The following is a 115343-nucleotide window of genomic DNA, read 5'->3' on the forward strand; positions in this document are numbered from 1 at the left end:
TTGGCCCGGATGTAGCCGGCGGGCGCGCCCCCAGAACAGCATTGGGAATAACTGCCGACGGACATATTCTTTTGGTGGTTGTTGATGGCCGGCAGTCCACCAGTATTGGGATGACGCTGCTGGAAACAGCTTTATTTATGCAGGAACTGGGCGCCACCGACGCAATGAATCTGGATGGCGGTGGTTCAAGCGAAATGGTGATACGGGATACTGTGGTCAATAAGCCGTCAGACGGACAGGAAAGAAAGTTAGGAAGTGCCGTTGTGGTAATCCCCGGCCGTATTGCTAACTAACCCGGATACATATATAATAAAAGCAGGCTAGTATATAAACTAGTATACAAAATATGTGATTAATGGGAGGGTGGACTGTTTGCTTAAGAGTAAAAAGACTATGGTTATGATAATCGTGATACTGGTTTTGGGTATTATGGCCTGGGCCTGGGCCGCAGGTCAAACAGTCGAGCAACACAGTGTTCTTTCCGGTCAGGTTCTTGCTAATGGCCTCGTATCTCCGGGCGCCGAAGTGCGGGAAGGTGACATCCTGGTATATGTTGATACGATTACCGGACCAGCAGCAGCTGTACGGGCAACTGTTGACGGCATTGTCAAAGAAGTGACGGTGAAAGCTGGCGATCAGGTCCAATCCGGTGATGTGCTCGCCCGGATCGAACCAGGGAAACGTAAGTAAACCAGTTTTGGAAGGATGATTATACATTGTACACCTATATTAGGCGCTATATTTTGGTAATAGTGGCGCTGGTATTGGCGCTACCGGTAACCATCGCTACTGCGGCGCCTGAATTTATGCCCGTCGATCAGATTACTCCCGGTATGCATGGGGTGGCGAAAACAGTTGTTGCCGGCAACACCATTGAAGAATTCGGTGTGGAAGTGCTGGGGATTATGAAACAGAAAGGACCGTCCGGCGACCTGATTCTTGTGCGTACATACGGAGATGTCATTGAACGGACAGGCGGAATCGCCCAGGGGATGAGCGGCAGCCCGGTATACATCAACGGCAAGCTGGTGGGAGCAATTGCTTATGGCTGGCCGCTTACCGATCATAAAGTAGGCATGGTTACTCCTATTGCTGATATGTTGAAATTGTGGTCGGTGCAAGAATACCAGGAAAACCAGGAAAACAGCAAAAATAATTCTCCGGCCGCTCCACCGGCAACGGAAAATAAACCGGCAGACAATTTGCCTGATTCCGGCCAAAAAGAAGAAACAAAACCGGAGCAACCGGGGCAGCCGGAGTCGGAGCCGCCGACTGCTGACACTAAAGCAGAAGAAAAAGCCACACCTCTTATGGCGGCAGGATTTAGTGAGCAGGCTCTGCAATGGCTTAAGGGAAAATTAAAGCCTTATAACCTGGTGCCTTATGCGGCGGCTGATGCCGGAACCGACGATATCGCCTACCGGGTGGTGGAACCGGGCAGCACAATAGGTGTTCAACTGGTTCGCGGTGATGTCAGCCTTGGGGCGCTGGGAACCGTGACTTATGTAGAAGACGGGAAAGTTCTGGCTTTTGGACACCCGTTCCTCAAGCGCGGCAACGCCAATTATTTTCTTACCGAAGCCGAGGTATACACGACCACGCCCGGCATGGAGAACTCGTTTAAAATAGGAGCAACGGGGGCGGCGATTGGGAAAATCAGCCAGGACCGCGGCGCTGGCATCGCCGGCAAGTTTGGTGTATTTCCCCGGATAGTACCGCTAAGGGTTCATGTAACGGATAAGTCGCTGGGAAGATCCCAGGATCTTGCGGCGCAGGTGGCGTATGACGAAGAGTTGGCGCCGGTATTGGCGGCGGTGTCGGTTTTTAACGCTATTGACAAAGCCACAGACCGAGCGGGCGCCGGAACCGCAAAAGTAAGCTTTGAAATCAGCGCCGCCGACATTCCGGGCGAGGTTCTGAAACGGGACAATATGTTTTACACTGCGGGCAATATTGGCGAACTGGCGGTGGGAGAAATCTTTGAGGCTTTGGCTTTATTGACCGGCAACCAATATAAAGCCATTACTATTACAGATGTAAAAGTAAACGTAGAACTGGAAACCAGCCATCGGACGGCATCCATTTTGCAAGCAAGCGCCAATAGCAGCAGTGCGAAGCCGGGCGACAAAATTGACATCGCAGTAAAGCTGAAACCTTTCCGGGAAGAGGCAATAACCCGGAATATCAGTTTTACCATTCCCAAGGATCAGCCGCCGGGAACCATGATGCTGTCGGTACGGGGCGGAGGAACTGTGTCCCTGGCTCAACTCCTGGGTAAACGTCAAGGCACTGATGCTGAGGCAAACCACCTGCCTTTCGTCCTGAAACCTAAACCGAGCACCCTGGAAGAGACGGTAAAAGAATTGGTCGAACGGGATCGGAATAACGATCTTGTCGCGGAAATCATGGATTTTAACTTTGATAACTTAAATGGAACACCAACTGGGCAAAATCCAAGAATATCCACGGAATTAGGCGAAAGCCCGAGTCCGGTCGTTCCTGATAAAACCGGGAAAAAGAAACCGGACACTATTGATCCAGGAACAAATCCAGGAACAAGTCAAAGTCAACCAGGCAAAGTCAAGAAAGCCGGCGAAAGCAAACGGAAATTTAGCGTCACCACCGATTATATTATTGACGGGGAAACTCAGCTAGTGATAAATATTGAGGATGCCGGAAAGAAAGCCAAGTAATTTATGTCCCAGAAGCAAAAGTCTCAGGTTGGATAAACCTGAGACTTTTGCTTGTCGGCAAACCCACATAGGCACCGGCGCCCTTACGCCTTTTGTGAGCTTCAGGAAAACATCGGCAAATAAAATTGACATAAGAAAAGCAGGGAATTAATCGCCAATATTGAATAGTAATACAGCGAAAACTATTGACCTCATCCTGACACAAAGAGGGGTATACCCGTCATGCTGCAGCATTTTCTCAGCCGGATCGGTGCACAGGTGCTGATGGTTTTAGAAACCATCGGGCAGTTATGCATTTTAACCGTTCAGACTATTTACCATTTGCCCCAGGTGAATGGCAGGCATTTAATTCGCCAGATGGCTCATTTAGGGGTGGATTCATTACCCATTGTGCTGCTAACCATGTTGTTTACCGGCATGGTGCTGACCATTCAGACGGCCCACGAATTTATTAAATACGGCGCCCAGTCTTCAGTCGGGGGGCTGGTGGCAATCGCTATGGGCCGGGAACTATCCCCCGTTCTGACGGGAGTCGTTGTTGCCGGGCGGGTCGGGGCTGCTATCACGGCTGAGATCGGATCAATGAAAGTTACGGAGCAAATTGACGCCTTAAGGGTCATGGCTGTAAACCCCATAGCCTATTTGGTTGTGCCGCGCTTAGTGGCCTGTATGATCATGGTTCCGCTGCTGGTTGTGTTTGCCGATATTATTGGTACCATAGGCGGTTACATGATTGCCACCTTATATTCCGGTATTAATTCTTTTACTTTTATGAATTCCATTAAAATATTTGCCATACCCCATGATGTGACAGGCGGACTTATAAAAGCCACCTTTTTCGGTGCGATTGTGGCGCTTATCGGCTGCCATAAAGGGTTGACAACCACGGAAGGAGCGGAAGGAGTCGGCCATGCCACCACCGGCTCGGTCGTTTTCTCCATCATACTGATATTTGTCAGCAACTACTTTCTGTCGGTATTGTTGTATAGGTAGTATTCAGAAGTCAGAATTCAGGAGTCAGAATGAGAGAGCGAGAATTCTGAATTCTGAATCCTGAATACTTGATCGGGGTGCTTTAATGATCAACCTTGTAAATGTAAATATGACATTTCATGGCAAACAGATATTGAAAGACATTAATCTTAGTGTCAAACAAGGCGAGATCATGGTGATTATCGGGCCCAGCGGCTCCGGCAAGAGTACCCTGCTGCGGCTCATGATCGGGCTCTTAAAGCCAACCGCCGGTGAGGTGTGGATCCATGACCGTGAAATCACCGCCATGGACGAAGATCATCTCAACCAAATACGTTTGGAGATGGGCATGGTTTTTCAATACTCAGCTTTGTTTGATTCCATGACAGTGGGAGAAAATGTTGCCTTTGGCCTTAGGCAGCATACTACCTTAACGGAACAGGAAATCCGGCAGGTTGTACGGCGCAAGCTCCGCATGGTGGGGCTCTCCGGCCAAGAGCGCGCTATGCCCAGTGAATTGTCCGGCGGCATGAAAAAACGGGTTAGTCTGGCCAGGGCGATTGCCGCTGACCCTCATATCGTATTATATGATGAACCTACTTCCGGCTTGGATCCCATCATGTCGGCCACCATTAACCGTCTCATCCTGAATACCCGCCGGGTTATTGGCGCCACTTCCGTTGTTGTAACTCATGACATGGCCAGCGCCTTTTATATAGCTGACCGGATTGCCATGATTTATAAAGGAAGCATCATCGCAATGGGCACATTGGAAGAGATCAAAGCAAGTACCAATCCGGTTGTAGCCAAATTTATCGCCGGAATTGTTGGGTACACGGACAAGGGGAGGACAAAATCATGAACACTGAGGCCAAGGTAGGCGCCATAACCCTGACCGGCTTGGTATTGCTGGCAGTGATGATCCTATTTCTGGGCGGGATCAGCATTGGCGAAAAAGGGTATCCGGTTTATGCCGTGTTCAGCCAGGTCAACGGCTTAAAGCCGGGAAATCTGGTGCGCTATGCCGGGGTGGACGTCGGTAAGGTCCAAGCGGTGGAAATCCTGCCAAATGGCGTGAAAGCAAAACTTATGTTGAATCCGGGAGTAAAAGTTCCCAGCGGCGCTGTATTCACCATCGGAGCTGACGGGTTATTGGGCGAGAAGTTCATAAACATATCGCCGCCGCTGGAAACCAAAGGCTTTTTGTCTCCCAACTCAGAGGTAACCGGTCAAAATACCCAGGGCCTGGATGAGCTAATGGTAGCTGGTAATCAAACACTGGCTGAGGTTCAAGCGTTAGTCAGATCTTTAAATGATGTTTTATCTGACGAAAAGGTAAAAGCAGCCTGGCGGGAAACTGCTTTCAACGCCCAGGAAATGACTGCCAATTTTAACCGTATGAGTGCAGTATTGGCCCGATTGGCGGAAACCAACGAGGGACAGTTAAATGACATGGTATCCGATCTGAAATCCATGTCCGGCAGTCTGCGGGATGTAACCGCAAGGTTGGATCAAATGCTTGCCAGCGTTGATAACAACGGGCAGACTGCCAATGATCTAAAAATGACAATCCACAATCTCCAAATGACAAGCAATCGAATTGAAAAGATGGCCGCCGCATTGGAGGGGGTTGTCACTGATCCCCAAACCGCAAAGGACGTTAAAGAAACCCTTAAGAATGCTCGCGAAGCCTCTGCCAAAGCTAACCGGATGCTTACTCCGGGAGGGGCGGTCAAGGCGGAAACAGGCGTGGAAGTTTTATACAACTCTTCCCAGGGGAGATACCAGAGCAACGGCGACGTTAGAATCAGCTTCACCCCGAATGATTTTGCCGTTATTGGCGTAAACGATATCGGGGAGAATGATAAATTTAATTTTCAGGTTGGTAAAGGAAGTTCAAGCTGGAGTCAGCGGCTGGGTGTCATAGATAGTAAGGCAGGTGTCGGTATAGATGCCGCGTTAAATAGTCAGATCAAAATATCACTGGATTTATATGATCCCAATGATCTAAGATTCAAGTTAAGGACCCAATACCGGCTGTCGCCGCATACTTTTCTCATTGGCCAAGCCGATAAAACCACTGGAAAGGATGATCGCATGACGTATTTTGGCCTGCGGAAGGTTTTCTAACCTCTCAAGAGAGACTGCTTAGAAACGTTCATATGCGAGGCGCAACGAGGACGCGCAGCGCGGCGTACATAGCGGTACGTAAGAGATCGTCGCCATGGAAACGCTGTTTGTGCGAAACGGCTCACTTAGTAAGAACAGCCAGCATTATCAGACCGGGCCCGCAGGAGCAACGAAGCAGATGGGCGTTTATAAGCAGTCTCAAGATAACAGAATGTTAACGTGAACCTATATTGACACTTACGATATTTGGAAATATAATTATAATGTACCTGACTGCCGAGTCAGTATGACATGCCAAGGAGGTCAAACTTGTCCATGCTAGATATGTTTAAGAAGAATCTGAGGAAACGTGTAATGATTACATTGGCTAGCGGCTTTATGATAGCAAACACCATAGTATTTACAGTCGCCGCCGCACCCATGGAATTGACTTTAGACGATTCAGTTGCCCTGGCCCTTAAAAATAATCCGTCGATAAAAATGGCGGAAGCAGATTTAACGAAAGCCGGCTGGAGTTTGAATCAAGCCAAGGCAGGGAAAGGGCCAACCCTAAGCTTTTCTCATACGGATTCCCGCATCAGAGAAATTAGCAGCACTACAGGAATAGCATACGTAGACTTTTATTACAAGAATCAGGCCACTCTGGCTTTGCCGCTCTATACCGGCGGCAGAGTCGAAGGTAATATTGACAAAGCCAAACTTGGGGTTGAGTATTATGGCCTGGGGGTGGAGCAAGCCAAGCAGCAAATAAAGTTGGACGCCACCACCTCATACTATAATTTGCTGCAAACCCGCAACCTGGTCAAACTAAATCAGGAATCAGTAGACCAACTGGACGCCCACCTCAAAAATGTGCAGGCCCAATATGGGGCAGGAACTGTCGCCAAGTCTGATGTTTTGCGCTCGGAAGTAGAAAAAGCCAATGCCGAACAAAATCTGATTAAAGCCCAAAATAACTATGATTTGGCAATGGCCAGCAGCAATAATGTAATGGGGTTGCCCCTGGACACGCAACTTGCGGTAAAAGATGAACTGAAATATGAAAAGTTTGGGAAGAGTCTGGAAGATTGCGTTCAGATAGCTCTTGCCAATAGACCGGAAGCCACCCAGGCCGATACCAACGTGGCGATGGCCAGGAAGGACATTGATATTGCGGCCAGCGGCAATAAGCCGCAGGTGTCATTGAACGCCAATTCCGGGTGGTATAACGACGAGTTCCCCGGAGCCGATAATAATACCTGGTCAGTGGCAGTAGTCACAAGTCTTAATGTGTTTGATTCAAATCTTACCAAATCCCAGGTTAAGGGGGCGGATGCGGCGCTGGTCAGAGCAACCGAACAGGCTCGCCAGGCTAAAGACGGAATCCAGCTGGAAGTCCGGGAAGCGTATCTCAATATGCTGGAAGCCGAAAAGCGGATTGATACCAGTTCCGTTGCCGTAACCAAAGCCGAGGAAGACTTTAAAATTGCCCAGGTCCGTTATAGCGCCGGTGTGGGTACCAACCTGGATGTTATTGATTCCCAGGTAGCCCTGACCAATGCCAAGACCAATTATGTCCAGGCTCTCTATGACTATAATTCAAACCGGGCGAAACTGGAAAAAGCCATTGGCACAGCTGTAAAGTAATACAGGCTGGGCTTGCCGCCGCTGCTATGGAAAAAGATCGTTTGTCTCGTCGCCGAGGGAACGATCTTTTTTTATTTCTTTTCCGGACAGAATTAAATTCCAGATATATGTAACAGGAAGAAGCCCCGGCAGCGTCGAACTACTTATAGACGCTAAATTATAAAATAACCTGACAGTAAGAAAAACAAGAAAAACGCTAACGCATCTTTTGGACGACCGGCAGGCAAAGGACAGCCTTATTATAAGCGGAGGCGGCAGTGTCGAAGCGTTAATAAGGCTGTCCTTTGCCGTCCTAAACAGATCCTTTCTTACAATATAGCAAAAAGGCTTGGGGGCAGAACATGCGAACTAAGGTCACGGCGTTAATTGTAACATTAACGTTAATTATATTGACTACCGGTGCCGCCTGGTGGTGGACAGTAAAAAGCCATACCGTTCTGAATGAAGCAAAGGAAACAATCGCCGCTGAGCTTTCCAAGGCCTTCGGCCTGCCTGTTTCCATTGATCAGCTGGCTGTAAGCGGTCTTAATGCAGCTTCAGCCGCCAATATTACAATTTACGACAAACAGGGTCAGATCCTGGCTCAGATTGAACAACTGACAGTGAATTATAGTTTGTTCAGTATTTTTACCGGCAAAGCGCCGGTGAGCGCCATAAATGAAATCAACGTGACCCGCCCGCATTTTTTTCTCACTGAATATGTCAACGGCACATGGAATATTGCCGACATATCCCGGACGAAGGATGAAAGCGCCGCTGATTTCACCGGTAAGGTACAACTGCAGGAAGGGATTATATCGATAACAACTCCTCAAGGCCAGTGGGACCTTACGCAGCTTGCGGGAACCGTTGACTTTGCCAGAGCGGACGCAACCGGTTTTTCTCTTGCCTTTATGAATGATATTACCAACTATAGAACGTCCGGAACGGCCAACCTCAAAAACGGGCGCTTATCGGCCGCCTTACAGGCCGATAAGCTGAATCCGGCTAATTATCAGACCATATTGCCGGCAGAGGTCAAGGTTCGCTTTGCCGGCGGCAGTCTTACCAATATGGATGTCGCCGTCAATTATGACGGGAAAAATTTTGCGTACGCCGGGGAGTTTAGACTTACCGACCTGGCGGCGGAAGTTTATGGGAAAGATGTTACGCAGGTAAACGGATTGATAACGTTTACGTCTGAACACGTTTACATATTAGGGACAAAGGCGCTGGTGGCCGGCCAGCCGGTAAGCCTGCAAGGCCAGGTGGCCTTAGGCGGGGAACAGCCTGTCCTCGACATCACAGCCAATTCGCCCGGTTTTGACTTTGCAACGGTTATCAGCGGTTTTCCCCTGACCGGCGCCGTCAAATTTGAATCATCCATCCGCGGCGTGCCGGATAATCCGGTTGTTGACGCTGCAATCCAGTTGGCCGACAGCAGTTATGACCGGTATTCCATCAGGAATGCCAAGGCAAAGCTTCACTATGACAATGGCGTAGTGGGCGTTGAGAATGCTGCAGCAAATGTACTGGGCGGCGATATAGCTTTTTCCGGCAATTATCATGTTGACAATCAGCACTACCAGATTAGTTTGCGGGGGCAAGGGCTTAACAGCGCGGAATTATTGGCAGGGAGCGATCTGCCGGCGTTAAGCGGTCGGACTGCGGTTGAAATTTATGCCAGCGGTCAGGGAACAAACTTGACCCAGGCTTCCATGAGCGGGCAAGTTTCTGTCAGTGAAGGCAGCGTTGCCGGCATGCCTTTCGATAAGTTTTACGGTGCTTTTGAACAAACCGGCGGCTTGCTTACTATTACCCAGGCCAGTATGGCCTTGCCGGCGGGAGGCCTTATTTCCTCTTCCGGCAAGGCCGATTTAGCCGGCGGCAATATTAATTTTGCTGTTGACGGTTTCAGTGTTGATGTTGGAAAGTTGCCTCTTACAGTTCCTAATAATATTAAGCTGGCGGGGACTGCCGATTTTACAGCCAGCGTGGCCGGAACGCTGGCGCGTCCGGAAGCTGAAGCTTCCCTGACGATAAACGATATGGCGGTACAGGACCAGAATTTTGGCCAGGCTAACGGTCAAGTCAAGTTATCGCCGGAACAAATTGTCATCCGGAATATGGTGCTGGTTGATGGCGTTGGCCAAAACGAATTGAGCGGCAGTATTGAGCTTACAGGAATGAAAAATGTTAACCTCAAGCTTATCACGACAAATGTCAGAGCCGAAAAGTTAGCGCAAATTTTTGCTACAGATCAACGTATTACCGGCAATTTAGACCATGAGCTGCTTATTACCGGTCCCCTTGCCGATGTTTCATTAGCAGGCAGAGTTAAACTTACCGAAGGCAGCTTTAACGGGCAGTTGATTGCTGAAGCCCAGGGAACTTATCAGCGGCGCAACGGTATGATTTATATTCCCGAGTTAGCCATCCGGTCTTTAGACAGCAGAATTACTCTGTCAGGTACGGTCGGCAGCAACAACGAGCTAAGCTTGAACGTAGCTGCCCGCGATATCGACATTACCCGCTTAGGCATCCAATATCCTTATCCTGTTGCCGGTATGGCCAATTTGAACGGGGCGGTAACCGGAACTGCTGCCAGCCCGGTATTCACCGGCAATATGATGTCATCTTTCATAAAAGCAAATGGGCAAGTACTGACCAATATTAACGCCCAGTTTCAGTATAATGCCGGTTTGCTGGACCTGTATCACTTACAAGTTGACCATGGGGCGGGCAAGTTCAATTTTACCGGCTCGGTAGATACCAGGAGCGGCAGGATGTTCGGCAGAATTACCGCCGAGAGCGGCAATGTTGCCGGCTTGCTGGCCCTTGCCAATCAGCCCGACAGGGGCGTGAGCGGTTTTCTTGACGGAGATATTTTACTGGGAGGAACTTTCAGCAATCCCAGTATTCAGTTGCTTGGCAAGATCAGAGAAGGCAGAATCAAAAACTATGCGCTGACGACGGTGGATCTGGATGCATCACTCGCCGATCATGTGGTTACTATCAATCAATTTACGGCCAAACAGTCCGGCGACGGTATCATTGCCGCCCGCGGCACAGCTGATGTCAACGGTGAAATTAATATGGAAGTAGGCGGCAAGAATGTGGATGCGGGCCTGTTTTCGGCCCTTTTTGACACAACGGTGCAACCCTATGGCAAAGTAAGTTTTACCGCTCAGGCAACAGGGGCCACCAAGGATCCGCGCGTTGCTCTGTCCCTTGATATCAGCGACGGTGGCGTTGTTAATGCCCAGTTCGACCATTTGTACGGATTATTCCTATATAATAGCGGCAGCATCCATGTGAATCAGTTATATATTGCCAAAGGTCCTTATAAAGCAAGCGCTTACGGCGAAATACCCTTGAAGGCGCTTAACAGTAAAGGGCGTAAGCAGGCAGATATAAGAGATTCCATGAATCTGGCCATCCATCTTGACAATGCCGATTTAAGCATTCTGCCGCTGTTAACAAAAGAAGTGTCCTGGGCTGCCGGACCGACTGCCGGGGAACTGGTAATAGGCGGAACACTGGCTCAACCCACGCTTGACGGCAAAATTACCGTGAGTGACGGCACACTTAAATTGGCTTCCTTAGCCGAACCTTTCCGGAAACTAGGGGTTGATATTCGCTTTGAAGGTGATAAAATAAATATCAAGGCCTGCGACGGCCAGATGGGTGGGGGGTCCTACCAACTGACTGGTACGGCATACATTGACGGTTTGTCGTTGACCAATTATAATTTAGCTATGAATATCGATAAACTCGGTATTCGCCATAAGTACTACCAAGGTCCGGTTAATGGCGCCTTATCTTTAACGGACAAAGCCGGCAAGCCGACGCTTCAAGGCCGGCTGGAGCTTAACAATACCACCGTTAACATTCCTGCCCTACCGGAAACTACCTCTGCCGATATTGATATTGCCCTTGATCTTGATATCGAGCTGGGGCAAAGAACGCACATGTATAATGCCTATTTGTACGATTTTTTTGCCGAAGGTTCGCTTCATCTTGGCGGCACTGTCGGCCGGCCGAATGCAACCGGCAGGATTACGGCCAGGAACGGTTCGGTACGGTATTTAACCAACCGGTTTAATATTAAAACCGGCTCAGCTGAGTTTTCACCCTATCGCGGCATTGAGCCGGTGATTAAGCTGCATGCGGAAAACCGGCTGGCAAGCACAGTAATTAATCTGGATATCAATGGCCCTGTCAGTGCTATGAACCTGGGACTGACATCGGAACCGGCAATGAGCCAGGAGGAAATTCTCTCCTTATTAACATTAAGAGGCAGTTATTTTACAGGACAAAGAACTTCTAACGGCAGTGTCGACTCCGTTTTGGGGCGGGATCAACTGATTAGCCTGCTGGATGCCGGTTTGCAAATGCAGTTTATCGCCGAAACCGAAAATGCCGTTCGTAATATTTTAGGCGTTGATGAATTCCAAATTGTGCGGGCTTCCATGTTTGATGTCCGCAATCAACGCAATCAAACAAGCAGGAGTACACAGTCCCCGGAATTTGCCGGCTATAATCTGGAAATCGGCAAATATCTGACCGACAAACTGCTCATCAGCTATACGCTGGGAATTGATCAAAAGACTCAGAACATTTCCTTCCGTTATGAACTAAACAAACGGATAAGTGTTGGCGGCAATTTTGGGGGAGCCAACAACGGGTTGTATACCATAGAAACGCGGTTTAATTTTTAACAGCTTTTTTAACATTTTTACCCCGCCGCTTTTGAAAGGATGATTACCATGACTCTCAATCAATATCTGGGTGAACTGAAAAACGTCAAGCTGCTTGCTGGCGAGGAGGAACAGGCTCTCTGGCAGGCGTTTAAGGATACTGATGATTTGGATGCACGGCGGCGGCTCATTGAAAGCTACCAGCCGTTGGTCTTTAAAGTTGCTATGCGCTGGCGCCTTGAGGAGTCCGTTCTCATGGATCTTGTCCAGGAAGGAACAGTGGGTCTTATTGAAGCGGTGGAAAATTATGACCATACCCGGGGGGTAGCTTTCAGTCTATATGCCACCCACCGTATCCGGGGGCGTATTCTCAATTATCTCAATAAAGAAAAGAGTCCGGCCCTGGTGCATATGGAAAGTCCGCTGGCTGCCGGCGAGGCCGATGACTCGGGAACTTTCGGCGACCTGTTGGTTGATGCTTCGGCCGAGGTTGCAGCGCAAGCCGAACAGAGTTATCTGGTGGAACAGCTGAAGCATGCAATGGGACGTTTACCGGTGAAGGAACAGCTGGTATTAAGCGGTATGTATCTGGATGAAACTGAGCCCAAAGAACTGGCGGTAAATATGGATATGAGCGTTTCCCATATTTACCGTCTGCAAAAGCAGGGAATCCGCCGTTTGCGGGGTATGCTAGCCCGGCTGATGGGCAGCTGGTAGAGAGGCTGATTTAAAACACCCATCTGCTTCGTTGCTCCTGCGGGCGTTCGCTTCACGTACTTCTCTGTACTGTTCCGCTCACGTCCTCGTCGCGCCTAGCATCTGAGCATTTTAAATCAGCCTCTTTAAATTGAGGTAGCGTGTTTTTTAAAACACACATGGAAAAGAGGATAAAAGAGCATAGTACTAAAAAACACGAGAAAACAAGTGGATTTGTCGATTAATATTTAGCAATTTGCTTTAGATGCGTGAATTTACCTGTTTTTCGATTGTTGTGGAGGACCAGAATTTGGCCCCTTCCCATGATTATAGTAATGTGTTTATAATAGGGGTGATAAATATGACGGGATGCAAAGATCGAATTAACCGACATCTCAGCTCGGCGCGGCGGTGGCTTTCCCAAGCCGAACGGGCTTTTGAAGGAGAACGGGATGTTCGCGGTGAACTTAATTTGTTTTTAGCTCAGGCTGAACTGCAGCATGCCCGTGAAGTTAACCGTTCTAAGCATTGGCGATTTAAATACCCGCTTCTATCCCATGGATTGGCTTTAGGTTTGGCCGCAACGGTAATCGCTTTTGGCTTTGGCGCCAGCTTTAGGCTGGTTCAGGAGCTGCCGAAGCCGAGTGAACCAGCCCCGGTAGTGGTGGTTGACCAAAGTCAGCCGGCTGATACTGCGCTAAAGCCGCTGGTGGTAATTACACCGGAGCCGGCAGCGCCTGTTTCCAATCAGCCAGCCCGTCAAATTTTGACTAAGCCGGTCCAAAATGAGACAGTAGAACCGGTTTCTGCGCCTGCCGTACCGGAGAAAGCGATTTCTGCCTCCCAAGCTGCCGAGGAACAAGAAGTTCGCTTATCCTCCGAAGAGATGCAGAAACTTGTCAGGTCTGCGGGCAAGTCATTACGCGGCTTGTAAATACTGCTTAAGAAGATAAAGGAGGTAATAGATGAAGGCTTTTAAGGGTTCTAAATATGTATTATTCGCAGCCATTATCAGCTTCAGTCTTGTTTTTGCCGTACTGCAGGCAAGTGCGGTGGACATTACCGGCAAAACGGCAACTGCTATACAGGTAACAGGCAGCAACCAGGTGGCTGAAAGCACAATTATGGGAGTTGTCCAGCTAAAGCCTGGGGACACGATAACTGCAGATAAAATTAAGCAGGATTTGCAGTCTATTTATGATCTTGGTTATTTTTTTGACGTAGTTGCCAACTTTTCTGAAGTCCCGGAAGGAATTAAAGTAATTTATACGGTAATGGAAAATCCACAGCTAAATGACGTTGTCGTCCAAGGCGCAACAAAAGTTTCTGCAGACAAAATCAAGGGAATGATCACTGTCAATAAGGGTTCCATAGTGAATACCAGGACGGTAGATACCAATATTCGTTCCATTGAACAATACTATCATGATCAGGGATATATACTGGCTAAAGTAAGCGACGTATCCATGAGCCCGGGAGGCGTGCTGACTCTGACCGTCAACGAGGGCAGGCTTGAAGGTATTGTGGTAAAAGGCAACGAAAAGACCAAAACCGGCGTAATCACCCGGGAAATGACAAAACTCCAGGTTGGACAACCTTTTAATGTCAAGGATGCCCAGCGAAGTATGCAAAAAGTGCATAACCTGGGGTACTTTGAAGATGTAAACATGAAGTTAAACCCGGGTCAGGAACCCAATGCAGTTGTTGTAGAGACCAGCGTGGTTGAGCAAAAGACCGGTACCTTCTCCATTGGCGGCGGCTACAGCGAGGCTGATGGAATGATTGGTATCATCGAGCTTGGCGACAACAATTTCCGCGGTACCGGGGACAAGGTTAAACTCCACTGGGAGTTTGGCGGCACCAGCAACAAAAACTATGAGGTTAGTTATACCCGTCCGTGGCTTGACAGCAAGCAAACGTCACTGGGATTCAGCGTGTACAATATGACCAACCGGTACAGCGACTACTATGACGGCGGCGATTTGCAATCCACCTACGATAAGAATCGCCGGGGATTTGACATTACGCTGGGCCGGCCTCAGGGCGAATATGTACAAAACTATATTACTTTCAAAAATCGCCACGACTCTCATGTAGAATATGTGGAAGGGGCGGAGAATTATTCCGATGGAACGCCGCAACACCAACAATATCTAGATGATAACTTCGGCCTGACCCGCAGCATTACCCTGACAAGAGTGTTTGACTCCCGCGACAATTATATGAATCCAACTGAAGGCCGGCGGGTATCTTTATCTTCTGAATTTGCCGGCCTGGGTGGAGATTTTAAATTCAATAAATATACTTTGGATGCCCGTCAATACCGCAGCCTTGGTCATGACCATGTTCTTGCCGCGCGGGTAATGGCCGGCTATGCTGACGGCAACATGCCGGAAGCCGGTAAGTTTGCCGTCGGCGGACCTGATACTCTGCGCGGTTATAAAGATGACGAGTATAAAGGCGACAAAATGCTGGCTGCTTCCGTTGAATACCGTTTCCCGCTTGTCAGCAAAGTTCAGGGAGCGTTTTTCACCGATATTGGTAATGCTTGGGATGGGGAAGGGTACAAGTTGGACGATCTTAAGGGCAGTGTCGGCGTCGGCATTCGCCTGGTTACGCCGATTGGACCGGTTCGCATTGACTATGCCAAAGGAAGCGAAGGCGGTAGAGCTCATTTTAGTTTTGGCGGCCAATTCTAACCTTTCCAGAACTTGCAGGAAAAGAACAGCATTTCTTTAGAGTCAGGTCTTTGGCCTGACTCTTGCCACAGGCAAGGAGGTGTAATTTCTTACAGCATGTTATATTCTTCAGCATTTGCGAAGGTTGCCAAGATTATGAAGATTATAAAGATTATGAAGGTTATTTGGATTTTAGCCGTTGCTTCATTTTTTATGAGTGTTCCGGCATCTCATGCCTACGCTGCCCAATCAACTCAAGATGAAGTTGCAGCAATAACTGTCAGTATAACGGCTGTAAAACCTCCGCCGGTTCGGATTGTCAAACGTATGTCGGCAAGTGTCGCCACGGTGGGTGAGCAAATGTTCCTGGGACGCTCAGTAACAGATTTGGAAACCAACAGCCAATCTTACAGCCAGTTGATTAAGGAAATATTTGACAGAGTGCTGGTTGGCTACTCTGTGGAGCGGGTAAGTATTTCCCCGGGACCTACAACGCACATTGCCGTTAATGTCACGCCCTGGGGAGATGTTGTTCAGGATGTGGCGCTGGAGATCGACTTTGGCCGTTTGTCGCCTGAATTGACCGATATTATTAAACAGGATATGGGTAGCATTGAAGAAAAGATTAATGATGTACTGATTGGGCTGCCGGTGGATGCGGTAGATTGGGCCGGGGGGGTTTCCAAAAGTGTAATCCGGGAAATCCTGGCCGACCAGTTGCCGGAATTTAAAGCTAATCTGGATATCATTGCCGGACAACGCACGGTGGTTAAATTGTCCCTCATTCCGGCGGGCGCCACAGTGCAAGCTGTTAATGTTTCTTTTCGCTCGCACACCATTCCTCAGCTTTTGCTGTTGGAAGCAAAGCCGGTTGTGGAAAAAGAGGTGGCAGTCATGCGCGGCTTACCGGTTGCCTTCTTAGAGCGGCACCGGGATTATTTCACAAATACAATCTCTTCCTATGCTGAGCGTCAACCCTTAGTGAAGCGTTACGGGGTGACGATTACTCCCGTTATTAATCCCGGCGAGGATACCCAGGTTATATTGCAGGCTGAGACGACAAAATACCGGATAAGTCTTGAAGGCAATCTGGATATAGGACGTTTACAGGATAATACTTCAGCTAAACTGCATGCCGGTGTATTTCTCAATAAAAAGGATGAAGCCTTTCTCGAAGTGAGCTTTTTACCAAGTTCGGTAACCTGGGAGTTTGAGCCCGGTTGGGGTCACCGATTAAGCAGCCAAACGACGGCGGGTTTCAGGTACAATTTTGCCCATGGCCAGGCTAAAGTCTGGATGACCCAGGATATAGGGCGAAACTGGAGTTTGCGCCTGGAGAGAACTCCGGAAAGCGGCGCGAATGAATTTGCTGTCAGGTACAAACTGCATGAGCTATTAAGTGCTGAATATGTGTTTACCAATCAGGAGAATTGGCTGCGACTGGTCGGCAATCTCTAAGAGGAAAGGATTGAAGTACAGGCTCTTGCCTGTTATAATTAGGAAGTAGGCTCTAAAATATGCCTAATGGGCAAAAAAGGAAAAAGGATGGGTAAAATAGTGTTCAAAAACAAGAGAAACGCCAAAATTATCGCCATTGCCGTAGTCGCATTTTTTGTATTGGGAGTAGTCGGCATTGCCGTTTCCCAAAGCGGCTCCAGCAAAGCTGCCGGTACTTCCTCTAACATCGGTAAAGTCAATTATGGCCGGTTGGTGACCGAAAACCCCGAGTGGACTAAGATGCAGCAGACCATGCAAACAGAATATGACCAGGCTAAAAAGGACTTTGACGAAAAGTCCAAAAGCATGAATGATCAGGAAAAAGAGCAGTATTACAATCAGTTGAAGGAGCGGCTGGACCTCAAAGAGCAGGAACTTAAAGCCCCTATTTTTGATAAAGTAAATGCTGCTGTAAAAACTGTTGCCGACGCTAAGGGCATTGCCGTGGTAATGGATGCCGGCAACGTCGTTTACGGCGGTCAGGATTTGACTGATGATGTAATGAAAAATCTTACCGGTAAATAATTCTTAAGATTATAGGTTCTGGTTAGCCGAGCTGCTAGGTACTAGTGTTGTGCTCGGCTTTCTTCAAAATCGTGGTTAAATCTAGAGAGGATGGTTCGTTGTGCTGCCAAGCATTCCAAGGTGGTTTCGCTTCTTGGGACTTTTAGGTTTGAGTGCCGCCCTGTTGACCGGCTGTGCTTCGAAACAGTCTCCCGGCCCCAATTTGCCCCCGCAGCCCGCTGTTGGTGTAATTGATATGGATAAAGCCCTTCAAGCCCATCCTAAAGCTGAGGAGTGGGCTATACTCCAAAAGGAAGCTCAGACTATTGTAGAGCAAATAAATACCGAAACCCGGCATTTGAGTATGAATAATAGTGCCGATTCCCCGGCAGCCGCCATCCCTCCTGCCGTACAAGACGGACAGCAAGCAGCTCTGACGCAAGAGTATAATGCAAAAATGGCGGCAAAAGAAAAAGAAGTGCGTGCCCGTCTTGACGCCAAAGCCGCTAAAATTCACGCCGATTTAGATGAGAAGATGAAAGCTTATGAGGCTGAGCTGGAAAAAGAATATCAACCGCAAATCTTTAATATCCAACTAAAATTGCAAACCCTTCACCTGGAAGAAAAAGAGGCCAATGAACTAAAAAATTCTTTGGAGCAGCTAAAAAAAGAACAGGCGGAAAAGCTTGCCGCCCGCCAGCAGGAATTGTCCAATACCTTTAATGAGGCATTAGCTCCTGATAAGGCTGCCGCTGAACAGGAAATGGCCGAATATGCCAAAAATCTAAGTGACGAATTGAATGCCCGGGCCCGTTCGTTTAAGCAAGAATTGAATGGATCTGTGCAAGCGCCTAATAACTCTTTGGGTCAAGCCGATGCCGGCGGACGGATCGCGGAACTGGAACACCAGCTCGAGATGAAGAAGCAGGAGATCCAGGTCTTGCAAGAAGCTATTATCAAAGATGTCCAGGATAAAACAGCTAAGGTTGCCGCCGAGCACCGCCTGGAAACGGTATTGGCCGGCCACAAAATGAATATTGCCGCGGTTGATGTTACCGACTGGGTTATTGCCGAGTTAAAAAAATAAACTGGTGGCTGTTAAGTGGGGAACTGCTTATAAACCGCCATCTGCTTCGTTACTTCTGCGATCCTCACTCCAGCGTACAACCAGTACGCTTGCGTTCCGGTTCTCGTCGTGCCTCGCAGCTGACGATTTCTAAGCAGTTCGTGGCATTTGTGGACTTGAGCGGGAGACGGTTTAAGAAGTAATTTCCTGTGCATACTAAATTTAAAGAAATGCGTAGCTCAGGGTCCCTAGTAAAGGTGAGCTATTGCGGATGATTGGAGGATATACGTGATGAGATCAATGGTTAAATCTATTTTAGGTATGTCAAAAAGAGTGAAACTCTCGCTTGTTGTGGTTGCTATATTGGCGGCGACAATTTTGCTTGGCGGCTGTAATTTCGGCCAAAGCACCGTTGGGGTGCTGGATGTCAACAAGGTTATGTCGGATAGTCCTAGGATTAAGCAATTTCAGGATCAACTCAATACCAAAGGTAAAGAGCTGAGTGACCAGTTAGAGAAGGACAAACCCAATATTAGCGCCGAAGAATATCAAAAACGGCAGGAAACGGCTTATGGGGAGTTTTTAAAGACTAAACAGGAACTGGAAACGCAAATTGATGATAGCATTAAACAAGCCATCGAACAGGTCGGCAAAGAAAAGAAAATGGGGGTAGTCCTTTACAAAACCAGCGTTGCTCACGGTGGAACCGACGTAACTGACGACGTCCTTAAGAAAATGCAATAGGGAATAGAGGCTGTTTCAGTGAAAAAAACGCTAAAGGAACTTGCCGCCCTTGTTGAAGGCGTAATTCTTGGGGAAACTGATTTTGAAAATATTGAAATAACCGGCGTTACCGGTATTGAAGACGCCGGACCCGGCAATATTACCTTTGCCGTGCCGCCTCACCTTGACAAGGCGGCACGTTCCCCTGCCGCTGCAGTGGTTGTACCCGATACAGTATATCAGTACCCTAAGCCTGCTATCCGGGTTGCCAATCCCCGGGTAGCCTTTGTTACCCTCCTTAACTTGTTCACGCCACAGCCTGATGTAAAACGGGAAATTCATCCCAGCGCCATTCTGGGCACGGGGGTCAGCATTGGCGGCAACGTTGCCGTGATGGCTTATGCGGTAATTGAAGATGGAGTTACCATAGGGAACAATACCGTCATTTATCCCCATACCTATATTGGACATAACTCGCGTATCGGCGGCGACACCCTGATTTATCCCGGTGTTACCATTCGCGAGAACTGCCAGGTTGGCAACCGGGTGATTATCCATAGCGGCGCTGCAATCGGCAGCGATGGTTTTGGGTTTGTCACTTTTAACGGCCAGCATATTAAAGTACCGCAAGTGGGCAATGTAATTATTGAAGACGAAGTGGAAATCGGCGCCAACGCGACGATTGACCGGGCGACGACCAGCAGTACCATTGTCCGGCAGGGAACAAAGATTGACAACCTGGTACATTTGGCGCATAATGTTGAAATCGGCGAGAACTGTTTTCTTGTAGCCCAGACCGGTATTGCCGGCAGTGCCAAAGTGGGCAGCAATGTTACCTTTGCCGGTCAGACCGGCAGCGCCGGCCACTTAACAATCGGCGACAATTGCGTGTTTGCCGCTCGCTCGGCTCCCATCAGCGACGTGCCGGCCAACTCATTTTATGCCGGCTTTCCGGCCCGTCCCCATGGAGAATGGCTAAGAGCCGAAGGGGCAATCGGCAAACTGCCTGAGTTGATAAAAAAAATCCGGAATCTGGAGCAGCGTTTAGCCAAATTAGAGAATAAAGAGGAAAAATAAAGAGGCAGATAAACTGCCTCTTTCTTACTTCGTGTTATTGCTGTACCACTCATACGTAAGGGCCAAACCTTCGGCAAGGGATGTTTTTGCCTTCCAGCCCAATGAATTGAGGCGGGAAGTATCGGTAATTTTCACTGGGGTGCCATCGGGCTTGGACAAATCAAAAACCATATCGCCGCTGAAGCCGACAACATCTTTTATCATACCGGCTAAGTCGCGGATGGTAATACCCCAACCGGTTCCAATATTGACCAGGTCATGTTGAATATGGTTTTGCATTAGGAACACGCACGCATTGGCCAAATCATCAACATATAAGAATTCCCTTACAGGTTTACCTGATCCCCAGACAACCACCTTATCTTCGCCGCGGGATTTGGCTTCATAAAACTTTCGTATCAGAGCCGGCAGCACATGTGAGGTTTCTAAATCAAAGTTGTCGTTGGGGCCGTATAAATTGGTCGGCATAACAGCAGTAAATTTGGTTTGGTACTGACGATTAAATGCCCGGCACATTTCGATGCCGGCAATTTTGGCCACCGCATACGGCTGATTGGTGGGCTCAAGGGGACCGGTGAGGAGATATTCCTCTTTCAAAGGCTGCGGCGCCATTTGCGGGTAAATACAGGTACTGCCAAGAAATAAAAGCCCCGCTGCCGCCGCATCATACGAAGCTTGAATTATATTTGCTTCCATCATAATATTGTTATAGATGAATTCCGCGGGGAAAGTACAGTTGGCCATTATACCGCCAACCTTTGCCGCCGCCAAAAAGACCCACTGGGGCTGTTCAGCCCGAAAAAAGGATTGAACCGCCCTTTGGTCTAAAAGATCCAGTTCGGAGTGTGTTCTGACTACAATATTGCTATAGCCCTCTTGGCGCAGTTCCCGCACAATAGCCGACCCGACAAGGCCGGCGTGACCGGCCACATAAATCTTATCATTTTTCTTCAAGTTATCACCTGCTTTCTTATGTATAAGACTTTATAGCTTCGGCAAGAACGACAAACAGCCAAGAGCACCAAGGAAGTAAAGTAGGGAAAGGAACGGTTCTCTTGGCGTGCTTGGCGTTCTAAACCTTTTTATCAGTCAGGAAGAAACTTACTCGTATTGCCATGCTGTTGAATAAGATTGAGATCGGCTGTTACCATCTGCTGTACCAGTTCCTCAAATGAGACCTTGGGCGCCCAGCCCAGTTTTTGGCGGGCTTTGGCGGCATCACCCAGCAAGAGATCCACTTCGGTGGGGCGAAAATAGCGCTTATCTACTCGCACTAAAACTTTCCCGGTTAACGGGTCGATACCGGTTTCGTCAACCCCGGCACCCGTCCATTCAAGCGTAATACCCACATTTTTAAACGCCAGGTCAACGAACTCCCGCACCGAGTGGGTGTCGCCGGTAGCGATTACGTAATCGTCGGACTGCTGCTGCTGCAGCATCAGCCACATAGCTTCGACATAATCGCCGGCGTAACCCCAGTCCCGCTTAGCATCAAGATTGCCGAGATACAATGTTTTTTGCAAACCTAATTTGATCTTGGCCACGGCCTGGGTAATCTTTCTGGTTACGAAAGTTTCGCCCCGGGTTGGCGACTCGTGGTTGAAAAGAATTCCGTTACACGCATATATACTATAGGCTTCGCGGTAGTTGACCGTTATCCAATAGGCATATAGTTTTGCCGCTGCATACGGACTGCGCGGGTAAAAAGGTGTGGTTTCCTTTTGCGGTGTTTCCAGGACTTTGCCAAACAATTCGCTGGTAGAAGCCTGGTAAAACTTGGTCTTTTTAGTGAGATTTAATATGCGGATAGCTTCCAACAGGCGCAGTGTGCCAAGAGCGTCGGAGTTGGCCGTGTATTCGGGAGTCTCAAAAGAGACTTGAACATGACTCTGAGCGGCTAGATTGTATATTTCATCAGGCTGGGTTTCTTGTACGATGCGGATAAGATTGGTGGCATCAGTTAAATCACCATAGTGCAAAAAGAAATTTACTTTCTCTTCGTGGGGATCATGGTACAAGTGATCAATGCGGGCAGTATTAAGGAGCGAGCTTCGCCGCTTGATTCCATGTACAATATATCCTTTGTGCAACAAAAAGTCGGCAAGGTAGGCGCCGTCTTGGCCGGTGATACCGGTAATCAGGGCTACCTTATTTGTGCTGCTAGTCATGAAATTCCTCCTTCCAATATGAATATATGCAGAACGGGAACGGAAGGAATCTAAAGTATAATATTTTACTGCGCGGCGGGAGGTTGTTGCCTGGCATAAATTGACGGGGATCTAAGGCAGGAATTTGGGTTTTGTTAAAGAAACATATATATTTGTTTATATTTGTTCCTTATTACGTTAGCTTAAACGAGAGAGGAGAAGTTAAGATGAAAAAAGCTGTATTAGCAGCTTTATGTACATTATGTACTGCTGTTCCGGTATATGCCGCTCCTTCCATCAACGGATCGACGGGCCTGATCAATACCCCATCCGCCGATGTAATGCGTGAAGGACAGTTTTCCCTTGGCTATTATCATTTGCAAGACGGCGGGGTGGGAACTTTTAACACCCAGCTCATGCGTAACCTGGAAATTGGGGTGGCCGGCTTCCGCTACGATAACTCCTCTGCCAAGGAAAACCAAACATATTTCAACGCCAAATTGAACCTGGCGCCTGAGACTGTTCTCACTCCCGGATTATCCGTTGGCGTTGAGGACATAACCAACGAAGACGAGCGGTCCTATTACGCTGCGGCGAGTAAAGCCCTGCCTTTTGGCTTTCGTATTCACGCCGGGGTTGGCAACGGCCGCTATGACGGTATGTTTGCCTCCCTGGAAAAAACGATTAACCCCATAGCCATCACCGGCAGCGATATGTTCCCGGCGACCAGTCTGATAGCCGAATGGGATGGGAAACGAATGAATTATGGCGCCAGGATGTCAATTGTGCCGGGCCTAAAGGTTGACGCCGGCATCAGAAATCATGACACTTATTTTGGGATTAGCTTTACCCGATAAAAGATTGGAAGGAAACGCGCATGCTGTATCAACTGGTTAAACTCTTCAGCAGTATGGCCTGTCTGCTGCCGGCGGCCGTTTCACGCTCATTAGGCATGGCGGCCGGGCATATATGCTGGCCGCTGGTGCCAAAACGGCGGCGCCGGATGGCTATTGACAACATCATGTCAGGTCTGGGCGTAGATGAACGCAAGGCGGCTGACATTGCTAAAAAAAGCGCTATCCGTTTTGGTCCCATGTTTATGGAAGTGCTGCGAATGCCACGGCTCAACCGGGACAATATTGGACAATACGTTACTTTAGAGGGCCGGGAACATCTGGACGCGGCATTGGCTCAGGGAAAGGGCGCTGTTTTGGCCACCGCCCATAGCGGCAATTGGGAAATACTTGGCGCCGCGTTAGCTATGCACGGCTTCCCGCTGGCGGCTGTTGTCCAGCGTCAAACCAATCTGGCTATGGATCGATTTATCAATGAATACCGCAGTCAGGCCGGAATGCATGTTACCTATAAACAGAGTGTCCGGGAAATGGTTAAACTTCTTACAGCGGGAAAGATTGTCGGCTTGTTGATGGACCAGGATAACCATTATAACGGTGTTTTCGTCGAATTTTTCGGCCGTCCGGCATCTACGCCCCAAGGGGCGGCAGCGCTGGCGCGGTTAAACGGGGCTCCCATCGTTCCGGCCTTTATCACTGCCAAAGGGGATGGAACGCATACAGCCATTATTCATCCGCCGGTATGGGTGGAAAAAACCGGGAACCGCGAGCAGGACATTCTGGCGACAACCCAGAGCCTAACCCGTATTATTGAACAGCATATCCGAAAATACCCGGCGGAGTGGTTTTGGTTGCATAATCGATGGAAAACCCCGCCAAGATAATCATTGGCCTTTTAAGGGGGGAACTGCTTATAAACCGCCATCTGCTTCGTTACTCCTGCGGTCCTCACTCCAGCGTACAACCAGTACGCTTGCGTTCCGGTCCTCGTCGTGCCTCCGGTCTGACTATGATAGTTCGAACTTGTAATTAGCAAGTATCATTGCAATAAGTTTTTTTCATATGCAACGGTATCTAACGATTTCTAAGCAGTTCGTGGCAGTTGATGAGATGAAGCGATACGAAAAAGAGAATAAAGGATTCTAGTATATAACTATAGCCACAGAGATGCAGAGTCAGGGATCGCGAAGGATTATTTTTCTTCGCGATCCCTGAACTTGTAGTGTCTCTGTGGTTTTGTTTGTTTTCGAAAAAGAAAAAGTATATAAATTTATCAATAAAAAGTATATACTAGTAGACATAAAAGTGATATACGTGATATAATGGTTTCCATGGAAATGAGGTGAATAGAAGGATGTTTAGGAAGAAAAGAATAAAGCTGGGAAAAATCAAGAAAATACTGGGCAATAGCTTTCAGCGGGACATTTTGGTCCTGGTGCTGATCAGTGTACTGATGGGCTCACTGCTGGCCGGCTCGGTGTCTATGACGGCAAACGCTTATTTTTCGAAAACGGTGGCCAGCCTGGTGGGTGATTATGGGCAGCAGGATATTGTAATCCAAGTCCGGGAAGAAATGCGGGAAGATTCCGCAGCGCATATACAAAAGATTCTTGACGAAGTCTATCCGGGAGCTGTAATGAAGGAAGGTTCAACCATTACCGGCAAAACAACCTTCTTTATTACCTTACCGGACCAATATAAGACCCAAAAGAACTATGAAGAACTCTCCAAAGTATTCGGCAGTATTCCCGGCGGCGCCGGTGTTGGCGTTATTACCGAGCCGCGGCTGACTATCCGGGGCGTTCCGGAAGGCGCCAAAAATACTTTGATGGACCGTATCATGAAAATCGAAGGCGTCCGGTTTGTGTTTCGCGACGGAGCTTCCATCGGGGTAATACTTGACTCTGTTAATGTAATGACCGGGGTAAGCTCTCAAATTAATTCTATGCTAAAGGAATATCAGGTAATCGAAATCAGTTTTCCCGTTGGCAGCGAGCCGGCGAATCCCGTTCGCCTGGGTGATGACGTTGCCGATGCCCTGCAGAGTGAACTGAAACTGGACTACGCCAAGAATGTTTCCACTGACGGAAAAAATGACGATATGACATATATGGTGAGCACCATGAGCGAGTTGAAAAGATTCCTCCAGGCCTACGCATCCCAAGTCACCATTACCCCGGCGGCAGGAACGAAGCTGGAAAAGGGGGATAGCGTTGTCTTACAAGGACATGCGACTGCCGCCCCGGTGTCCGGTAATGCTCCCGTTCAGGGCAACGTTGTGGCAGAAGTGGCAGAGGTACGCAGCGATGGCAGCGCCGATGGTTCAATTAGCCAGGGCGATGCCTCATGGTTAGAAAGTTCGCCGGCCGGGGTGCAAGGGTATAAGCTGGAGAAAGGATTGGTTGGTTCGCAAAGCATTAGTGTGTCTTATCGCAATCCCCGCCAAGAACTGGGCGGCGCTTTGACAGATACCGGCAAACTGGTTGCCCAGATTCCGGGATTCGCCCAGGATGCAAAAAATATCAGCAACACTGCCTTTGATGCCCTTGATAATTACGGCAGCAGTATTCAGGGCATGCAGCAGACCTTAAGCAGTTTGCAGTCGGCAGGCAGCGCAATTCAGGCCGCCACCGGCGGTTTGGCCAATCTGGATACCACCGGCCTTCAAAATCAATTGGATAACTCATCCCGGAGTTTGGGCGGGATGGTAAATACCTTGCAAGTGCTGAAACTAATGAATGCTGATGTATCTTCGACAATTGATTCCTTGAACAGTACGCAGCGAAATTTAAATAATGTCCGTTCCAGCTTGAGTGCCCTTGACAATATAGCGGCAAATGGCCGGAAGGCGAAAACAACGATTGACAATGTTGTTGCCAATGGCCAGACTACAATCAATACCCTAAAGGCATTCAACGTTGAAGGCGCACGGGCGGGACTTACCGATGCCAACACTCGTTTGGCAGTTTTGGGACAGGTGAATGTACCGGTCATTAGCGCTCAAATCCAGTACCTGGCAAATGCTGTCCCCAATCTTAAGGACGAAGAAATAAGCCATTCGGTTAAACTGCTGGATAAATTTATTGCCGGACAGGTTATTCCCGGCGCCAGAATCCAAATTTTAACCACTAGTAAAGTTAGTGTGGATGCAGTTACACCCATTGTGCAAAAACAAGTCGGCCATAACAATATATCCTTGTATTCGTCGGATTTAGGCGTGATTGAGCCTAATACCCGCGCTGAGCTCCAACAAATGCTGGGCGAGATAAAAAGTATTCTGGCCGGTATGACGGCAATTATCGCCACAGTATTATTCCTTGGCCTTGACCATACCGCCATCATGACGGTAATCAGGCGCAAACGGCTGAGTAAAAAGAATCCGGTCACCGGCTGGCGCAAAGTCAATGAAAGACTCACCATCGGTTTTACGGCTGCGGAAAGACGCTACGGCATGGCTGTCGGGGCAGTTATGCTTACCAGCATGTTCCTCCTGACCGGCGGCGGCATGCCCTATCTTCCCTGGATCGGGGTGCCGGTGCTGGGGGCGCTTCTCGGCTTGATTGTTGCCGCCTACGCTGAGAAAATCAGCCCGATAGCCGCCGAAGAAGTTATGGCCGGGGAAGCCCTGGGAATGTCCTTTGACGAGATCATGCGGGAAATCGTCATCCCCAGCGGCCGCCCCGGACTTATGCACAAACTGAACAACCGCAAAGTGAAATTTAAGTAAAGGTGGTATCTAATAAAGGGATATCTAAATAAAGGGTACCTAATAACGAAGTTATCTAATGCCACGAACTGCTTAGAAATCGTCAGATGCTAGGCGTGACGAGGACCGGAACGCAAGCGTACTGGTTGTACGCTGGAGTGAGGACCGCAGGAGTAACGACGCAGATGGCGGTTTATAAGCAGTTCCCCCCCCTTAAAGGGAGAATAGTCCAAAGAAGGTGAGCTTTTTTGTTGAAGATCAACAACTTATACAAGCATTTCGGCAGTCTGGTGGCGGTAAATAATCTCAGTATGTCGGTCAATAAAGGTGAGACGGTAGTCATTATGGGGCCTTCCGGCTGCGGCAAGTCTACCGCCATTCGCGCCATTAACCGCTTGATTGAACCGGATGGCGGTTCCATTTTCCTGGACGGAACTGACGTAACTCTTTTGAGTGAAGAAGAATTGCGGGGAGTGCGAAAGCGTATCGGCTTTGTATTCCAGCAATTTAATCTGATTGGCCGTTTAACGGCGGTGGAAAATGTTATGCTGGGACTGGTCATGGACGGGTTAAAGCGGGAAGAAGCCTATGAAAAGTCACTGGCTGCTTTACAAAAAGTTGGTCTTGACCAGGTTGTTGACCATAGGCCAAGCCAGTTATCCGGGGGACAGCAGCAACGGGTAGGCATCGCCCGCGCTTTGGCTTACGAGCCTGATCTCATGTTGTGGGATGAACCTACTGCTTCTCTCGACCCTATGCTGGTTAGAGAAGTTCTTGTCGTCATGGAAGAACTGGCTCGCGTCCGGGAAACCACCATGCTGGTGGTGACCCATGAGATTGCCTTTGCCTTGCATGTGGCGGACCGAATCGTATTAATGGACAAGGGGAGTATTGTAGAGTCAGGCGCGCCGCATCGGGTATTTGTGAATCCCGTTTCCGATGTTGGCCGGCGGTACAAGGAATTGATCGAATACCAGCTTAACACCAGCAGCCGTACTTTGGCCGGCGAACGTATCGCATCATAGAAATTTAACCTTGTGTGACGAGAAGTCTCCCGCCTACCCTGCTCACCGCCGGTGAGAGCGTCGGCGGGAGATGAATTGTCGCCCTGATTATGAAGTCTTTTCTAAACACACTCTTGCGTTATTGACTAAATTCCTGTAGAATTAATTGGAATTGTATCATTATTTTGAGCGGAATAGGAACTCGGAGGAAACTAGATGGAGCAGCAAACGACCCTACTTCAACGAACCACTTATACAGGCATGGGTCTTCACTCCGGCAAAGACGTTACCATTGCTTTATGTCCTGCCCCGGCGAACACAGGTATTGTGTTTGTGCGTACCGACCTTGATGGTCAACCGGAGGTGCCGGCTATGGCTGAAAATGTTACCAATACAATGCGGGCGACGACTCTGGAAAACGGAGCCGCCAAGGTTTTTACCGTGGAGCACTTGCTTGCAGCCATGTATAGTTTGGGTGTGGACAACTGCCGGGTTGAGATCTCTTCGGTTGAGCCGCCGGTGGCAGACGGCAGCGCCTTGCCTTTTGCTGAAATTATTCAGACGGCGGGGATTGCAGCAGTGGATGTGCCGCGGGAGGAACCGCTCATTATCACCGAAGCTGTAGCGGTGAGATATCCGGATAAGTTTATTGCCGTGTTGCCTTACCCTGGTTTTCGCATAACATTTACTTCCGTGAATCCTCATCCGCTGATCGGGGTCCAGTTTGGCGACTACGAAATTACGCCTGAAGTATTCATCCGGGAAATTGCCCCCGCCCGTACCATCGGTTTTATGCACGAGGTGGAAGCCCTTAAATCTCAGGGATTAGCGCTGGGGGGCAGCCCGGAAAACACGGTTGTGTATGATGATGGCCGGACTCTCACTCCATTGCGGTTTCCTGACGAACTGGTAAGGCACAAAATTTTGGACGTCTTGGGGGATCTGACATTGGCCGGGCGAATCCGCGGCCATGTTGTGGCCGTGAAATCCAGCCACGCTCTTAATACTGCGCTGGCGAAAGAGATTGTCAAAAAATTTAAACCCGCCAAGGGCCAAGGTTAGAAATAAAGAGATAAAGAGATAATTTATAAGATTTATTTGCAAGAGTGTGTGATGAGGAGGCGCGAAAGTTTATGATATTAACGGCAGCTGAAATACAGGATATTTTACCGCACCGATATCCGTTTTTGCTTGTGGACAGGATCGTTGAACTTGAGCCGATGAAACGGGCTGTGGGAATCAAGTGTGTTACAGTTAACGAACAGTTTTTTCAAGGACATTTTCCCGGCAGACCTGTAATGCCAGGAGTGCTTCTGCTGGAAGCCATGGCTCAGGTTGGCGGTATAGCTATGCTATACCCTGAGGAATATCGGGGCAAAATAGCTCTATTTGCCGGTATGGACAGAGTAAAGTTCAGGAAGCAGGTAACGCCGGGAGATCAGATTACTTTGGTAGCCGAAATTATTAAACTTCGCGGCTTGATAGGCAAAGTATGGGCTGAATCCTTCGTTGAGGGGCAAATTGTCGCCGAAGCGGAGTTTTTGTTTGCTTTATCATCAAGCTGAGAAGGTGATATTATAATTAATGATGAGAGAACCAGTATAACATAGAGAAAAACCTTTTATTATCTCCCAAATTGGTGAATTCTGCGTGAATTCAACTGAATATTGCGCGCCAAATTCGGACTGGTCAGTCGGACTATAAGTATCAATGGATGGAGAACAGATACGCATTATATTTATAAAGCTCTAGAGTAGGAGTGATTTGCTATGAAACCGGAAACGGTTGTGATACCTTTGCGGAAAATACATGAAACAGCGGTTATTCATCCTAATGCCCGCATTGGCAAAGATGTGGAAATTGGGCCGTATGCGGTTATTGGTGAGAATGTGCTGATCGATGACGGTACGCAAATTGGCGCTCATGTCGTTGTTGACGGCTGGAGTAAAATTGGTAAAGACTGTGTCGTTTATCCCGGCGCTTCCATTGGCGCCGAGCCGCAAGACCTTAAGTTCCGTGGGGAAAAAAGCTACGTTTACATTGGTGACAATACCACAATCAGAGAATTTGCAACAGTCAACAGGGCTACCGGTGAAGGGCAGGAAACCCGGGTCGGCGCCAACTGCCTCCTGATGTCTTACACTCACGTTGCCCACAACTGTATCCTGGGTAGTCACGTGATTATGTCCAGTGGCGCAATGCTGGCCGGACACGTGATCGTGGAAGACCGGGCCGTAATTGGCGGCCAGTCCGGCGTACATCAGTTTGTGAAAATCGGTCGTAATTCCATGGTCGGCGGCGGCTCCAAGGTGGTTCAGGATATCCCGCCCTTTGTCATTGTTGATGGTCATCCGGCCAAAGTATGCGGTCTTAACAATGTGGGAATATCCCGTGCCGGGGTCAGCGAAATAGCTCGCCGTAATTTGAAAAAAGCTTATAAGATTCTGTACCGTTCAGGGTTAAGTCTTGCCCAGGCTATCGCGGTTATGGAGCAGGACCTGGAATCCTGTGAAGAAGTTGAACATTTGCTGCGTTTCCTTCGTAACGCTGAGCGGGGGATATGCAGAGGGCGCAAAGAACAGGCAGAGTAAACTGTTCGCCTGTTAAGCGGGGAACTGATTATAAACGGCCATCTGCGTCGTTACTCCTGCGGTCCTCACTCCGACGTACGGCCAGTACGCCTCCGTTCCGGTTCTCGTCGCGCCTCCGGTCTGACTATGATAGTTTGAACTGTAATTAGCAAATATCATTGTAATAAGTTTTTTTCATATGCAACGGTTCTAAGCAGTTCGTGGCAATTCATAAGCTAGCGGATACAAGTTTATTACTCATTAAGATAGAGAGTGCTGAATAACTCGCGCAACCTGCGGTTCCTCGTCGTGCCTTCGGTCTGACTATGATAATCGAACCGTAATCAGCAAATTTCATTGCAATAAGTTTTTTATATGCAACGGTATCTGACGATTTCTAAGCAGTTCGTGGCGGTAGGAAATTGTGAGGCTGAACAGCAACTGTTGGGGTGGGGGTTGTCATAGGAGAGAGCGTAATTTGGTATACTATAGATACAGGTGGAATGTGAAATGGATAAAATCGGATTGATTGCCGGCGTGGGCCGGTTACCGGTTGAATTTGCCCGTGCCGCTTGCGGCATGGGCTTTGCCGTGACTGCTGTTGCTGTTGTGCCGGGAGTGGATGGGGAGCTGGCCATGGTAACCGACAAGTATTTTACCATTAGCGCCGGTGAACTGGACAAATTAATATCTTCTCTTAAAAGCGCCGGTGTCACGCAGGTGACTATGCTGGGGAAGGTGACCAAGGAACTTATGTTTAGCGGGGCAGCCAGTCTGGATCTGCGCATGCGGAAACTATTGGCGGGGCTTAACGATCACAGTGATGATACCATTATGCTGGCAGTTGTGCATGAACTGGCGGCGGAAGGTATCGGCGTATTGGATCAGACAGCTTTCTTGCGGCAGCTTATGCCGGCCGCCGGGGTGCTGACCAAGCGCCAGCCAACCGCTGCGGAAAGAGCCGATATGGAGTTCGGTTTTTCCATGGCCCGTCACATCGGCGGACTGGACATTGGCCAGACAGTAGTTGTAAAAAATCGGGCCGTTATGGCGGTAGAAGCCATTGAAGGCACCGACGCCTGTATCCTTCGCGGCGGAGCCCTGGGACGCGGCGGTGTGACCGTTGCCAAAGCAGCCAAGCCCGGCCAGGACTTAAGATTTGATGTACCCGGCGTGGGACCCGCCACCATTGCTGCCATGATCGAAGCCGGCGCCACCGCTCTCGTCATCGAAGCCGGCAAGACCCTCCTCATGGACAAAACCACCGTCGTCACCACCGCCGACGACCACGATATTACGATAGTCGCAATGTAAAGACGGACGGGTAACGGTTTAACCGCCCATTATCCTCCCTCCACACGTCTCGGCCAGAATAATCTACTGCCACGAACTGATTAGAAATCGTCAGCTGCTAGGCGTGACGAGGACCGGAACGGAGGCGTACTGGTGGTACGTCGGAGTGAGGACCACAGGAACAACAACGCAGATGGCGGTTTATAATCAGTTCCCACCTACCTAGGGGGTATTAACACTGAAAATTATGATTTCTGTCGGCGAAGCTTCCGGCGATTTGCACGGGGCTAGCGTCGCCAATGCTTTAACACTCATTGAACCTGACATCAAACTGATCGGCATGGGCGGCCAGGCCATGCGGGCCGCCGGCGTGGAGATAGTGTACGATATTGCCGATTTGGGCATTATAGGTCTGGTGGAAGTGATAAAAAATTTACGGAAATTATTTCGGTTAAGAGACATGCTGGCCGACGTGATGGACCGCGAGCAGCCGGATGTGCTGGTAGTAATCGATTATCCCGGCTTCAATACCCGCTTGGCCAAAGTTGCCAAACAAAAAGGCATTCCGGTAGTATCGTACATCAGCCCTTCCGCTTGGGCGTGGGGCCGGGGCCGGGCAAAAGAAGTGGCCGAAACGGTTAATAAAGTTGCGGCCATTTTTCCCTTTGAAGCCGATGTATATAAAGAAGCCGGCGCGGATGTGACCTTTGTCGGTCATCCGCTGCTGGATATTGTTAAACCAAGCATGTCGAAAGCAGAAGCTTATCGGTATTTTGGGGCGCAGGAATCCCGGCCGATCGTATTATTGATGCCCGGCAGCCGTCAGCAGGAAATTGACAAGCTGCTGCCGGCGATGCTCGCCGCCTGCCTTAAGATTGTTGAAAAAGTACCGGATTGTCAATTTTTTTTACCGGTAGCCTCGACAATTTCCCGGGAAATGTTGCAAAATAATATTGAACCCTGTCAGGTGCCGATAGTTTTAACTACTGACCGCAGCTATGACTTGATGGGTATCGCCGGCGTAGCAGTTGCCGCTTCCGGTACGGCTACACTGGAGGCGTCCCTGATGGGGCTGCCCAGCATCATTATTTATAAGCTGGTGCCTCTTACCTATTATTTGGGCAGATTAATGATAAAGATCCCTTATATCGGGCTGCCGAATATTATTGCCGGGCGAAAAATCATGCCGGAGTTGATCCAGGGCGATGCTAACGTTGATAATATTGCCCGGGAAGCTATCCGATTTTTAACCGATCCCGCCGTTCGCGCGGCAGCTGGCGCTGATTTGGCTGAAGTCAAAAATAAATTGGGACAGACAGGAGCTGTTCACCGGGTGGCGGAACTGATACTGGAGGTCGCCCGCAACAAAGCAATATCAATATAAGTGCGTGTTTTAAAAACACGCAACCGTAATATAGTAAGGGTGGTTCAGAATGTCCAGCTGCTAGGCGTGACGACGATTCTGTGCAGTTCGTTCTCTTGCTTTAGTTTGTGCGGGGACGTGAGCGGAACAGTACAGGGTAGTACGTGAAGCGAGCGCCCGCAGGAGCACGATTCTGATTTCGTTGGTGTTACCAACGCAGGTTAACTTGTCGCAGATGACAGTAACGCAGATTGTGCGGCAACGCAGATGGGCGTTTTGAAACAGCCTTAAGCGAGGTACTGACTATGAATCTTTATTGGCGTTTATTGTCCTATGTAAAACCCTACTGGCCCAGATTAGTCGTGGCTCTGGTATGCACACTGCTTGCCGCCGGGGGCAATCTATACGTGCCGTGGATTATCCGGGATGTTATCGATGAAGTACTGGCGGAAAAGAATATGGCCATGCTGAATTTCATAACAGTCGGCATTGTGGTGGTATTCTTGCTGCGCGGGGCTTTCTTCTTCAGTCAAACCTACCTTATGTCCTATATCGGGCAAAAAGTAGTAATTGATATCAGGGAAGTGCTGTACCGGCACCTGCAGCGTCTTTCATTGTCTTATTTCGAAAGGTCCCAGACCGGATCCATCATGAGTTATATCACTAATGATGTAGCGGCGCTGCAAGCGGCTTTGGTGGAAAACGCCATTGCAATGGTAACCGAGTGCACCATCCTGATCGGGTCTTTGGCCGCTATGTTCTTTATTCACTGGAAATTGACGCTGTTAACTTTGATTACTTTGCCGCTGGTTATTCAAGCTATCAATATTTTTGGCAGAAAGCTGAGAAAATCCAGCATGATTATGCAGGAGCGGGCTGCTGAAATTACCTCCGTGCTGCAGGAAACCATTGCCGCTGTCAGGGTGATCAGGTCTTTTGCCCGGGAAGATTTTGAAATAGAAAAATTCGGGCGGGAAAACTACCGGAATTTCCGGGCCCAGATGAAAACTGCTCAACTTATGGCAACATTGACACCGGTTATTGAATTTCTGGGAGCCGTTGGGGTAACAGTAATTATTTGGTATGGGGGTCTGGAAGTAATCAACGGTAATCTGACTTCCGGGTCGCTGATTGCTTTCCTCATCTATGTCGTGAATATCACCAATCCTATGAAGCGGCTCAGCAATGGCTACGGGAATATCCAACGGGCCCTGGCTGCCGCTCAGCGTGTATTTGAGGTATTGGATACCGAACCGGAAATTCAGGATGAGCCGGGGGCCGCTAAGCTGCCGGTTATCAAAGGACGGGTGGAGTTTGACAAGGTCAGTTTTGCTTATAAAACCGGCGAACCGGCGCTCATAGATATTTCCCTGCTGGCCGAACCGGGACAAATGGTGGCAATCGTCGGACCAAGCGGTGCGGGCAAGACTACCATCGCCAATCTGATACCGCGGTTTTACGATCCGGCGGCAGGGCGAATTTTAATTGACAATACGGATATAAAAAGGGTCACATCACAATCTCTACGGGAGCAAATTGGTATCGTACCGCAGGAAACGGTGCTGTTTAACGGTACTGTTTATGAAAACATACTATACGGTGACTTGGCCGCTGCCCGGGAAGCAGTAGTGGCTGCCGCTCAAGCCGCCAACGCGCACAATTTTATTATGGAAATGCCGCAAGGTTACGATACGCCCATCGGGGAGCGCGGTTCCCAATTGTCGGGTGGACAACGGCAACGGATTGCTATTGCCAGGGCTATCTTGAAAAATCCGCGGGTGCTCATCCTGGACGAAGCTACCTCCGCTTTGGACACCGAAAGTGAAAAGCTTGTCCAGGAAGCTTTGGATAAGCTCATGGTTGGCCGGACCTCGTTTGTAATTGCCCACCGTCTTTCAACTGTTCAGCGTGCCAACCTTATACTGGTCATGGACAAAGGGCGGATTGTAGAGCGGGGTACTCATGCTCAACTCGTAGCTTCAGGCGGTCTCTACAATAAACTCTATCAAGTGCAATTTGCCGATGTGTAGCATTCCAATCCGCGTTCTCTGTGCGTCTCGGCGGTAAAAGGTTCCTCCAATTAGGTTATAGATTCAAAGCGAGGTAACTGCCATGTACTTTATTTACAATCTTCTGGCTGTGTGTGTGCTAATACTGGCTGTGCCGGTATTGGCCTACCGTCTCATCCGGGAGGAAGGATTCAGCGAACGGTTACGCCAAAGTTTCGGTTTTTTGCCGGCAGATACTTTGACCAAGGTTGCCGATAAAAACGCTATATGGCTGCACGCGGCTTCTGTAGGCGAAATCGTGGCAACCAGTCCCATTGTCAAAGAAATACGGCGTGAAATGCCGCAGGCTACCATTATGATTTCGGTGGTCACCGCCAGCGGTTATGTCATGGCCAAGCGGATCATTCCCGAAGCCGACGGCATCATTTTCTTTCCCCTGGATATACCTAGATTGAGCTATATGGTAGTGAGAAAAATCAGGCCGATGGTTTTTCTGCTGGTGGAAACCGAGCTGTGGCCCAATTTTTTAAAAGCTGCCCGTAATTTAGGCATTCCGGTCATGATGGTAAACGGGCGCATCAGTGATAAAAGTCTGAAGCGTTACACCTACCTTTTTGGTGTTTTGAAGGATATGTTGAATACGGTGGTTAAGTACTGTATGCAATCTACTATCGATGCCCAGTATATTATCCAATTAGGCGCCGACCCGCGACGGGTAGTCGTGACCGGCAATACCAAATTTGATCAAAATTATACTGAAATCAGCCCGGCAGAAAGGGAAGTTCTCCGGCGGGAGTTGGGCTTGGCCGATGATCGCCGGGTCATTGTGGCCGGCAGCACCCATAAAGGTGAGGAAGAACTGCTGTTAACATCTTTTGAGCAGATACGGATTAAGTTTCCCGGCACCGCTCTGATTTTGGCTCCCCGGGAAATACTGAGGGCGGACGAGCTTATCGATATCGCTGCAAAATTCGGTTTTACCGCCCGCCGACGCACTTTAATGAAGGAGAAACCTGAGCTAACGGGCGGTTGTGACGTGATTGTCATTGATACCATCGGGGAATTGGGTAAAATTTACGGACTTGGCGACATTATCTATGTCGGCGGCAGTCTGGCAGCTACCGGGGGACATAATATCCTGGAACCGGCGGCTCACGGCAAACCCATTATTGTAGGCCCCCATATGTTTAATTTTAAAGACACCTATGCCCTGCTTTCCGGCAGGGGAGCTTGCGAGACTGTCTATGACAATGCCGGCTTAACCGAGAAAATCCTGGAACTGCTGGAGAATCCGGCGATGCGGGAGGAAATGGGCCGGCAAGCATTAAATATCATCCGGGAAAACCAGGGAGCAGCACGAGAAAGCGCCCGGCACTTAAAGGAATTGTTAGAGACTAAGTCTTAAAAAAGGCGGAACAATTATGCGTGACCGTGAAACTCTACAGGTATATTTATATCAATTAGTATATGGCGAAAAGCGGGGGATACTGCCGGATATACTGCTCGGCATACTTCGTTTGATTTCGCTTCTCTATGGTTGGGTCGTATGTATTAAACTCAGCCTTTATCAAAAAGGTATACTGAAACGTCACAAGCTTCCCTGTAAAGTAATCAGCTTGGGTAACGTTACTGTCGGCGGAACCGGGAAAACCCCCACAGCTCAGCGTTTGGCCGCCATTATCCGGGATATGGGTTACCGGGTGGTAATCTTAAACCGTGGCTACCGCGCCGCCTGGAAAGGGCAAATCGGACTGGTTTCCGACGGGAAAAAGATTTATATGACAGTGTCGGAAGCGGGGGACGAAGCATATCTGCTGGCGAAAAACCTGCCGGGAGTTCCGGTTGTCATCGGCCGGGACCGGGCCGTTACCGGTGAATATGCGGTCAGTAAATTTAAGGCGGAAGTTATTATTTTGGATGACGGTTACCAGCACTGGCAGTTAATCCGGGATCTGGATATAGTGCTTATCGATACTCTCAACGTTTTTGGCAATAACTTTTTATTGCCCCGCGGCACTTTACGGGAGCCGCTTAACAGCCTCAACCGGGCTCATGCCTTTTTGCTGACTAAAGTTGACCAGTCAACGGGTATCGCCCGGGAGACCATTCGGGAAACTTTGGCAAAGTACAACCAACATTCGTTAGTTGTCGAGAGCACGCACACGCCGCAGTGCTTCATCGAAATTGAGGAATGGTACAAAGGCGTTCGTCCCGAAACAGTACCGCTTGAGGCCAGCCGCGGCCGTCAGATACTTGCTTTTTCGGCCATTGGCAATCCTTCTTCCTTTGAACAAACTATCACCGACCTGGGAGCGGAAGTAAAGGAATCTGTCCGTTTTCCGGACCATCACGATTATACCATGGCCGAAATGCAGAACATTATGCAAAAAGCGGTGGATAATGACGTCTGGGCTTTGGTAACCACCGAAAAGGACGCTGTGAAAATTCCTTCGGAATTTATTCACTCGGAACGCCCATTGCCGGTATATGTGCTGTCAATTGAGGTCCGGTTTCATGACGGATACGCGGAATTTATGGACATGGTCAAAGAAGTAACGAAAAATGGAGCCTGCATTGAGAAGTCGGAAGTCAGGAGTCGGAATGAAACGGTTTTCTCGGCGAAGTATTCTGGCTTCTGAATACCCAGGAGTTGGAGGTTTTATTCATGAACACCTTATGCATCATTCCTGCCCGCTATCACTCTACTCGTCTGCCAGGCAAACCGCTGGCGCCTATTGCGGGAAAACCCATGATTCAGCATGTCTACGAACGGGCGAAGATGGCAAAGCGTCCCGGCGGCGTACTGGTGGCTACCGATCATCAATTGGTGTATGATACAGTAAAAGCTTTTGGCGGTGACGCCATTATGACCTCTGCCGACCATCCCACCGGTACCGACCGGCTGGCGGAAGTCGCCCGGCAGTATCCCGCTGTGGATATCGTCATAAACATTCAGGGGGATGAGCCGCTGATTGCCCCGGAAGTGATCGATCTCTTAGCCGGTACTTTTGATGATGATCCCGGACTTCAGATGGCGACGCTGATGACCGAAATGGACCCGAGGGAGTATGGCCTGCCGAGCGCTGTGAAAGTAGTGACGGATTTGCAGGGATACGCTATTTATTTTTCCCGCGCCCTGATTCCGTATCCCCGGAACCTGCCTTGTAATCCCGGGGGAATGACACCGGTTTATAAACATGTAGGCATTTATGCTTACCGGCGCGATTTTCTGCTCACCTTTGCCGCTCTTGAGCCGACACCGCTGGAACAGACCGAATCCCTTGAACAATTGCGGGCTTTGGAGCATGGCTACCGCATAAAAGTATTGCCGACCGACTTTAAATGCATCGGTGTCGATACTCCCGAAGATTTGGCGGCAGTCAACGCTTACTTTCAGGCAGAGGCTGACAAGCGACAAATATAACCAATAAAAAAAACGAAAACTTAGGAGGCACGTTATGAACGCAGTACAGCCAGTCAGTATTACTGATTTCCAGGTTGGCGGCCAAAACCCCGTGGCTTTAATTGCCGGCCCCTGCGTCCTGGAAGACGGCGAACGGGCGCTTAACATCGGCCGCGCCATTAAAGCCATTGCCAATCGCCTGCACATGCCTTATATTTTTAAGGCTTCCTATGACAAAGCCAACCGGTCGTCCTATCATTCCTTCCGCGGCCCGGGCCTGGAAGAGGGACTTGCCATGCTTGCCCGGATAAAAAAGGAACTGGGTGTTCCCGTTCTGAGTGATATTCATTGCATATCTCAAGTGGAAGCGGCGGCGGCGGTGCTGGACGTTATCCAGATTCCCGCCTTTCTTTGCCGGCAAACTGATCTGGTGTACGAGGCAGCCCGTACCGGCAAAGTCATCAATGTAAAAAAAGGCCAGTTTCTGGCGCCTCTGGACATGAAAAACGTGGTTACCAAGATCGAAGAGGCCGGGAATAGGAACATTCTGTTAACTGAGCGGGGCGCGACTTTCGGTTACAACAACCTGGTTGTGGATTTCCGGTCTTTGCCCCTGATGCGGTCGCTGGGGTATCCGGTTGTTTTTGACGCCACGCACAGCGTCCAGCTGCCGGGCGGAGCAGGAACCAGCTCCGGCGGGCAGCGGGAGTTTGTGCCTTATCTTACCCGGGCCGCCGTCGCTGCCGGCATTGACGTTTTGTTTATGGAAGTTCATGACAACCCGCCGGAAGCCAAATCCGACGGACCCAATATGCTGTATATAAACCAACTGGAAGATGTTTTGAAAGATGTTCTGGCTATAGATAATGTAATTAGGAGACATAAAGTGGGGAACTGCTTATAAACCGTCATCTGCGTCGTTGCTCCTGCGGTCCTCACTCCGGCGTACAACCAGTACGCCGGAGTTCCGGTCCTCGTCGCGCCTAGCATCTAACGATTTCTAAGCAGTTCGTGGCATTAATAGGCTGAGCAGTGGTTGAGGCGTTAAGGACCCGAGACTTTGGCAACGAAGTTCGGCAAAGTTTATTAGCAACCATAATATGGAGGAGTTTTCTATGTCAATCGAGGAAGCCCGCGCCTGTTTGGCCATTGAAGCTGAGGCCATTCTCAGCCTCATACCGCGCATAGATGAGCGGTTTGCTGCGGCGGTTGAGATGATTCTCAATTGTCGCGGCAGGGTTATTGTGACCGGTATGGGAAAGTCGGGTTTAATCGGCAAGAAAATCGCCGCTACCCTGGCTAGTACCGGAACACCGGCTTTTTTTCTTCACCCGGCGGAAGGAATTCACGGTGACTTGGGGATGGTAACGCCTGACGATGTCATATTAGCCATATCCAATAGTGGGGAAACCAATGAGATAATCAGCATTTTACCTTCCATTAAGCGCATCGGGGCCGCCATCATTGTCATGTGCGGCCGGGAACAGTCCACGCTGAGCCAAAACGCCGACTTGTTTTTGGATGTATCCGTCGCTAAGGAAGCTTGCCCGTTAGGGCTGGCGCCGACAGCAAGCACCACAGCTGCCTTGGCGTTAGGCGATGCCCTGGCTGTAGCGCTGTTATCGGCCAGGAAATTTACCCCGGAAGATTTCGCCCTCTATCATCCGGGCGGTTCTTTGGGGCGAAAACTCCTCTTGACGGTAGAAAACATCATGTGGAGCGGCAATGATGTCCCGCTGGTGACTCCCGGCAAAACAGTCAAAGAAGCATTATTTGTAATTACGGCCAAAGGACTGGGCGCCACCCTGGTGGTGGAAGATCTGGAAATGCGGCGGCTGATTGGCTTAATCACGGATGGCGATATTCGCCGCGGCCTGGAACGGGGACATAATTTTCTTGATAAACCGGTTACCGAACTGATGACCCGGACCCCGCGGACTATCACCAAAGACAAGCTGGCGGCAGAGGCCCTCAGCATTATGGAGAAGAACAAACCCCGCCCGATTACTGTTTTGCCGGTGGTGGAAAATAGATCGCAGGCGATTGGCATTATTCACCTTACTGACTTGTTGCGCCAGGGAGTGGTATAATGATTAGTAGCGTGCAAAAGGCGCAACAGGTAAAACTGATTATTTTCGATGTTGATGGTGTGTTAACTACCGGGCAGATCGTTATCGGACCGGACGGGGAAGCCTGCAAAGAGTTTAATAGCCAGGACGGTTTAGGCATAGCGCTGGCCCATAAGGCCGGACTCAAGACAGCGATCATTACCGGGCGGGAAAGCGAGATCGTCCGCCGCCGGGGCGACGAACTCAAAATTGCCCATATCTATCAGGGAGCCCAGGATAAAGTAACGGCTCTCCATGATCTGATGCAGAAATACAGCCTGCCTCTCAATGAAATCGCTTATGTGGGTGACGACATCAATGATTTGCCGGTCATGTGCCGGGTTGGCCTGCCTTGCGCCGTAGCCAACGCCGCCGCCGAAGTAAAGTCGGTTGCCCGCTATGTAGCCAACCGCCAAGGCGGCAGAGGCGCTGTCAGGGAAATACTTGAATTTATATTAAAAGCTCAGGGACAGTGGGACGGTCTGATCGCCGCCTACATGAATCCCGGGCGCTTTGAACTTACTCAATAAAGGGACTGTTACACAATTAAAAGACTGTTGCAAAATGTTCAGATGCTAGACAGTCTCAGGGGGAGAGGAGCGGCAGCATGCCGTTTAAGTGGCAATATTATACATTAAAAGCTATCAGTCGTGCGGTATGCCTGTTGCCATATCCTGCCGTTCTGCTTTTGGGTGAAATTTTGGGCCGGTTGTATTATCACACTGCCGGCAGGCAGCGCCGGCGAGCAATCAAGCAAATCAGGGAAGGACTGGGATTAAGCCAAGAAGAAGCGGCCGCAGTTATTAAGCGATCATTCATCAAACTGGGACAGACGTTTTGCGAAGTGTTTTATACGCCGGCCCTCAATCCGGATAAAATAAAGCGTTATGTAACCATTGAGAATCGCCACTACCTGGAACAAGCTCTGGCGCAGGGTAAAGGAGTTGTATTCTTAACCGCTCATCTGGGAAACTGGGAGTGGTTTGGCGCGGCGCTGGCCCTGAATGGCTTCCCGGTGGCTGATATTGTCAAGAACCAGCCCAATGATCAGCATACCCGGATTCTAAACGAATACCGGCAGATGTTCGGCATCGAAATATTTGCCAGTGGCACCGGTGAGATTGTGAGGGCGGCCAGGGCGTTGAAAAAAGGCAAGCTTTTAGGATTTTTCGCTGACCAGGATGCCGGCAAGGATGGGGTTTTTGTCGAGTTTCTAGGCAAGATGGCATCTACGCCTCTGGGGCCGGCGGTATTTGCCCGGAAATTCAAATGCCCGGTTGTACCGGGGTTTATCGTCCGGGAAGCGGACGGGCGCCATCGCATAACCATCCAGCCTCCCATCTACTTTGCCGATACCGGTGATCCGCAAGCCGATTTATACGATCTCACTGTCCGTATGACCAAAATTATCGAGGATGCGGTGAAAGCCCACCCGGATGAATGGCTGTGGGCAAGGAAACGCTGGAATACTGATTATCAGGGGTCGGAGGAAAGCAGGTGAAGTTTTGCACAAAACAGCATATATTGCCATTGCCTGCGGGCTGATCTTTCTTGTTGGCGGGCTGTATTACTTTTTGAAAGAAGAGCCTTTACCGCCAGCGCCGCCGGACAGTCAGGCCGCCGGTAAACAGAGTATCCCCAATCTGACTTTTTCCGGCAGTACCATTGTGGAAGAGAAGGATGGCAAGCGAATATGGGAGTTAAGCGCGGAAATCATTGAAGCCGATACCAGCCAAAACATCGCCACCCTTAAAAATATTAAAGGCGTCTTTTATCAGGAAAAGGGCGGTAAGATCGATATTGTGGCCAAAGAAGCTGTACTGGACACCAAAACCAAAGATATTAGCCTCCAGGGAGACATTCAGGCTACCGCCAGTGATGGGGCAGTCTTTACCGCCCCTCAGGCCAAATGGTCGGATAAGAACAAAGTATTTTCCGGTACCGGCGGCATTAAGCTTATCCGGGGCGATACCATCATCACCGGGGATACTATTGAGACGGATGCCAGTATGGAAAAAGTAAAAGTACAGGGCAATGCCCGGGTACTGACGGGAGGGACACCCAATGCCGGGAGATAAAAAGAAACGAACAATGAAAAGCATGAAAACAGCCGGCCTTGTATGCCTGGCGGCGCTGGCCTTATTTATCGCTGTTCCTGGTCCTTACGCAGCGCCTGCAGCTCAGGGGGAGGCCAAGAACAGTCCGGTTGAAATGGTGGCGGATACCATCGAATATGATTCGGTAAACGGTATTATGACTGCCGCCGGCAACGTAACAATTACTCAGGAAAAATCCATTATCACCGGGACCAGGGCTGAATACAACGTCAAAACGAAAGAAGGATATATTACCGGGGGCGTCAAAGCTGTAAAAGATGACGCCACATTGATCGCGGCCGAAGTTCGGTCTTATGACAGCAACACCCGTCTGGTTGCTGCCGGCGACGCAGTGCTGACCAAGGGTGAAAACCGGGTGTACGGACCGCAGGTGGACTATTATATCGACCGTCAGTACGCAATCGTTCCCAGTAATGCCAGACTGGAGACAACTGACGGCATCATGACGACCGATAAACTGGAGGCTTATTTAAATGAGGACAGGGCTGTCGGCACGGGGCATGTGCATATTGTCAGTGAAGCCCGCCAACTGGACGCTACCGCCGATGAAGCTGTTTATTACGGCCAGCCTAAGGGAGACAGCAAAATCGTATTAAGCGGCAACGCGCGCGCTATTCAGGAAGGCAACACCCTTACCGGCAAGACGGTAACCATCCGTCTGGACAATAAAGTCGTTGACGCCCAAGGGCGCAGCAGGCTCGTAGTGACCCCGAAAAAATGACGGGAATTATTCGCATCTGACGATATGAAATAAGATTTGGAGAACGTTTTACCGCAGAGGCGCAGAGAGCGCGGAGGACGCAGAGGGGTTTATGATTTATGTTTTTCAACGTTCCTCTTATTCTTTCTCTGTGGCCCTCTGTGTCCTCTGTGTCTCTGTGGTTCCGGTCTCTTTGTCTTATGACGTTTTAGATTTTCAGGATAGTTGAGTAGATAAATTAAGAGGTAACGCTATGTATATTGAAACCCAGGACTTAATAAAAACATATAAGAACCGGAATGTGGTCAATGGCGTCAGCCTGCGGGTGGGTGAAGGGCAGATTGTGGGACTTTTGGGTGCCAATGGCGCGGGAAAAACCACCACTTTCTACATGATTGTCGGTTTGGAACGGCCCAATAGCGGGCGGATCTTTATCAATGGGGAAGAAGTGACCCATATGCCTATGTATCGCCGTTCCCGTTACGGTTTAGGCTATTTGCCGCAGGAAGCCTCAATCTTCCGTAAACTGACGGTGGAGGACAACCTGCTGGCCATTCTGGAGACTACCAAACTTACCGCTGCCGAGCGCAAGGCCAAGATGGAAAGCCTGTTAGAGGAATTTCATGTTACCCATGTACGCAAGCGAAAAGGCTCAGAGCTTTCCGGTGGCGAACGGCGCAGGGTGGAAATAGCCAGGGCTTTATCCACTGATCCTCATTTTATTTTGCTGGATGAGCCTTTTGCCGGCGTTGACCCCATTGCGGTGGCGGACATCCAGGAAATTATCAGTTATCTTAAGAGCAGGGGCATCGGCGTGTTAATCACCGACCACAATGTCCGGGAAACCCTCAGAATAGTGGATCATGCTTATATCCTTAACGAGGGGCAAATCTTAATCGCCGGCGACAGCGATACCATTGCCAATAGTGATGTTGCCAGGAAATACTACTTAGGCAACAAGTTTTCACTGTAATACAATGACAGGAGAAATCCATGCGCATACTTGATAAATATATTTTAAAGGAGCTGTTTGGCCCGTTTTTCTTTGGCATTGCCGCTTTTTCCAGCGTGATTATCGGGACAAGCACTTTGTTTCGAATCGCCCAGCTCGTTACAAAATACGATACACCCTTTGCCACGGTGGTCCAATTGTTTGTGTATAGCCTTCCCAACATCATCGTGCTGACATTTCCCATGTCGATGCTGTTGGCTTCGCTGTTGGCTTTTGGGCGTTTGTCAGGCTCAAGTGAGATCATAGCCATGAAATCCGGCGGTCTTTCTTTTTACCGGCTGGCTACGCCGGTTTTTATTGCCGCTTTTATTGTCAGTATTATTGCGATTGGCTTAAACGAAAAAATAGTTCCGGCGGCTAACTCCGCCTACAACTACATTGTGCGTTATGAAATCGAAAAAAATACTATTCCCAAATCGCAGGAACATATTATAATTAAAGATATTAGAGACGGTAACCTGGAACGGTTAACCTACGCGCGTAATTTTGCCGAGGAAACCCGGGAAATGAACGGCATTACCATTCAGGAATTTGAAAACAACCACCTGGTCAGAATCGAAAATGCGGAAAGAGCAATTTGGAATGATGACCGTTGGATTATGTATAACGGAATTATCAGTAATTTTACCGCTGATGGCAGAGTCGAGCAAACACTGCGCTTTAACGAGCAAATTATGCCCATCGAGAAGAATCCGGCATCCATTTCCCGCGAACAGAAGAAACCGGAGGAAATGAGTATTAAAGAACTGCAGCAGCACATCAAGGTTCTTCGCCGTGAATATGTCAGGACCAGCGAGTATGAAGTCGAAATGCAGCAGCGAATTGCGGTTCCTATGGCCAGTTTCATTTTTTCCCTCATCGGCACGCCTTTGGGACTTTCCCCCAACCGGTCCAGTTCTTCCATCGGTCTGGGGCTTAGTATCGTGATTATCTTTATCTATTACACCATCATGACCGTATTCACCGCCTTGGGTCAAGGCGACGCCATTCCGGCTGTTTTGGCAGCCTGGGTACCCAATATGATAGGGGTGGTTGCGGGGGGGTACCTAGTCTGGAAAGCCTCAAGGTGATTGGCTGGTTGCATTAAGTGGGGAACTGCTTAGAAACCGTCATCTGCTTCGTTGCTTCTGCGGTCCTCACTCCAGCGTACAACCAGTACGCTTGCGTTGCGGTCCTCGTCGCGCCTCGCACCTGACGGCTTCTAAGCAGTTCGTGGCATTTGGTGAACTGGGGAGATACAAGAAAGAATAAGGCTGGTTTGTCTTTTTTATAGGGACTATGTTATGCTATGTAGTTTTTAGAAGGGGGAGGTGGGGAATAAGAGAATGGAAATGTATAGTGTAACAATCATTGTTGTGATCGCTGTTATGGGCGGGGTTATTGCGTATATAGGCGATAAGCTGGGGACCAAGGTGGGTAAGAAGAGGCTCAGCGTATTTGGCTTGCGGCCCAAACACACTTCCATACTGGTCACCATCATCACCGGTCTCTTGATTGCCGCCTCCACTTTAGGCATTCTTACTGCTGTCTCCCGGGATGTACGGACTGCTTTATTCGGTATGGATGAGCTTAAAACTCAGCTGCTGTCACTCAATAGTGAAGTGGAAACCAGCCGTGCTGCGCTGGAAGCCAAAAATGTTGAATACCTTTCATTAAATGCGAAAGTAAGCGAGACTGCCGCAAAGTTAGGTCAAATCACCCAGGAGCTTGAGACGGTAACTGCCGAACGGGACAAAACCGCGGCGGCTTTAGAGGAACTGCAGTCGAATTATTGGGTTGCACAGCAGGATTTGGCCAAATATCAAAACGATGTCCGCCAGCTTGAAATTACCAAGCGGGAATTAGATGCAAAAATCAGTGAACTGAGCACTGCCAAAAATTCACTGCAAAGCGATGTGGACCGGTTGAATGAACTGACTGCCAACCTGCGGCAGGGACTTCAGGTCGTACGGGAAGGAACCGTGGTCTTCCGGGCGGGAGAGGTAATAGCTACCTTTGTACTAAATGGCAAGCAGTCCAAGGAGGAAATTGTTCAATCTCTGTCAACCGCTTTGTATAAAACCAATCAATCCTTGCTGGAGCGTTTGCAGATTACGGACAAAAATATGGAAATTTTGTGGGTTGCCCAAAAGGAATTTGACCAAGCGGTATCCCGGATCGACAAATCCGACGAGGATATAATTGTCCGGGTTTCTACCGCCGACAATACCATATACGGTGAGCCGATCATTGGCCGTATTGAATTGTTCCCGAATCGGCTGGTCTATAATAAAGGCGCTTTGGTTTTTTCTGAGGTTGTAAATGCAACGGACAACTCCCGGCAGGCGGAGGAAATAGTCCTGCTGTTTTTGCACAAAGTGAATGTGGCGGCGGTTAGCCAGGGGATGCTGGCCGATCCTATTCAGGGGAATGTTGGTTCAATAGGTGGAGCGCAGCTATTTGATATAGTGAATAAAGTAAAACGGCAAAAGGGTAAAATAGAAATGGTAGCTGTCGTTAAAGACGATACGTACACGGTTGGTCCCCTCGAAGTGGAGGTACGGATCCGGGGGGTACAATAATTTTGCAGCGGCTGGCCGCTAGAATATACCAGGGAAAGAATCCTGTTAATGGGCAGGATTCTTTTTTGTTTTGACGAACATAATAGCATAACATTTAATTATGTTAACTTAATAATTTCGGCTAACATCAGTTTGTTGATGGAATTAAACCCAGTATTATCAAGAAATATACCAAAATATGCACAGCAAAACAAAGCAGGAATTCAATCAACTACGTCGAAATTATGTAAACAATAAACCTGTAAGAGCGACAGGTTGCATAGCGGTGACTATCCAGTCGGAGTGGAAGACGAATTGAGGAAACGTGGATACTCAAATCAGACTTCCCCCCTGACCGGTTGAGCCGGTATGTTGGTGGCAACACCCGCCAAAAAAATTCACTAAATCTTAAGGGGGATTCCTAGATGAACAAGAGACTCCTGAAAGCAGCTGTGGCCACTGCTCTTACTGTGGCTTTCGCAGTTCCTGCTTTCGCAGCGCCTGCTGCTTCCACAACTTCCACTTCTCCGACTCCTGCTTCCCCGGCTCCCGCTTCTGTGACTCCTGCTTCCCCGAGTTCCGCTTCCGCTAATTTTTTCACTGACGTTCCTGCTAAGCATTGGTCCTATGACGCTGTTAACAAACTGGCTAAAGCCGGTGTTATCACCGGTTATGGCGACGGCACCTTCAAAGGTGACAAAACCGTAACCCGTTATGAAATGGCGGCCATCGTCGCCAGTGCTATGCAAAAGAACCTGAACGGCGACCAAAAGGAAGCGGTTGATAAGCTTTCCCAAGAGTTTGCCGCTGAGCTTGAAAGCATGGGCATCAGAGTAGACAATTTAGAAACTAAAGTTGACAACATGGTTAAAATTTCCGGTGACGCTCGTGTTCGTTACTTCAACACCGAAAACGCCAGCGACACTACCGACTATCGTGCCCGGGTAAGCTTTGACGGCAAAGTGAACGACAGCCTTAAATTCAACGCCCGTCTCTCCAGTGGCAACACCGACTCTGATGCTGCAGCCAACACCGTTAAATTTGATACTGCCAACGTTACATTTGATGTTATTGGTCTGACCAATACCATTGGCCGTCAAGACATCAAACTGGGCACCGGTTTTCTGATTGACACTCAAATGAACGGTATCACAGCTAAAGCCGGCGATTTGAGACTTTTTGGCGGTAGAGCTACCTCCAATGCCGGTAAATTAGCTGACGGAACAACGGATTACCCGGCCTCTGAACGCGTATACGGCGCTGAGTATGGCTTTAATGTAGGTAACGCTAAAGTAAATGTCGACTACATGAAAAATGCATCCAACGAAGATGAATTCTTTGGCGCCAACACTGCCTTCAAACTGACTGACGGTCTCTCTGCCAATGCCGAATACTTCCAAAACGACGACAAGGACGCTTCTGCCGCCGCTTATGGCTTGAAATTCGACAATATTGGCCTAGCTGCTACCTATCGCGATGTAGAAGCCAACGCTTACACCGGTTACTCCACGTTGAACAATACCAGCTTCTATGGCGCAATGAGCGCTAACGGCTTCAAAGGTATGGAATATCAATACGACCGTGATCTTGTAAAAAATGTTAATCTGATTGTTAAATACCAAGACTTCGAAACCCAGAACGGGACCAAACTTGACAATCGTACCAGCGCAGTTGTCAACGTTAAATTTTAATCTGAACCGATATTCGCGGGGGACGCCGAGCGGCGTCCCTTTTCTTTTGTATAAAACGAATTAAGCACCAACAGCAGGATTGCTGATAAATTTTGCGAACATATTTAGGAGTAGAGTGGATTGGGGAGGCATTGAATAATGGATGATAGCATTGTGGTGGCTGTTGATCCCGGCAGGGAAAAATGCGGTCTGGCTGTTGTACATAAGCAAACGGGCGTAATAGAAAAGAAAATCGTGCTTACTGCGAACCTATTGACTGAGGTTGAGAAGTTAGCCGGTTTTTATAATACTCTGGCTGTTGTGCTGGGCGACCGTACTACTTCTAAATCCGCCCGTGCCGCTTTAAGCCGGGTTAACATAGGCGACCGCTTTCTTAACATCATTATGGTCGATGAGCATCGCTCCACGGAAGAGGCGAGGCGGCTATACTGGCAGGAGAATCCTCCCCGCGGCTTAAAAGCCTTTATTCCCACCACCATGCAGGTACCGCCGGCACCGGTGGATGACTATGTGGCTGTGACACTTGCCAGGCGGTATTTCGCTAAACTGTAAATAACTCCATCTAAAATACCCGATTTGGGCAATCGGGTATTTTTTATTTGCCGTTTTTGCAAAACCATACAATTTTTTTCATATTTTGTAACATTAGTGCATATATTACAGCGTGGGTAAAAACAGCCCTTCATTCACTGCGGTCTTATTCGCCGAAAGTGATCCGCAGGCAGCGGAAAGGGGGGAGTGTATTCCTGCCGGAGGCGGCATCACCGCCGGTGTTAAGATGCGAGTACGGCAAACCGGCAAAAATATATTGAGGAAACGTGGACACTCAATAGAATAAATTGTTTGCTGCCGGCTCGCTAATCAAATTAGATGAATTTAGGAGGATTATTCCATGAAAAAAACCGCTTCTTTGGCTATGGCGGCAGTATTTGCCCTGAGTGTAGCCGGCACCGCTCTGGCTGCCCCGGCTAATCCCTTCGTCGATGTTCCCGCCCAACACTGGGCCTATGGCGCTGTGAACAAGCTGGTTAAAGCCGGTATCGTCAGCGGTTACGGCGACGGCACCTACAAAGGTGACCGGACCCTGACCCGTTATGAAATGGCGACCGTTGTAGCCAAGGCTATGGCTAATTCCGAAAAAGCAGACGCGGAAACCAAAGCTGTTCTGGATAAACTCCAAGCCGAATTTGCCACCGAACTGAACAACCTGGGTGTTCGTGTAGACAATCTGGAAAAAAACGCTTCTACTATTAAATTCACCGGTGACGCCCGCATCCGTTATCAACAAAATCCCAGCGGCGGCGATAGCAGCGCTGTCAATAATACTTCAAGCAATTTCCAGGAACGGGTGCGTTTAAACCTCACCGCCGATATTGCCGACAACCTGAAATTTATCGGTCGTATTGAGGCCCAGAATGAATCCAACCAACGGGCGGCCAACAGCAATACCAGAGAATCCCGTACCGACAGCTTGACCTACGACCGGGCTGAATTCCTTTATTCGAACGGCAACTTCAGCGCATCTGTCGGCCGGATTCTGCCCACTCTGGGGGAAGGCCTCATTTGGGACGGATCGTCATCTAATGGTGCGCCGATTGACGGAACTTACCTGACCTATAATTTTGACAATAAAATTAAACTGTCGGCAGGATATGGCGACCTGGATGCCAACAACAAGTTTGACGTTTCCACCAATGCGTTTTTCGCCGACCTGCGGGCCAAAGTATCCAACAATGTAAATCTTACCGCCGCCTATATGAAACCGAACAACGTCACTGTAGCCGGCGGTTTGAACGGGGCCGCCGTTCCCTACAACTACAAATGGTTTTCCTATGGCTTTGATGCCAAATTGGGTCCAAACTTTACTTTAATCGGTGAAGGCATTCGCAACAACGCCGCCGACCTTCCGGCCGACGCTCAGAAAACCGGCTGGTGGACCAGACTCAAATACAAGGATATTAACGTTGCCAACCCCGGAACCTTCGCGGTATATGTGGACTATCTCAAAGTAGGCAACTGGGCCGTTGATCCTGCCGGCTGGGGACACACCCTGAACGTAGCCGGCGGGGACTATATCGGCGGTAACGGCGCCAAAGGCTGGGGCCTGGGCTTGCAATACGTATATGCCAAAAACGCCGACCTTGAATTCAGATACTATGACCTTGAACCGTATGATTCATCTAAATCCGGTTTCGATAACTACAAGAAAAGTTATTCCGTTATTACCAACTTTAGATTCTAAATATAGTAAGAGAACTCCCATGCAAGGTGTTGCACGGGAGTTTTTTTATGAACATATTTTTTTTATATTACATTCACATTATTTTCATTTTCCTATTGCCAAATTTAATAACAGAAGATATAATTTCATTAAAATCATGTTAACAAATTAAATTAAATTTAAAATTTAAAATTTACATAGTGACGCGGTATTCAATAAGTATGCAGTATTGATTCTTTCGCCGTGGAGAACCGAAGGGGGAATGGGAAAGCCCGTTTTGCCGTCACGGTTTTTTAGCAGGCGATAAGATAGGCGGATGCCGAGAAAGGGGAATATATTGAGGAAACATGGACACTCAATGGACAACCCTTCTTAGGCGGTCGTCAGGCACCCTAATATTTTTTAACCTAAGGAGGAGAAATCGAATGAAAAAGCAAATTGCTCTGGCTCTCGCAGCCGCATTTACCCTGAGTGTAGCCGGCACCGCTCTGGCTGCTCCCGCCAACCCCTTTGTGGACGTCCCTGCCAACCACTGGTCCTATGACGCCGTGAACAAGCTGGTTAAAGCCGGTGTTGTCAGCGGCTACGGCGACGGCACCTACAAAGGCGACCGGACCCTGACCCGTTACGAAATGGCGACCGTAGTAGCCAAAGCTATGGCCAACTCCGAGAAAGCCGATGCCGAAACCAAGGCTACCATCGACAAGCTGCAAACTGAGTTCGCTTCCGAACTGAACAACCTGGGCGTTCGCGTTGCCAACCTGGAAAAAAATGCTTCTTCCATCAAGTTTTCCGGTGACGCCCGCGTCCGGTTCGCGCAAAATCGCGGTACTTCTGTTCCGGAAAGTGCATCAACCGACAGATCTTATTTCAGAGAACGCATCCGTTTGAACCTTGCTTCCGATATAGCCGACAATTTAACATTCAAAGGTCAGATCGTGGCTGAAAATGAGTCCAATAACCGGTCGGAGAGTGGCGTCGGTAACAGAACCAGCAATACTGATAGACTGCACTTTGAACAAGCCGAATTTGATTATCAAAGCGGCAAATTGACCAGTGCCCTCGGCCGGCTGCAACCTACCTTCGGGGAAGGAATCCTATGGGACGGTTCGCAGATTGACGGTGCTCTGTTAACTTACAGATTCAACGACAAGGTTGCTTTAGCGGCCGGTTACGGCGACTTGGATCCCAACAACCTTAACGGCGTTTCCACCAATGCTTTCTATACTGATTTGAAAGCCAAAGTATCCAACAACGTAAATCTTACCGTCACGTATTTGAAAACCAATAAACCAATGATCTCCGATAATGGAAATGGTACGCCGGTTCCTTATGACTATCAGCAGTTTGCCTATGGATTTGATGCCAAGCTGGGCAAAAATTTCACTCTAATCGGGGAAGGCGTTCGCAACGGTGCATCTGATTCCGACTTAGCACCTTATACTACAGGTGCTGGCGGTGATGTGCAAAAAAATGGCTGGTGGGGCAGGCTCCAGTACAAAGGAACTGATCTCTCCCAACCCGGAACTTTCACCATTTACGCCGACTATCTCAAACTGGGCAACTGGGCCCTTGATCCTGTAGGCTGGGCCGGCGCCCTGAACGTGGGCGGCGGAGACTATATTGGCGGTAACGGCGCCAAAGGCTGGGGCGCCGGCTTCGAGTACGTATATGCCAAGAATGCGGATCTGGCGCTGCAGTACTACGATCTCAAACCTTACGATACGGGCCGCAGCGGCTTCGACAGCTATAAAAAATTCTACTCAATTACTACAAACTTCAGATTCTAAACGCAACTTTATTAACTCCCTATTAACTCCCTGCAGCCTAAGGCTGCAGGGAGGCTTATTTTTAATAAATAATTTTTAACGAAAAATTAACATTTTCGTGAAAAATATAGTTGAAAAATAATCCATAACGATTTATAATTCTACTGTAGATAAATTTCCAGATAATTCTTCACTTAGTGAAATATATACATAACGAGTAAAACACGTTACATGCTTTGTTGTCACATGGTCTTTGCGCTTGCATAAAACTCTAAGGGTGATCAAGTAAGAGCACACACTTGAGAACCTGGCGAGGGAATCAGGCGTTAAGATATGAGTACGCCGGAAGCAGAGGAGAAATTTGAGGAAACATGGACACTCAAGGGACAACTCTCTTTAGGCGGCTCAAAGAAAAAATCACTACTCAAACCTAAGGAGGAGAAAGAAAATGAAAAAGCAAGTTGCTCTGGCTCTCGCAGCCGCATTTACCCTGAGCGTAGCCGGCACCGCCCTGGCTGCTCCCGCCAACCCCTTTGTGGACGTCCCTGCCAACCACTGGTCCTATGACGCCGTGAACAAGCTGGTTAAAGCCGGTGTTGTCAGCGGCTACGGCGACGGCACCTACAAAGGCGACCGGACCCTGACCCGTTACGAAATGGCGACCGTAGTAGCCAAAGCTATGGCCAACTCCGAGAAAGCCGACGCTGAAACCAAGGCTACCATCGACAAACTGCAAACCGAGTTCGCTTCCGAACTGAACAACCTGGGCGTTCGCGTTTCCAACCTGGAAAAGAATGCTTCTTCCATCAAGTTTTCCGGTGACGCCCGCATCCGTTTTCAAGAGAACAATAGTTTGCAAGGTAATAGCAATAACGGTCCCGACCGCAGCCGTTTCCAAGAACGCATTCGTGTAAACCTTGCCGCCGACGTTGCCGACAACCTGAAATTCAATGGCCGCCTGCGCTGGGAGTCCCAATCGAACGAAACTACTTCTACTGAGCCGAGGAGCAAGACTGCTGCTGTGCAATTTGACATCGCTAACTTCCAATATACCAATGGCGGCTTCGGCTTGGGTATCGGTCGCTTTGAACCTACCATCGGTCAGGGCCTGATGCTGAAACAGGACAATATTGACGGTTTTACTACCAGCTACAATTTCGACAAAAACGTAAAATTGACCGGTTACCTTGTTGACGTAAGCCAGGCGCAAAACAATAATTTATGGGTGGATGGTAATTCTGCCACTAAAGATGCTCACAATGCGTATATCGCCGACCTTGCTGTAAAAGTTTCCCCTGTCGTCAACGCTACCGCTTCTTATCTTGGCACCATGAGCGGCGATAATTACCGCTATAGAAACTGGGCTGTTGGCGCTAATGCCAAGCTTGGTTTGTTCAAAGTGACGGGCGAATATGTTAAAAATAATTACAACATGGACGGTATAACCAGTCCACAACGGGACGCTTGGTGGGGTAAGCTTGAATATCAGGGAACTGACTGGAAAAAACCGGGTTCCTATGGTTTAAGTGTTGAATATTATAACATCGGCAAGAATGCAATCGACGGTTCTCTCACCGCCCTTGACTATAGTACTTTTGGTGTCGGCATTAAAGGCTGGCAGTACGGCTTCGAATACATGCTGGCTAAAAACGCTAAACTTAGAGGGTTTGTCGGTGACTTCCGTCCCTATGACAAAGGCATCAGCAACTACGATTTCAACACAGCCTACACTCTACAAACTGAATTCAGATTCTAATTCGCACTTAAAAATAAAAGATCCCTTTCGGGATCTTTTATTTTTATTAAGCAAGAGGGGACGGTTCCGTTGACAACAATTAATTCTAATTATAGAGCTTCACCGGTGAACATTTTCAAGATTGAGACTACATTTTGAGCAAGAGGGACGGTTCTGTTGACAGCAAACCAACTCAATGAAGAATGATTAGATATATTGGATTTCCTACTTATAAATAGAAATTTCTTACCATATTGTTTAAAAGTACTACAAAAGCATATAATAAGATTACAGAAGCAAAACAAAAGTGAAAGGAGAGTTTATCATGTTTGGCATTACAGAAGAAGTAAAAGTGGGCATAAAAAGCCAGATTGTGATTCCTGCCAGGATTCGTAATAATGCTAAAGTTGGACCGGGAGACATTTTAATTATGACCAGTGACCGCAACGGGCGTATTTCTCTTGTGAAAAAACCGGCTGATTGGGCCAAAGCTGCTTTTGGCTGCTGCAAAGGAGCCTGGGGAGATAAACCCCTTGAATACCTGGAGAAAGAACGTGAATCATGGGATTAACAGAATTTCTTGCAAAGTACAAACGTATAGCCTTGGATACGAATATTTTTATTTCTCTATTTGCAGAAGAGCCGCTAGGAGAAAAAGTTGTGCCTATTATTCACGCGGTGGCCAATAAAGGCACTCATGAGATTATTGCCTCTGTGTTATCTTTTTCTGAATGTGCGGTACGGCCTTACAGAGATGGTAACTGGGCAGCGCTTGACCAGGTAAAACTCATGTTTCAAATGCCCAATTTAACCGTTTGCGAAATGGATGGAGCTGTGGCCGAGGAAGCGGCACGAATCCGCGCGGTTTATAATCTAAAAATGCCTGATGCTATTATTGTTGCCACCGCAATTATACATAAGGCTGATGTTTTCCTGACCAATGATCATAGGTTGGGCAGCGTCAAGGAGATCCCTATCATTAAATTGGATGAGCTATAAAATACTGCTTACCATTTCTTCAATTTGGGAAACAGATATATACTGCATACATTGCTGGTCTTCGCAAACTTTTTTCCCTACCCGCTTTGATATTCCCGGCACTACGGCCACCCGGATCGGGATGCAGGGGATGCACGGCAGGCTGGGGGGAGCAGCTATGATGGCCTTATTAGACAGGGGAGCGACGCTGGCGGGAGCTGTGGACCCAAATATGGCAATCATGGGAACGCCTAACGCCGAGGCAATATGCATGGGGGCAGTATCCAGAGTGATAAAGAGGTCCGTCCTTTTGAGCAATTCCATTGATTGGGTCAAAGTGGTGGCGCCGCATAAGTTCATTACCGGTACTTGGGCAAGACTGACCAGTTGTTCAACATATTCTTTGTCATATGAACCGCCAATGATAAAAAAATTTGCATCATAACCGGTATGAAGCCTTCGCAAAAGTTCGGCAAACCGTTTTTGGGGCCAGGTTTTACGCGGATTGGTTTTAACACATAGTCCAATATTGTATTTTCGTTTCGGCAAAGAATTAAAGAAACTTTTCGCAAACGCTGCATCTTGAGGATTGGCAACCGGCAGCACCGGGCCGGCACTCTGCGAACTGCCGGTGAAAGACCGGATCATGTCCTGCAGAATAGCAGTATAATGATGTGTTTGAAAATATCCTGCTTTAAAATGCCTGGTTATCAGGAGAGGCATAGTGGTATTACTGCCAAACAAACTTGTCGGACCGATGCGAACGGGAATGCCGGCCAGACACGCGAGTAAGGCCGGGCGAATTTTGCCGTCCAGCGAGACATAAAGATCAAAATTTTGCTTTTTTATTGCTGAAACCACAGCTGTCATATTTTTGAAAGATATGCGCTTTTGCACATAATCTAGAGCAATTACTTCATCAATAACAGGATTGTTCCGCACAATTTCTTCCGCCAAACGTTTAACAATAATTGTAGTTTTGGCTTGGGGGTATATTTTTTTTAAGAGAGCCGCGGCGCTTGTCGCCATAACCGCATCGCCAATGGCAAGAGTGCAGCTTAAGAGTATATTTCCATATTCCATCGTTTTTTTACAGAACGTAGCATGGTTTCAATTGTGGGATGAAGCCGGCTTCCGTTTTGTTCCTCCTTTATTTTTATATGATATTTATTATAACTAAAAGCGACTATTCCCGGCAAGACTTGTCACTTAGGCCGTATGACATCATTAATATTAAGAGTAGCCAAAATCCTTCAAATTCTTTACGGTCCGCAGACGCTAATCGCCTTTTTTAGCAGGAAAATATTCTCTATATCTCGAATGCTTTACTCATACCAGTGCCAAAAGCAACAAAAGCAGCCGGATGCCGGGTATGAGGCAAAGGAGAGATTATCAGTGAGTGAACAATTATTAAGTAAAATATTAGGCAAGCTGGAATCCATAGATACCCGCTTGAGCAATGTTGAAAATCGCATAGGCAGTCTCGAAGACCGCATGGGTAATGTCGAAAATCGCATAGGCAGTCTCGAAGATCGCATGGGTAATGTCGAAAATCGCATAGGCAGTCTCGAAGATCGCATGGGTAGTCTCGAAGGCCGCATGGGTAGTCTCGAAGATCGCATGGGTAGTCTCGAGGGCCGCATGGGTAGTCTCGAAGACCGCATAGGCAGTCTCGAAGGCCGCATGGGTAATGTCGAAGAGCAGTCAGGTGAAACAAATCAGATTGTTAAAGCTCTAATGCACCGCACCGAAGAATTGGATGCCAAGTTTGATGGTCTATTGCATACCGTTGTCACAAAAGAATGCATCGCGCCCTTGGCGACCAGGGAGGATATTGCCCGTATTGCCGAAACCCAGGAATTACATACACAATGGCTGCGAAAATTGTCGGCCGATACTACCCAACATGAATTGGAAATTAACCGCCTGAAGGTGGCTAAATAACTAAATAATCAAAGCATCAAAGGATCGAAGGCAGGAAGTAGAATGAAAATGAATAGGAACACAATTATCGAGGAGGCTTTTAATATGGTGAATTTAAAGAAAACAATGGTTATAGCTGTGCTGGTGTTATTTACAATTGCAGTGGTCGGGGTGACTCCCGTACTGGCCCAGGCGGCGGAAAGCGAACTGACGGTAATCGGCAAGTTGTCGCTGCTTGAGAAGCTTGTCTATGGTGTTCCCCAAACCGGCGCGTTGCTGGACCGTACTGTTCAACTGGAGAAAGATATCTACGGGCAGGTGGTTGAAGACGCCATCATGGACAGAGTGGATAAGCTGTATGCCTATGTTAAGGAGAACTCGGAATCCGCTCCCTCCATGCTGATAAAACTGAATGCCGCCGAATGGATGTTTACCCATAATGTGACCAACAACCCGATTAAGGTCAAAATAGAAAATATTGAGCGCCTGTTAAAGGGCAGTCCGGCAACCGGTTCCCTCAGCGAACGGTTGGGCAGTCTGACACAGCTTGCCTTTAGCGGCGGTCAAATGGAAGTGGTGGCTGCCATATTAGCCAAAGACACTTTGGTAAAAGTTAAGACTTTATCCACTTTGAACAGCAAGCAAAGCCGCAGCGGGGATACGGTGGCCTTGCAGGTAGTGGATGATGTGTTCATCGGCGGAGTGCTGGTAATCCCCAAAGGTTCTGTTGGCACAGGTAAGGTTGCAAAAGTGGAGCAAGCCGGCAATTTTGGCCGGGACGCGAAACTGGAGGTATCCTTCGACAGCGTGGCCGCTGTTGACGGCGCCACGGTACCTACTTTACTGGGAGAGAAAGCGAAGGCAGAAACAAAATCCATGGCTACGGCCGCCGGAGCTTCAGTTGCCGGCATGATTGTTCTGGGACCGGTAGGAATTATCGGCGGGGCGTTTGTTCATGGCAGGGACGCGGATATTCCTATAGGATCTCAATTGTATGTACAAACCCAGGGTGATATGGAGCTATATGGAATCAGGGCCCAATAGTCGCCGCTTGAGCCGCCTGGCATCATTAGGCGGCTTTTTTATATTGTTTGCTTAATATTGGACAGGAGATATGTGCAGGAATGAGAAAAATCGTGTAGAATTACTTCATAGCTATGGTTTTAGGGTTACTAGGCCTTCAAAATGACGGCATCTGTATAGTCTTTCACTAATATACGGGAGAATATTGTTTACTATGAATAATAATAATAAAGTTATATTAGGAATTTTAGCGCTTATTCTCGCTTTCGGGTCTGTTGTGCCGGGTAATGTTGCTGCGGCTGGGAAAAAAGATGACACTAAGTCGCAAAAAACTGCTAAAGCTCAGAAACCAACTGCTCCCATCGTAATTGAAGGTGATGAGCTTTCTTTCAGCGATGAGACCGGCGATGTATACGCCAAAGGGAAAGTCGTGGTAACAAATCAGGAGCAAACAATTGAAACAGAAAAAATGGAAGGAAATACTAAGCGGAGCGAGGTATGGATAAAAGACCAGTTTACGTTCACTGAGCCGGACGCTAAACTTGACGGCAGCAATATGATTTATAACTATGATAGCCGTACCGGTACAATGGAAGCGGTAAAGGGAAAAGTAGACCGGGAGATTGTGTCAGGGAAAAATGTTTACGTCTTTCCTGATGAGGTAATCATTCATAACGGGACTGCCACCAGATGTCCGGCCAAAATTCCCGACTACCATGTCAGTGCGGAAAAAATCGAGATCTGGCCCGGTAAGAAGATGATTGCCTATAACGCTAAGTTTTGGATAAAAAATACCGTAATATTTACTCTGCCGAAATACCAGAAGTCCTTAAAGAAGGGCGAGGAGGGAGAATCAGATTTTCCGAGTGTCGGCTATGACAATGACGATGGGTTGAGAATCACACAGTATCTGGAGTATCCCTTGTCTGATAAACTTTCCGCCTACGCTGATATTGGCTACTATTCCAAACGCGGCTTCAAGCCAATATTTGGTCTTACCGACCGGGAACAAGACTATTCCTGGTCATTATTTCAAGGCGATTTTAAGGATGCCAACAATTACTGGATTACCAAGGAACCCGAGCTTAGCTTCCAATATCATCCCCGGCGTCTTGGCACTCTGCCGGTTACCTACCAATTCACCGCCAGTTACGGCAAGTGGACGGATAGCGCAAAATCAAGCTGGCACCAGGATTACCAGTTATACTTTACACGTGACCCCATTCAACTTAACAAATCTTTGACACTCAATCTGGGCACGGGAGTCGAACATATACGGGAAAGCTATGACAATTCTTCCAATACAGTCTACAAATTTGACACATTGTTGGACAAGCAATGGTCACCGCGTTTCAATACCTGGGCCGGATACCACTTTGTCAGTAACAACACTTCCCTGTTTTCCTACAACAGTGTGAGCAACAGCCGCGAACTATTTGCCGGTTTCACCTATAAAATTGACAGCGTGAATACCATCGGCATTAATAGGACTTACAACATGCAAACTCACACATATGAAGACCTGGACTACACTTGGTACCGGAATTTGCACTGCTGGCAAGCTACCCTTACCTATCGGGCCAAACAAAAAGAAACAAGATTTGATATCAGTCTTACGCGGTGGTAATGCATTCCGTCGAGGACTGAAAGGGGATTTCAAAGTTGATCGCCGATTTATTGCCTATAATCGACAAATTCACTAATAAAAGAATCATGGTTGTCGGCGATATGATCGCCGACATCTACCTGGAAGGAACCATCTCCCGCGTCTCCCGTGAAGCTCCTGTGCTTGTGCTGGCTTACGCAGGTGAAACAATGGTCCCCGGCGGCGGCGCCAATGTTGTTCACAATGTGGCAGTATTGGCCGGATACGTGAATGCGGCGGGGGTAATCGGAGAGGATGCGGCAGGACGGGAACTGGTGGCTTTGTTGAAAGACAAGCACACCGATACAACCGGTCTTATTATTGACCCGGCGCGCCCAACCATCACCAAAACCAGAATTACAGCCGGCGGGCAGGCTACCGTCCGGCAGCAGGTAGTGCGAATTGACCGGGAATCCCAAGCGCTGCTTGACAAAGAAATCGAAGACCTGCTCCTCGCCCATATTCAAAATTCCATTGTCGATATGGATGGGGTGATTCTCAGTGATTACGGCTGCCGCGTGATAACGCCGCAGATCATTGAGCACACAATTGAACGATGTAAAGCAATGGATATACCCTGCATCGTGGATTCGCGCTATAATGTGCTCAACTTTAAAGGCGCTACCATAATAAAACAAAATGAAGCAGAGGCTGCCGCCGCCGTCGGCATTGACATAAAGGATAAAAAGTCGTTGCTGGCCGCCGGGCAGGAACTGGAGAAACGCCTGACAGCCCGGGCCGTTCTTATTACCCGGGGGGCGCAGGGTATGACCCTGTTCGGCGAAGCCGGAACGGTGACTCATATCCCTGTAACCAACATCAGTGAAGTATACGATGTGTCAGGAGCCGGCGATACCGTAGTTGCCGTGATGGCATTGGCGCTGGCGGCAGGAGCGGCGGTTGCGGATGCCGCCCGGCTGGCAAACGCGGCTGCGGGAGTGGTTGTACGTAAACTTGGCACAGCAACGGCCAAGCCGGAAGAACTTAAGAATGCCGTGCGGCAGTACTATGGCAGCGGGCGCAGTAATTCGGAGGGAATAGAGTATTTATGAAAATACAAACTAGGGAAAGCATTTCTCAGTTGGCCCAGGACATCAAAGCCGGCGGTAAAAAAGTAGTCTTTACCAACGGCTGCTTTGATATCCTGCACGCGGGGCATGTCCGATACCTTGCCGGTGCCAGGGCGCTGGGCGATGTCCTGATTGTCGGCCTGAACAGCGATCGTTCGGTAGCTGCGTTAAAGGGACCCGGCCGCCCGATAAATCCGGAAGCGGACCGGGCGGAAGTTCTGTCGGCTCTGGCGGCCGTTGATTACGTTGTGGTTTTCGCCGATTCCACCGCTGAAGGTTTGGTGGCGCAAATCCAGCCGGATATCTACGTAAAAGGCGGCGACTATACAATTGACAAGCTGCCTGAGGCCCAAATCGTTGCCCGCTACGGCGGCAAAACAGTATTGATTCCCGAGGTGCCCGGCAAATCCTCGACCAATATTTTACGTAAGTATTCAGAAGTCAGGAGTCAGGAGTCAGAATAAAAACAATGGCTATCAAAATATTCTGAGTTTAAAGCCCTTATTTTGAGGTGATTTCATGGCTTTCAGCAATATCCTCATCGTTAAATTAAGCGCCATCGGTGATGTGGTTCATGTCTTGCCGGTCCCCCATGCCCTGAAGCAGTGCCTGCCGCAAGCACGGGTAACCTGGGTGGTTGAGAAACCTGCCTATGATTTGCTGGCTAACAACCCTGACATTGACGAAATCATTGTCTTTGATAAAGCCCGGTATAAATCTTTGGCCGGTTTGGCTGCCAATGCGCCGGACTTCATTTCTTCCCTGCGCCGGCGTCATTTTGATCTGGCCCTGGATTTGCAGGGACTGTTTAAAAGCGCTATCATTGCCTTTTTGAGCGGGGCGAAAACCCGGCTGGTATACGAAAATACCCGGGAAGGGAGCCAGCTTTTAAGCCGGCGGATTGTAGGCGAATTTTCCCGGGGCCATGTGGTCGACCGCTATCTTGATGTGGTACGGGCCCTGGGCTGCCAGGCTGAAAACCCTGTATTTCAAATTGTGATCACCGAGGATGAAGCTAAGCGGGCCAGGGCCGTCATGGAGCATGCCGGACTAAAACCCCATATTCCTTATATCGTATTGGCCATTGGCGCCAATTGGCCCAACAAAATCTGGCCGGCTGAGCGCTTTGCGCTGCTTGCCGACCGGATTTACGATGCCGGTATGGTGCCGGTGATAGCCGGCGGACCGGGCGACAATTACCTGGTGGAACGACTGCTGCCGGCAGCGAGAATTCCGCCCGTAAACCTGGTAGGCAAAACCACTCTTAAACAGTTGGCTTACCTTATCCGGCATGCCGGCGCTTTCGCTGGCGGCGATACCGGCCCCATGCATTTGTCCGCCGCCCTGGGAACGCCGACGGTCGCCTTAATGGGTCCCACCGATGCGGTGCGGAACGGCCCGTATGGCAATGGTCATAAAGCGGTCATTGTCCGCCGCACCTGCGCCGGCTGCTGGCAGCGCCAATGCCCGCAGCATGAGGACTGTCTGGCTGAAATCAGCGTTGACGAAGTGCTGGCGGCGATAAAACAGATTATGATCAGGAAATTTTATCCCAGCAATGCTGACTAGAGGTGGCAGATGAAAAAAATCCTATTTCTCAATGGCAACGGCCTTGGGGATGTAATCTTATCAACGCCGATAATAAAAGGCGCCAGGGAGATATTTCCCGACAGTTATTTTGCTTTTTTGGTGAGGCCCGAGTGGCAGTCTTTGGTAGCGGGACTACCGTTCATTAATGAAGTTATTGCCTATCAGAAAGGTGACAGCGTCTGGCCGGTGGTAAAAAAGATATGGAAATATGACATGGCTCTCTGCCTGGATTTTAAGTATAGAAGCGCCGTATTGCCCTTCCTGGCCCGGATACCAATCCGGGCAGGAATGAAGCACAAGCGCGGACTGTTCCTTACCCATCCTGTTGAGCGTGATGCCAACGAGGCTGATATATATGAACCTTATAATTTTGCCAACATACTGGAGCGGGCCATCGGCTTAAAAATTCCGGGCGACTTAACGCAACTGCATGTAGCGCCGGTTCAAGAGAGTATAAAAGCCAAAGTAGACTCTTTATTTACTTGTCTGGGTAATAAACCAATGATCGCCATAGCTCCTTACAGCTCGCGCGTCAACAAAGACTGGCCCATATATAAGTATAGCCAGCTGGTTTCGCGGCTGAAAAGTGAATTTGACTGCAATGTAATTATGCTTAGCGATCCCAAGGACGCCGGCCGTGAGAAAATAAACGGCGCTATCGATTGGACCGGCCAAACCGGTTTGCTGGAGATGAGTGAAATAATCCGCCGCTCAAATTTATTTATCGGTCCTTGCAGCGGCCCGGTGCATATTGCGGCAGCAGTTAAAACGCCGATCGTCGCCATGTATTGCTCGACTTCTCCCGCGCAGTGGGCGCCGAAGAACAACACTGCCGTGATATTTCATAAAGTAGATTGTTCTCCCTGCGATAGAAAACCCTGTAACTGTACGGTATTCCCCTGCCTGGATTCTATCGGCGTGGAAGAAGTGTACGAAGCTTGTAAGGCCAAAATGAGACATTAAATTGAATGATATTTTTATAATTTTTATACAATTATTCTTAGGAGTTTTAACTATGGTTTTTTCCATTACGAAAATACTCATCATCAATCTGGCCTTTATCGGCGATGTCCTGCTCTCTACGCCGGTGGCGCGGGCCCTTAGGGAAAAGTATCCGGCCGCGCAGATCGATATGCTGGTGATCCCCCTGACAGAGCCTATCGCCAGCGGTAACCCCTATGTTGACAAGGTCATCGTCTACGACAAGCGGGGTAAACATAAAAAAATCGGTGAACTCTGGAAACTTATCGCTGCTGTCCGGCGGGAAAAATACGACCTGGCGGTATGTACCAACTTCGCATCCCGGGGCGCCATTCTGGCCTGGGCTGCCGGCATCCGCAAACGGGCCGGCTATGATGCCCAGCATGCCGGCTGGTTCCTGACCGATACCGCCCCGGCGAAACATACAGCCCTGCGGCATGAAGCAGAGAATTATCTTGATGTGTTAAAACCATTGGGAATTTCCACCGGTGATACCAGCCTGGCCTTAACGGTCCGCAGCCAGGACGCGCAATCGCTAAGGGAGAAAATTCAGCGGGATTGGCGCAAGCCGCTGGTTCTTATCTGTCCTAGCGGCAGTTATGATAAGAAAAGTTGGCTGACTGAAGGTTATGCGGCATTGATTGAAAGCATTGTTCCGTTGGCCGACTGCTATTTGATCGGTGGTAAAGCCGAGCAGGCGAAGCTGGACGCAATAAACGCCCGCGCCGGGAACCAAGCGGTTGTGCTTGCCGGTACCCTCACTCTCGGGGAGTTGGCGGCTTTAATTTCGGTGGCTGAACTGCTTATCACGGTAGATACCGGGCCGATGCACATAGCCTGTGCTGTCGGTACACCGGTGGCAGCATTTTTCGGCCCTACGGACCCGCGCATTTGGGGTCCCAGAGGAGACCGTGACATTATTTTTCAGACCGCTGTTGACTGTTTCCCCTGCTGGGGCAGGAAAGAATGCAGCCATCACCGCTGCATGCGGGACATCAAGCAGGAGGAAGTAATCGTTGCTGTGTCAGGCATGCTTAACAGCATCCGCCATAAGGAGCAAAAATATGAAAATAGCCATTTTTGAATCCATAATCACCCCTGGCGGTCATGAGGTGGATTTTGACCGGATACTTGTGGAAGAGCTGAAAGTTTTGGGCCATGAAGTTGTCTTTTACGTTCCCGACAACTTTACTTTCAACTTTGACTACGGCGTGCCGGCACAGGGGTTGCCGGGGAAAGCAGTATCCTATACCGGCGTCCGGGGCGTACACAAAATCTTGTTTTCCGCTAAACGGGAAATTAACCGCCAGCGCTGGTATCGCGCCGTCTATGAACGGATAGCGCAGGGAGAAGCGGACGCCGTTGTTGTGCCGACTTCCACCTATCGATACCTAAGGGCGTTAAATATAAATGTATTAAAAAAATCTCCCGTTCCCGTCATTTTTATTTTGCATGGGATTAACCCCGGCGAGGCGCCCAAGTTTTTCGCGGCTGTAGAAAAATTGCAAGACTTTCCTAATATTAAATGCGCCGTAATTTCCTTCGGCGATACTTTATACGGCCGGACGTTTGCCAACGTGACCTGCATGAATCCGCCCGCTTATCTGCCAAGAGATATTGGCGGAAAAAACATGGAACCGCCGGCCGCTGACATTGACCGGAACATGCCGCTTAAACTGGGCTTTTTCGGCCAATACCGGCGAGAGAAAAAGCTGGACGCTTTCCTCGACGCCTTTCTCAGCCGGGAATACAAAAGACCGGTCCGTCTCCTGGTGCAGGGGGCTACCATGAATCCTGACGATGCCGACGATTTCCAGCGAATCATCAGCAAGTACGGCGGACACAGCCATATTGAATTTTTGCACAAGGGCTTGTTCGGCAAGGAGTGGCAGCAGGCAATTGCCGGCGTTGACATACTTTTGATGCCCTATTCCGCCGCCCGGTATCGATATCACTGGGGGGGCATGCTGTTCACCGCTATTGGCTATAAAAAGCCTGTTGTCGTAAGTGACGAAATCAACCCCGAGGTTACCGCCAATTACCGTATCGGCATGACCTATGCAAGCGGTGACCCGGCGGCGCTACAGCACACCATCGAACAATTCATCAACACTTACGACGATAATGCCGCCACTTACCGGCAAGAGCTTGACAGAGCATACCGTGATTTTCATCCCAGCCTGTTCGCCTCCCGCATTGCAATGATTGCTCAACTTAAAGGCGGGAACTGCTTATAAACCGTCATCTGCGTCGTTGCTCCTGTGGTCCTCACTACAGCGTACAACCAGTACGCTTTCGTTCCGGTCCTCGTCGCGCCTCCGGTCTGACTATGATAGTTCGAACTTGTAATTAGCAAATATCATTGCAATAAGTTTTTTTCATATGCAACGGTATCTAACGATTTCTAAGCAGTTCGAGGCAATTCTTTGACTGATTAAATAGCGAATTCTAGGAGTGATTTCCCTGTACGCCAAGATCCTTGTTATAAACTTGATGCATATTGGTGACCTTTTGCTGGTTACGCCCGTACTGCGCACGCTGCGGACAAATTATCCCCAGGCTCATATTGCCCTATTGGCGGATGCCAAGTTAGCCGATTTGGTAAAATATAATCAAAATATTAATGAACTGATTGCCATCGATAAAAAAGGCTATCACAACAAATTAGGCAATTATCTAAGGGCTGTCCAGGATATCCGCCGGCAGAAATTCGACTTGGTTATCAATTTGCACGCCAATGAGCGGGCCTCCTTTATTGCCGCATTCAGCGGCGCAAAAAAAATTGTCGGTTACTCAACCTTCGGTCTCGGCTGGTTGTTTCACCGTATGATGAAAAACCGGAAAGCCGTCAAGCACCAGGTGGAGTCCCATTTTGACGTGCTGAAGGAATTCGTCGGTATCGACCGGACCGACGACCGCGGCATCGAAATGTGGCTTGACGCAGCAGCGGAAAATGCGGCCGCTAAAATATGGCAGGAGGCCTTTGGTTCACAGCAACTGGCAAGAATTGTCGGTCTCAATATCGGCGCCAGCTGGCCTACCAAGCGCTGGCGCAATGAATATTACGCCGAGCTGGCCGACCGGCTGCTGGATATGGGTTACGGCATTGCCTACTTTGGCGGACCCATGGATGTGGAGCTGGTCGAAGAAACCATTGGCCTGATGCGAAACAAAAATCATCCGCTGGTTAAAGTTTTTACCGGTAAAGTATCCCTGCAGGTGTTGGCCGCTCTCTTAAAGAAGTGTGCCGTACTGGTTACCAACGACTCCGGGCCCATGCACGTCGCCGTGGCCATGGATGTGCCGCTGGTCACCATGTTTGGCTCTTCGCCGGTACCAGGATTTTATCCCTATAATAATATCAGTATTTTAATCAAGACACCGGTTGACTGCCACCCCTGCGGCGAACATCACTGCGACACTCACGAGTGCATGAAATTGATCTCTGTCGACACAGTAATGAAATATACAATCGAATTACTGGAAAAGTACGGGGACAGGCAAGGCGCCCTGCCCAGGAAAATGGGGGATTTCTATCCTAGAATTATAGAGTTGTAAAGGCATAACCACAAAGAAAGGCCAGAAAGGATGATTATCATGACTAACGAAGAGTTCCAAAAACAAGTACTTGATCAACTTGGCAAGATCAGCACACGATTGGACAGGATGGATACCCGGTTAGACAGCATGGATACCCGGTTGGACGCTGTGGACAACCGGCTGGACAGCATGGATACCCGATTAGACGCTATAGATAGCCGGTTAGACACTGTGGACAACCGATTGGACAACCTTGAAGGCCAGCAAACGGAAAACAATCGTTTTATTCAAGTCCTTCTCCACCGCACTGAAGAACTTGACGCTAAATTCGACGGTTTACTTCATACTACCGCTACCAAAGAAGCTCTTAACCGCCTGGAAGTTAAGATTGACCGTATAGCAGGCGACGTATCTTTCCTCGCTCGTAAATCGTTCGAACACGCTGATGATATTCGAGAGTTAAAACGCGCAAGGTGAAGCGAGATGAAATGAATGCATATTATCTCTGCGGTAAAATTCACACAGAGAGGTGGGGAGCCGCATGACACTGACAGTTTTAATACTGGCGAAAAATGAAGAGAAAAATATCCGGGAGTGCATCGAAAGCGCCAAATTCGCCGATGAAATTATTGTTATTGATGATTTTAGCACCGACGACACCAAGGCGATTGCGGAAAGCCTGGGGGCCAAAGTATACCAGCGGGCCATGAACGGCGACTGGGGGGCGCAACAAACTTACGCCATTCAACTGGCCCGGACGGAATGGATTTTTTTCCTTGATGCCGACGAGCGGATTCCCCCGGCATTGGCGGTTGAAATCCGGAATGCGGTTAAGCTTAATGAGAAATATACCTATAAAGTATCCCGGCTCAATCATATTATGGGACAAGCGCTGCGCCACGGCGGGTGGTATCCTGATTTCGGCATTCATCTTTTGCCCCGGGAAGGAAGTTATGTCGAGGGTTTTGTGCATCCCCGGATTCATCATAACTATCCTGAGAAACAGTTAAAGAATCATATGCTTCATTACCCATATACCAGTTGGGAGCATTACTTCAACAAGCTGAACCTCTACACCCGGCTGGCGGCCGAAAAGAACCGAAAAAACGGCAAGAAAGCCAACTTTTTCTTCGACATCATGATTAGACCGCATGTGGCGTTTTTCAAAATGTATATCCTGAAAGCCGGGTGGCGCGACGGCAAAGTCGGCTTCATCCTGGCTTCGTTTCACTACTGTTATACAATGGCGAAATATGTAAAGTTGTACTACTTGCAGAAGACCAATAAAGACAATTATTCACCTTTATAATTTTCTACCTTGCATATTCTCTCTTTTTTTTGGTATAATGTAATTACAAAGTAATAACAGTGGGAGGTTAAACAATCATGCAAGCGGATATTGTGAAAATCGGTAATTCCAGGGGAATAAGGCTTCCGGCCACGATACTTAAACAATGTGGCATAGGTTCTAAAGTGGAACTGGAAATCAAAGATAACAAGATTATTTTAAAGCCGGTTAAAACGCCACGGCAAGGGTGGGCCGCAGCATTTAAACGAATGAATCAAAATGATGACGATATTTTACTAATCCCTGATGATGTTGATGCCGACCTATTAGAGGAATGGAATGAAAATTGACCAATATTCCGTGTACTGGGTGGATTTAAACCCCACCCGAGGCGCGGAGATGAATAAGACAAGACCCTGTGTAGTTATCTCTCCACTGGAGATGAACACTTATTTGCGAACCATCATAATTGCACCGGTAACGAGGCGGGGCAGGGAGGGATACCCTACTCGTATAAAATTGGCTGTGAATGATGTATCAGGCTGGATTGTATTAGACCAAATCCGGGCTATAGATAAAACTAGACTCTGTGAAAAAATAGGGAATCTAACCAACGGCGAAATAGCAGAGGCAAAAAATATTATCAAGGAAATGCTGGTTGACTAAGACTACGCTTTTAATTTAATGTATATGGCGACAAGTAAGTAGATAACAAAATAACAAAAAAAATAAGGGTGCATTGCTATGTTAGTTGAGAAAATTATGCAGGATCATGTTATTGTGGTCGAGAAAACTAGGAAAGAATGTCTGGCCGATATTGAAACATTTGCCGGCCTTTGCAAAAAGGCTGTTTTGGCGGGAAGAACGGTTTTTTTCTGCGGCAATGGCGGGAGCGCCGCCGACAGCCAGCATTTGGCCGCCGAGTTTGTCGGCCGTTTCCAGAGAGAACGGCGGGCGTTGCCGGCTGTTGCCTTAACCACGGATACGTCAATTTTGACTGCTGTCGCCAATGACTATGGCTATGAATTGGTATTTGCGCGGCAGGTGGAAGCACTGGCCCGCCCGGGCGACGTGGTGGTGGGAATCAGTACGTCGGGCAGCAGCCCGAACGTTGTTGCCGCCATTGAACGGGCCAAAGCCGCCGGCGCCGCCGCCGTCGGCATGACCGGCGAAACAGGCGGCAAACTGGCCGACCTGTGTGACGTATGCATCAAAGTGCCGTCTAACGTAACTGCCCGGATACAGGAAGCCCACATTCTGGTGGGACACATTATTTGTGAAATGATCGACGAGGTGCCGGCCGGTGTTTGACAATTATGCTTTGGCGGCGGAGTTTTTGGCCAGCCGGGTAAAAGATTGCCAGGTATTGGTCGTCGGTGATGTCATGCTGGACAGGTATTATTTTGGCGAGGTGAAACGGATTTCGCCGGAAGCGCCTGTTCCCGTAACCCGGGTGCTGAGTGAGAAGGAAGTGCTGGGCGGGGCAGCCAACGTAGTGCGCAATTTGGCGCTGCTGGGCTGCCGGGTATTACTGGCGGGAATGACCGGCCAGGACAACAACCGCAATCGCATGACCAAGCTGCTGGCGGATATCGGGGTTGAGGCTGACGGCCTCATTACCGGCAACCGGCCTACCACCACCAAGCTGCGGGTAATCGGCGGGCATCAGCAAATGCTGCGGCTTGATTTTGAAGATACCAGACCGGTTTCCCCGTCAGCGGTAAAAAAGCTGTGTCAGTATGTAGAGCAATCGATCCAAGCCGGGGTTGCCGCTATTATCATATCCGATTATGGGAAAGGCCTCTGTACTCCCGCTCTCTGCCAATGTGTCATCCAAGCCGCCAACCGGCATAAGATTCCGATAATTGTTGATCCTAAAGGTGACAATTGGTTGAAATACAGCGAAGCATACCTTTTAACACCCAATCTGAAAGAAATTAGTGAAGCTGTCCGGCGACCGGTCACCAATAGCGACAAAGCGGTAAAGCTGGCGGCGGATAAAGTGCGCCGGCGGTTCAAATTGTCGGGGGTTGTGGTGACCCGCTCGGAAAAAGGGTTGACTCTTATTGATGATGCCAGAGAAGTTCACATCCCGACACGGGCCCAGGAAGTATTTGATGTATCCGGCGCCGGTGACACGGTTATAGCTGTTTTGGGCGCCGCCCTGGCCGGCGGCCTCGACCTGGCTGATGCCGCTCAACTGGCTAATCTCGCCGCCGGCGTGGTAGTGGCCAAACTGGGAACGTATGCCATTAGCCGGGAAGAACTTGTGGAAGCTTTCGAGAGTTTTGTTAAGAGAGAATAGGGGACGAAACCGCAGAGACACCCTCTGCGCTCTCTGCGCCTCTGCGGTAAAACGTTCTCTTCATTCCTTGCGATGCCAATAGATGTCAATATATTAGCACAAAATCTTCACGTTAATAATAAAATTCTAAGGGGGCTTATACCCATGATCATCGTTACCGGCGGCGCCGGTTTTATCGGCAGCAACCTGGTCCGCGGTTTAAATGAGAAGGGCCGGGAAGATATACTTATCGTAGATAACCTGACCAACGGCGAAAAGTGCAAAAACATGAATGCCTTGAAGTTTAACGACTATATCGATAAGGAAACATTTAAACAGGCTGTAATTGACGGCTATTACGATGAAGCGGATATTAACGCCGTATTCCATATCGGCGCCTGCTCGGATACTATGGAATACAACGGCCGGTACATGATGGACAATAACTATGAGTACAGCAAAGCGTTGCTGCACTTTTGCCTGGATCACCATGTTCCGTTTATTTATGCGTCCTCAGCCTCCGTTTATGGCAATGGCCGCAATGGTTTTAAGGAAAGTCCGGAATGTGAAGGAGCCCTCAATGTCTATGCGTTTTCCAAGATGCAATTTGACCGCTATGTCAGCCGCATTTTACCTCATGCTAAAAGTCAGGTCGTCGGCTTACGCTATTTTAATGTTTACGGACCGCAGGAAATGCATAAAGGCCGCATGGCATCCATCGTTTACCAGTTATACAACCAATTGGCTAAAGACGGCGCCATTCGCTTATTTGAAGGCACCGACGGTTATGGCAACGGGGAGCAAAGGCGCGACTTTATCTATGTAAAAGACGTTGTTAAGGTCAACCTTTATTTCTGGCAAAAACCGAAACAGAGCGGCATATTCAACTGCGGAACCGGCCAGGCCCACACCTTCAATGCCGTTGCCGAAAGCGTAATCAGGGCCAAAGGACACGGCAAGATCGAATATATTCCCTTCCCTGAAACCCTGCAAGGCAAGTACCAAAGTTTTACCGAGGCGGACCCGTCCAAACTGCTGGCTGCCGGTTATAACGGGGGATTTCACACCTTAGAGGACGCAGTTAAGGATTATTGCCAATATCTCGATGAAAAAGGGGGATATCTGTAATAACGGAAGATTCGATCAATAGATTCGATTACCACAGAGACACAGAGGACCACAGAGGAAATCATAGTAATAACTAGGACCCGATGGTGATGATGAGAGATGATGAGAATGGATAAAGGTCATTCAAATGATGATATGGTTCATTTAACAGAAAAGATTATCGGGGCAGCAATAGAAGTTCATAGAGTACTAGGGCCGGGTTATGCAGAAAGTGTATATGAAGAAGCTATGGCAACGGAGCTTACACTGAAGGATATTCCATTTGAAAGACAGAAGAAAATTAGATTGAATTATAAAGGACATGTAGTTGGGGAAGGTCGACTAGATCTATTTGTTGACAATAAGGTAATTGTTGAACTTAAGGCAATCGACTGTATTTCCGCAATTCATACGGCTCAATTGTTATCATATTTAAAAATGATAAATATGTCCCTTGGCCTATTAATAAATTTCAATGTAAGTACTCTAAGACAAGGCATTAAACGAGTAATTTTATCAAAATAAATTTTGCTTTTCTCTGTGTTCCTCTGTGTCCTCCGCGCCTCTGCGGTAAACCGTTCCCCGAATCTTATTCCATATAGTGCTGGATGACTTAAATCTAACAGCAAAGCGAGGTGAAACCATTGAGTGTGATATTACTCCCCGAATCTGTTCGCGCCAAACTTGGCGATGCAGCCGATGATTTTATTAAACTGCTCAACGAAGTGGCCGATGCCCGTACAGAGCAACAACGCATTACCGAATTTAAATTAAGTCAAGCGACTGACCTCGCCAAAGAGTTTACCGGTGTCAGAAAAGAAATAGCAGACGTTAGGGTTGAGATTAAAGAAACTAAGAGTGAAATAATTAAATGGATGTTTATATTCTGGATAGGTCAATTAGTGGCCATCTTTGGATTTTTGAAGTTTTTTGGAAAGTGAGGTAAAGTATGAGCGAAGAACGCTTTGACCGCCTTGAAAAAATGATGGAGCAGCTTATCCGTATAGTAGGAAGCCCCTACCTCTAAGCGTTAGCGTAGGTGGTGGGAGTATGTCACATCTTTCTGTTAGGAGTTACACATGACGCAAAAAAAGCCCGCAGTCTTTTTCGACCGGGATGGAGTACTCAATATTGACCACGGCTACGTTCACCGCCGGGAGGATTTTGCGTGGATGCCCGGGGCGATTGAAGCCGTCAAGTGGTGCAAAGATAACGGGTGGTTGGTTTTTGTCATCACAAATCAGTCCGGTGTTGCCCGGGGCTTTTATACCGAGCAGCATGTAAGGGATCTGCATGCCTGTATGAACCGGGAACTTAAACAGCACGGTACCGCCATCGACGCTTTCTACTATTGCCCGCATCACATTAGCGGAGTAGTGGAAGAATACTGCGTCAGCTGCAACTGTCGCAAACCTGGACCGGGGATGATTCAACAGGCAATCGAAGAGTGGCCGGTGGACGCCGGACGGTCGATCCTGATCGGGGACAAAGCATCGGATGTTGCGGCGGCTCAGGCGGCAGGCATTCAGGGATATCTGTTTCCAGGCGGGAACCTACTAAAGTTTGTTAAAGCAATAATAACTAGTCAGCTTAAAGTAGGGAAATGCTTATAAACCGCCATCTGCGTCGTTACTCCTGTGGTCCTCGCTCCGACGTACAGCCAGTACGCCTCCGCTCCGGTCCTCGTCGCGCCTAGCATCTGACGATTTCTAAGCATTTCGTGAGAATCTATGTTCGAGTAAATACAAGTGAGGGTTTCGTTTATGACTCAGTATAAAAATATTCAGTACAAAAACATATTGGTGCATTCCTTGGTCAATATCGGCGATGTTTTACTTTCCACCAGTGCCGTCGCTTTGCTCAAGAAGACCTATCCCCAGGCGAAAGTCACAATGATGGTGCGTCCGGTGGCGGCGGGTCTTATCCGGAATAATCCGGTTGTTGATAATGTAATAGTTTACGACTATAAGGCAAAGCACAAATCTGTCGCCAGCATGCTGAAAATGGCCGGAACGCTGCGCGAGCAGAAATTTGACCTGGCAGTCTCCTTTGACCGCAAGCTTCGGCCGGCGCTCCTGACCTGGCTGGCAGGCATACCTGTGCGGGTAGGCCCGGACAGGGTCTTTGGCGATAAACCCAGTCATGTGACGAAACTGTTCACCCATACGGTAAAGATACCTCACGATATCGTCAATACGCTGCAGGCTGAAACCTACCAGGCAATTGTCCGGGGTTTTTCCGGCGCCACCGGCTCATGTAAACCGGTGATGGCCAAGATTATGCCGGCGAACGAAAAGAAAGCCCGGGAACTGTTTGCCACATTGCCGCTGAGAAAAAATAAGATCGCGCTGTGCGTGAAGGGTACTTTTCCTTTAAAAACCTGGCCCAAGGAACGCTTTGCCGAAGTTATTGACCGGCTGTTCTGGAAAATCGACGCCGCTTTTTTCATCGTCGGCGCGCCGGAAGATAAAGACTATGCCGCTGAGGTCATTGCGCTTGCCAAGACGCCTGTGGCCAATTTTTGCGGCAGGACGGAACTGGGAGATTTGGCGGCAGTATTAAAACAAACGGACTTGTTTATTACGGTTGACACTGGAGCAACGCATATTGGGGCAACTCAAGACGTGCCTATGGTGGTCATTTATGGATGTACGTCCCCTAAACGCTGGCATCCCTTAAGTGACAATACAGTGGTGCTTACAACTGATGAAGCATGTTGTCCTTGCGCTGTGTCGGCTGACCAATGCCCGGAGCATCAATGTATGAATGGAATCAGTGTTAACAGGGTGCTGGAAAAAATATACGAACTTACCGAAGAAAGATAATGAAAATAAATAAACCGGTGAAAAAAGTATTTGTAGCGCAAAGAGCTAGTTTAGGCGATACATTGTTATCAACTCCGACGTTACGCGCGATTAAGGAGAAATATCCGGAGAGCCGGACGATTTTTCTGGCTTCTCCTTCGGCTCGAGATATACTAGAAGGTCACCCGTATGTAGATGAGCTTATTGTCTATGAAAAAGGAGACAGGGTATTTCCAATAATAAAAAAGATATGGCGCTCTGATTTCGCTTTAATATTGGATTATCACTACCGGTCCAGTTTATTTTCCTGGTTGGCAAGAATACCTGTCCGGATAGGCCGAAGCCCGCTGAATAAGTCTTTTCTTACCCATCAAGTGTTAGGTACGCCAAGTTCTGATGTTTATGAAGCCGAAAATACGTTGGCAGTTGCCAGATATGCCGGAATTGACACTATGAACTACAAGCTGGTCATGGCGCCACTCAAAGCCTTGGAACAAGAAAAGGCAGACCGGTTACTACGGACCGCGGGTATTGATATTGAGAAAGACAAGCTTGTTGTACTAGCGCCATATTCGCTATCGGATCTAAAGGATTGGCCGGAAGAAAACTACCGGCAAGTTATCGGATTCTTAAAGAAGCATGGCTACAAGCCTGTCCTTGTCGGTGGCAAAGAACACCGGAGCAGAGCGTCTGGATTTAGAGGAGTCTATAACTTTGTTGGCGATACAAACATCAGGGAAACCGCTTATTTAATTAGTTTAGCTGAACTGGTCATTTGCGGCTGTACGTCAGTCCTGCATTTTGCCGCAACTACAAGTACTAAGGCGGTCGCCATCTATGGCCCGACCACGCCGGTGCAGTGGGCACCCCGCCAAGGATGTACGCCGATCAGCAAATTTTTAGATTGTTCACCCTGCTATAATACCGGCAGAGAATGTGAACGCGACAAATTATGTGTCCGTTTAGTGACTGCTGAAGAAGTAATGCGCGAGGTAAGTCAGATTCTAAAGCTTTAAAATAGTTGGATGGAGAAGACATGGTTTATATTATCTTGGTAAATTATAAGTCTTGCCACGACACACTGGAATGTCTGACATCTTTATATCAACTAAACGACAGGCAATTTAAAGTCATTGTTATTGATAACGCGTCAGACGATGGAAGTGTCGAACGAATTTCCGAAGCTTTCCCCCAAGTCACTATAATGGCCAACTTCGACAATCTTGGTTTTGCCGCAGGAAATCGCATTGGGATCGAAAAAGCTCTTCAAGAAGGCGCGGCCCATATCTGGCTATTAAACAACGATACCGTCGTACAACCGGATAGCCTTGAACTCCTTCGTCACTACGCCAATCAGTATGAGGTCGCCTTGCTGTCCGGCAAAATATATAAATACGGTACCGACCGTGAAATTTGGTTTTGCGGGGCGGATATCAACTGGCGAAAGGGAAAACCGTTTCATATCCATATGCACGAAAAAGATAAGCAAATGTTATCAGAGCCGTATACATCCCTTTGGCTGTCCGGGTGCTGCATGTTTGCTAAGGCAAAAGTATTTTTTCAATACCCCATGGATGAGCGTTATTTCTTGTATTTTGAAGATGTGGACTATTGTATGCGGTTAAACCGGAAGGGAATACCTCTGCTTGTTGTGCCGCAAGCGGTAATATGGCATAAAAAATCGGCATCTGTATCAAACAATGCCCACATCCAAGCGTACTACTCAGTCAGAAATAATTTATATTTCATGGAAAAGTATGCAAAAATTAAATACAAAATAAGGTATTATCCTTATTTTATCATCCGTTCTCTTTTATTTTCGATACGTCATTTAGTGCGCGGCTTCATAAAGCGGAACTCATCGCTAGTAAGGCTGGGTAATGCATACTGGCAGGGAGTGGTAGATTATTTCATGAGGAAGCAAGGCAAATCAAGCTCAATTTCGTAGTGGTTCTCATCAGGAGAAGATCTTCTTATGCGAGGAGTTTAGCAATGCGGCAAAAAATTGCAATTGTTTTCCCGGGATATGATGTCCGGGTGCACAAAGACAAAGATCCGGGTATATTATTTTCAATGTTGCAGCAGGATTTTGACGTGCATATGATTTGCACCGGCGAGGGCCGGGCTGAGGAAAATTGTATCACGATGAGTTGGGGTGATATCTTTGAGGCCAATTGGATGGCGCAATATCCCCATGATGTCTATATTCTTTTCCATCCGTTGAAACAACACTATGCTATTATTCAACAAGCAAAATCAGCCGGTGCCAAAACAATCATCAAAGCGGACAGTGACGGTTATCAGGCGCGTCTTACTTTAAACCCGTTTAGTCCTGCGTTCGCGGTTCAAAAAAAGTTTAGCGGCCGGCCATTTCCTTTTTTAAAGTACTGGGCTCGTATGCTGGTGATAAATCATTGGGCTAAACGCCGGGGATTCTTCGATGTAGATTACATTATTGTTGAATCTTCTCAGGCGTATAAGTCTTTTGCAAAGGCATTGCCGTCAATTAGGGACAAATTTGTAATGATACCTAACGGAGGGTTCTTTACCAGTGATCCCCAAGATCTGCTTGACAAAAAAAACGTAATATGTTCAGTCGGCAACTGGAAGGAACAAATACAAAAGAATCCCGATCTCCTGTTCAAGGCTATACCTGTTGTTTTGAAGGAGAATCCCGATTGGTCATTTGTGATTATTGGTGCAATGGAAGAAAATATTCAATTATTATATAATAATTTAAGCAATCATATGAAAGAAAGAGTTAGATTGCTAGGTCCGGTGCCTCACTCAGAAGTACTCCGGTACATGAGGACAAGCAAGATTCTGTTGAGTACTTCCCGGTGGGAAAGTTTCGGATTAGTCGCTGTGGAAGCTCTCGGCCAGGGATGCTCGATTGTGTGCACGCCAACCGGCATGTCCATGCAGACGGCGGACGGGGTGTTGGGATTGACAACTGACAGTTGGAATCCGCAGGAAGTGGCGAACACTCTTTTTTGGGAGATCAATCTTTGGGAAAAAAGTCTGCGCAAACCGGAGGAAATTGTAGCAGTAGCCAGGAATTATTTTGATTGGTCCATCATTATCGGCAAAATAAAAAAATTGATTCTGTGCTAAACACTTCACTTAAGTTATTATTTCTTCAAGCTGTTGATCTTTCGAAAGAATTACCCCTTCTGAAGGCGATTGACGCAAAATATTCAAATAAGCAATCATTAATCCCATAACAAAAAACATAAAACAAGTTTCATTTTTATTTAGAAAGATATAGTCGGTAAAATTATAATTAATAAACGATATCCAGGCAATAATAAAAGCCGCTATTATTTGGTCATGCCGCTTCGTTGATTGTATCCACGCATAACTAATAAGCCCGCCAAAAAGGACAATAATTGATACTAAGCCAATTATCCCGGTTTCGGCAAAGAACATAAGGAAAATATTATGCGCATAACCAAAATACAGCATTCCTTCTGAATAAAATTCGGCACTGTTTGATACAGTTGGATAAATATTACTGCCAATACCTACCCAAGGTGACGATAAGCCCATCTTGATGGCCGTATAGGTCATCGCAAGCCTGTCTTGGCTGTCACTAACCATTATTCTTGTCATAATATTGGGCATTAACATTGGTATTAGCATTATACAAATCACTGTAACGGCGCTAGCCGCCCAAATCAGCTTTTTATTTTTTTCAAAATAAGCGTTCAGCAACAAAAATACAGGTAAAAAGCCCCAGAGAGCTCTGAGCGCACTGCATAATATACCGATCATAAATAAAAATAATACAATTTCCCACAATCGCTGCTTTTGTTTGTGTTCTTCCAATTGCATGAAAGCCCACACAAAGGGTAGCAGCATGATTGCCAGGAAACCAAAGTTTTTTACGTTATGATGTCCGGTAAAATAAACGATATCCCAGTAGAAGTGATGATAATAAACTCCTTCAAAGACAGTGTTAATAGCTAATATTAGTACTGGAAACATCATTATCTGTAAAACATACATTATCTGTTCTTTTTTCGTTATTGTCAAAGGTATTAGAAATAATGGCAGCGCCGGCATTAGAAATAAATCATACAGGTAATCATAACTTCGTACTACATCCCGCGAAAATAAATTAACGAACAAAATCAGACCAAAAAACTGCCCGACGATAATAACCATGGTTTTATCAATAACAGGAATTTTTCTAGTTAATAATACTACATTAATCAAGAGCAATGCACCGACAACATAAAATATGTTTACAACCTGAACCGATTGATGATTACTAACTAAAAGACCGGCGATACATACAAGAAAAAATTGAATTTTGTCAATCTTGCCGGTAATTCCTGGTTTTATGTCGTTATTGATAGTATGCACAAGTAACCTCCGCTAGCCATCAATAAATACTTCTTTGAATTTAGTCATAACTGCCACAGGGTTGTACTCTTGAGAATAGGCATCCCAATCCTTGCCGGGATTCTTATTAAAATTATCTAATATTTTTTTTAATTGATCATAGTTGGCATAATATATTCCTTTATTTCCCAAAATGTCAATATGACTGCGTTCTTTGATAAAACTTGCATCACAGGTTATAACAGGCTTATTGAAGATTGAAAACTCCCCACAAGCTATGCCGAAGCTCTCTCCTTGTAACCGGGCATGTAACATTGCATCACAAGTTTTAATAAATTTTGTTTTATAATATGGATCAGCCATACCTTCCAGAAAAATTATATTATTCATTTTAGTATTAGTAAACAATAACGGACTGATAAATTTGTTCAGCCATTTTTTTTTGAGAAAACTTTTTCTTTCTAAAAAGTTTTCGGTGTTCATAAACAAAAAGTAAATATCTTTACGTTTGGTTGCAATTGAATATACCAATCGTTTGACAAAAGGGATGTCAAATGTTTCCAAGCCTCCGTAGCGACCGAATACAGTGGCGTTTTCCGGGATATTCAATTCTTTGCGCAAATCACCTTCCGCATTCGGCAAATGGACAATATGCGGCACATACGGTACTTTGCCGCCGCTCATTTCTTGGCTTAGCCACTCAGATACGTAAGCATACACATTACCGTGGGGATCATAGTACTTAAATACGGTATGGACGCAGTTTTTTATTCCTTTTAACAATATGCCGTCGTTTTCTCCGGCCTTAATTGCATAAAAAACGTCTACTCTTTCATCCTCAGCCAATTTCTGCAACTGTTCCAATGTGTCGTAATAAAACACCCGGAATCGATTGTGAAATTTTTCTACCGCCATCGGGTGATGTATTTTCCCGCGTTTAACAGCAATGAGCGAGTCATTGTTCAGTATCTCCTCATTGTAATGGGCATAATCAAATAAAGCAACCTCCGTACCTCGTAATGATAATTGATTGGAATGGAATAAGATTTTCATCGAGACAGACTCCTAACTCCTAACTTTTTATAAAATTATACGTCCTTTTCAGTATTTAAACAAGAATGGGGTATATCTTTACGGTAATTCTCTGCTATGGAAAAGAATAGATTTGAATTGAAACATTTACCTTGAAGATAAAGAACGGTTTTTGCAGGATTTTATGCATTTATGGCAAATTTAAAGCTATAGGCTATGCCAGGAGTTGATATAGAAATGTTTGAAGCAAAACCGCAGACTCTTTCCTTAGATTCTGGAATATTTGGATCAGCGAAACTGACCGACAAACTTAGACGTTTGTTAGTTCCCACCATTTTTGTATGTACCGATTATGCAGCTGTTATATTGGCAATTTGGACTGCCTACATGCTGCGGGTTAACTTACTGCCTGGATTTTTGCCGCTGTTGCCGTTCACGGATATTCCCAACCTGTACACATATGTGGCCATTCCACTGACCGTACTGTTTTTTATGCATTTTGACAATATGTATACCCGGCGTCTTCCACTGTGGCAGCAGACAGAAAAGATATTTAAAATTACGGTTTATTCCTTTGTTTTCATTCTTATGATTATGTACATGACCGAGATTGTGAAGCATCTGTCGCGTCCTTTTATGATTATGCTGGGTGTATTTACTTTTGGTTACCTGGCTTGCTGCCGCTATTTAGTCAAAAAGGCGCTAATCTCTCTTGATCTCTGGCAGATACCGGTCGTTCTCGTCGGGGCCGGTAAGACGGCGGAGCTTTTGATGCAGGCTTTTTGCCGGGACAGCGGTCTGGGATATAAGGTTGTCGGCCTGATTGAAGATAATCGGGAAAATATCGGTCCGGCATTTCACGGCATTCCGGTCATCGGTTCATTTGCCGATGCTGAAGAGGCTGTCAAGCAGGTTCCCGTTAAGAATGTGCTTATTGCTGCGCCGGGTCTTAGACGGGAGGGACTTGTAGATATCGTCTACCGTCTCCAGCCCTATGTGCGTAATATAACCTTTGTTCCCGACCTTTTTGGTATTCCGGTGGGGTCAATGGAACTGGATACGCTGCTCAATGAAAAAATTGTCTTGCTTAACGTGCGCAATAATCTGGCCCAATCGTACAACCGCATGCTAAAACGCATATTTGACATAGTTCTGGCTACCTTTGGCGGGATTGCCATAGCGCCGCTGCTCTTATCTATCAGTGTTATTATATACCTGGACTCTCCCGGTCCGGTGATTTTTTCCCATAAACGCGTCGGACCCAACGGAAAAATGTTTGGCTGTTACAAATTTCGCACGATGGAAATTAATGCTCAGGAAGTTTTGCAACAGTATTTATCGGCTAACCCTGATGCGAAAGAGGAATGGGAAAAGGATTTCAAACTAAAAAACGATCCCCGCATTACCCGGATCGGTAAATTTCTGCGGCAAACGAGTCTGGATGAACTGCCGCAGCTTTTAAATGTCCTAAAAGGTGAGATGAGCCTGGTGGGGCCAAGGCCTATTGTTCAGGAAGAAATATCCAAATATGGTGATTATATTCTTGATTATTACTTGGTCCGTCCCGGCATGACCGGCTTTTGGCAAGTCCACGGCCGTAATGATGTGGAATATGCGGAACGGGTTCAGATGGACTCCTGGTATGTGAGGAACTGGTCCATGTGGCTGGACGTGGTTTTGCTGTTGAAAACTTTAAAGACAATATATAATAAAAACGGAGCTTATTAATACTGTCTTGCTTTCATAGCGTTACCCTGCCTGGTAACGCTATTTACGCGAATAGATTAGAATATCTTCCAGGATACTGATTGCTTGTCCAGCAGAGCTATTAACGCTAAAAAACGGAAGGAGCATTGGACGGTGGAACATAATGAACGTATATATGTAGCTGGTCACCAGGGAATGGTCGGTTCAGCTATTGTCAGGCAATTGCAAAAAGCAGGGTATGAACAATTGATTATGCGGACAAGCAGGGAACTGGACTTACGGTCGCAAAAAGCGGTAGATCAATTTTTTGCCGACCAGAAGCCGGATTATGTAATTGTGGCGGCGGCCAAAGTGGGAGGAATCGGCGCAAATTCCACATATCCGGCAGAATTTATTTATGATAATATCATGATTGAAGCTAACCTTATTCATGCCGCTCACCAGTGGCGCGTAAAAAAACTGCTTTTTCTTGGCAGTTCCTGCATTTATCCGAAATTTTGTCCTCAACCCATTAAAGAAGAGTATTTGCTAAGCGGATTTCTGGAATCAACCAACGAGGCCTATGCCATTGCCAAAATTGCCGGTATAAAATTGTGTCAGTATTATAAACAACAATACGGCGACAATTTTATCTCTGTTATGCCAACAAATCTGTACGGTATAAACGACAATTTTGATTTGGAAACCTCCCATGTTCTGCCTGCGCTTATAAGAAAATTTCACGATGCAAAAGAGACTGGCGCGGATAAAGTTATTGTTTGGGGGACCGGTAAGCCGCGGCGTGAATTTTTGTATGTGGATGATTTAGCGGAAGCTTGTTGTTTTTTGATGCAGAATTACGAAAGCAATCATATTATTAATATAGGTACAGGAAAGGATTTGCCCATTCGTGAATTGGCGGAAATGATCCGGGAAATTGTCGGCTTTGCAGGAGATATCGTCTATGACGCAACGAAACCGGACGGAACTCCGGTCAAGCTTCTTGATGTAAGCCGTATCAATCAATTAGGATGGCAGGCTAAAACCCCGCTGCGGGCCGGGATAGAAAAAACTTATACTTGGTATACACGCAGTGATGTTTGTTATTAAAAGATAAAGAAGATAAAAGGTTCTTAATAACAGGTAAAAAATACCATATTACTTGCGATAGGAGAAATAAAAGCATGAAAGGAATTATTTTGGCGGGAGGTACGGGTTCACGCCTGTATCCTTTGACAAAAGTGACCAATAAACATTTATTGCCTGTTGGCAAATATCCGATGATTTATTATCCAATTGCCAGACTGGCAAGGGCGGGTATTACGGAAATCCTTATTGTTACAGGCAGGGAACACATGGGCGCTGTTGTAAATTTGCTGGGCAGCGGGTACGAACTGGGATTGGAATTTACTTATCGCATTCAGGACCAACCGGGAGGCATTGCGCAAGCATTGGGTTTAGGGGAACACTTCGTTGGCCAGGATCGTTGTGTAGTAATTCTTGGTGATAATATTTTTGAAGATGAACTTATTGAATATGTCAAAAACTTTTCCGTCCAAAAAAACGGCGCAAAAATAATAATTAAAGAAGTTGAAGATCCGGAACGGTATGGTGTGGCTGAATTATCGGACGACCGAATTATCTCTATTGAGGAAAAACCGCAAAAGCCAAAATCGAATTACGCTGTCAGCGGCATATACATGTATGATTCCAGCGTATTTAACATCATAAAAACGCTGAAGCCTTCCGGGCGGGGAGAATTGGAAATTACCGATGTAAACAATGTATATATCCAGCAAGGAAACTTAACGTATGATTTTCTTAACGGCTGGTGGACAGATGCCGGGACGTTTCCGTCACTGATAAAAGCAACAGAACTTTCCCGGGATATTATCCTGGATTTAGGGGTGACGCCATGATTCAGGGAGTAGAGATAAAAAAACTGGTGCGCCACAGTGATGATCGCGGTTTTTTTATGGAGATTCTGCGGGATGACGATAAACTATTGAAAAATTTTGGGCAGGCTTCCCTGTCAAAAAGTTATCCGGGGGTGATAAAAGCTTTTCACTACCATAAGAAGCAGGATGATATTTGGTTCTTTCCCGCAGGAAACGCGCAGGTGGTGTTGTATGACGTACGGGAAGAGTCGCCGACTAAAGGAGAAACGAATGTATTCTATCTCGGTGAAGATAATCCGCAAATCCTCTTAATACCTGTCGGCGTGGCTCATGGTTACCGCGTCCTGGGATCTTCGCCGGCAATTATTGTCTATTTTACATCTCAGTCTTATGATCCTGCTGATCCGGATGAATATCGCATACCCTGGGATGATTCGGAAATAAATTTTGATTGGTCGACTAAAAACAGGTAGGAGCGCAAATATGACTACGAATGTTTTAGTTACCGGCGGCGCCGGTTTTATTGGCAGTAATTTTGTTCGGCATATGCTGAACAAATATCCGGAATATAAAATAATCAATGTTGATATGTTGACCTATGCGGGGAATCTTGCCAACCTGCGGGACATAGAAACCGACGCCGATTATATTTTCCACAAAGCGGATATTGCCGACCATGCGGCCATGGATGCTTTTTTTGCCGATTATTCTTTTGAGTATGTAGTGAATTTTGCGGCGGAGTCTCATGTGGACCGCAGCATTGAAGAGCCGGAGAAATTTATTAGAACCAATATCATGGGGACTCAGGTTTTATTGGATCAGGCCAAAAAGTATGGGGTAAAGAAATATTTGCAGGTTTCCACCGATGAGGTTTATGGCGCATTAGGGGCTGAGGGCCTTTTTACGGAAGAAACCCCAATAGCTCCCAATAGCCCGTACTCTGCCAGCAAAGCCGGCGCTGATCTTATGGTGCGGGCTTATTATGAAACATTTGGTTTACCGGTCAATATTACCAGGTGTTCCAACAACTACGGACCTTACCATTTTCCTGAGAAGCTTATTCCTTTGATGGTGACTAACGCCTTGGAAAATAAGGAACTGCCGGTATACGGGGATGGTTTGCATGTACGGGACTGGCTCCATGTCAGCGATCATTGCCAGGCCATAGATCAGGTTTTACACCGGGGAAGCGTCGGAGAAGTGTATAATATCGGCGGTAACAATGAGAAAACAAATATCGAAATCGTTCGCAATATTCTCGCTGCGCTAGGCAAGCCCGACACTTTGATCAGATATGTGAAAGATCGGCCCGGTCATGACCGGCGCTATGGGATAGATGCGACAAAAATAAAAAGGGAACTTGGCTGGAAGCCGTTATATACATTCGAACAGGGCTTAATAGAAACAGTGGCGTGGTATCAAGAGCATGCTGACTGGTGGCGGGCCATTAAATCCGGGGAATACCGGGAATATTACAAAAAAATGTATGCAAAACGTTAGGAGTTAGGATGAAATCTGATGAAAATACTGGTTACAGGCGCCAAGGGACAATTAGGCCAGGAAATTTCCCGGCAGATGGATGCAGACCAGCAACTGATTTTGACTGATATTGATAATTTGGATATTACCAATCAAGATAAAGTACGCAGTGTTTTCCAGGAAGTCAAACCCCAGGCGGTAATTCATTGCGCTGCCTATACGAATGTCGACGGCGCCGAACAGGATTTTGACGGCGCATATAAAGTTAACGTTATTGGTTCGCAGAATTTGGCGTCTCAGTGTCTTGAGCACCATGCCAGAATGGTATATATTAGCACGGATTATGTATTTGACGGTCAGGGGACTAGGCCGTACCGGGAATTTGACCCAACAAACCCGCTGAGCGTATATGGGAAAACAAAACTATACGGGGAAAACATTATCAGGGAAATATTAGGACGGCATTATATTGTGCGTACATCCTGGCTGTATGGCGATGGACATAATTTTGTAAGAACCATGTTGCGCTTAGCCAAGGAGAAAAAGCAATTGCGGGTTGTCAGCGACCAGATAGGAAGCCCGACCAATTCCAAGGATTTAGTCTGGGCGATCAGGCAATTATTGCTTACTGATGCCTATGGCGTTTATCATGGCTCAGGTAATGGGGCCTGCTCCTGGTATGAGTTTGCTGTTAAAATATTTGCATTTGCCGGAGTAAACATTGCTGTTGAACCCATTACCACGGGGGAATATCTTTTGCCGGCAACTCGCCCGGCTTATTCAGTTATGGAAAACTACATGTTGAAGATGGCGCAGGGCGATCCATTCCGCCTTTGGGAGGAAGCACTTGAAGACTATTTATGTGATCTGAATAGCTGACTAGCGGCGAGGGGTGTACATGAGTAAAAAAATTTCTGTTTTGGTGCCGATGTACAATGAGATGAATAGTATTGAGCCATTTTTTGAGCGACTATTGTCTTCTTTGGGAAAAATTAATTATGATTATGAGGTTATTTGCGTCAATGACGGAAGTACCGACAACACATTGGAAATGCTCATTGATTATAGCAAAAAAAATAATAAAATAAAAATTATTAATTTTTCCCGAAACTTTGGCAAGGAAATTGCGATGACGGCGGCCCTGGATTATTCTGCGGGACATGCTGTCGTTTTGCTTGATGCCGACCTGCAACATCCGCCGGAAGTCATAAGTGAATTAATAAATGAATGGAATCAAGGCTATGATGTTGTTTATGCGACGCGAAAAGTACGGCTTGGTGAAAGTTGGCTGAAAAAGACTACCGCTCTTTTGTTTTATCGAATAATTAAAAAACTAAGTGATATTAATATTCCTCAAAATACAGGCGATTTTCGCCTCATGGACAGACGTGTTGTCGAAGCTTTGAAAAAATTGCCGGAAAGAACCAGGTTTATGAAAGGACTCTTTGCCTGGATTGGATTTAAACAGAAGTCTATATTGTTTGAGCAACAGCCTCGCTGGGCCGGACAAACAACTTGGAATTATTGGAAATTGTGGAATTTCGCCTTGGAAGGAATCACTTCCTTCAGTTCTTTTCCCCTAAAAGTTTGGGGCTACGTCGGCGTGGCATTGTCAATCATATCTTTTGTGTATGTTCTTATTCTTATTCTTCAATATTTGATAAGAGGCGTCGATGTCCCCGGTTATACCTCAATCATGGTTGTTATGCTTTTTCTTGGCGGAATACAGTTGATTGGCTTGGGAGTAATTGGCGAATATTTAGGCAGAGTCTTTATTGAAGTAAAAGAACGTCCCCTGTACATAATCAGGGATCTATATGGTTTTGACCATAATCAGGAAAGTTAGTATTGTTAAGGGGGAACGAGAAAAATATAAATGTATGCCAGCCAAGTGAAGTTAGGAGACACAAATGTGAGAAATTATTTACCCCCGTTATGCAAAGCGAAATTGGCGTGTTATATTTTATTTTTAGCAGTTTGGGGCGTTACTGTACTTCCGTCTGCATATGAGGCGCCCTTCGGCTATTTGGATGATGCCGGCACTGTAGTGGCTGTAAGGAATGTTAGCCAGAATTGGGCTGGATTATTGCCGGACCCGGAAACCGGCCGCTTTCAGCCTATATACTGGTTAGGTAAATTATTGGCCTGCTCCTTATGGGGCGATTCGCCGGCGGCGTTCTATTTATTCCAGGCGCTGACGGTTTTGTTAAACGGGTTGATAATAATATATTTAGTCAATCGATTTACGCGGTCAACCTTTGCCGGACTGGCAGCAGGCATTTTTTTTATTACCGGCTCTAGTATATATGAAGCGGTATATACATTAGGCAAGTCGGAAATTCAGGCATCCTTGTTTCTGTTTCTGATTATTGCCGCTAATGCCGTTTATCTTGAGTGTCAAAGCCGCCGCACCGCCATTGCCGCCTTAGCAGCAATTTTTATATGCAGCTTATGCGCCAACTGGACGAAAGAGACTTTAGCAGCTGCGTCTGTATTTTGGCTTACCGGACTATCCGTTTCCTATATGCGAATACCGGAACAAAGACATTTTTTGTCTGCCTGGCTGCAAACGTCCCTTGTTGGCATTGCGGCGGTAATTGTCTCGCGCCTTGGTTACTATGCGCTGAGACCAGAAATTTCAGCGGAAGCATATACTAAATTTGTTATAAACATAACTGGTATAAAAGAGAATTTATTATTCTATCTTCAGCAAACCCCGGATGTTATTTTTTTTGGCTTGCTTTCCGCCGCGTTGGTACTTGCATGGAGTGGGCGGTTTCAACAATCAGAACAAGCCGGCCAAAAAATATATATAATTATATGTGGAATCTTGTTGACTGGATGGGGCTATTTTTTAGGCATGCTTTGCTGGCGATGGGGTGAGGCTTATTATTTATATATTCCCGGCGCCTTATTTCAAACAGCGTGCATTGTGGCCGGATATTTTGTATTGCGCTTATACAAGTGTACCCGCAGCCTAATAGTTTTGGTTTTGCTGCTTATTAGTATATTTAAGTTTTATGGGCTGATTTACGGTTATTATGTGGCGGTGTCGCAACGGATAAACGACTCTATGTATTATGAAGCAATCCGAAAATATGCTGAATTGGCTAAACCGGGTGACCGTTTGCTGCTGGAACAATGGAATGATTTTGAAGAACCTGCTTATTCTTCGCGGCTTATGCTGCAACAGGTTTTTTCCTTACAAACGGAAGTATATGGCATTCGCAGCCTTTTTACCGGACAATCGCTTACGGAAGAGCAGAAAAAACTGTATTCTATAAAAAATGAATGGAACGACACCATATTAAAACCTAAAAAAGGCGATTACATACTATTTATGCCCGGAAAAAATTCTGCTTACTGGATAGTCCGGGGGGTGGCCCCGTTTGTTGCTGCGCACTCCCACTTTGAAAGAATGGCCGATCATGTGACAGTAAAAAGTGAAAATCTACAAAGCAAATCCTGCTTGATTATACAACCCCAAGCCCCATTTATTGTCCTAGACAAAGTTTACCGCGGGTATCGTTTATACCAGATCGGCGACATTGAGAAGATGATTCAATGGTCTGGCCAGTTTGATGATGGCTGGATTGGGCGAAGCGCGATTGCCGCAATTCCAAACCCGGCGGAACAAGAAAACGTTTATTTTGAAGTCTTTGTTCCACAGCAAGTTTTACCGCAGAGGCTCACAATTCATTGCGGCGATGCCCTTGTGAGCGATATAACTTTTTCCGAAAGTGGGACATACCCGTTAGTACTAAATTTGGACAATTATATTACAAATAACCATTCCGTTTCCGCTTCCGTTGACTTAAAATTTTCCGTAAGCAACATCTTTGTACCGCAAAACATGGGACTTAACAAGGATACTCGGGAATTAGGCCTATTACTTAAGTCTTCAAAACTTGTACTTAAAGATTAGCAGCGATTTTGCGTTTAATGAAAAAATTATACCGGAGGATAAGCATATGAAAGGACGGCGCAGCCGGCTTAAGGGCGGAAATGAATCCATCATAATTAAATATTGTTGTGAAACTAAAAATGATAACAGAAGATAATTACAGCCGCTGGAAAAATGATGCGCAGCTTTGGAAAAAGGTTATAAAATTTGGTATTGTTGGCGGAATGGTGACCGGCGTTCATGGCATTGTACTGGCCGCTTTAGTCGAGTTTTGGTATTGGAATGCCGTATATGCGACTTTCGTTGCCTTTGTGACTGCTTTTCTAACTTCTTATCTGTTAAACAGCTTATGGACATTTGGGGTAATGGCCAAGAATAAGATGTACTTTATTAAATTTTTTGCCGTTGCCATCGTGGGCTTGTTATTAAATGTAATCATTATGTATATAACAACAGAAGTAATACAGTGGAATTATCAAACAGGTTTTTTCATTGGCATAATTGTCGTTCCGACGGTAAGTTTTTCCCTAAATTACGTGTGGACATTCAGATAATTGGCTTTTTACGTAAAAAAATGATAAAATATGATAAAATATGATAAAATATGAAAGACGGAAGTGTTGCGAATGCTTTTTAACTCCTTTACTTTTATTTTCTTTTTTATGCCGATAGTTTTATTCGGATATTTTTGTTTGGGCCGATTTGGGTTCCGGCAGGCGGCAGTTATATTTGTCTTTCTTTCCTCTTTATGGTTTTATTCTTTCTGGAATATTTATTACCTGCCCATTTTATTACTATCCGTTGTTGTCAACTTTTGCTTCGGACGCGCCTTGGAAAGAAACCGCAATAAGGTATTGCTGGCATTTGCTATATTTTTGAATTTGGGTGTTCTGGCCTATTTCAAGTATTTTGTCTTTTTTATGATTTCAATACGCGACTTTGCCGGAATATCGCTGGCTGTGCCGGAAATAACGCTGCCATTGGGCATTTCTTTTTTTACTTTTACCCAAGTGGCATATTTAGTTGACGCGTATAAAAGTAAAACAGATAAAACGCAGCTAACCATCTATTCATTATTTGTTACATATTTTCCCCATCTAATTGCCGGTCCCATTTTATATCATAAGCATATAATTCCCCAGTTTCTACGCAAAGAAAATTATTATCCTCATTTTCCTAATTTGCAATTAGGATTCATATTATTTATATTTGGTTTGTTTAAAAAAGTTATTATTGCCGATTCTTTGTCAGCCTGGACAACAGCGGCATACGCCAATGCTCACAACTTGACAATGGTGCAGGCATGGGCGGGGGCCTTGTCGTATACTTTGCAAATATATTTTGATTTTTCAGGATATTCGGAGATGGCCATCGGGCTTGCCTTAATGATGAATATTCATCTACCCATAAATTTCAATTCCCCTTATCAGGCCAATTCAATCATTGCTTTTTGGCGACGCTGGCACATTACGTTATCCAGTTTTCTGAAAAACTATTTATATATACCTCTCGGGGGCAGCCGCTGCGGTTTGTCCAGAAAGATCAGCAATCTGATGCTAACCATGCTGCTGGGGGGATTATGGCACGGAGCCGGCTGGACGTTTATCTTTTGGGGCGGTTTGCATGGGGTATTTTTGACAATAAACCATTTATGGCGACGAATCGGGATTGCCTTGCCGGTTTTTTTATCCCGGGCAGCGACTTTTCTGGCGGTTGTTTATGCTTGGGTTTTTTTTCGCTCCCCCACCCTGGCGGATGCCGTTTCATTTTCCCAGACGATGCTTGGTTTTAAGGGATTGCCCGGACATTGGTCGGAAATACAAGCCATGCCGGGGGGATATAAACAGGCTTTCGTATTGGCATTTTTGTTGCTTGTTGTTCAGCTAATGCCTGATACTCTCAAGATTATGAATTATGATGAACGGAAGGAAAGCAAGGGTCCTAATGATTCAGGTGCAGTTGGTAATCCGGCAGATAGGCTGAAAGAGGTTGGGTTTGGAATAACAATAGGAATTATTGCCGGCATATTGGCTTTCGTCTGTCTGAAACAAATGGCCGGCGGCGAGCCGAGCGAATTTTTATACTTTCAATTTTGATCTGTAGGGGGATAATTCGCTATGTTTTCTACCAGGAAGATATTTTGCAAATATTGTGTTTTTATAACATTTTGTATTTCATTTTTGGTATGCGCATTTTCTTGGATAGGCTTGGTTTATTACCAGGAAGGGGTGCCAACCGAGTCCTCGCGCTGGATATATGAGTGTTATCAGAAAAAAATTGGCTATGCCAAGTCTGTTTCACAGCCGAAAATTGTTTGGATTGCCGGTTCCAGCGGCCTGTTTGGCGTGAATATGGCGGAAATTGGCGATCGTTTTAACGTTCCCACGCTAAATTTTGGCGTACATGCCGGCTTGCGTCTAAAGTACATTGTCGACATGGCCAAAACGGTGCTTGTCCCGGAAGATACCGCAATTGTAGCAATGGAATACGAATTGTTTTTGACGGAAAAGATACCCAATGTAGAGCTGCTTGACTACATGTTTTCCCGTGATCCTGATTATTTGCACAGCCAAAATATAATGAACCAGGCCAAATTTTACTTCGCTTTATCAGAAAAAAGACTGCTTGCGGGTCTTAAGGCCAAAAGGCAGCCGCAAACGGCCAGTTTGGACGGTTATCAAGCATCGACGCTCAACCGTCATGGCGATGAAACCAAAAAATATTTAGATCCCCAAAATACGCCGCTCATAAATATTCACAATCGGGTACTGTCTGAGACTCCCAACTGGTCCGCCTTGCTTAAAGGTATTCCCGACGACAGCCCTCAGTGGACGATATTTCGTGATTTTTTGCAGTGGTGTAAATCCAATCACGTACGCGTAATTTTAACATATCCCAGCGTGGCTTATTTCCCGGAATACCAAGGGGAGATTGGCAAAAAAACATTAAGTAAAGTGGAACAATTTTATAACTCCCTGGAAACGCCGGTTTTAGGAACCCCAACGGAGTTTATGTATGACAAAAAATATTTCTACGATACAATCTATCACTTAAATTCTGAAGGGGCAAAGCTTCATACCCAAGAACTTATAACTATGCTGCAACCGTATTTGCAGCGGCCTTAGACCGGTGTCGGCTGCACGGAGGTATCTAAGTGAAAGAAGTATTAGCGGCAGCGACAAAAAGAAAAGATAGCAGGTGGGGTATAATACTTCCGGTTATGACATTTATAACATGGCTGATTTGTATTTTACCCTCTGTATATCGAGCTTCGTTTGGATTTCTTGATGATCCTGTTCTTGTAATTCAGGCGAGAGATTTTTTGCTTGGCGAGGCTCCTTTGGAGCCTAATATCGGGCTGGGCCGATTTCAACCGGTATATAAGCTGGGCAAAGTGATTCCATATTTGTTGTGGGGAGCTTCGCCGGCAGGATTTTATTTTATTCAGTCGCTCCTGGTTTTGTTAAGCGGACTGATTATTGTCAGGCTAACCTATATTTTTACTGGTTCGGCTGTTGCCGCCGGTATCGCCGGCGTTTTTTTTCTGACTGGGTCGCCTGTTTATGAGACGGCCTATACACTGGGAAAATCCGAAATTCCGGCTTTAATGTTTTTTTTACTTGCTTCCTTTGCTGCCGTATCTTATCTATTCCGGGCCGAACAGCAGAAAAGTTTCGCGGCGGCGTTAGGCGTGTTTGCTTTTTCCCTGGGCGGGGTTTGGACGAAAGAAACCCTTATGAGCATAGCTGCTTTTGGCATTGCCGGCGCGGCTATGGCCTATTGTTTGCCGTCCCGCGAACGTAGTTGGGTCTACCGCTGGCTGCATATAGCCGGCTTAGAAATTTTCGCTGTTTTTATTGCCCGGCTGGTTTATTATCTGTTGCGCCCGGACTATTCCCCGCTATACACAACCTACTCGTTAGAGATAAGCGGGATATGGGCTAACTTCCTGTATTATTTACAGCAGACGCCGGATGTCGTTTTTTTTGGCCTGGCTTCTGTTTTCGCAATGATTATTTGGCACCGGCTTTTAACAGTTGAAATGACGGAAGGCAGGATTTACAGCTTTGCCTTTGCCCTACTAAACATCGGCTGGGTTTACTTTTTGGGGATGCTGTTCTGGCGGTGGGGTAATGGTTACTATGTATACATTCCCAGCGCTCTTTTTCAAATGGTTTTTATTATAAGCGGTTATTATGTAATGCGGTCCGCACGCGCCTGCCGGTGGCTGCCGGCGTTAGCAGCTATCGCAGCTATCGTAGTCATCATTTTTAAAGCTTACGGTTTGGCATACGGCTACTATGCGGCAATATCGCAGCGTATCAACGATCGTATGTATTATGAGGCAATGCAGCAATACGCGGCAATGGCCAAGCCTGGAGAGCGGCTGCTTATGGAACAATGGAGCTTCTTTGAAGAACCGCCGCAAGAGTCTCAGGCCCTGATGCAGCAGCTTTGGGGCAAGCAAGCCGGTGTTCACGGCATTCTTACCTATTTTACCGGCGCAGTCCCGACGGCGGAACAGGCAAAGACCTATCTGGGCCAGGAAAAAATTGATCGTTATACGTTAACCCCGCGCGAAGGCGACTATATTCTGTTTATGCCGGGAAGAAATCCCGCCTACTGGTCCATTCGGGGCATAGCGCCGTTTCAGGATGAACAATCCCGGGTGGAAAAAAATAAAATGAACGCTACCCTAAAAGCAGCTAACCAAATTTCAGCAAAATGTCTTATATTACGAAACCAAATTCCTTTTGTGGCGGTTGATTCTGTTTACCGTGGTTATCGCCTGTACCAGGTGGGCGATGTTAAACACATGACCCAGTGGCGGGGCCGGTCTGAAGATGGCTGGATCGCCGGCGAGGCGACAGCCGCTATCATGCCGCGGGAGGGGAAGCCGGTTGTGGAATTTGCTGTAGAGGTTCCCCAGGCCACAGTACCGCAAAAATTAAGCATTTTTGCCGGGAACGACCTTATCGCCCATGAAACCTATACGAAAGCCGGCAAGTATAAGGTTCTTGTTCCTACAGACAAGCTGGCGGGGAAAGACAGGCTGGTGGAACTGCGCTTTGTTGTTGACAAAACATTTATTCCGAAAGATTTGGGAATTAATGAGGATACCAGGCGGCTGGGAATTATGCTGACTGAGATTCAGTAAGGGGATAAATTGCTGCAATTGTAATAATCAACCTGGGGCAAAATAACTCCCTAATGCAGGATTTTTCTTGAGATTGTAGAAATAATCATAAATCTGTAAGATATATACATTGACCCTTCGACACTTCCGGACTAAGAAAAGGTGATATTTTGCGTATTGGTGTAGATGCTACTGTTTTGTCTTACGGCAAGACGGGTGTGGGACACTATGTGGAAAACGTATTGGCGCAACTTGCCAAAATAGACGCCGCCAATGAATATGTGCTGTATTCCAATCGGCCGATCGGCTGGCAGGCGGACAATAGCCGGTTTCAATATTCGATTGCCGATGTTCGCTATAATAACTGGTGGATGCAATGGACGCTGCCGGGACTGCTGAAAAAAGATAAAATTGATTTGTTTTGGGGTGTGGGTTTTCGCATCCCTTTTGAACGTTCCGGCCATTGTTTGCGAGTGGTTACCGTCCATGATCTGGTGTATCGGATTATGCCGGGCACCTTGCCCTGGAAACAGGCGTTGCATCTGCGAACTCTGATGCCTTTGTACTTGTCCTGCGCCGATCATGTTATTGTGAATTCCCGGCATACCTGCAACGATCTTTTGACATATTATAATTATCCGGCCGAGAAGATTACTGTAACCCCTTTAGCCGCTGATCATTCATCCGCTCCGCCGCGACTTCCGGCGCAAACCCAGGCGGTTATGGCCAAGTATGGGATTCAGCCGGGTTATGTGTTATACGTGGGGACTATTGAGCCGCGCAAAGGGCTGGACACACTTTTCCGTGCTCTTTCTCTGTTTCGGGAATCAGGCAGTGAGCTTCCCTGCCTGGTATTGGCGGGGAATATTGGCTGGAAATCCAAGCCCATCATTGATTTGGTGGAACGGCTCCAAATCAGGCGGCAGGTTACTTTCCTTCGTTACGTGCCTGATGATGATCTCGCCGCTCTCTATCGGGGCGCCAAAATTTTCGTCTATCCTTCTTTATACGAAGGATTCGGTTTGCCGGTGCTGGAAGCCATGACCGCCGGCGTACCCGTCATTACCACGAATTCATCCTCTTTGCCGGAAGTAGGCGGTGAAGGAGCGCTGTACATTAATCCCGGCGACCATGTTCAGTTATACTCCTTCTTGCAAGAATTGCTTGGCAATGAGGCCCTGCGGCAAAAATATCAGGCTAAAGGCCGGCAGCAGATCAAAAAATTCTCCTGGGAAAACACTGCCGCGAAGACTTTGGACGTATTTCACAAGGTCTTTCGGCAAAGATAAAGAATCCAAAAGGTATGACAATTATGAAGAGTTTAGGCATAGACGCCAGAATGTGGCGGCACTCGGGAATTGGCGTTTATTTGCGGAACTTGTTGCCGCGAGTGGTAAACAAGCTGCCGGAAGTATGGTTTGTGATCATGGGCGACGCCGGGGCGCTAGCCCTTGGCGGGCAATTGGACAGAGAAAATGTTTCCCTGGTAAACTTTTCTTCTCCTATATACGGCCTGCGGGAACAATGGGAATTGCGGCGGCGCCTGCCCCGCTGCCTGGATGGATTTTGGTCGCCTCATTATAATTTCCCGTTGTTTTTTGGCGGGAAAAGATTAGTAACTGTCCATGATATGTGTCACCTGGCGCTGAAACAGTTTGTCCCCGGCTTCCACAGGCGTTATTATGCCCGGCGGATGTTGACGCAAGTCGCCAAACAGGCTGACGCCATTATCTGCGTATCGACCTTCACCAAGGAAGAGTTCAACAAATACGTAAAAGTGCCTCATCAGCGGATTTATACGGTTCATAACGGCGTGGACGAATTTTTCCTCGCTTCCGCCACGGCCATGCAATCTCCTCCGGTTCATTATCCTTATATTTTGTATGTCGGCAATGTAAAGCCCCACAAAAACTTGCCCACATTGCTGCAAGCCTTTGTCTCGCTGATGGGAGAAATACCTCATAATTTAGTGGTCGTCGGCAAAAAAGAAGGATTTATAGCGGAAGATCAGAAAGTCCTGAACTTTGCCGCCGGCTACGGCGGCCGGATTGTATTCACCGGCGAAATTGATCAGGAAACCTTAAAGCAATATTATTTGCATGCCGCTATGCTGGTTTTTCCGTCTTTATATGAAGGCTTTGGCTTGCCGCCGCTGGAAGCCATGGCCTGCGGCTGCCCGGTTATTGCCTCGCAAGCCGCTTCCTTGCCGGAAGTATGCGGTCAAAGCGCTATATATTTTAATCCTTTCGCGCCGGCGGAACTGGCCTGTAAAATCAAAGAGCTGTTGAACGATGAAAGAAGGCGGCAATTGCTGCAAGGGGCCGGCAGGAAAAGAGCAGGTCAATTTTCCTGGGACAAGTCGGCGGCAAGGACCGTCGATGTCATAAAAGAGTTATTGGACATAACGTAGTATTGATAAGTATTGCTAAAAAAACAAGAGGTACTGAGGCTTATGAAGGAAGAAACTTGCCCCGCGATTGCTTTGGCCGTACCCAGCCTAAACCAAGGCAAGTTTTTGCGCTCCTGTCTGGACAGCATTCTTGCCCAGCAGGGCGTACGGTTTAAAATAGCCTTAATGGACGGCGGCTCTACGGATGAAACCCGGAAGATTATTGCGGAATACAGTCCACGGCTGGCTTATTGGCGTTCCCGGCCTGACAATGGACAGGCCGCTGCCATTAATGAAGGCATCGCCGCTTTAGGGGCTTGCGATTATGTGGGCTGGCTCAATTCCGATGATATACTTTTGCCTGACGCCTTGCGGAAAATGGCCAAACTATTGGCTGACCGGCCGCAAGCCGGCGCAGTTTACGCCCAAGGACTGATAATTGACGAGGACGGCCGCAAACAGGCTGATTATCCTACCCAGGTCTTTAATAAAGCCCGGTTTGCAAAAAATTGTTTTATCTGCCAGCCGGCGACGCTAATCCGAAAAACCGCCTGGGATGCGGTCGGGGGACTGGATGTTGAATTTCATATGTGCATGGATTATGATTTATGGTGGCGGTTATTGGCGCAGGGAACGCTGGAGTACCTGGCGGAATATACCGCTTGCTCCCGGGATTATGCAACGACCAAGACGCGTACGGCTCAACTTGCCAATGTCCGGGAAGCCCAGAAACTGCTGCACCGGCACTGCGGTCAAGTTCCCGCTAATTGGATATTGGAAGAAGTCGTATGGCAATGGAAAGAAAAAAAAGAAAAGAAACATGGTCGGCCTAATATTATGGAAAAATTGGCTTTAGTGGTGGAATTTGCCTTGGTTTACGCCAAAAGGCGCAGTTTAGGTGAAAGAGGTTACTTGCCGTGAAGACCGCGATTATTCATGATTGGCTGGTTAATTACGCCGGAGCGGAAGCCGTGTTGGCGGAAATGTTAAAAATTTATCCGGGGGCTGATATATTTACTCTGGTTGATTTTCTGCCGGCGGAAGCCCGGTCTTTTTTACAGGGCCGCACCGTATCAACATCCTGTATCCAGGCATTGCCGGCAGCAAAAAAATATTATCGCAACTACTTGCCGTTAATGCCTTTAGCCGTCGAACAATTTGACCTTTCCGGCTATGAATTGGTTCTGTCCAGTTCTCACGCCGTAGCCAAAGGAGTGTTGACAGGTCCCGGTCAACTCCATATATCCTATGTCCATTCTCCCATGCGCTATGCCTGGGATTTGCAGCACCAATACCTTCAACAGGCCGGACTTACCTCGGGAATTAAGGCCTGGCTGACCAAATGGCTGCTTCACCGCCTGCGCCTGTGGGATGTGCGGACAGCTAACGGGGTGGATCTTTTTATTGCCAATTCCCGCTTTATCGCCCGGCGGATATGGAAAATCTACCGGCGTAAGGCCGTCGTCATATATCCGCCCGTAGACACGGAAAGCTTTTCTCTCTGCGAAGACAAAGATGATTATTACATTGCCGCCAGCCGGCTTGTTCCCTATAAGCGGATGGACCTGATTGTGGAAGCCTTTGGCGAGATGCCGGACAAGCGGCTGGTTGTCATCGGCGGCGGTCCCGACGAAGGGAAAATACGCCGCAAACTCAGTAAAAATATAACCTTTCTCGGCTATCAGCCGAAAGAGAAATTAATTAGCTGTTTACAGCGGGCCAGAGCCTTGGTTTTTGCCGCGGAAGAGGATTTTGGCATCACTCCCGTTGAAGCTCAGGCTTGCGGCGCGCCGGTTATTGCTTATGGCCGCGGCGGCGTTACGGAAAGCATTATCGGGGATGGCGGCGCCGGCCGGCCAACAGGCGTTTTTTTCAGCGAGCAGCGGATCGACAGCCTGAAAAAAGCCGTACAGCAATTTGAGGCGCGCAGCGGGGAATTTAGTCCGCAGGCCTGCAGCCAAAATGCCCTGCGATTTTCCCGGGGCAGGTTCCGGCAAGAATATGAAAGGATTGTGGACGTGTCTGTGAAAAGGCATGCCGGGGAAGGAAACATCGATGATGGTTGGGAATGCTTTGCGGCAAATGATTAAAACCTGTTGGAATTTCCGGGAAATGATATTCCAGTTGACCAAGAATGAAATTGTCAAGCGGTACAAAGGATCTTACGCCGGTGTTCTGTGGTCGCTGCTGACGCCGTTGCTGATGCTGGCCATTTATACCTTCGTATTTTCTTTTGTATTCACGCCCCGCTGGGCAGTGAACCATAGCCAGGCTTCTTCTTCCTTTGCTTTGGTACTTTTTTGCGGCCTTACGGTTTTTACTATTTTTTCCGATGTGATTGCCCGGTCGCCCGGGCTGATTACGGGCAATGCAAATTATGTAAAGAAAATAATCTTTCCCCTGGAACTGCTGCCGGTGAGCATAGTTGGCTGCGCCGTATTCAATAGTTTATTCGGTTTTGGCGTATTGCTGGCGGCTCAGTTTCTGCTTCAGGGCTTTATCCCCTGGACCGCCGTCTTTCTGCCGGCGGTACTGCTCCCTTTTATTTTGCTGACAATGGGATTTTGCTGGCTGATATCCAGTCTGGCGGTTTATTTGCGGGATATTGAAAATATAGTGGGCTTCGCCCTCACCGGTTTGATGTTCATGAGTCCGGTTTTTTACCCCCTGGAATCCATCCCCCGGAAGCTGCAATGGCTGTTTTTCCTGAATCCCGTGACCTACGCTGTGGAAGATGCCCGCAATGTGCTGCTTTGGGGCAATCCGCCCAACTGGGGAATATGGGGCCTGGAATGCGGCGCCGGTTTGCTGGTGTTATTGCTCGGTTATATGTGGTTTCAGAAAATCAGGGAAGGTTTCGCTGATGTTATGTAGTCATGTAAAGGTGTGAATATATGAACAACCAACAAAGTGTTCTGGTGCTGGACTCGGTAGGCAAACGGTACAGTCTGTATGACAATCCCCGGGACCGGCTGAAAGATTTACTTTTTTCTTCTCTGGGGAAAAGTTGGAAAAGTTATGGCCGGGAGTTCTGGGCTTTGCGGGATGTATCGCTGCAGGTTGGCCGGGGGGAAACTCTGGGTATAATCGGACGCAACGGCAGCGGTAAAAGTACATTGCTGCAGCTTATTGCCGGTATCATAAAGCCCACTGAGGGACAAATCCGGGTCAGGGGAAAAGTTGCCGCTTTGCTGGAATTAGGCAGCGGCTTTAATCCGGAATTTACTGGCAGAGAGAACATTTTTCTGAACGGCGCCCTGCTCAATATGTCCCGGCGGCAAATGGCGGCAAGAATGGACGATATTGTTAGTTTCGCCGATATTGGCCATTTTATTGACCAGCCGGTGAAATTTTATTCCAGCGGCATGTTTGTCCGGCTCGCCTTTGCCGTGGCCACTTCCATTGACGCCGATTTGCTGCTGGTGGACGAGGCTTTGGCGGTCGGCGACGTATTTTTCCGCCAGAAATGCTATCGCCGGCTGGAAGAACTCCGCCGCCGGGGGATGGCGGTTATTCTGGTATCCCATGCCATGACGGAAGTGCAGGAATTCTGCCGGCGTACTTTGCTGCTGCACTATAGTAAACAGGAGTTTTTAGGGGAGACGCTGGAAGCTGTAAATCGTTATTATTTGCTGGCGGCAGAAGGGGAAGGAGCGGCGGATACGGCTGACGACAGCCTGGCGGCCGCCGGGGGCGAAGGCCATGAGATCCATCAGGCTTTAAATACCCGGCCAATGGAGCCGGCCGCCATAGCCTGGCCGGAAAACGGTTTTTTGGATATGAGCCAGGTTAGCGGCATTATTACCAATGGTGAAGCGGAATGTACCGCTATCGCCATTTGCGACGAGTTTGGCCGGGCCTGCCGTCTTTTTACCCAGGGCCAGACCGCCCACATATTTTATGAATTTAAAGCCCTCGCCGGCCTGGAAATACCGGTTGCCGGCATTACTATCCGCAATGATAAAAATATTATCGTCCATGGCAAAAATACGCTGCAATATGATACGCCGGTTCCCGCCAATATAGCTCAAGGGCAAAGAGTGCGATTTCATCATGAACTGCAGCTTTGTTTAGCGGCGGGAGAATATACTCTCGAGATTGGATTCTGTTCAATGAGGACCGCAGACTATGCCCGCCGGTCCGCCATGTCCTCCGTGCAGCTGGGCAATGCTGTTTCCCGCAGCTGCGTTGTCGGCAATGCCGGCGTGTTTGCCGTCAGCATCAAAACCGGGCGGAAACCGGTGGAACTAACCCACCACGGGATTTGCGACCTGCCGGGAAACTGCCGGCTGACAGCGCTGCCGGCGGCGGGGGACGGTGCCGCCCTTGTCTACCCGGAAACGGCCAATACCCAGGAGGACTTGTATGACATAGCTTATCGCTGGGGCTGGGAAACCCCGGCCTTGCGGGAATTGGTCCATTTGTGCTACAAAACTCCTGATTTTGCCGACAATGCCCGCCGTTATTACCAGTCGGCCGAATTTCAAGCGGCGATTGCTTTCCTGACTGACTTAAAGAAAGCTCCTGCCCCGGCGATTCATGTCCTGGATTTCGGCTGCGGCAACGGGATTGCCTCCTACGCATTAGCCCGGGCCGGATATACGGTGACCGGCATCGACTCCTCCCAGGGGGAAATTGCCGGTCTTTTGGCCGCGGCCCAATTGCAGGGCCTGGACCAAGTCCAATTTTCACTCCAGCATTCGCAAACAGAAAAACTGGCATTTCCCGACCGGTCTTTCCATATTGTCTGGATGCGGGAAGTGCTGCATCATATTCATGATTTAAGCGGTTTTCTCGCCGAGACAGCCAGAGTCCTGAAAGATGACGGCATTGTCTGCTGCTTCCGGGAACACGTGATTTGGAACGAGGAACAACGCCGCGACTTCTTTGCCACCCATCCCTTTTATCCCATAACCAAAGACGAAGGCTGCTATTACTTGCAGGATTACTTACAAGCTTTTGCCGCCGCCGGCTTTGTAATGGAAAAAGTTCTCGATCCGGTGAGCAGTGTAATTAACACTTATCCCGGTCCTTGCCAGCCCAATGCAGTCTTTGACAGGGAAAAAGCCCAAGCCCGCAGCACCGGCAATGACTTATTTTCCTTTTTTGCGCGCAAGCCCGGGAGGTGGCCATAATTGTTTAAGTTGTCTGCGTTGTTTGATAATATTAAAAATAGAATTCGTCAGGAGCTGCGGACATTTCTTTTTCCCCCGGCTTCCCCCGGCTCGCCCTGTCAGGCTGCGCGCCGGCTGGGCGCCCGGATTGCGGTGGGGGACGACACCTTATTGCTGGAATCCGCCCAGTTTCGTTTTGACGTGCCAACTCCCGACAACCGTCAATATATTTCCATTGGCGAAAAGTGCGTTATTGGCGGCAACTTTATTTTTGAATCGGCGGCGGGAAAGATCTCTGTAGGCGAGAGAACCTATATCGGCGGCGGCGTTAACTTAATATCCCGGGTTGGCATTTCCATTGGCAATGATGTAATTATTGCCTGGGGCTGCTATGTTTATGATCATAATTCCCATTCGCTGCACTGGCAAGATCGCCGGCAGGATATTGAACAGTTTTCCCAGGACTTTAGGCGGCACCAATGCGGGATTATCAATAAAGACTGGTCCACGGTAAAGGCTAAACCGATAATGATTCAAGATAAAGCGTGGATTGGTTTTGAAGCAACAATACTCAAAGGCGTAACTATCGGCGAAGGCGCCATTGTCGGGGCAAAATCCGTTGTTGTCACAGATGTGGAGCCCTGGACGGTGGTGGCGGGCAATCCGGCCAGATTAATCAAGCGGCTTAGCCCCGAAGACCGGTAGACCGGCAACAGCATTTGTTTTGTATAGCCGTCAAGGAGGATGGAAGGGATGAGCGATAACCTTAAAGTAGGGATACCTTTGGTCGGGGGCCGCGCCTGGATGGGCGGCGTTTCCTATATTGAGCTGCTGGTCAAGGCAGTCCGGGGATTAACGGAATCTGAGCGTCCCCACTTATATATGATAGTGACAGAGGAGACGCTGGCGGAATATCCCCTTTATCAGCCGTTGGCGGCTTACTATGACGGCATTCTCTATGTCGGGGAGCAGTCCGCCGCCGTGGATGACGCCATCGACCGTCCTTACCGGCAGTTTCCCGATACCGGCCAACTGTTCTCTTTTATTGACTTTTACTTTCCCTGTGTATTGGATGTGATCCCAGGAGAAAATTGCGCCGCCTGGATACCCGATTTCCAGCATCGCAACCTGCCCTGGCTGTTCACCGACCAGGAGCGCCGCCTGCGGGACGAAAAAATAGATAAAATTGCGGCCCAGGCTAAGCTGGTTGTCTTTTCCAGCAATACCGTTGGCAATGATTTCAAAAAATATTATCCCCGGTCGCAGGCTGACTGCCGTGTGCTGCCTTTTTATTCCTATCCTCAACCGGAATGGTATCAGGGAGAGCCGGCGGCTATTCAGACCAAATATGATTTGCCGGACAAGTTTATTCTTTGCTGCAATCAATTCTGGCTGCATAAAAATCATCATCGCCTGTTTGCCGCTGTGGCCGCCTGCCGCGGCCGCGGCCAGGACATTCAATTGGTATGCACCGGCTCAACCCGGGATTATCGTTTTGCCGATTATTATTCTTATTTGCGCCGGTATCTTGCCCGGTTGAGGATTGAAGACAACATCCGTGTTTTGGGCTTTATTCCCCGGGAAGATCAAATCCAGTTGATCCGCCGCAGTCTGGCCGTGGTCCAGCCGTCTTTATCGGAAGGCTGGAGTACGGTAGTGGAAGACTCGCGGGTTTTGGGAAAACCAATGCTGCTGTCGGATATTGCGGTGCACCGGGAGCAGAATCCCCCCTATAGCTCCTTCTTTTCGCCAAATGACAGCGAAGACTTGGCCGGGAAAATGACTGACCTTTGGGAACAGAACCAGCCGGGCCCCGATCTCTGCCGGGAAAAGGAGGCCGAAGAAGCCGCTGCCGGTCTCGTGCGGGACTATGCAAAGCGGTTTGGCGAAATTGCCGCAATCCCGCAATGGAATCCTTCCCGGCAAACGGCTCCTTCTATAAATATTTCCGGTCCAACCGCGGCAAGCCAAGTCCAATATCCTATAGAATTCGATGTTCCCCAGGCTTTGAACCAAATGCTGTCCCATATCGGCAATGAATGCATTCAGTTTCTGCAAATATTGTATCAATATATTTTCCCGCCGGCGGTCATTGTCCAGTGGCAGTGCGGCTTGGGCGAGGGGGTCCATGTGCTGAATCTGGCCGGATACCAGGCGGCGGGAGTGGAGCCTGAACCCCAGGCATATGACATGAGCCGGGTGATTTTTTCCCAGCCGGTTTACCCGTCTTTCGCCTCCTGGCGCCAGGCTGGCGCCAATGCCCTGGACGCACTGGTTATCAATCTTCGGCCCGGTCAGGACCTGACCGGCCGGCAGGAGCTGACTGACGTTATCCAACAGAACTTAAAGGCTGACGGCCTATTGGTGTTGTTCGCCGCCGGGGACCAGTTGCCAAAGCTGGAGGGCGCACTGGTGGAGTATGGCTTTTCCTCCCGCCGGATCGAAGCAGGGCCGGAACCAGGGAGAAAATTGGTTTTTGCCGCCCGCCGTCCTTTGGAACCAGTTAGTGCCGAACAAATAAAAGACCGGCTGCTGATGACGGAAACCGGCGCCCTTTTACAGGTTATGGCTGAGTCGCTGGCCCAAAGAAGGCTGCAAGCCTCCCAACTGGCCGAACTCCGGGAGCGATTCGCCGAAAGCGAATTTGACCGGGGTGAGCGGCTCAAAATCATAGAACGGGTGGGCCGGCAGCTGCAGGAAAGCGAGGCTGACCGGGCGGCCAGGCTAGTCGTGATTAACGAACAGCTAGTCGTGATTAACGAACAGAATGAAACCATTGCCAAACTGCAGGCCAAATTGAATAAAATCAGCAGACACTGGCTGATAAGGCCATTGCTGAAAATTCCTTCGCTGCGGCGGATTTTTGAACCATAAATCATAAGGGAGGCGGGCCGGATTTGAAAATTGCCATAGATGTTGTGCCCATACGCACAGACGGCCAGGTCGGCGGCGCTATGCACGTAACCATTGAACTGATCAAAAAACTGGCGCAAATGAATGATAATGATAATGCCGTGAAGATTGTGCTGCTGACGGCGGCATGGAATGACCAGGCTTTCGCCGATATTTTTTCCCGGACAACCGTGGACCGGGTTATCGTTGCGCCGGCGGATAATCTTGCGGCGGCCGGCGGCATTCGGGACAAAATGCGGCGTTTGATTCAGCGTTTGCGGCGCCGTCCGGTCCGCAAAGGGCTGCTCCGCCGGCTGGGGGTTGACTTGCTCTTTTGTCCCATGAGCGCCGTTACCTTTTATGAGGACGGAATACCTGCCGTCAGTACCATCCATGATATCCAGCATGAATATTATCCCCAGTTTTTCGATCCCCAAGAATTGTCTCACCGGCGGGCTTTTTATCAGGAAATTTGCGCCAAGGCCAGCGCCGTAATTTGTGTTTCAAAATATACTAAAGCTACTTTTAAAGAAAAATATGGTTTTCCCTCCGAACGCATGTATGTAGCTTATAACGGGGTGCAGGAGCGGCTGCGGCTGCCGTCGCCGGAACAGCAGCAAGCCATATTGGCGGCAAAAGGAGTAGGCGGCGATCCATATCTTTTTTACCCGGCTAACTTTTGGCGGCATAAAAACCATCTTATGCTGCTGACCGCCTTTTCCGCCTTTTGCCGCAAGCATCCGGAAATCGAAATAAACCTGGTCTTTACCGGCGCTCTGCAGGAGGAAAATGCCATTATCAAAGACGCTGTGGAACAAATGGGACTGACGGATAAAACCCGTTTTCTCGGCTATCTTGCCGACGAAGAAATTGCCGTCATTATGCATCACTGCGCCGGTTTGATTTTTCCCAGTCTGTTCGAGGGCTTTGGCATTCCCTTGGTGGAAGCCATGAACTTTGGCAAGCCGGTGCTGTGCGCCAACACCACCAGCCTGCCGGAAGTCGCCGGCGATGCAGCCCTTTATTTTGACCCCAGAATACCGCAGCAAATGGAAGACGCCATCTTCAGCCTCTTAACGGATTCGTTGACCCGGGAAAAATTGTCGGCTAAGGGGCGTGAGCGGGCTTCCCTTTTTTCTTTGGACAATATGGCCGGGCAGTATATGCAAGCCTTTCAGCAAGTGCTGAAACAGACCGCTCCGGCGGCATCCTGCGGCTAAAAGTATTTATCAAAGTATTTATCTATATAAAATCTAAAAAAGATTTACATTAGGGACTATTTTCTTTTGGTTAAATGTGGTATTTTTAAAATATACTTATTCTTTAACCAAAGGAGCAGGGTTACACATGGAATCCTTAGATAATCGTCTAATTGCAGTAAATCATGCAATGAAGAATTGTAAAAACCGACGCCTGTTTGAGCGCTACCAAACCATAAAACTTTACTTGGAAGGTTATGATGTTCCTCAGATCGCCAAAATCACCGGTCGTTGTTTGAAAACAGTCTACAATTTTCTCAACGCCTATCAGACCGGTGGCCTTAAGGCCCTTGCAATGAACTTCTCTCCTGGCAGACCCTCTTTTCTTACCAAGGAACAAAAACAAGAAATTCTTGATGTCCTGATCCATAAAAGACCCGAGGATGTAGGTTTTCCGGCAGAGATGAACTGGACAGGACCCATCCTTAGAGAATGGATAATTCGCACCTTTAATGTAGAATATTCTCGAAGTGGAACCAATGTATTATTGCACGAACTGGGCTTTACCTGTACTCGTCCAACCTATACTCTTGCTCATGCTGACCCAATTCAACAAGAAGAATTCAAAAAAAATGGGAAACCCTGAGAGCCGATCTTTTGCATGACAAAGTTGATCGTATTTTGTTTCAGGATGAATCTATGATTCGGGATTATCAGGCTATCGCCCGTACTTGGTTTCCAAAAGGGCAGCAACGCATTATCCCAACTTACGGTAAGCATCAAGGTATTAAACTTTTAGGCACGCTTGACTATGAAAGCGGCGAAATCTTTGTAATCGAAAGTGACCGTTATGATGCCGAGGTCTTTTTGTCCTTTCTACAGCAGATCCTTTTGAAGTATCCAGGGGAAAGAATTGTAATCATTCTCGATAATGCCAGAATTCATCATGCCAATCTCTTACAGCCATTCTTAAAGAGTAACAAGGATCGTCTTACCCTTGTTTTTTTGCCGCCTTACAGTCCCAATCTTAATCTAATTGAAGAATTCTGGGGCTGGCTCAAGCATTCTTGTATCTACAACGTTTTTTATCACTCAACCAATGAAATTCGCCAAAGGATTCAAAGGTTTGTCGCTCAAATCAATCAAATGCCTTTAAAGGTCATTGATAGGTTGTGTTGTTCTTTGTAAATCTTTAATAGATTGTATATAGGAGTATTTATTATGAAATTTTCCATCATAACGCCATCTTACAACCAGGGAGAATTTATCGAAAGGACCATTTGCAGCGTCCTTAATCAGGGAATTGACGACCTGGAATACATCGTAACCGACGGCGGCAGCCGGGATCAGACTGTAGACATACTGCGCCGCTACGAAAACCGGCTTCGCTGGCTGTCGGAGCCGGACAAGGGACAGACCGACGCCATTAATAAGGGCATTCGCCTGTCTACCGGCGACATCATCGCCTACCTTAACTCTGATGATATATATTATCCCGGCGCCCTGGCCAAAGTCCGGGACTACTTTGCGGCTCATCCGGCAGCAATGATCTTATACGGGGACGCCGACCACATCGATGAAAATGACAATGTGATCGAACCCTACTACACCGAACCCTGGGACTATCAGCGCCTTTTGGATGTCTGTTTTCTCTGCCAGCCGGCCGTTTTCTGGCGGCGCAGCTTAATGGCGGCGTATGGGTTGTTTGATGAAAATTTGCAGTACTGCATGGACTATGAATACTGGCTGCGGGTAGGCGCCGAACAGCCCATGGACTACCTGCCGGAAAGGCTGGCGGGTTCCCGCCTTCACTCCCGGACCAAGACGCTGGGAATGCGCCGGAAATGTCATGAGGAAATGGTGGTTATGATTTATCGCAAGACCGGGAGGCCGCCTATCCGGTGGCTGTACAACCTGGGACATGTGATCGCCGAAGACAAGGGACTGGTCCGCCACACCGCCGCCCAGGAAATGCGTTTTATCCTGGAGGTAGGCAAAGTATTCATCCGGGAACACTGGCGCTTGACCGGCGGGCTTCCCTGGCGGGAAATGCGGACCATTGGCGGCTGGCTCAAAAATACCTATGGCCGGTGGCGCAGGGAGAGGGAGAAATTTTCATGAAGATTGGCTTTGACGTAAGCCAGACCGCTGAGAACAAGGCCGGGTGCGGTTTCTACGCCGACCAGCTTATTACGGCCCTTACGAAAATTGACCGGGAAAATCAATATTTGCTTTATCCTACTTTCTACGGCTACCGCCACCCCGATTTTCGCCAGGCTGCCTTTCCCCGGGGCAATCCCAATGTCAAAATGCTGCTGACCGACACCGCCGGCTGGGAGATCAACCGCTGGTGGGATACGCCTCAGCCCCGCAGCCGGCGGCTGGGCAATCCGGATATTATCCATTCCAACAATTTTTCCTGTCCCCGGGATGTGGATTGTAAAACCGTCATGACCATTCATGATCTTGCCTTTATGGAACTGCCGGATCTTACCACCGAAGCCAACCGGCTGGTCTGTTTCCAGGGTGTTTTTGAATCCTCCCTTTACGCCGATTTTCTGATTATGGTCTCCGAGTCGACCCGGCAGGTGTATCAGCGGCATTTCCCCCATTATCCCGCCGCCAGGATGGCTGTGGTTCATGAAGGGACCCGGAACTCGATCCAGCCGCAGACGCCGGAGTATTGCCGCCGCCTTTTGGACAAATTAAATCTGCAAGCCGACGGCTTCTGGCTGGGGGTAGGCACCGTGGAACCCCGCAAGAACTACCGCCTCCTGGTCCGCGCCTATGGCGAAAGAGTGAAGCAGTATGGCGAGGAGCGCCTTTTGTGCATAGCCGGAGGCAAGGGCTGGCTGGAATCGGATATCGGTGAATTCGTAAAAGCCAACGGCTTAGAAGATAAAGTCCGCTTTTTGGGTTATGTCACCGACGAAGAACTGTCGGTGCTGTATACAGCCTGCTTTGCCTTTGTATACCCCAGTTTATATGAAGGCTTCGGCCTGCCCCTGGTGGAAGCCATGTCTTGCGGCGCCGCCGTCATTACCAGCCAAACCACCAGCATGCCGGAAGTGGCCGGCGACGCCGGGCTGCTGATCGATCCCTGCTCGGTGGAAAGCCTCTTCCAAGCCATGACCGAACTGGCCGGCAGGGAGGATTTGCGCCGACGGCTTCAGGCCCGGAGCCGGGAGCGGGCTCGCTTGTTTTCCTGGGAAGCGGCCGCCGCCAAGGTGCTGGACTGCTACCGCCAAGTGATGGATATGCCGTCCTGGTATGTCCGCGCGGCAGCGCCAACCCAATAGAAAAGCTGGACAAATCATGATATACTATATTCTAATATGTAGTAGCGCAAGAACCCAATAAGTGGATGGTGGATAACGAATATGGAAAAAGTTGCGTTAATTACGGGAGTAACCGGGCAGGACGGCGCTTTTCTGGCCGAATTCCTGCTGAAGAAAGGCTATATCGTTCATGGCGTCAAGCGCCGCAGTTCCCTGTTCAACACGGAGCGCATCGATCATTTGTACCGGGACCCGCACGAGACGGATGTACGGTTTTTTTTGCATCACGGCGATTTGACCGACTCAACCAATCTGATCAGGATTATTCAGGAGGTACAGCCGGACGAGATATACAATCTGGCGGCTCAAAGCCATGTGCAGGTCTCGTTTGAGGAACCGGAATATACGGCTAATGCCGACGCGTTAGGCACCTTGCGCCTGCTGGAAGCCTTGCGCATTCTGGGATTGACGGATAAAACCCGCATTTACCAGGCTTCCACCAGCGAATTGTACGGCAAGGTCCGGGAGACGCCCCAGAAGGAAACAACGCCGTTCTACCCCCGCAGCCCTTATGCGGTGGCCAAGCTGTACGGTTACTGGATTACCGTCAATTACCGGGAGGCTTATGGGATATACGCCTGCAACGGCATACTGTTCAATCATGAATCGCCCATTCGCGGCGAAACCTTTGTCACCCGGAAAATTACCCGGGCGGTGGCCCGCATCAAGCTGGGCCTCCAGGACACCCTCTATCTTGGCAATCTTAACGCCAAACGGGACTGGGGCTACGCCGGCGATTACGTGCGGGCCATGTGGCTGATCCTCCAGCAAGACCGGCCGGATGATTATGTGATTGCCACCGGCGAGACGCATGCAGTGCGGGAGTTTGTTGAACTGGCCTTTAAAGCGGCGGGCATCGACATAAAGTGGGAGGGGAACGGCATTGACGAAACCGGCCGGGATGCTGCCGGCAAGGTACTGGTGCGGATTGACCCGCGCTACTACCGGCCCACCGAAGTGGATCTTTTGCTGGGGGACCCGGCCAAGGCCAAGGCTCAATTGGGCTGGAGCCCGAAAGTATCCTTTAAAGAGCTTGTTGCCATGATGGTGAGGGAAGATTGCAAACGGGCGGAGCGGGATATTCTCTGCAAGCAGCATGGTTACGCTGTCGCCGACTCATTTGAGTGATAAAAAAGCAAAATACGCCGGCAAAGGTCCATTCCGCCCTTTACCGGTGAAAGGCGGACATGCATGAAAAAACGAGTCCTTGTAACCGGCGCCGGCGGTTTTTTAGGCCGCTATATTTGCCGCTATTTTCTGCGGCAGGGATGGACGGTGGCCGGGGCGGGCCGGGGAAAATCCCTGGATTTGGGCGGCCGGGAAAGGGAAATGGCCGCCTACTGGTCCACAACCCTGCCTGATCCCCGCTTTGCCGGTCTGGTGGCGGACTTTCGCCCCGACGTTCTGGTTCATTGCGCCGGCGCCGCCTCGGTGGTCGGCTCGGTAGCCAGCCCTTACGAAGATTTCGGCGCTTCCGCCGGCATCTGCGCTTTTACGCTGGAAACGCTGCGCCAACAGGCGCCGGCCTGCCAATTTATCCTTTTGTCCAGCGCTTCGATTTACGGCAACCCTTCCTCCCTGCCGGTGGCGGAGACCGCTCCCCGCCGGCCTTTGTCGCCTTACGGGTATCATAAAGCCATCTGCGAACTGCTGGTGGAAGAGTATGCTGCCGTGTACGGATTACCCGCCGCCGTGCTGAGAATATTTTCCGCCTATGGGGAAGGTCTGCGGCGGCAGGTGGTATTTGACCTTTGCCGCAAGTTTTCCCAACCCGGGTCCCGTTCCGTGACCCTATACGGTACAGGCAGGGAAACACGGGATTTTATCCATGGGGAGGATGTGGCCGCCGCCGTAGGCTGTATAGTCGCCGCCGGCGCCGGGGGAGTATACAATATTGCTTCCGGCTGCCAGACCGCCATCGGCGACCTGGCCGCCATGGTCAGGGAATATCTGGGCAGTGATAAAGCCATTGGCTATACCGGCGCGGTCCGCCGGGGGGAACCCCTCTGCTGGCAGGCTGATACCGCCAGGGCCCGGTCAATGGGTTTTACCCCCGCCGTCGGTTTGGCGGACGGGGTCAGGCGGTACTGCGACTGGTTCCGGCGGCAGGAGCAGCTATAAATCCTGCCCAACACCGGGACCAATCTTTGCAAAAGCAGACCTCCATGCCAATATATTGGGCAGCACAAGGGATGAAAATGGAGAACGTTTAACCGCAGAGGCGCAGAGAGCACAGAGGAACGCGGACGGTTTTATGATTTTATTATTTGCTTCCTCTTCGTTATTCTTTCTCTGTGGCCCTCCGTGTCCTCTGTGTCTCTGTGGTAAGTGGTAACACCCACTTATAGAAGTGGGTGTCTTCGAAATCGGATAAACCCGGGAAAGAAGGGAGTAGAAATGCCAAATGAACCCGGCGATCTAGATAATCTGGATATGGTAATTGAGCAAACTCGAAAATTGTTTAGAAAATTACCTCCTTCCATTCGGCCCCAAAAAGGTTATCGTTCAGTAAATTCACGTACACCGGAAGAAGCCAGGGCGCTGGCCAGGGCAGTTTACTTTTCTGTAAAAAAAGCCGAGGAAGACGGCTACATTACAAAAGTACCGGGGGGGTATAAGATGCAATGGACAGCCGCGAAAAAATAATAGATGCTGCAAAAAATGAAAACCCTTTAAAAAGGCAAATGCATATTGCGGCAATAATATCCACTGAATTAAGTAAAAAAGGTACTAATATTGTAATGGTTGGCGGATCAGCAGTAGAGTTTTATACTGTAGCCAACTATTTGACGCGGGATATTGATTTTGTTGCCGCGAGACCTGATAGTATCAAAGAAGTAATGACTGAACTAGGTTTTAGTAATGATGGGGGAACATGGTATCTGGCCGACTCTCCTAATGATGTTGTGGTGGAATTTCCTAAAGGCCCTCTTGATGGAAGTTGGGACCGTGTCCAAATTGTATCTGGTCCAGATGGAACTTCCGTAAAGGTTATCAGTATTGAAGACATATTGGTTGACCGTGCATCTGGCGTAAAACATTGGAATGATTCCGATGAATGGGTCAAATATATGATGGCTGGACATTACGACAAAATAGATTGGGATTACCTTAATAAACGATCAAAAGAATTACAATGTGACGAAATAATAAATAATAGCCGGAAATGGGCAAGAGCACAACGAGAACACTTTATAAAAACATTATCTGACCCTCAAAAGTGACATATTGAGGATATTTTAAACAACTGTTTTCGGGGTAAGCATTGCGATAATTGTAGAATCTTAGGAATGAATTTAACAAAAAACAGATTTTATGTAAAAATAACTGTAAAAAGTATGAACTTTGTATAATTATTAGCAGGGAATCTGGCTGTAATGGCGAATATATGCAATTGTTAAGGGAAAACGGGCTGTCGGCAAGGTTGGATGCAAATGCATAGTGTGAATTCAGGCCGGACAACAAAAAAAAAGTTCATAACCCCCTTTCTTTTTTGGAAAAAATGTGTATATAATAGAAGGGGGACTCGTTATGAAAAACCCATCCTTTTTCCTTTTGCGGCATGGTTTTCTGATGAATGTTTTCCTTGTGCGGAGGTGATTGTTGGTCATTTTTCTGTATGGGTTTTCATAATTTAATATAAAATTTGTTTATTTTTTATTTATTTAAAGGAGGCAAAATAATGGCTTTATCCACTACTACGCTTACAGTAGCCGAAGTGATTACCAAGGCTGCTTCGACAGACTCCTGGGTCATCTATGGCAACACTGGCGGTGAAAATATTACCGGCAGTGCGTTTGCTGATACCTTATACGGTTTAGCGGGCGCCGATACGCTTGTTGGCGGCAATGGCGACGACTTGATTGTCGGCGGCACTGGCAACGATACGCTGACTGGTGGCGCTGACGACGATACTTTCCGGTACAGTTACGGTGATGGCAATGATAGTATCGCTGATTTCGGCGTTGCGACTGATGTAGACATCTTGCAATTTACCAATATAGCGCTGAGCAATATTAGTTTTAACGCTCTTACTGCGGGTGCTGCTCAGAATATCACTATGACCGGCGGCGCGTCTATTCGGATTACAAATGATGCTACTGCTAATAATGGTAATATGAAAGTTATCACTAGCGATAAAACCTTCAAACTTTATTTAGATAATGACGGTGCCCCCGGCGTTGTTGGTGGGTCCAGCCTTGCCGATTTTGTTTTGGGCGGTATCGGCGGTGGTTCAACATTGATTGGCGGCACAGCCGGTGCGGATACTTTGCAAGGTCAAGCTGGCAGCGCTGGTGATGTTTATGTTTATCGCAGCGATTTGGCGAAAGTCAACGCACTTGGCGCCAACGACACCCTTTCCGCTGCTGTTCTAAGTTCTGACGGCACGACTGCGAACAATACCGCTGTGGAAATCAATTTGTATGACACTAAATACACCGGCGTGGAAAATGTTGTTGGCGGTGGCGGCCGTGATACCTTGCGTGGTTCCAGTCTCGCTGAAACTTTGGATGGCGGCAACGGCGGCGATATCCTTTGGGGCGGCGCCGGCAACGATTCGTTGACCGGCGGCGCGGGTAATGATACATACTGGTTTGGCACCGGCGACGGCTTGGACAGCATAGTGGCAATCGGCGGCGGCGGCGCTGATGGTGCTACTGATGCTGACGTATATAATTTTTACGATTCTACCTTCTCAGATTTGAGCTTTGCTTATAACGGCGCAGACTTGGTGGTTACTGTTGGCCCTGTAACCAATTATGACGCACTTAATATTCAAGCTTATAATAATGCCGCCACTAACGGCGCTAAAATATTCCAAACCAGCGACCTTACTTTTAGACTGCTTGCTAGCAGTGCTGGGCCTATACCTACAGGTACTACCGCAGTTGAGTATGTCCGCGATTTCGTCGGTGCTGGTGGTGTACCTCTTCTTGACGGCGGCGGCGGTGCCGATACTGTGGTCGGCGGCGACGCCGGCAACACATTTGCTTATTATGCCGATACCGCCAGATATATCGGCGGTTCATCCACTCTTGACGTACTGACTGCAGCTACTTCTGCTGACGGCGTGGAAATTAACCTGTATGACACCAAATACAGCGGTATTGAGAAAGTGACCGGCAGTACTCATGCCGATACCCTTCGCGGCACTAGCCTTGCTGATAGCCTTACTGGTGGTGGCGGTGCCGACAATCTCTGGGGCGGCGCCGGTAACGATACACTGACTGGAACTGCCGGAGCTTCTGATACTTACTGGTTTGGAACTACCGATGGAAACGATACGATTACAGCGGCTGGCGCTGATGCCAGTGACTATATCTTCCTTTACGACGTATCCGACGCCCATGCGCAAATCACCAGCATGGGCATAGAAGGTGCTGACTTAGTTCTTCACTTCACCGGCGGAGCAGCGCTTACTATCGCAGGGTGGACTCCTGGCGGCAGTGCAAATCGTTTCCGATTCGAAGGCAATGAATTTACCTGGCAGATTACTGATCCGACTGCAGCTAATGCTTGGGCCCGCGTTTAATTTGTTCTTTCTGGAATTTCTGGAAAATTGATTTAAAAAAGAAACACAACGCGTTAGCGTTGTGTTTCTTTTTTTGCACCCATAAGCGCGGGCGGCTGATGCCGGCAGGGCCTGGTCAATGGGTTTTACCCTTTTGCTGAAGCTTCGGATTATATAACTTAAGTTTATTTTGCACTTTAATGAGAATATTCAGCCCTAATCCGATTAATTCATAATTATTAGAAAAAATACATTTTTCATCATATAAAAGATTTCTTAAATATATGACGGCTTTTTCGCTGCCGATCACTCCCAGCGCTTCAGCGACAGCCCTGCGAATGTAAAAATCCAGGCTCTGGTCTTTTAGGGCCTCCAGCAAAGGCTCCACGGCTTTTTCGCTGCCGATCGCTCCCAGCGCTTTAGCGACAGAAACACGAATGGAAGAATCCAGGCTTTGGTCTTTTAGGGCCTCCAGCAAAGGCTCCACGGCTTTTTCGCTGCCGATCGCTCCCAGCGTTTTAGCGACAGAAGCACGAGTGTAAGAATGCAGGCTCTGGTCTTTTAGGGCATCAATCAAAGGTTCCACGGCCTTTTCGCTGC

The 115343-nt window shown here is 48.1% G+C and carries 105 protein-coding genes (2 of these 105 only partly in view); 99 read left to right on the plus strand and 6 right to left on the minus strand.

Annotated features, from left to right (window positions below):
* The 16 genes from MAMMFC1_RS10945 to lpxD form a co-directional block, all read left to right on the plus strand.
* Nucleotides 1-293, plus strand: partial view of a phosphodiester glycosidase family protein gene (locus MAMMFC1_RS10945; protein WP_126308549.1) — the 3' portion only. 1156 nt of this gene lie to the left of the window's left edge; only the last 293 of its 1449 coding nucleotides appear in the window; its start codon lies beyond the left edge, outside the window; the stop codon is at nt 291-293.
* A gap of 79 nt (nt 294-372) precedes the next feature.
* Nucleotides 373-690, plus strand: a complete 318-nt coding sequence (locus MAMMFC1_RS10950) for a biotin/lipoyl-binding protein (protein WP_232035413.1) — start codon at nt 373-375, stop codon at nt 688-690.
* 26 nt (nt 691-716) lie between these two features.
* The gene (locus MAMMFC1_RS10955) at nt 717-2693 is read left to right on the plus strand and encodes a SpoIVB peptidase S55 domain-containing protein (protein ID WP_232035414.1); all 1977 of its coding nucleotides are present in this window, start codon (nt 717-719) and stop codon (nt 2691-2693) included.
* A 222-nt stretch (nt 2694-2915) separates the two neighbouring features.
* Nucleotides 2916-3686, plus strand: a complete 771-nt coding sequence (locus MAMMFC1_RS10960; RefSeq protein ID WP_126308550.1) for an MlaE family ABC transporter permease — start codon at nt 2916-2918, stop codon at nt 3684-3686.
* Nucleotides 3687-3771: 85 nt separating this feature from the next.
* Nucleotides 3772-4527: an ABC transporter ATP-binding protein gene (locus MAMMFC1_RS10965; protein WP_126308551.1), complete on the plus strand. Its 756-nt coding sequence runs from the start codon at nt 3772-3774 to the stop codon at nt 4525-4527.
* Nucleotides 4524-5795: an MlaD family protein gene (locus MAMMFC1_RS10970; protein WP_126308552.1), complete on the plus strand. Its 1272-nt coding sequence runs from the start codon at nt 4524-4526 to the stop codon at nt 5793-5795. Before MAMMFC1_RS10965 ends, MAMMFC1_RS10970 begins: the two co-directional genes overlap by 4 nt.
* 315 nt (nt 5796-6110) lie before the next feature.
* A complete protein-coding gene (locus MAMMFC1_RS10975; RefSeq protein ID WP_324332332.1) occupies nt 6111-7421 on the plus strand; it encodes a TolC family protein in 1311 nt (436 codons plus the stop codon).
* Between the two features lie 341 nt (nt 7422-7762).
* Nucleotides 7763-12121, plus strand: a complete 4359-nt coding sequence (locus tag MAMMFC1_RS10980) for a translocation/assembly module TamB domain-containing protein (RefSeq protein ID WP_126308553.1) — start codon at nt 7763-7765, stop codon at nt 12119-12121.
* Nucleotides 12122-12169: 48 nt separating this feature from the next.
* Nucleotides 12170-12817, plus strand: a complete 648-nt coding sequence (locus MAMMFC1_RS10985; protein ID WP_126308554.1) for a sigma-70 family RNA polymerase sigma factor — start codon at nt 12170-12172, stop codon at nt 12815-12817.
* 340 nt (nt 12818-13157) lie between these two features.
* Nucleotides 13158-13730 carry a hypothetical protein gene (locus MAMMFC1_RS10995; protein WP_126308555.1) on the plus strand — a complete coding sequence of 191 codons (573 nt, stop codon included), beginning with the start codon at nt 13158-13160 and terminating at the stop codon, nt 13728-13730.
* Between the two features lie 31 nt (nt 13731-13761).
* Complete coding sequence (locus MAMMFC1_RS11000; protein ID WP_126308556.1) at nt 13762-15495, plus strand: BamA/OMP85 family outer membrane protein; 1734 nt, start codon at nt 13762-13764, stop codon at nt 15493-15495.
* A gap of 153 nt (nt 15496-15648) precedes the next feature.
* A complete protein-coding gene (locus tag MAMMFC1_RS11005; RefSeq protein ID WP_232035415.1) occupies nt 15649-16932 on the plus strand; it encodes a hypothetical protein in 1284 nt (427 codons plus the stop codon).
* 99 nt (nt 16933-17031) lie between these two features.
* Entirely contained in the window at nt 17032-17496 is a 465-nt protein-coding gene (locus tag MAMMFC1_RS11010) for an OmpH family outer membrane protein (RefSeq protein WP_232035416.1), read from the plus strand.
* A gap of 100 nt (nt 17497-17596) precedes the next feature.
* Nucleotides 17597-18562 (plus strand): hypothetical protein, encoded by a 966-nt coding sequence (locus MAMMFC1_RS11015; protein ID WP_126308557.1) that lies wholly within the window; start codon nt 17597-17599, stop codon nt 18560-18562.
* Between the two features lie 270 nt (nt 18563-18832).
* Nucleotides 18833-19285 carry an OmpH family outer membrane protein gene (locus MAMMFC1_RS11020; protein WP_232035417.1) on the plus strand — a complete coding sequence of 151 codons (453 nt, stop codon included), beginning with the start codon at nt 18833-18835 and terminating at the stop codon, nt 19283-19285.
* An 18-nt stretch (nt 19286-19303) separates the two neighbouring features.
* Nucleotides 19304-20341: a UDP-3-O-(3-hydroxymyristoyl)glucosamine N-acyltransferase gene (gene lpxD / locus MAMMFC1_RS11025; protein WP_126308558.1), complete on the plus strand. Its 1038-nt coding sequence runs from the start codon at nt 19304-19306 to the stop codon at nt 20339-20341.
* A 24-nt stretch (nt 20342-20365) separates the two neighbouring features.
* Here lpxD and MAMMFC1_RS11030 read toward each other — a convergent pair whose 3' ends face one another.
* Together MAMMFC1_RS11030 and gmd (MAMMFC1_RS11035) are read right to left on the minus strand one after the other, a co-directional pair.
* Entirely contained in the window at nt 20366-21295 is a 930-nt protein-coding gene (locus MAMMFC1_RS11030) for a GDP-L-fucose synthase family protein (RefSeq protein ID WP_126308559.1), read from the minus strand.
* Between the two features lie 131 nt (nt 21296-21426).
* Entirely contained in the window at nt 21427-22509 is a 1083-nt protein-coding gene (gene gmd / locus MAMMFC1_RS11035; protein WP_126308560.1) for a GDP-mannose 4,6-dehydratase, read from the minus strand.
* 206 nt (nt 22510-22715) lie between these two features.
* On the opposite strand from gmd (MAMMFC1_RS11035), the gene MAMMFC1_RS11040 reads away from it, so the two are divergent.
* The 30 genes from MAMMFC1_RS11040 to MAMMFC1_RS11180 all read left to right on the plus strand — a co-directional run bounded on the left by MAMMFC1_RS11040 (nt 22716) and on the right by MAMMFC1_RS11180 (nt 55582).
* The gene (locus MAMMFC1_RS11040) at nt 22716-23345 is read left to right on the plus strand and encodes a YjbH domain-containing protein (RefSeq protein WP_126308561.1); all 630 of its coding nucleotides are present in this window, start codon (nt 22716-22718) and stop codon (nt 23343-23345) included.
* 20 nt (nt 23346-23365) lie between these two features.
* A complete protein-coding gene (locus tag MAMMFC1_RS11045) occupies nt 23366-24226 on the plus strand; it encodes a lysophospholipid acyltransferase family protein (protein WP_126308562.1) in 861 nt (286 codons plus the stop codon).
* 470 nt (nt 24227-24696) lie between these two features.
* A complete protein-coding gene (locus tag MAMMFC1_RS11050) occupies nt 24697-27069 on the plus strand; it encodes a hypothetical protein (RefSeq protein WP_126308563.1) in 2373 nt (790 codons plus the stop codon).
* A 227-nt stretch (nt 27070-27296) separates the two neighbouring features.
* Nucleotides 27297-28073: an amino acid ABC transporter ATP-binding protein gene (locus MAMMFC1_RS11055; RefSeq protein WP_126308564.1), complete on the plus strand. Its 777-nt coding sequence runs from the start codon at nt 27297-27299 to the stop codon at nt 28071-28073.
* Nucleotides 28074-28268: 195 nt separating this feature from the next.
* Nucleotides 28269-29114 carry a UDP-3-O-acyl-N-acetylglucosamine deacetylase gene (gene lpxC / locus MAMMFC1_RS11060; protein WP_126308565.1) on the plus strand — a complete coding sequence of 282 codons (846 nt, stop codon included), beginning with the start codon at nt 28269-28271 and terminating at the stop codon, nt 29112-29114.
* 71 nt (nt 29115-29185) lie between these two features.
* Entirely contained in the window at nt 29186-29617 is a 432-nt protein-coding gene (gene fabZ, locus MAMMFC1_RS11065; RefSeq protein ID WP_197723803.1) for a 3-hydroxyacyl-ACP dehydratase FabZ, read from the plus strand.
* A 204-nt stretch (nt 29618-29821) separates the two neighbouring features.
* Nucleotides 29822-30643 (plus strand): acyl-ACP--UDP-N-acetylglucosamine O-acyltransferase, encoded by an 822-nt coding sequence (gene lpxA, locus MAMMFC1_RS11070; protein ID WP_126308566.1) that lies wholly within the window; start codon nt 29822-29824, stop codon nt 30641-30643.
* A 489-nt stretch (nt 30644-31132) separates the two neighbouring features.
* Nucleotides 31133-31936, plus strand: a complete 804-nt coding sequence (locus tag MAMMFC1_RS11075) for an LpxI family protein (protein ID WP_126308567.1) — start codon at nt 31133-31135, stop codon at nt 31934-31936.
* 226 nt (nt 31937-32162) lie between these two features.
* Entirely contained in the window at nt 32163-33299 is a 1137-nt protein-coding gene (gene lpxB, locus MAMMFC1_RS11080; RefSeq protein WP_126308568.1) for a lipid-A-disaccharide synthase, read from the plus strand.
* A gap of 284 nt (nt 33300-33583) precedes the next feature.
* A complete protein-coding gene (locus MAMMFC1_RS11085) occupies nt 33584-35308 on the plus strand; it encodes an ABC transporter ATP-binding protein (RefSeq protein ID WP_126308569.1) in 1725 nt (574 codons plus the stop codon).
* A gap of 82 nt (nt 35309-35390) precedes the next feature.
* Nucleotides 35391-36692, plus strand: coding sequence for a 3-deoxy-D-manno-octulosonic acid transferase (locus tag MAMMFC1_RS11090; RefSeq protein ID WP_126308570.1), 1302 nt, complete (start codon nt 35391-35393; stop codon nt 36690-36692).
* A gap of 16 nt (nt 36693-36708) precedes the next feature.
* Nucleotides 36709-37926: a tetraacyldisaccharide 4'-kinase gene (gene lpxK / locus MAMMFC1_RS11095; RefSeq protein ID WP_126308571.1), complete on the plus strand. Its 1218-nt coding sequence runs from the start codon at nt 36709-36711 to the stop codon at nt 37924-37926.
* A 26-nt stretch (nt 37927-37952) separates the two neighbouring features.
* Nucleotides 37953-38711, plus strand: a complete 759-nt coding sequence (gene kdsB / locus MAMMFC1_RS11100) for a 3-deoxy-manno-octulosonate cytidylyltransferase (protein WP_126308572.1) — start codon at nt 37953-37955, stop codon at nt 38709-38711.
* A 34-nt stretch (nt 38712-38745) separates the two neighbouring features.
* On the plus strand, nt 38746-39594 hold the full coding sequence (gene kdsA / locus MAMMFC1_RS11105) for a 3-deoxy-8-phosphooctulonate synthase (RefSeq protein WP_126308573.1): 849 nt from the start codon (nt 38746-38748) through the stop codon (nt 39592-39594).
* A 211-nt stretch (nt 39595-39805) separates the two neighbouring features.
* Nucleotides 39806-40780 carry a KpsF/GutQ family sugar-phosphate isomerase gene (locus MAMMFC1_RS11110; RefSeq protein ID WP_126308574.1) on the plus strand — a complete coding sequence of 325 codons (975 nt, stop codon included), beginning with the start codon at nt 39806-39808 and terminating at the stop codon, nt 40778-40780.
* A complete protein-coding gene (locus MAMMFC1_RS11115; RefSeq protein WP_126308575.1) occupies nt 40780-41328 on the plus strand; it encodes a KdsC family phosphatase in 549 nt (182 codons plus the stop codon). Before MAMMFC1_RS11110 ends, MAMMFC1_RS11115 begins: the two co-directional genes overlap by 1 nt.
* 77 nt (nt 41329-41405) lie before the next feature.
* A complete protein-coding gene (locus tag MAMMFC1_RS11120; protein ID WP_126308576.1) occupies nt 41406-42299 on the plus strand; it encodes a lysophospholipid acyltransferase family protein in 894 nt (297 codons plus the stop codon).
* A 4-nt stretch (nt 42300-42303) separates the two neighbouring features.
* Nucleotides 42304-42876 (plus strand): LPS export ABC transporter periplasmic protein LptC, encoded by a 573-nt coding sequence (lptC, locus tag MAMMFC1_RS11125; RefSeq protein ID WP_126308577.1) that lies wholly within the window; start codon nt 42304-42306, stop codon nt 42874-42876.
* A complete protein-coding gene (locus MAMMFC1_RS11130; RefSeq protein ID WP_232035418.1) occupies nt 42863-43636 on the plus strand; it encodes an LptA/OstA family protein in 774 nt (257 codons plus the stop codon). Before lptC ends, MAMMFC1_RS11130 begins: the two co-directional genes overlap by 14 nt.
* 232 nt (nt 43637-43868) lie before the next feature.
* Nucleotides 43869-44588: an LPS export ABC transporter ATP-binding protein gene (gene lptB, locus MAMMFC1_RS11135; protein ID WP_126308578.1), complete on the plus strand. Its 720-nt coding sequence runs from the start codon at nt 43869-43871 to the stop codon at nt 44586-44588.
* Between the two features lie 20 nt (nt 44589-44608).
* Nucleotides 44609-45697 (plus strand): LptF/LptG family permease, encoded by a 1089-nt coding sequence (locus tag MAMMFC1_RS11140; RefSeq protein ID WP_126308579.1) that lies wholly within the window; start codon nt 44609-44611, stop codon nt 45695-45697.
* Nucleotides 45698-45952: 255 nt separating this feature from the next.
* The gene (locus MAMMFC1_RS11145) at nt 45953-47188 is read left to right on the plus strand and encodes a DUF3084 domain-containing protein (RefSeq protein WP_232035419.1); all 1236 of its coding nucleotides are present in this window, start codon (nt 45953-45955) and stop codon (nt 47186-47188) included.
* Between the two features lie 404 nt (nt 47189-47592).
* Nucleotides 47593-48858, plus strand: a complete 1266-nt coding sequence (locus tag MAMMFC1_RS11150) for an S-layer homology domain-containing protein (RefSeq protein ID WP_126308580.1) — start codon at nt 47593-47595, stop codon at nt 48856-48858.
* A 138-nt stretch (nt 48859-48996) separates the two neighbouring features.
* On the plus strand, nt 48997-49410 hold the full coding sequence (locus MAMMFC1_RS11155) for a RuvC family protein (RefSeq protein ID WP_126308581.1): 414 nt from the start codon (nt 48997-48999) through the stop codon (nt 49408-49410).
* 112 nt (nt 49411-49522) lie between these two features.
* A complete protein-coding gene (locus MAMMFC1_RS22365) occupies nt 49523-49696 on the plus strand; it encodes a hypothetical protein (RefSeq protein WP_232035420.1) in 174 nt (57 codons plus the stop codon).
* A 54-nt stretch (nt 49697-49750) separates the two neighbouring features.
* On the plus strand, nt 49751-51100 hold the full coding sequence (locus tag MAMMFC1_RS11160) for an S-layer homology domain-containing protein (RefSeq protein WP_126308582.1): 1350 nt from the start codon (nt 49751-49753) through the stop codon (nt 51098-51100).
* 404 nt (nt 51101-51504) lie between these two features.
* Nucleotides 51505-52869, plus strand: coding sequence for an S-layer homology domain-containing protein (locus tag MAMMFC1_RS11165; protein ID WP_158618734.1), 1365 nt, complete (start codon nt 51505-51507; stop codon nt 52867-52869).
* A 427-nt stretch (nt 52870-53296) separates the two neighbouring features.
* Nucleotides 53297-54604 carry an S-layer homology domain-containing protein gene (locus tag MAMMFC1_RS11170; RefSeq protein ID WP_126308584.1) on the plus strand — a complete coding sequence of 436 codons (1308 nt, stop codon included), beginning with the start codon at nt 53297-53299 and terminating at the stop codon, nt 54602-54604.
* Nucleotides 54605-54908: 304 nt separating this feature from the next.
* Nucleotides 54909-55154, plus strand: a complete 246-nt coding sequence (locus MAMMFC1_RS11175; protein ID WP_126308585.1) for an AbrB/MazE/SpoVT family DNA-binding domain-containing protein — start codon at nt 54909-54911, stop codon at nt 55152-55154.
* Nucleotides 55145-55582: a type II toxin-antitoxin system VapC family toxin gene (locus MAMMFC1_RS11180; protein ID WP_126308586.1), complete on the plus strand. Its 438-nt coding sequence runs from the start codon at nt 55145-55147 to the stop codon at nt 55580-55582. Before MAMMFC1_RS11175 ends, MAMMFC1_RS11180 begins: the two co-directional genes overlap by 10 nt.
* Here MAMMFC1_RS11180 and MAMMFC1_RS11185 read toward each other — a convergent pair.
* Nucleotides 55577-56644, minus strand: a complete 1068-nt coding sequence (locus tag MAMMFC1_RS11185; protein ID WP_126308587.1) for a glycosyltransferase family 9 protein — start codon at nt 56642-56644, stop codon at nt 55577-55579. The genes MAMMFC1_RS11180 and MAMMFC1_RS11185 overlap by 6 nt on opposite strands.
* A gap of 237 nt (nt 56645-56881) precedes the next feature.
* Here MAMMFC1_RS11185 and MAMMFC1_RS11190 point away from each other — a divergent pair, with 237 nt between their 5' ends.
* The 24 genes from MAMMFC1_RS11190 (at nt 56882) to MAMMFC1_RS11305 (ending at nt 77930) form a co-directional block, all read left to right on the plus strand.
* A complete protein-coding gene (locus tag MAMMFC1_RS11190; RefSeq protein ID WP_158618735.1) occupies nt 56882-57505 on the plus strand; it encodes a hypothetical protein in 624 nt (207 codons plus the stop codon).
* A gap of 84 nt (nt 57506-57589) precedes the next feature.
* Entirely contained in the window at nt 57590-58528 is a 939-nt protein-coding gene (locus MAMMFC1_RS11195; protein ID WP_126308589.1) for a hypothetical protein, read from the plus strand.
* Nucleotides 58529-58721: 193 nt separating this feature from the next.
* Nucleotides 58722-60134: an LPS-assembly protein LptD gene (locus MAMMFC1_RS11200; protein WP_126308590.1), complete on the plus strand. Its 1413-nt coding sequence runs from the start codon at nt 58722-58724 to the stop codon at nt 60132-60134.
* An 86-nt stretch (nt 60135-60220) separates the two neighbouring features.
* Nucleotides 60221-61204 carry a bifunctional heptose 7-phosphate kinase/heptose 1-phosphate adenyltransferase gene (locus MAMMFC1_RS11205; protein WP_126310578.1) on the plus strand — a complete coding sequence of 328 codons (984 nt, stop codon included), beginning with the start codon at nt 60221-60223 and terminating at the stop codon, nt 61202-61204.
* Nucleotides 61201-61686 (plus strand): D-glycero-beta-D-manno-heptose 1-phosphate adenylyltransferase, encoded by a 486-nt coding sequence (rfaE2, locus tag MAMMFC1_RS11210; RefSeq protein WP_126308591.1) that lies wholly within the window; start codon nt 61201-61203, stop codon nt 61684-61686. The genes MAMMFC1_RS11205 and rfaE2 overlap by 4 nt, the downstream gene beginning before the upstream one ends.
* Nucleotides 61687-61741: 55 nt before the next feature.
* Complete coding sequence (locus tag MAMMFC1_RS11215) at nt 61742-62791, plus strand: glycosyltransferase family 9 protein (protein ID WP_126308592.1); 1050 nt, start codon at nt 61742-61744, stop codon at nt 62789-62791.
* A 9-nt stretch (nt 62792-62800) separates the two neighbouring features.
* Complete coding sequence (locus MAMMFC1_RS11220; RefSeq protein WP_126308593.1) at nt 62801-63775, plus strand: glycosyltransferase family 9 protein; 975 nt, start codon at nt 62801-62803, stop codon at nt 63773-63775.
* Nucleotides 63776-63827: 52 nt separating this feature from the next.
* On the plus strand, nt 63828-64877 hold the full coding sequence (gene rfaQ / locus MAMMFC1_RS11225; protein ID WP_126308594.1) for a putative lipopolysaccharide heptosyltransferase III: 1050 nt from the start codon (nt 63828-63830) through the stop codon (nt 64875-64877).
* A complete protein-coding gene (locus MAMMFC1_RS11230; protein ID WP_126308595.1) occupies nt 64858-66030 on the plus strand; it encodes a glycosyltransferase in 1173 nt (390 codons plus the stop codon). The genes rfaQ and MAMMFC1_RS11230 overlap by 20 nt, the downstream gene beginning before the upstream one ends.
* 220 nt (nt 66031-66250) lie before the next feature.
* Nucleotides 66251-67351 (plus strand): lipopolysaccharide heptosyltransferase II, encoded by a 1101-nt coding sequence (gene waaF / locus MAMMFC1_RS11235; protein WP_456299290.1) that lies wholly within the window; start codon nt 66251-66253, stop codon nt 67349-67351.
* 39 nt (nt 67352-67390) lie between these two features.
* Nucleotides 67391-67810, plus strand: a complete 420-nt coding sequence (locus MAMMFC1_RS11240) for a hypothetical protein (RefSeq protein WP_126308596.1) — start codon at nt 67391-67393, stop codon at nt 67808-67810.
* A 64-nt stretch (nt 67811-67874) separates the two neighbouring features.
* Nucleotides 67875-68642 (plus strand): glycosyltransferase family 2 protein, encoded by a 768-nt coding sequence (locus MAMMFC1_RS11245; protein WP_126308597.1) that lies wholly within the window; start codon nt 67875-67877, stop codon nt 68640-68642.
* A gap of 77 nt (nt 68643-68719) precedes the next feature.
* The gene (locus tag MAMMFC1_RS11250) at nt 68720-68971 is read left to right on the plus strand and encodes an AbrB/MazE/SpoVT family DNA-binding domain-containing protein (protein ID WP_126308598.1); all 252 of its coding nucleotides are present in this window, start codon (nt 68720-68722) and stop codon (nt 68969-68971) included.
* Nucleotides 68961-69287, plus strand: a complete 327-nt coding sequence (locus MAMMFC1_RS11255; RefSeq protein WP_126308599.1) for a type II toxin-antitoxin system PemK/MazF family toxin — start codon at nt 68961-68963, stop codon at nt 69285-69287. The genes MAMMFC1_RS11250 and MAMMFC1_RS11255 overlap by 11 nt, the downstream gene beginning before the upstream one ends.
* A 78-nt stretch (nt 69288-69365) precedes the next feature.
* Nucleotides 69366-69932: a D-sedoheptulose-7-phosphate isomerase gene (locus MAMMFC1_RS11260; RefSeq protein ID WP_126308600.1), complete on the plus strand. Its 567-nt coding sequence runs from the start codon at nt 69366-69368 to the stop codon at nt 69930-69932.
* On the plus strand, nt 69925-70926 hold the full coding sequence (rfaE1, locus tag MAMMFC1_RS11265; RefSeq protein ID WP_232035422.1) for a D-glycero-beta-D-manno-heptose-7-phosphate kinase: 1002 nt from the start codon (nt 69925-69927) through the stop codon (nt 70924-70926). The genes MAMMFC1_RS11260 and rfaE1 overlap by 8 nt, the downstream gene beginning before the upstream one ends.
* A gap of 144 nt (nt 70927-71070) precedes the next feature.
* Nucleotides 71071-72033: an ADP-glyceromanno-heptose 6-epimerase gene (gene rfaD, locus MAMMFC1_RS11270; protein ID WP_126308601.1), complete on the plus strand. Its 963-nt coding sequence runs from the start codon at nt 71071-71073 to the stop codon at nt 72031-72033.
* 108 nt (nt 72034-72141) lie between these two features.
* Entirely contained in the window at nt 72142-72537 is a 396-nt protein-coding gene (locus MAMMFC1_RS11275) for a GxxExxY protein (protein ID WP_126308602.1), read from the plus strand.
* A gap of 119 nt (nt 72538-72656) precedes the next feature.
* A complete protein-coding gene (locus MAMMFC1_RS11280) occupies nt 72657-72953 on the plus strand; it encodes a hypothetical protein (protein WP_126308603.1) in 297 nt (98 codons plus the stop codon).
* Between the two features lie 138 nt (nt 72954-73091).
* Nucleotides 73092-73625, plus strand: a complete 534-nt coding sequence (locus tag MAMMFC1_RS11285) for a D-glycero-alpha-D-manno-heptose-1,7-bisphosphate 7-phosphatase (protein ID WP_126308604.1) — start codon at nt 73092-73094, stop codon at nt 73623-73625.
* A gap of 150 nt (nt 73626-73775) precedes the next feature.
* Nucleotides 73776-74837, plus strand: a complete 1062-nt coding sequence (gene waaF / locus MAMMFC1_RS11290) for a lipopolysaccharide heptosyltransferase II (RefSeq protein WP_126308605.1) — start codon at nt 73776-73778, stop codon at nt 74835-74837.
* Entirely contained in the window at nt 74837-75832 is a 996-nt protein-coding gene (locus tag MAMMFC1_RS11295; RefSeq protein ID WP_126308606.1) for a glycosyltransferase family 9 protein, read from the plus strand. The genes waaF (MAMMFC1_RS11290) and MAMMFC1_RS11295 overlap by 1 nt, the downstream gene beginning before the upstream one ends.
* A gap of 20 nt (nt 75833-75852) precedes the next feature.
* On the plus strand, nt 75853-76764 hold the full coding sequence (locus MAMMFC1_RS11300; RefSeq protein ID WP_126308607.1) for a glycosyltransferase family 2 protein: 912 nt from the start codon (nt 75853-75855) through the stop codon (nt 76762-76764).
* 44 nt (nt 76765-76808) lie between these two features.
* Nucleotides 76809-77930 (plus strand): glycosyltransferase family 4 protein, encoded by a 1122-nt coding sequence (locus MAMMFC1_RS11305; RefSeq protein ID WP_126308608.1) that lies wholly within the window; start codon nt 76809-76811, stop codon nt 77928-77930.
* Between the two features lie 9 nt (nt 77931-77939).
* Here MAMMFC1_RS11305 and MAMMFC1_RS11310 read toward each other — a convergent pair whose 3' ends face one another.
* Both MAMMFC1_RS11310 and MAMMFC1_RS11315 read right to left on the minus strand, forming a co-directional pair.
* Entirely contained in the window at nt 77940-79184 is a 1245-nt protein-coding gene (locus tag MAMMFC1_RS11310; protein WP_126308609.1) for an O-antigen ligase family protein, read from the minus strand.
* A gap of 12 nt (nt 79185-79196) precedes the next feature.
* A complete protein-coding gene (locus MAMMFC1_RS11315; RefSeq protein WP_145987639.1) occupies nt 79197-80009 on the minus strand; it encodes a glycosyltransferase family 1 protein in 813 nt (270 codons plus the stop codon).
* Nucleotides 80010-80411: 402 nt separating this feature from the next.
* Here MAMMFC1_RS11315 and wbaP point away from each other — a divergent pair, with 402 nt between their 5' ends.
* The 29 genes from wbaP (at nt 80412) to MAMMFC1_RS11460 (ending at nt 114764) form a co-directional block, all read left to right on the plus strand.
* Nucleotides 80412-81923 carry an undecaprenyl-phosphate galactose phosphotransferase WbaP gene (gene wbaP / locus MAMMFC1_RS11320; RefSeq protein WP_232035423.1) on the plus strand — a complete coding sequence of 504 codons (1512 nt, stop codon included), beginning with the start codon at nt 80412-80414 and terminating at the stop codon, nt 81921-81923.
* A gap of 132 nt (nt 81924-82055) precedes the next feature.
* Nucleotides 82056-82991: a GDP-L-fucose synthase gene (gene fcl / locus MAMMFC1_RS11325; RefSeq protein WP_126308611.1), complete on the plus strand. Its 936-nt coding sequence runs from the start codon at nt 82056-82058 to the stop codon at nt 82989-82991.
* A gap of 74 nt (nt 82992-83065) precedes the next feature.
* The gene (locus MAMMFC1_RS11330; RefSeq protein ID WP_126308612.1) at nt 83066-83800 is read left to right on the plus strand and encodes a sugar phosphate nucleotidyltransferase; all 735 of its coding nucleotides are present in this window, start codon (nt 83066-83068) and stop codon (nt 83798-83800) included.
* Nucleotides 83797-84252 (plus strand): dTDP-4-dehydrorhamnose 3,5-epimerase family protein, encoded by a 456-nt coding sequence (locus tag MAMMFC1_RS11335; protein WP_126308613.1) that lies wholly within the window; start codon nt 83797-83799, stop codon nt 84250-84252. Before MAMMFC1_RS11330 ends, MAMMFC1_RS11335 begins: the two co-directional genes overlap by 4 nt.
* A gap of 10 nt (nt 84253-84262) precedes the next feature.
* On the plus strand, nt 84263-85279 hold the full coding sequence (gene rfbB, locus MAMMFC1_RS11340; protein ID WP_126308614.1) for a dTDP-glucose 4,6-dehydratase: 1017 nt from the start codon (nt 84263-84265) through the stop codon (nt 85277-85279).
* A gap of 18 nt (nt 85280-85297) precedes the next feature.
* Entirely contained in the window at nt 85298-86137 is an 840-nt protein-coding gene (rfbD, locus tag MAMMFC1_RS11345; protein WP_126308615.1) for a dTDP-4-dehydrorhamnose reductase, read from the plus strand.
* Nucleotides 86138-86156: 19 nt separating this feature from the next.
* Nucleotides 86157-87104, plus strand: a complete 948-nt coding sequence (locus MAMMFC1_RS11350; protein WP_126308616.1) for a glycosyltransferase family 2 protein — start codon at nt 86157-86159, stop codon at nt 87102-87104.
* A gap of 66 nt (nt 87105-87170) precedes the next feature.
* Nucleotides 87171-89183: a hypothetical protein gene (locus MAMMFC1_RS11355; protein ID WP_126308617.1), complete on the plus strand. Its 2013-nt coding sequence runs from the start codon at nt 87171-87173 to the stop codon at nt 89181-89183.
* Nucleotides 89184-89290: 107 nt separating this feature from the next.
* Nucleotides 89291-89716, plus strand: a complete 426-nt coding sequence (locus MAMMFC1_RS11360) for a GtrA family protein (RefSeq protein ID WP_145987640.1) — start codon at nt 89291-89293, stop codon at nt 89714-89716.
* A 108-nt stretch (nt 89717-89824) separates the two neighbouring features.
* Entirely contained in the window at nt 89825-91258 is a 1434-nt protein-coding gene (locus MAMMFC1_RS11365; protein WP_269471831.1) for an MBOAT family O-acyltransferase, read from the plus strand.
* A 132-nt stretch (nt 91259-91390) separates the two neighbouring features.
* Entirely contained in the window at nt 91391-92287 is an 897-nt protein-coding gene (locus MAMMFC1_RS11370) for a hypothetical protein (RefSeq protein ID WP_126308620.1), read from the plus strand.
* Nucleotides 92288-92316: 29 nt separating this feature from the next.
* Nucleotides 92317-94320, plus strand: a complete 2004-nt coding sequence (locus tag MAMMFC1_RS11375; protein WP_126308621.1) for a hypothetical protein — start codon at nt 92317-92319, stop codon at nt 94318-94320.
* A 149-nt stretch (nt 94321-94469) separates the two neighbouring features.
* A complete protein-coding gene (locus MAMMFC1_RS11380) occupies nt 94470-95588 on the plus strand; it encodes a glycosyltransferase family 4 protein (protein WP_126308622.1) in 1119 nt (372 codons plus the stop codon).
* Between the two features lie 14 nt (nt 95589-95602).
* Nucleotides 95603-96709, plus strand: coding sequence for a glycosyltransferase family 4 protein (locus tag MAMMFC1_RS11385; RefSeq protein ID WP_126308623.1), 1107 nt, complete (start codon nt 95603-95605; stop codon nt 96707-96709).
* 42 nt (nt 96710-96751) lie between these two features.
* Entirely contained in the window at nt 96752-97609 is an 858-nt protein-coding gene (locus tag MAMMFC1_RS11390; protein WP_126308624.1) for a glycosyltransferase family 2 protein, read from the plus strand.
* Nucleotides 97606-98778: a glycosyltransferase family 4 protein gene (locus MAMMFC1_RS11395; protein ID WP_126308625.1), complete on the plus strand. Its 1173-nt coding sequence runs from the start codon at nt 97606-97608 to the stop codon at nt 98776-98778. Before MAMMFC1_RS11390 ends, MAMMFC1_RS11395 begins: the two co-directional genes overlap by 4 nt.
* Complete coding sequence (locus MAMMFC1_RS11400; RefSeq protein WP_158618738.1) at nt 98771-99562, plus strand: ABC transporter permease; 792 nt, start codon at nt 98771-98773, stop codon at nt 99560-99562. The genes MAMMFC1_RS11395 and MAMMFC1_RS11400 overlap by 8 nt, the downstream gene beginning before the upstream one ends.
* A gap of 20 nt (nt 99563-99582) precedes the next feature.
* Nucleotides 99583-101823, plus strand: coding sequence for an ATP-binding cassette domain-containing protein (locus tag MAMMFC1_RS11405; protein WP_126308627.1), 2241 nt, complete (start codon nt 99583-99585; stop codon nt 101821-101823).
* The gene (locus tag MAMMFC1_RS22675) at nt 101824-102507 is read left to right on the plus strand and encodes an acyltransferase (RefSeq protein WP_269471832.1); all 684 of its coding nucleotides are present in this window, start codon (nt 101824-101826) and stop codon (nt 102505-102507) included. It abuts the gene before it with no gap.
* Between the two features lie 48 nt (nt 102508-102555).
* A complete protein-coding gene (locus MAMMFC1_RS11415; RefSeq protein ID WP_158618739.1) occupies nt 102556-104676 on the plus strand; it encodes a glycosyltransferase family 4 protein in 2121 nt (706 codons plus the stop codon).
* 23 nt (nt 104677-104699) lie between these two features.
* Nucleotides 104700-105914 carry a glycosyltransferase family 4 protein gene (locus MAMMFC1_RS11420; protein WP_126308629.1) on the plus strand — a complete coding sequence of 405 codons (1215 nt, stop codon included), beginning with the start codon at nt 104700-104702 and terminating at the stop codon, nt 105912-105914.
* A 127-nt stretch (nt 105915-106041) separates the two neighbouring features.
* Nucleotides 106042-107081, plus strand: a protein-coding gene (locus MAMMFC1_RS11425) for an IS630 family transposase (RefSeq protein ID WP_126308630.1) whose coding sequence is annotated in 2 segments (ribosomal slippage) — nt 106042-106537 and nt 106537-107081 — 1041 coding nt in all. Because the reading frame shifts where the segments join, the coding sequence is not laid out codon by codon here.
* 33 nt (nt 107082-107114) lie between these two features.
* Nucleotides 107115-108014 (plus strand): glycosyltransferase family 2 protein, encoded by a 900-nt coding sequence (locus tag MAMMFC1_RS11430; RefSeq protein ID WP_126308631.1) that lies wholly within the window; start codon nt 107115-107117, stop codon nt 108012-108014.
* Nucleotides 108011-109192, plus strand: a complete 1182-nt coding sequence (locus tag MAMMFC1_RS11435) for a glycosyltransferase family 4 protein (protein ID WP_126308632.1) — start codon at nt 108011-108013, stop codon at nt 109190-109192. The genes MAMMFC1_RS11430 and MAMMFC1_RS11435 overlap by 4 nt, the downstream gene beginning before the upstream one ends.
* A gap of 81 nt (nt 109193-109273) precedes the next feature.
* Nucleotides 109274-110359 (plus strand): GDP-mannose 4,6-dehydratase, encoded by a 1086-nt coding sequence (gene gmd, locus MAMMFC1_RS11440; protein WP_126308633.1) that lies wholly within the window; start codon nt 109274-109276, stop codon nt 110357-110359.
* Between the two features lie 63 nt (nt 110360-110422).
* Nucleotides 110423-111352, plus strand: coding sequence for an NAD-dependent epimerase/dehydratase family protein (locus MAMMFC1_RS11445; protein ID WP_126308634.1), 930 nt, complete (start codon nt 110423-110425; stop codon nt 111350-111352).
* Nucleotides 111353-111628: 276 nt separating this feature from the next.
* Nucleotides 111629-111877 carry a hypothetical protein gene (locus tag MAMMFC1_RS11450; protein WP_126308635.1) on the plus strand — a complete coding sequence of 83 codons (249 nt, stop codon included), beginning with the start codon at nt 111629-111631 and terminating at the stop codon, nt 111875-111877.
* A complete protein-coding gene (locus MAMMFC1_RS11455; RefSeq protein WP_126308636.1) occupies nt 111856-112455 on the plus strand; it encodes a DUF6036 family nucleotidyltransferase in 600 nt (199 codons plus the stop codon). The genes MAMMFC1_RS11450 and MAMMFC1_RS11455 overlap by 22 nt, the downstream gene beginning before the upstream one ends.
* 458 nt (nt 112456-112913) lie before the next feature.
* Complete coding sequence (locus tag MAMMFC1_RS11460; RefSeq protein WP_126308637.1) at nt 112914-114764, plus strand: beta strand repeat-containing protein; 1851 nt, start codon at nt 112914-112916, stop codon at nt 114762-114764.
* Nucleotides 114765-114879: 115 nt separating this feature from the next.
* Here the strand turns inward: MAMMFC1_RS11460 and MAMMFC1_RS11465 are convergent, their stop codons facing one another.
* Nucleotides 114880-115343, minus strand: partial view of a HEAT repeat domain-containing protein gene (locus MAMMFC1_RS11465; RefSeq protein WP_126308638.1) — the 3' end only. 2245 nt of this gene lie beyond the right edge of the window; 464 of the gene's 2709 nt are visible here — the last part of the coding sequence; the start codon falls outside the window, past its right edge; the stop codon is at nt 114880-114882.

The organism is Methylomusa anaerophila (assembly GCF_003966895.1).
GTDB lineage: Bacteria > Bacillota > Negativicutes > Sporomusales > Sporomusaceae > Methylomusa > Methylomusa anaerophila.

Coding starts and splice junctions, on each gene's coding strand:
- MAMMFC1_RS11300 (WP_126308607.1), top strand. CDS start 75,853: ATGGTTTATATTATCTTGGTAAATTATAAGTCTTGCCACGACACACTG.
- MAMMFC1_RS11205 (WP_126310578.1), top strand. CDS start 60,221: ATGGTTGTCGGCGATATGATCGCCGACATCTACCTGGAAGGAACCATC.
- MAMMFC1_RS11230 (WP_126308595.1), top strand. CDS start 64,858: ATGAAAATAGCCATTTTTGAATCCATAATCACCCCTGGCGGTCATGAG.
- MAMMFC1_RS11075 (WP_126308567.1), top strand. CDS start 31,133: ATGGATAAAATCGGATTGATTGCCGGCGTGGGCCGGTTACCGGTTGAA.
- MAMMFC1_RS11050 (WP_126308563.1), top strand. CDS start 24,697: ATGTTTAGGAAGAAAAGAATAAAGCTGGGAAAAATCAAGAAAATACTG.
- MAMMFC1_RS11390 (WP_126308624.1), top strand. CDS start 96,752: ATGAAGGAAGAAACTTGCCCCGCGATTGCTTTGGCCGTACCCAGCCTA.
- MAMMFC1_RS10970 (WP_126308552.1), top strand. CDS start 4,524: ATGAACACTGAGGCCAAGGTAGGCGCCATAACCCTGACCGGCTTGGTA.
- waaF (WP_126308605.1), top strand. CDS start 73,776: ATGACTCAGTATAAAAATATTCAGTACAAAAACATATTGGTGCATTCC.
- MAMMFC1_RS11335 (WP_126308613.1), top strand. CDS start 83,797: ATGATTCAGGGAGTAGAGATAAAAAAACTGGTGCGCCACAGTGATGAT.
- rfaQ (WP_126308594.1), top strand. CDS start 63,828: ATGGTTTTTTCCATTACGAAAATACTCATCATCAATCTGGCCTTTATC.
- MAMMFC1_RS11305 (WP_126308608.1), top strand. CDS start 76,809: ATGCGGCAAAAAATTGCAATTGTTTTCCCGGGATATGATGTCCGGGTG.
- MAMMFC1_RS11185 (WP_126308587.1), bottom strand. CDS start 56,644: ATGGAATATGGAAATATACTCTTAAGCTGCACTCTTGCCATTGGCGAT.
- MAMMFC1_RS11170 (WP_126308584.1), top strand. CDS start 53,297: ATGAAAAAGCAAGTTGCTCTGGCTCTCGCAGCCGCATTTACCCTGAGC.
- lpxK (WP_126308571.1), top strand. CDS start 36,709: ATGCGTGACCGTGAAACTCTACAGGTATATTTATATCAATTAGTATAT.
- MAMMFC1_RS11130 (WP_232035418.1), top strand. CDS start 42,863: ATGCCGGGAGATAAAAAGAAACGAACAATGAAAAGCATGAAAACAGCC.
- lpxB (WP_126308568.1), top strand. CDS start 32,163: ATGATTTCTGTCGGCGAAGCTTCCGGCGATTTGCACGGGGCTAGCGTC.
- MAMMFC1_RS11350 (WP_126308616.1), top strand. CDS start 86,157: ATGAGTAAAAAAATTTCTGTTTTGGTGCCGATGTACAATGAGATGAAT.
- MAMMFC1_RS11155 (WP_126308581.1), top strand. CDS start 48,997: ATGGATGATAGCATTGTGGTGGCTGTTGATCCCGGCAGGGAAAAATGC.
- MAMMFC1_RS11455 (WP_126308636.1), top strand. CDS start 111,856: ATGGACAGCCGCGAAAAAATAATAGATGCTGCAAAAAATGAAAACCCT.
- MAMMFC1_RS11245 (WP_126308597.1), top strand. CDS start 67,875: ATGACACTGACAGTTTTAATACTGGCGAAAAATGAAGAGAAAAATATC.
- MAMMFC1_RS11215 (WP_126308592.1), top strand. CDS start 61,742: ATGGCTTTCAGCAATATCCTCATCGTTAAATTAAGCGCCATCGGTGAT.
- MAMMFC1_RS11385 (WP_126308623.1), top strand. CDS start 95,603: ATGACAATTATGAAGAGTTTAGGCATAGACGCCAGAATGTGGCGGCAC.
- MAMMFC1_RS10980 (WP_126308553.1), top strand. CDS start 7,763: ATGCGAACTAAGGTCACGGCGTTAATTGTAACATTAACGTTAATTATA.
- MAMMFC1_RS11460 (WP_126308637.1), top strand. CDS start 112,914: ATGGCTTTATCCACTACTACGCTTACAGTAGCCGAAGTGATTACCAAG.
- MAMMFC1_RS11115 (WP_126308575.1), top strand. CDS start 40,780: ATGATTAGTAGCGTGCAAAAGGCGCAACAGGTAAAACTGATTATTTTC.
- rfaE2 (WP_126308591.1), top strand. CDS start 61,201: ATGAAAATACAAACTAGGGAAAGCATTTCTCAGTTGGCCCAGGACATC.
- MAMMFC1_RS11405 (WP_126308627.1), top strand. CDS start 99,583: ATGAACAACCAACAAAGTGTTCTGGTGCTGGACTCGGTAGGCAAACGG.
- MAMMFC1_RS11000 (WP_126308556.1), top strand. CDS start 13,762: ATGAAGGCTTTTAAGGGTTCTAAATATGTATTATTCGCAGCCATTATC.
- MAMMFC1_RS11435 (WP_126308632.1), top strand. CDS start 108,011: ATGAAGATTGGCTTTGACGTAAGCCAGACCGCTGAGAACAAGGCCGGG.
- MAMMFC1_RS11180 (WP_126308586.1), top strand. CDS start 55,145: ATGGGATTAACAGAATTTCTTGCAAAGTACAAACGTATAGCCTTGGAT.
- MAMMFC1_RS11120 (WP_126308576.1), top strand. CDS start 41,406: ATGCCGTTTAAGTGGCAATATTATACATTAAAAGCTATCAGTCGTGCG.
- MAMMFC1_RS11140 (WP_126308579.1), top strand. CDS start 44,609: ATGCGCATACTTGATAAATATATTTTAAAGGAGCTGTTTGGCCCGTTT.
- gmd (WP_126308633.1), top strand. CDS start 109,274: ATGGAAAAAGTTGCGTTAATTACGGGAGTAACCGGGCAGGACGGCGCT.
- MAMMFC1_RS11085 (WP_126308569.1), top strand. CDS start 33,584: ATGAATCTTTATTGGCGTTTATTGTCCTATGTAAAACCCTACTGGCCC.
- MAMMFC1_RS10985 (WP_126308554.1), top strand. CDS start 12,170: ATGACTCTCAATCAATATCTGGGTGAACTGAAAAACGTCAAGCTGCTT.
- MAMMFC1_RS10995 (WP_126308555.1), top strand. CDS start 13,158: ATGACGGGATGCAAAGATCGAATTAACCGACATCTCAGCTCGGCGCGG.
- MAMMFC1_RS11365 (WP_269471831.1), top strand. CDS start 89,825: ATGCCGATAGTTTTATTCGGATATTTTTGTTTGGGCCGATTTGGGTTC.
- MAMMFC1_RS11430 (WP_126308631.1), top strand. CDS start 107,115: ATGAAATTTTCCATCATAACGCCATCTTACAACCAGGGAGAATTTATC.
- MAMMFC1_RS10960 (WP_126308550.1), top strand. CDS start 2,916: ATGCTGCAGCATTTTCTCAGCCGGATCGGTGCACAGGTGCTGATGGTT.
- MAMMFC1_RS11045 (WP_126308562.1), top strand. CDS start 23,366: ATGCTGTATCAACTGGTTAAACTCTTCAGCAGTATGGCCTGTCTGCTG.
- MAMMFC1_RS11260 (WP_126308600.1), top strand. CDS start 69,366: ATGTTAGTTGAGAAAATTATGCAGGATCATGTTATTGTGGTCGAGAAA.
- MAMMFC1_RS11005 (WP_232035415.1), top strand. CDS start 15,649: ATGAAGGTTATTTGGATTTTAGCCGTTGCTTCATTTTTTATGAGTGTT.
- MAMMFC1_RS11445 (WP_126308634.1), top strand. CDS start 110,423: ATGAAAAAACGAGTCCTTGTAACCGGCGCCGGCGGTTTTTTAGGCCGC.
- lpxA (WP_126308566.1), top strand. CDS start 29,822: ATGAAACCGGAAACGGTTGTGATACCTTTGCGGAAAATACATGAAACA.
- MAMMFC1_RS11190 (WP_158618735.1), top strand. CDS start 56,882: ATGCTTTACTCATACCAGTGCCAAAAGCAACAAAAGCAGCCGGATGCC.
- fabZ (WP_197723803.1), top strand. CDS start 29,186: ATGATATTAACGGCAGCTGAAATACAGGATATTTTACCGCACCGATAT.
- rfbB (WP_126308614.1), top strand. CDS start 84,263: ATGACTACGAATGTTTTAGTTACCGGCGGCGCCGGTTTTATTGGCAGT.
- MAMMFC1_RS11330 (WP_126308612.1), top strand. CDS start 83,066: ATGAAAGGAATTATTTTGGCGGGAGGTACGGGTTCACGCCTGTATCCT.
- MAMMFC1_RS11110 (WP_126308574.1), top strand. CDS start 39,806: ATGTCAATCGAGGAAGCCCGCGCCTGTTTGGCCATTGAAGCTGAGGCC.
- MAMMFC1_RS11400 (WP_158618738.1), top strand. CDS start 98,771: ATGATTAAAACCTGTTGGAATTTCCGGGAAATGATATTCCAGTTGACC.
- lpxC (WP_126308565.1), top strand. CDS start 28,269: ATGGAGCAGCAAACGACCCTACTTCAACGAACCACTTATACAGGCATG.
- kdsB (WP_126308572.1), top strand. CDS start 37,953: ATGAACACCTTATGCATCATTCCTGCCCGCTATCACTCTACTCGTCTG.
- MAMMFC1_RS11415 (WP_158618739.1), top strand. CDS start 102,556: ATGAGCGATAACCTTAAAGTAGGGATACCTTTGGTCGGGGGCCGCGCC.
- MAMMFC1_RS11285 (WP_126308604.1), top strand. CDS start 73,092: ATGACGCAAAAAAAGCCCGCAGTCTTTTTCGACCGGGATGGAGTACTC.
- MAMMFC1_RS11090 (WP_126308570.1), top strand. CDS start 35,391: ATGTACTTTATTTACAATCTTCTGGCTGTGTGTGTGCTAATACTGGCT.
- MAMMFC1_RS11200 (WP_126308590.1), top strand. CDS start 58,722: ATGAATAATAATAATAAAGTTATATTAGGAATTTTAGCGCTTATTCTC.
- MAMMFC1_RS11175 (WP_126308585.1), top strand. CDS start 54,909: ATGTTTGGCATTACAGAAGAAGTAAAAGTGGGCATAAAAAGCCAGATT.
- MAMMFC1_RS11255 (WP_126308599.1), top strand. CDS start 68,961: ATGAAAATTGACCAATATTCCGTGTACTGGGTGGATTTAAACCCCACC.
- MAMMFC1_RS11250 (WP_126308598.1), top strand. CDS start 68,720: ATGCAAGCGGATATTGTGAAAATCGGTAATTCCAGGGGAATAAGGCTT.
- MAMMFC1_RS11275 (WP_126308602.1), top strand. CDS start 72,142: ATGGATAAAGGTCATTCAAATGATGATATGGTTCATTTAACAGAAAAG.
- MAMMFC1_RS11145 (WP_232035419.1), top strand. CDS start 45,953: ATGGAAATGTATAGTGTAACAATCATTGTTGTGATCGCTGTTATGGGC.
- MAMMFC1_RS11150 (WP_126308580.1), top strand. CDS start 47,593: ATGAACAAGAGACTCCTGAAAGCAGCTGTGGCCACTGCTCTTACTGTG.
- MAMMFC1_RS11220 (WP_126308593.1), top strand. CDS start 62,801: ATGAAAAAAATCCTATTTCTCAATGGCAACGGCCTTGGGGATGTAATC.
- lptB (WP_126308578.1), top strand. CDS start 43,869: ATGTATATTGAAACCCAGGACTTAATAAAAACATATAAGAACCGGAAT.
- MAMMFC1_RS11295 (WP_126308606.1), top strand. CDS start 74,837: ATGAAAATAAATAAACCGGTGAAAAAAGTATTTGTAGCGCAAAGAGCT.
- gmd (WP_126308560.1), bottom strand. CDS start 22,509: ATGACTAGCAGCACAAATAAGGTAGCCCTGATTACCGGTATCACCGGC.
- MAMMFC1_RS11020 (WP_232035417.1), top strand. CDS start 18,833: ATGAGATCAATGGTTAAATCTATTTTAGGTATGTCAAAAAGAGTGAAA.
- MAMMFC1_RS11040 (WP_126308561.1), top strand. CDS start 22,716: ATGAAAAAAGCTGTATTAGCAGCTTTATGTACATTATGTACTGCTGTT.
- MAMMFC1_RS11165 (WP_158618734.1), top strand. CDS start 51,505: ATGAAAAAGCAAATTGCTCTGGCTCTCGCAGCCGCATTTACCCTGAGT.
- rfbD (WP_126308615.1), top strand. CDS start 85,298: ATGAAAATACTGGTTACAGGCGCCAAGGGACAATTAGGCCAGGAAATT.
- MAMMFC1_RS10965 (WP_126308551.1), top strand. CDS start 3,772: ATGATCAACCTTGTAAATGTAAATATGACATTTCATGGCAAACAGATA.
- MAMMFC1_RS11160 (WP_126308582.1), top strand. CDS start 49,751: ATGAAAAAAACCGCTTCTTTGGCTATGGCGGCAGTATTTGCCCTGAGT.
- wbaP (WP_232035423.1), top strand. CDS start 80,412: ATGCCAGGAGTTGATATAGAAATGTTTGAAGCAAAACCGCAGACTCTT.
- MAMMFC1_RS10975 (WP_324332332.1), top strand. CDS start 6,111: ATGCTAGATATGTTTAAGAAGAATCTGAGGAAACGTGTAATGATTACA.
- MAMMFC1_RS11195 (WP_126308589.1), top strand. CDS start 57,590: ATGGTGAATTTAAAGAAAACAATGGTTATAGCTGTGCTGGTGTTATTT.
- MAMMFC1_RS11240 (WP_126308596.1), top strand. CDS start 67,391: ATGACTAACGAAGAGTTCCAAAAACAAGTACTTGATCAACTTGGCAAG.
- kdsA (WP_126308573.1), top strand. CDS start 38,746: ATGAACGCAGTACAGCCAGTCAGTATTACTGATTTCCAGGTTGGCGGC.
- MAMMFC1_RS11450 (WP_126308635.1), top strand. CDS start 111,629: ATGCCAAATGAACCCGGCGATCTAGATAATCTGGATATGGTAATTGAG.
- rfaD (WP_126308601.1), top strand. CDS start 71,071: ATGATCATCGTTACCGGCGGCGCCGGTTTTATCGGCAGCAACCTGGTC.